Annotated in this window: 111 protein-coding genes, 1 tRNA gene and 2 pseudogenes (2 of these 114 only partly in view); 68 read left to right on the forward strand and 46 right to left on the reverse strand. The window is 57.7% G+C overall.

Translation table 11 applies throughout. The features are described from left to right. Together BQ9846_RS13360 and BQ9846_RS13365 are read left to right on the forward strand one after the other, a co-directional pair. On the forward strand, positions 1-631 hold the 3' portion of the coding sequence (locus BQ9846_RS13360) for an integrase core domain-containing protein (protein ID WP_144049426.1). 368 nt of this gene lie to the left of the window's left edge; 631 of the gene's 999 nt are visible here — the last part of the coding sequence; the start codon falls outside the window, past its left edge; its stop codon occupies positions 629-631. A 431-nt stretch (positions 632-1,062) separates the two neighbouring features. Next, positions 1,063-2,013: a DUF4351 domain-containing protein gene (locus BQ9846_RS13365; RefSeq protein ID WP_075881440.1), complete on the forward strand. Its 951-nt coding sequence runs from the start codon at positions 1,063-1,065 to the stop codon at positions 2,011-2,013. Positions 2,014-2,260: 247 nt separating this feature from the next. Here the strand turns inward: BQ9846_RS13365 and BQ9846_RS13370 are convergent, their stop codons facing one another. From BQ9846_RS13370 to BQ9846_RS13400, 8 genes are all read right to left on the reverse strand, one after another. Continuing rightward, positions 2,261-3,175 (reverse strand): GIY-YIG nuclease family protein, encoded by a 915-nt coding sequence (locus BQ9846_RS13370; RefSeq protein ID WP_210433192.1) that lies wholly within the window; start codon positions 3,173-3,175, stop codon positions 2,261-2,263. 520 nt (positions 3,176-3,695) lie between these two features. Further along, entirely contained in the window at positions 3,696-5,636 is a 1,941-nt protein-coding gene (locus BQ9846_RS13375) for a hypothetical protein (protein WP_075881441.1), read from the reverse strand. Positions 5,637-5,724: 88 nt separating this feature from the next. Continuing rightward, complete coding sequence (locus BQ9846_RS13380) at positions 5,725-6,978, reverse strand: IS256 family transposase (protein WP_075878825.1); 1,254 nt, start codon at positions 6,976-6,978, stop codon at positions 5,725-5,727. 98 nt (positions 6,979-7,076) lie between these two features. Further along, on the reverse strand, positions 7,077-7,616 hold the full coding sequence (locus tag BQ9846_RS16590) for a hypothetical protein (protein WP_144049428.1): 540 nt from the start codon (positions 7,614-7,616) through the stop codon (positions 7,077-7,079). After that, entirely contained in the window at positions 7,613-8,596 is a 984-nt protein-coding gene (locus tag BQ9846_RS13385; protein WP_075881442.1) for a hypothetical protein, read from the reverse strand. Before BQ9846_RS13385 ends, BQ9846_RS16590 begins: the two co-directional genes overlap by 4 nt. Continuing rightward, a complete protein-coding gene (locus BQ9846_RS13390; protein ID WP_075881443.1) occupies positions 8,597-8,863 on the reverse strand; it encodes a phage fiber-tail adaptor protein in 267 nt (88 codons plus the stop codon). Next, positions 8,860-10,602, reverse strand: coding sequence for a hypothetical protein (locus tag BQ9846_RS13395; RefSeq protein ID WP_075881444.1), 1,743 nt, complete (start codon positions 10,600-10,602; stop codon positions 8,860-8,862). Before BQ9846_RS13395 ends, BQ9846_RS13390 begins: the two co-directional genes overlap by 4 nt. A gap of 15 nt (positions 10,603-10,617) precedes the next feature. Continuing rightward, positions 10,618-11,040 (reverse strand): phage tail fiber protein, encoded by a 423-nt coding sequence (locus BQ9846_RS13400; RefSeq protein ID WP_075881445.1) that lies wholly within the window; start codon positions 11,038-11,040, stop codon positions 10,618-10,620. A gap of 154 nt (positions 11,041-11,194) precedes the next feature. On the opposite strand from BQ9846_RS13400, the gene BQ9846_RS13405 reads away from it, so the two are divergent. Both BQ9846_RS13405 and BQ9846_RS13410 read left to right on the forward strand, forming a co-directional pair. After that, on the forward strand, positions 11,195-11,509 hold the full coding sequence (locus BQ9846_RS13405; RefSeq protein WP_075881446.1) for a type II toxin-antitoxin system HigB family toxin: 315 nt from the start codon (positions 11,195-11,197) through the stop codon (positions 11,507-11,509). Beyond that, positions 11,506-11,925: a helix-turn-helix domain-containing protein gene (locus BQ9846_RS13410; protein WP_075881447.1), complete on the forward strand. Its 420-nt coding sequence runs from the start codon at positions 11,506-11,508 to the stop codon at positions 11,923-11,925. Before BQ9846_RS13405 ends, BQ9846_RS13410 begins: the two co-directional genes overlap by 4 nt. Here BQ9846_RS13410 and BQ9846_RS16710 read toward each other — a convergent pair. The 10 genes from BQ9846_RS16710 to BQ9846_RS13455 form a co-directional block, all read right to left on the reverse strand. Beyond that, positions 11,922-12,080, reverse strand: coding sequence for a helix-turn-helix domain-containing protein (locus BQ9846_RS16710; RefSeq protein WP_159437929.1), 159 nt, complete (start codon positions 12,078-12,080; stop codon positions 11,922-11,924). The two genes, BQ9846_RS13410 and BQ9846_RS16710, sit on opposite strands and share 4 nt — an antisense overlap. Positions 12,081-12,096: 16 nt before the next feature. Next, entirely contained in the window at positions 12,097-20,133 is an 8,037-nt protein-coding gene (locus BQ9846_RS13415) for a hypothetical protein (protein WP_075881448.1), read from the reverse strand. Between the two features lie 62 nt (positions 20,134-20,195). Then, the gene (locus BQ9846_RS13420) at positions 20,196-22,022 is read right to left on the reverse strand and encodes a hypothetical protein (RefSeq protein ID WP_075881449.1); all 1,827 of its coding nucleotides are present in this window, start codon (positions 22,020-22,022) and stop codon (positions 20,196-20,198) included. Between the two features lie 12 nt (positions 22,023-22,034). Further along, positions 22,035-22,862 (reverse strand): hypothetical protein, encoded by an 828-nt coding sequence (locus BQ9846_RS17120; protein WP_075881450.1) that lies wholly within the window; start codon positions 22,860-22,862, stop codon positions 22,035-22,037. Between the two features lie 3 nt (positions 22,863-22,865). Then, positions 22,866-23,504: a hypothetical protein gene (locus BQ9846_RS13430; RefSeq protein WP_075881451.1), complete on the reverse strand. Its 639-nt coding sequence runs from the start codon at positions 23,502-23,504 to the stop codon at positions 22,866-22,868. After that, complete coding sequence (locus tag BQ9846_RS13435; protein ID WP_075881452.1) at positions 23,501-23,947, reverse strand: hypothetical protein; 447 nt, start codon at positions 23,945-23,947, stop codon at positions 23,501-23,503. Before BQ9846_RS13435 ends, BQ9846_RS13430 begins: the two co-directional genes overlap by 4 nt. Beyond that, entirely contained in the window at positions 23,934-24,548 is a 615-nt protein-coding gene (locus tag BQ9846_RS13440; RefSeq protein WP_075881453.1) for a hypothetical protein, read from the reverse strand. Before BQ9846_RS13440 ends, BQ9846_RS13435 begins: the two co-directional genes overlap by 14 nt. After that, positions 24,548-25,288: a phage adaptor protein gene (locus tag BQ9846_RS13445; RefSeq protein ID WP_075881454.1), complete on the reverse strand. Its 741-nt coding sequence runs from the start codon at positions 25,286-25,288 to the stop codon at positions 24,548-24,550. The genes BQ9846_RS13440 and BQ9846_RS13445 overlap by 1 nt, the downstream gene beginning before the upstream one ends. Positions 25,289-25,291: 3 nt before the next feature. Next, entirely contained in the window at positions 25,292-25,633 is a 342-nt protein-coding gene (locus BQ9846_RS13450; protein WP_075881455.1) for a hypothetical protein, read from the reverse strand. 60 nt (positions 25,634-25,693) lie between these two features. Then, complete coding sequence (locus tag BQ9846_RS13455; RefSeq protein WP_075881456.1) at positions 25,694-26,827, reverse strand: phage capsid family protein; 1,134 nt, start codon at positions 26,825-26,827, stop codon at positions 25,694-25,696. 280 nt (positions 26,828-27,107) lie between these two features. Here BQ9846_RS13455 and BQ9846_RS13460 point away from each other — a divergent pair, with 280 nt between their 5' ends. Together BQ9846_RS13460 and BQ9846_RS13465 are read left to right on the forward strand one after the other, a co-directional pair. Continuing rightward, complete coding sequence (locus tag BQ9846_RS13460) at positions 27,108-27,653, forward strand: hypothetical protein (RefSeq protein ID WP_075881457.1); 546 nt, start codon at positions 27,108-27,110, stop codon at positions 27,651-27,653. Beyond that, positions 27,646-28,080 carry a type II toxin-antitoxin system YafO family toxin gene (locus BQ9846_RS13465; RefSeq protein WP_075881458.1) on the forward strand — a complete coding sequence of 145 codons (435 nt, stop codon included), beginning with the start codon at positions 27,646-27,648 and terminating at the stop codon, positions 28,078-28,080. The genes BQ9846_RS13460 and BQ9846_RS13465 overlap by 8 nt, the downstream gene beginning before the upstream one ends. 347 nt (positions 28,081-28,427) lie before the next feature. Here the strand turns inward: BQ9846_RS13465 and BQ9846_RS13470 are convergent, their stop codons facing one another. The 5 genes from BQ9846_RS13470 to BQ9846_RS13490 all read right to left on the reverse strand — a co-directional run bounded on the left by BQ9846_RS13470 (position 28,428) and on the right by BQ9846_RS13490 (position 34,596). Next, a complete protein-coding gene (locus BQ9846_RS13470) occupies positions 28,428-29,555 on the reverse strand; it encodes a coiled-coil domain-containing protein (protein ID WP_075881459.1) in 1,128 nt (375 codons plus the stop codon). Positions 29,556-29,557: 2 nt separating this feature from the next. After that, positions 29,558-31,708: a portal protein gene (locus BQ9846_RS13475; protein ID WP_075881460.1), complete on the reverse strand. Its 2,151-nt coding sequence runs from the start codon at positions 31,706-31,708 to the stop codon at positions 29,558-29,560. 6 nt (positions 31,709-31,714) lie between these two features. Next, positions 31,715-32,236 carry a DUF2829 domain-containing protein gene (locus tag BQ9846_RS13480; protein WP_075881461.1) on the reverse strand — a complete coding sequence of 174 codons (522 nt, stop codon included), beginning with the start codon at positions 32,234-32,236 and terminating at the stop codon, positions 31,715-31,717. 12 nt (positions 32,237-32,248) lie between these two features. Next, positions 32,249-33,937, reverse strand: coding sequence for a phage terminase large subunit (gene terL / locus BQ9846_RS13485; protein ID WP_144049429.1), 1,689 nt, complete (start codon positions 33,935-33,937; stop codon positions 32,249-32,251). A 122-nt stretch (positions 33,938-34,059) separates the two neighbouring features. Beyond that, the gene (locus BQ9846_RS13490; protein ID WP_075881463.1) at positions 34,060-34,596 is read right to left on the reverse strand and encodes a hypothetical protein; all 537 of its coding nucleotides are present in this window, start codon (positions 34,594-34,596) and stop codon (positions 34,060-34,062) included. Between the two features lie 423 nt (positions 34,597-35,019). Between BQ9846_RS13490 and BQ9846_RS13500 the strand changes: the two genes are divergently transcribed. From BQ9846_RS13500 to BQ9846_RS13655, 34 genes are all read left to right on the forward strand, one after another. After that, complete coding sequence (locus BQ9846_RS13500) at positions 35,020-36,549, forward strand: hypothetical protein (protein WP_075881465.1); 1,530 nt, start codon at positions 35,020-35,022, stop codon at positions 36,547-36,549. A gap of 54 nt (positions 36,550-36,603) precedes the next feature. Beyond that, positions 36,604-37,011, forward strand: coding sequence for a hypothetical protein (locus tag BQ9846_RS13505; protein ID WP_075881466.1), 408 nt, complete (start codon positions 36,604-36,606; stop codon positions 37,009-37,011). 810 nt (positions 37,012-37,821) lie between these two features. After that, positions 37,822-37,980, forward strand: coding sequence for a hypothetical protein (locus BQ9846_RS16715; RefSeq protein WP_159437930.1), 159 nt, complete (start codon positions 37,822-37,824; stop codon positions 37,978-37,980). Beyond that, complete coding sequence (locus BQ9846_RS13510; protein WP_075881467.1) at positions 37,977-38,207, forward strand: hypothetical protein; 231 nt, start codon at positions 37,977-37,979, stop codon at positions 38,205-38,207. Before BQ9846_RS16715 ends, BQ9846_RS13510 begins: the two co-directional genes overlap by 4 nt. Positions 38,208-38,566: 359 nt before the next feature. Next, on the forward strand, positions 38,567-39,298 hold the full coding sequence (locus BQ9846_RS13515; protein WP_075881468.1) for a hypothetical protein: 732 nt from the start codon (positions 38,567-38,569) through the stop codon (positions 39,296-39,298). Continuing rightward, a complete protein-coding gene (locus BQ9846_RS13520) occupies positions 39,295-39,753 on the forward strand; it encodes a hypothetical protein (RefSeq protein ID WP_075881469.1) in 459 nt (152 codons plus the stop codon). The genes BQ9846_RS13515 and BQ9846_RS13520 overlap by 4 nt, the downstream gene beginning before the upstream one ends. Positions 39,754-39,755: 2 nt before the next feature. Beyond that, positions 39,756-40,160, forward strand: coding sequence for a hypothetical protein (locus BQ9846_RS13525; RefSeq protein WP_075881470.1), 405 nt, complete (start codon positions 39,756-39,758; stop codon positions 40,158-40,160). Further along, the gene (locus BQ9846_RS13530; RefSeq protein ID WP_075881471.1) at positions 40,157-40,498 is read left to right on the forward strand and encodes a hypothetical protein; all 342 of its coding nucleotides are present in this window, start codon (positions 40,157-40,159) and stop codon (positions 40,496-40,498) included. The genes BQ9846_RS13525 and BQ9846_RS13530 overlap by 4 nt, the downstream gene beginning before the upstream one ends. Further along, on the forward strand, positions 40,495-41,109 hold the full coding sequence (locus tag BQ9846_RS13535) for a hypothetical protein (RefSeq protein WP_075881472.1): 615 nt from the start codon (positions 40,495-40,497) through the stop codon (positions 41,107-41,109). Before BQ9846_RS13530 ends, BQ9846_RS13535 begins: the two co-directional genes overlap by 4 nt. Beyond that, positions 41,106-41,375 (forward strand): hypothetical protein, encoded by a 270-nt coding sequence (locus BQ9846_RS13540; protein ID WP_075881473.1) that lies wholly within the window; start codon positions 41,106-41,108, stop codon positions 41,373-41,375. The genes BQ9846_RS13535 and BQ9846_RS13540 overlap by 4 nt, the downstream gene beginning before the upstream one ends. A gap of 60 nt (positions 41,376-41,435) precedes the next feature. After that, positions 41,436-41,804: a hypothetical protein gene (locus BQ9846_RS13545; protein WP_075881474.1), complete on the forward strand. Its 369-nt coding sequence runs from the start codon at positions 41,436-41,438 to the stop codon at positions 41,802-41,804. Between the two features lie 42 nt (positions 41,805-41,846). Continuing rightward, positions 41,847-43,793, forward strand: a complete 1,947-nt coding sequence (locus BQ9846_RS13550; protein WP_075881475.1) for a hypothetical protein — start codon at positions 41,847-41,849, stop codon at positions 43,791-43,793. Between the two features lie 79 nt (positions 43,794-43,872). Beyond that, on the forward strand, positions 43,873-45,021 hold the full coding sequence (locus tag BQ9846_RS13555; protein WP_075881476.1) for a zinc-binding metallopeptidase family protein: 1,149 nt from the start codon (positions 43,873-43,875) through the stop codon (positions 45,019-45,021). Then, positions 45,014-45,211 carry a carbon storage regulator gene (locus BQ9846_RS13560; protein ID WP_075881477.1) on the forward strand — a complete coding sequence of 66 codons (198 nt, stop codon included), beginning with the start codon at positions 45,014-45,016 and terminating at the stop codon, positions 45,209-45,211. Before BQ9846_RS13555 ends, BQ9846_RS13560 begins: the two co-directional genes overlap by 8 nt. Beyond that, a complete protein-coding gene (gene dut / locus BQ9846_RS13565; RefSeq protein ID WP_075881478.1) occupies positions 45,211-45,642 on the forward strand; it encodes a dUTP diphosphatase in 432 nt (143 codons plus the stop codon). The genes BQ9846_RS13560 and dut overlap by 1 nt, the downstream gene beginning before the upstream one ends. A gap of 73 nt (positions 45,643-45,715) precedes the next feature. Beyond that, positions 45,716-46,213 carry a hypothetical protein gene (locus BQ9846_RS13570; RefSeq protein WP_075881479.1) on the forward strand — a complete coding sequence of 166 codons (498 nt, stop codon included), beginning with the start codon at positions 45,716-45,718 and terminating at the stop codon, positions 46,211-46,213. Further along, a complete protein-coding gene (locus tag BQ9846_RS13575) occupies positions 46,210-46,698 on the forward strand; it encodes a hypothetical protein (protein ID WP_075881480.1) in 489 nt (162 codons plus the stop codon). Before BQ9846_RS13570 ends, BQ9846_RS13575 begins: the two co-directional genes overlap by 4 nt. After that, on the forward strand, positions 46,695-47,045 hold the full coding sequence (locus BQ9846_RS13580; RefSeq protein ID WP_075881481.1) for a hypothetical protein: 351 nt from the start codon (positions 46,695-46,697) through the stop codon (positions 47,043-47,045). The genes BQ9846_RS13575 and BQ9846_RS13580 overlap by 4 nt, the downstream gene beginning before the upstream one ends. Beyond that, the gene (thyX, locus tag BQ9846_RS13585; RefSeq protein WP_075881482.1) at positions 47,042-47,704 is read left to right on the forward strand and encodes an FAD-dependent thymidylate synthase; all 663 of its coding nucleotides are present in this window, start codon (positions 47,042-47,044) and stop codon (positions 47,702-47,704) included. The genes BQ9846_RS13580 and thyX overlap by 4 nt, the downstream gene beginning before the upstream one ends. Then, on the forward strand, positions 47,701-48,027 hold the full coding sequence (locus tag BQ9846_RS13590; RefSeq protein WP_075881483.1) for a DUF6378 domain-containing protein: 327 nt from the start codon (positions 47,701-47,703) through the stop codon (positions 48,025-48,027). The genes thyX and BQ9846_RS13590 overlap by 4 nt, the downstream gene beginning before the upstream one ends. Further along, positions 48,020-48,250: a hypothetical protein gene (locus tag BQ9846_RS13595; RefSeq protein WP_075881484.1), complete on the forward strand. Its 231-nt coding sequence runs from the start codon at positions 48,020-48,022 to the stop codon at positions 48,248-48,250. The genes BQ9846_RS13590 and BQ9846_RS13595 overlap by 8 nt, the downstream gene beginning before the upstream one ends. A 47-nt stretch (positions 48,251-48,297) precedes the next feature. Next, a complete protein-coding gene (locus BQ9846_RS13600) occupies positions 48,298-48,570 on the forward strand; it encodes a hypothetical protein (protein WP_075881485.1) in 273 nt (90 codons plus the stop codon). 7 nt (positions 48,571-48,577) lie between these two features. Further along, on the forward strand, positions 48,578-50,443 hold the full coding sequence (locus BQ9846_RS13605; RefSeq protein ID WP_075881486.1) for a DNA polymerase: 1,866 nt from the start codon (positions 48,578-48,580) through the stop codon (positions 50,441-50,443). Positions 50,444-50,524: 81 nt separating this feature from the next. Continuing rightward, positions 50,525-53,029, forward strand: a complete 2,505-nt coding sequence (locus tag BQ9846_RS13610) for a primase-helicase family protein (protein ID WP_075881487.1) — start codon at positions 50,525-50,527, stop codon at positions 53,027-53,029. A 63-nt stretch (positions 53,030-53,092) separates the two neighbouring features. Continuing rightward, on the forward strand, positions 53,093-54,001 hold the full coding sequence (locus BQ9846_RS13615) for a PD-(D/E)XK nuclease family protein (protein WP_075881488.1): 909 nt from the start codon (positions 53,093-53,095) through the stop codon (positions 53,999-54,001). Between the two features lie 3 nt (positions 54,002-54,004). After that, positions 54,005-54,349, forward strand: a complete 345-nt coding sequence (locus BQ9846_RS13620; RefSeq protein WP_075881489.1) for a hypothetical protein — start codon at positions 54,005-54,007, stop codon at positions 54,347-54,349. Continuing rightward, positions 54,346-54,498: a hypothetical protein gene (locus BQ9846_RS16720; RefSeq protein ID WP_159437931.1), complete on the forward strand. Its 153-nt coding sequence runs from the start codon at positions 54,346-54,348 to the stop codon at positions 54,496-54,498. The genes BQ9846_RS13620 and BQ9846_RS16720 overlap by 4 nt, the downstream gene beginning before the upstream one ends. Further along, positions 54,491-55,054 (forward strand): 3'-5' exonuclease, encoded by a 564-nt coding sequence (locus BQ9846_RS13625; protein WP_075881490.1) that lies wholly within the window; start codon positions 54,491-54,493, stop codon positions 55,052-55,054. Before BQ9846_RS16720 ends, BQ9846_RS13625 begins: the two co-directional genes overlap by 8 nt. Beyond that, on the forward strand, positions 55,026-56,441 hold the full coding sequence (locus tag BQ9846_RS13630; protein WP_075881491.1) for an SNF2-related protein: 1,416 nt from the start codon (positions 55,026-55,028) through the stop codon (positions 56,439-56,441). Before BQ9846_RS13625 ends, BQ9846_RS13630 begins: the two co-directional genes overlap by 29 nt. Before the next feature lie 11 nt (positions 56,442-56,452). Next, positions 56,453-56,836, forward strand: a complete 384-nt coding sequence (locus BQ9846_RS13635; RefSeq protein WP_075881492.1) for a hypothetical protein — start codon at positions 56,453-56,455, stop codon at positions 56,834-56,836. Further along, positions 56,833-57,198 carry a gp33 family protein gene (locus tag BQ9846_RS13640; protein WP_075881493.1) on the forward strand — a complete coding sequence of 122 codons (366 nt, stop codon included), beginning with the start codon at positions 56,833-56,835 and terminating at the stop codon, positions 57,196-57,198. The genes BQ9846_RS13635 and BQ9846_RS13640 overlap by 4 nt, the downstream gene beginning before the upstream one ends. A 132-nt stretch (positions 57,199-57,330) precedes the next feature. Next, positions 57,331-58,077: a hypothetical protein gene (locus BQ9846_RS13645; protein ID WP_075881494.1), complete on the forward strand. Its 747-nt coding sequence runs from the start codon at positions 57,331-57,333 to the stop codon at positions 58,075-58,077. A gap of 87 nt (positions 58,078-58,164) precedes the next feature. Beyond that, positions 58,165-58,566: a hypothetical protein gene (locus BQ9846_RS13650; RefSeq protein ID WP_075881495.1), complete on the forward strand. Its 402-nt coding sequence runs from the start codon at positions 58,165-58,167 to the stop codon at positions 58,564-58,566. A 10-nt stretch (positions 58,567-58,576) separates the two neighbouring features. Then, positions 58,577-59,251, forward strand: a complete 675-nt coding sequence (locus BQ9846_RS13655; protein ID WP_075881496.1) for an XRE family transcriptional regulator — start codon at positions 58,577-58,579, stop codon at positions 59,249-59,251. 90 nt (positions 59,252-59,341) lie between these two features. On the opposite strand, the gene BQ9846_RS13660 is transcribed toward BQ9846_RS13655, so the two are convergent. The 3 genes from BQ9846_RS13660 to BQ9846_RS13670 form a co-directional block, all read right to left on the reverse strand. Beyond that, positions 59,342-60,097 (reverse strand): SapC family protein, encoded by a 756-nt coding sequence (locus tag BQ9846_RS13660; RefSeq protein WP_075881497.1) that lies wholly within the window; start codon positions 60,095-60,097, stop codon positions 59,342-59,344. A 62-nt stretch (positions 60,098-60,159) separates the two neighbouring features. Beyond that, positions 60,160-62,046, reverse strand: coding sequence for a M10 family metallopeptidase C-terminal domain-containing protein (locus BQ9846_RS13665; protein ID WP_075881498.1), 1,887 nt, complete (start codon positions 62,044-62,046; stop codon positions 60,160-60,162). Between the two features lie 626 nt (positions 62,047-62,672). After that, a complete protein-coding gene (locus BQ9846_RS13670; protein WP_075881499.1) occupies positions 62,673-64,733 on the reverse strand; it encodes an autotransporter outer membrane beta-barrel domain-containing protein in 2,061 nt (686 codons plus the stop codon). A gap of 444 nt (positions 64,734-65,177) precedes the next feature. Here BQ9846_RS13670 and BQ9846_RS13675 point away from each other — a divergent pair, with 444 nt between their 5' ends. The 7 genes from BQ9846_RS13675 (at position 65,178) to BQ9846_RS13705 (ending at position 73,286) form a co-directional block, all read left to right on the forward strand. After that, positions 65,178-65,861 (forward strand): hypothetical protein, encoded by a 684-nt coding sequence (locus BQ9846_RS13675; protein WP_075881500.1) that lies wholly within the window; start codon positions 65,178-65,180, stop codon positions 65,859-65,861. 7 nt (positions 65,862-65,868) lie between these two features. Further along, positions 65,869-67,332: a hypothetical protein gene (locus tag BQ9846_RS13680; protein ID WP_075881501.1), complete on the forward strand. Its 1,464-nt coding sequence runs from the start codon at positions 65,869-65,871 to the stop codon at positions 67,330-67,332. Further along, the gene (locus BQ9846_RS13685) at positions 67,295-68,506 is read left to right on the forward strand and encodes a polysaccharide pyruvyl transferase family protein (protein ID WP_075881502.1); all 1,212 of its coding nucleotides are present in this window, start codon (positions 67,295-67,297) and stop codon (positions 68,504-68,506) included. The genes BQ9846_RS13680 and BQ9846_RS13685 overlap by 38 nt, the downstream gene beginning before the upstream one ends. 98 nt (positions 68,507-68,604) lie before the next feature. Next, entirely contained in the window at positions 68,605-69,525 is a 921-nt protein-coding gene (locus tag BQ9846_RS13690; RefSeq protein WP_159437932.1) for a lysylphosphatidylglycerol synthase domain-containing protein, read from the forward strand. Then, entirely contained in the window at positions 69,525-70,928 is a 1,404-nt protein-coding gene (locus tag BQ9846_RS13695) for a Coenzyme F420 hydrogenase/dehydrogenase, beta subunit C-terminal domain (protein WP_075881504.1), read from the forward strand. The genes BQ9846_RS13690 and BQ9846_RS13695 overlap by 1 nt, the downstream gene beginning before the upstream one ends. 148 nt (positions 70,929-71,076) lie before the next feature. Continuing rightward, a complete protein-coding gene (locus BQ9846_RS13700) occupies positions 71,077-71,850 on the forward strand; it encodes a WecB/TagA/CpsF family glycosyltransferase (RefSeq protein WP_075881505.1) in 774 nt (257 codons plus the stop codon). Further along, entirely contained in the window at positions 71,850-73,286 is a 1,437-nt protein-coding gene (locus tag BQ9846_RS13705) for a mannose-1-phosphate guanylyltransferase/mannose-6-phosphate isomerase (RefSeq protein ID WP_075881506.1), read from the forward strand. Before BQ9846_RS13700 ends, BQ9846_RS13705 begins: the two co-directional genes overlap by 1 nt. A gap of 20 nt (positions 73,287-73,306) precedes the next feature. Here the strand turns inward: BQ9846_RS13705 and BQ9846_RS13710 are convergent, their stop codons facing one another. The 13 genes from BQ9846_RS13710 to BQ9846_RS13770 all read right to left on the reverse strand — a co-directional run bounded on the left by BQ9846_RS13710 (position 73,307) and on the right by BQ9846_RS13770 (position 89,246). After that, positions 73,307-74,647, reverse strand: a complete 1,341-nt coding sequence (locus tag BQ9846_RS13710) for an undecaprenyl-phosphate glucose phosphotransferase (protein ID WP_144049430.1) — start codon at positions 74,645-74,647, stop codon at positions 73,307-73,309. Positions 74,648-74,701: 54 nt separating this feature from the next. Beyond that, on the reverse strand, positions 74,702-76,201 hold the full coding sequence (locus tag BQ9846_RS13715; protein ID WP_075881508.1) for a TolC family outer membrane protein: 1,500 nt from the start codon (positions 76,199-76,201) through the stop codon (positions 74,702-74,704). Then, a complete protein-coding gene (locus BQ9846_RS13720; protein WP_075881509.1) occupies positions 76,201-77,592 on the reverse strand; it encodes an HlyD family type I secretion periplasmic adaptor subunit in 1,392 nt (463 codons plus the stop codon). Before BQ9846_RS13720 ends, BQ9846_RS13715 begins: the two co-directional genes overlap by 1 nt. A 3-nt stretch (positions 77,593-77,595) precedes the next feature. Further along, the gene (locus tag BQ9846_RS13725) at positions 77,596-79,344 is read right to left on the reverse strand and encodes a type I secretion system permease/ATPase (RefSeq protein WP_075881510.1); all 1,749 of its coding nucleotides are present in this window, start codon (positions 79,342-79,344) and stop codon (positions 77,596-77,598) included. A 268-nt stretch (positions 79,345-79,612) separates the two neighbouring features. Further along, on the reverse strand, positions 79,613-81,214 hold the full coding sequence (locus BQ9846_RS13730) for an AAA family ATPase (protein ID WP_075881511.1): 1,602 nt from the start codon (positions 81,212-81,214) through the stop codon (positions 79,613-79,615). A 156-nt stretch (positions 81,215-81,370) separates the two neighbouring features. Beyond that, positions 81,371-82,636: a serine hydroxymethyltransferase gene (gene glyA, locus BQ9846_RS13735; RefSeq protein ID WP_075881512.1), complete on the reverse strand. Its 1,266-nt coding sequence runs from the start codon at positions 82,634-82,636 to the stop codon at positions 81,371-81,373. A gap of 105 nt (positions 82,637-82,741) precedes the next feature. Further along, a complete protein-coding gene (locus tag BQ9846_RS13740) occupies positions 82,742-83,248 on the reverse strand; it encodes a hypothetical protein (RefSeq protein ID WP_075881513.1) in 507 nt (168 codons plus the stop codon). Beyond that, a complete protein-coding gene (locus BQ9846_RS13745) occupies positions 83,245-83,544 on the reverse strand; it encodes a nucleotidyltransferase domain-containing protein (protein ID WP_075881514.1) in 300 nt (99 codons plus the stop codon). The genes BQ9846_RS13740 and BQ9846_RS13745 overlap by 4 nt, the downstream gene beginning before the upstream one ends. Positions 83,545-83,575: 31 nt before the next feature. Beyond that, entirely contained in the window at positions 83,576-85,009 is a 1,434-nt protein-coding gene (locus tag BQ9846_RS13750) for a hypothetical protein (protein WP_075881515.1), read from the reverse strand. A 42-nt stretch (positions 85,010-85,051) separates the two neighbouring features. Beyond that, a complete protein-coding gene (locus BQ9846_RS13755) occupies positions 85,052-85,423 on the reverse strand; it encodes a type II toxin-antitoxin system VapC family toxin (RefSeq protein WP_075881516.1) in 372 nt (123 codons plus the stop codon). After that, entirely contained in the window at positions 85,413-85,637 is a 225-nt protein-coding gene (locus BQ9846_RS13760; RefSeq protein WP_075881517.1) for a hypothetical protein, read from the reverse strand. The genes BQ9846_RS13755 and BQ9846_RS13760 overlap by 11 nt, the downstream gene beginning before the upstream one ends. 250 nt (positions 85,638-85,887) lie before the next feature. After that, positions 85,888-88,461, reverse strand: a complete 2,574-nt coding sequence (locus BQ9846_RS13765) for an ABC transporter permease (protein WP_075881518.1) — start codon at positions 88,459-88,461, stop codon at positions 85,888-85,890. Further along, on the reverse strand, positions 88,458-89,246 hold the full coding sequence (locus tag BQ9846_RS13770) for an ABC transporter ATP-binding protein (protein ID WP_083651581.1): 789 nt from the start codon (positions 89,244-89,246) through the stop codon (positions 88,458-88,460). Before BQ9846_RS13770 ends, BQ9846_RS13765 begins: the two co-directional genes overlap by 4 nt. Here BQ9846_RS13770 and BQ9846_RS13775 point away from each other — a divergent pair. Then, positions 89,245-89,934, forward strand: coding sequence for an arylesterase (locus BQ9846_RS13775; RefSeq protein WP_075881520.1), 690 nt, complete (start codon positions 89,245-89,247; stop codon positions 89,932-89,934). The two genes, BQ9846_RS13770 and BQ9846_RS13775, sit on opposite strands and share 2 nt — an antisense overlap. Here BQ9846_RS13775 and BQ9846_RS13780 read toward each other — a convergent pair. Beyond that, a complete protein-coding gene (locus BQ9846_RS13780; RefSeq protein WP_075881521.1) occupies positions 89,925-90,815 on the reverse strand; it encodes a DMT family transporter in 891 nt (296 codons plus the stop codon). The two genes, BQ9846_RS13775 and BQ9846_RS13780, sit on opposite strands and share 10 nt — an antisense overlap. A gap of 90 nt (positions 90,816-90,905) precedes the next feature. Here BQ9846_RS13780 and BQ9846_RS13785 point away from each other — a divergent pair. From BQ9846_RS13785 to BQ9846_RS13810, 6 genes and pseudogenes are all read left to right on the forward strand, one after another. Next, positions 90,906-91,466: pseudogene (locus BQ9846_RS13785) on the forward strand (MFS transporter); the annotation flags it as partial. A 199-nt stretch (positions 91,467-91,665) separates the two neighbouring features. After that, positions 91,666-92,238, forward strand: a pseudogene (locus BQ9846_RS13790) (iron chelate uptake ABC transporter family permease subunit); the annotation flags it as partial. Then, positions 92,235-93,038 carry an ABC transporter ATP-binding protein gene (locus BQ9846_RS13795; protein WP_075881522.1) on the forward strand — a complete coding sequence of 268 codons (804 nt, stop codon included), beginning with the start codon at positions 92,235-92,237 and terminating at the stop codon, positions 93,036-93,038. The pseudogene BQ9846_RS13790 and the gene BQ9846_RS13795, both read left to right, overlap by 4 nt. Positions 93,039-93,182: 144 nt before the next feature. Then, positions 93,183-94,964: an ABC transporter ATP-binding protein gene (locus BQ9846_RS13800; protein WP_075881523.1), complete on the forward strand. Its 1,782-nt coding sequence runs from the start codon at positions 93,183-93,185 to the stop codon at positions 94,962-94,964. 103 nt (positions 94,965-95,067) lie between these two features. Then, positions 95,068-95,820, forward strand: a complete 753-nt coding sequence (locus BQ9846_RS13805) for a tellurite resistance TerB family protein (RefSeq protein ID WP_075881524.1) — start codon at positions 95,068-95,070, stop codon at positions 95,818-95,820. Then, positions 95,820-96,308: a phosphatidylglycerophosphatase A family protein gene (locus BQ9846_RS13810; protein WP_075881525.1), complete on the forward strand. Its 489-nt coding sequence runs from the start codon at positions 95,820-95,822 to the stop codon at positions 96,306-96,308. Before BQ9846_RS13805 ends, BQ9846_RS13810 begins: the two co-directional genes overlap by 1 nt. Here BQ9846_RS13810 and msrA read toward each other — a convergent pair. Then, positions 96,305-96,937, reverse strand: coding sequence for a peptide-methionine (S)-S-oxide reductase MsrA (gene msrA, locus BQ9846_RS13815; RefSeq protein WP_075881526.1), 633 nt, complete (start codon positions 96,935-96,937; stop codon positions 96,305-96,307). The genes BQ9846_RS13810 and msrA overlap by 4 nt on opposite strands. Positions 96,938-97,077: 140 nt before the next feature. Further along, positions 97,078-97,986, reverse strand: coding sequence for a LysR family transcriptional regulator (locus tag BQ9846_RS13820; protein ID WP_210433193.1), 909 nt, complete (start codon positions 97,984-97,986; stop codon positions 97,078-97,080). A 139-nt stretch (positions 97,987-98,125) separates the two neighbouring features. Here BQ9846_RS13820 and BQ9846_RS13825 point away from each other — a divergent pair, with 139 nt between their 5' ends. The 10 genes from BQ9846_RS13825 (at position 98,126) to BQ9846_RS13870 (ending at position 106,448) form a co-directional block, all read left to right on the forward strand. Further along, positions 98,126-99,649: a CoA-acylating methylmalonate-semialdehyde dehydrogenase gene (locus BQ9846_RS13825; RefSeq protein WP_075881527.1), complete on the forward strand. Its 1,524-nt coding sequence runs from the start codon at positions 98,126-98,128 to the stop codon at positions 99,647-99,649. A gap of 21 nt (positions 99,650-99,670) precedes the next feature. Then, positions 99,671-101,323, forward strand: a complete 1,653-nt coding sequence (locus BQ9846_RS13830; RefSeq protein WP_075881528.1) for a GMC family oxidoreductase — start codon at positions 99,671-99,673, stop codon at positions 101,321-101,323. A gap of 188 nt (positions 101,324-101,511) precedes the next feature. Then, on the forward strand, positions 101,512-101,718 hold the full coding sequence (locus tag BQ9846_RS13835; RefSeq protein WP_054641278.1) for a cold-shock protein: 207 nt from the start codon (positions 101,512-101,514) through the stop codon (positions 101,716-101,718). A 167-nt stretch (positions 101,719-101,885) separates the two neighbouring features. Continuing rightward, positions 101,886-102,554, forward strand: a complete 669-nt coding sequence (locus tag BQ9846_RS13840; protein WP_075881529.1) for an alpha/beta hydrolase — start codon at positions 101,886-101,888, stop codon at positions 102,552-102,554. An 81-nt stretch (positions 102,555-102,635) separates the two neighbouring features. Next, complete coding sequence (gene trpB / locus BQ9846_RS13845) at positions 102,636-103,838, forward strand: tryptophan synthase subunit beta (protein WP_075881530.1); 1,203 nt, start codon at positions 102,636-102,638, stop codon at positions 103,836-103,838. 75 nt (positions 103,839-103,913) lie between these two features. Beyond that, positions 103,914-103,990, forward strand: a tRNA-Ile gene (locus BQ9846_RS13850). Positions 103,991-104,394: 404 nt separating this feature from the next. Continuing rightward, on the forward strand, positions 104,395-105,171 hold the full coding sequence (locus tag BQ9846_RS13855; protein WP_075881531.1) for a type IV toxin-antitoxin system AbiEi family antitoxin domain-containing protein: 777 nt from the start codon (positions 104,395-104,397) through the stop codon (positions 105,169-105,171). After that, on the forward strand, positions 105,161-105,334 hold the full coding sequence (locus BQ9846_RS16595; protein WP_235818967.1) for a nucleotidyl transferase AbiEii/AbiGii toxin family protein: 174 nt from the start codon (positions 105,161-105,163) through the stop codon (positions 105,332-105,334). The genes BQ9846_RS13855 and BQ9846_RS16595 overlap by 11 nt, the downstream gene beginning before the upstream one ends. Before the next feature lie 452 nt (positions 105,335-105,786). Continuing rightward, positions 105,787-106,029: a FitA-like ribbon-helix-helix domain-containing protein gene (locus tag BQ9846_RS17275; RefSeq protein WP_075881533.1), complete on the forward strand. Its 243-nt coding sequence runs from the start codon at positions 105,787-105,789 to the stop codon at positions 106,027-106,029. After that, a complete protein-coding gene (locus BQ9846_RS13870) occupies positions 106,026-106,448 on the forward strand; it encodes a type II toxin-antitoxin system VapC family toxin (RefSeq protein WP_075881534.1) in 423 nt (140 codons plus the stop codon). The genes BQ9846_RS17275 and BQ9846_RS13870 overlap by 4 nt, the downstream gene beginning before the upstream one ends. A 146-nt stretch (positions 106,449-106,594) precedes the next feature. On the opposite strand, the gene BQ9846_RS13875 is transcribed toward BQ9846_RS13870, so the two are convergent. Further along, positions 106,595-107,920, reverse strand: coding sequence for an RNA-guided endonuclease InsQ/TnpB family protein (locus BQ9846_RS13875; RefSeq protein WP_075881535.1), 1,326 nt, complete (start codon positions 107,918-107,920; stop codon positions 106,595-106,597). Positions 107,921-107,976: 56 nt separating this feature from the next. Here BQ9846_RS13875 and tnpA point away from each other — a divergent pair, with 56 nt between their 5' ends. Beyond that, the gene (tnpA, locus tag BQ9846_RS13880) at positions 107,977-108,393 is read left to right on the forward strand and encodes an IS200/IS605 family transposase (protein WP_075881536.1); all 417 of its coding nucleotides are present in this window, start codon (positions 107,977-107,979) and stop codon (positions 108,391-108,393) included. Positions 108,394-108,730: 337 nt separating this feature from the next. Further along, positions 108,731-109,213 (forward strand): nucleoside deaminase, encoded by a 483-nt coding sequence (locus BQ9846_RS13885; RefSeq protein WP_075881537.1) that lies wholly within the window; start codon positions 108,731-108,733, stop codon positions 109,211-109,213. 7 nt (positions 109,214-109,220) lie between these two features. Here the strand turns inward: BQ9846_RS13885 and BQ9846_RS13890 are convergent, their stop codons facing one another. Continuing rightward, a complete protein-coding gene (locus BQ9846_RS13890) occupies positions 109,221-109,595 on the reverse strand; it encodes a septal ring lytic transglycosylase RlpA family protein (protein WP_144049454.1) in 375 nt (124 codons plus the stop codon). 190 nt (positions 109,596-109,785) lie between these two features. Here BQ9846_RS13890 and BQ9846_RS13895 point away from each other — a divergent pair, with 190 nt between their 5' ends. After that, the gene (locus BQ9846_RS13895; RefSeq protein WP_075881539.1) at positions 109,786-110,343 is read left to right on the forward strand and encodes a cytochrome b; all 558 of its coding nucleotides are present in this window, start codon (positions 109,786-109,788) and stop codon (positions 110,341-110,343) included. 10 nt (positions 110,344-110,353) lie between these two features. Here the strand turns inward: BQ9846_RS13895 and ltaE are convergent, their stop codons facing one another. Further along, positions 110,354-111,370 (reverse strand): low-specificity L-threonine aldolase, encoded by a 1,017-nt coding sequence (gene ltaE / locus BQ9846_RS13900; RefSeq protein ID WP_075881540.1) that lies wholly within the window; start codon positions 111,368-111,370, stop codon positions 110,354-110,356. A gap of 777 nt (positions 111,371-112,147) precedes the next feature. Between ltaE and BQ9846_RS13905 the strand changes: the two genes are divergently transcribed. Beyond that, positions 112,148-112,942: an alpha/beta fold hydrolase gene (locus BQ9846_RS13905; protein ID WP_144049431.1), complete on the forward strand. Its 795-nt coding sequence runs from the start codon at positions 112,148-112,150 to the stop codon at positions 112,940-112,942. A 65-nt stretch (positions 112,943-113,007) separates the two neighbouring features. On the opposite strand, the gene BQ9846_RS13910 is transcribed toward BQ9846_RS13905, so the two are convergent. Beyond that, a protein-coding gene (locus tag BQ9846_RS13910; protein ID WP_075881541.1) for an NAD(P)(+) transhydrogenase (Re/Si-specific) subunit beta crosses the window boundary here: on the reverse strand, positions 113,008-113,566 show its final stretch. It continues 884 nt past the right edge of the window; the window shows 559 of its 1,443 coding nt (coding positions 885-1,443); its start codon lies beyond the right edge, outside the window; it ends in the stop codon at positions 113,008-113,010.

A 113,566-nucleotide genomic window follows, 5' to 3' on the forward strand; every position in this document is an offset into this window, starting at 1 on the left:
ACATCCGCCCGGCACCAACACAAGCCGCGACCAAGATCCTGGCTGGCCAACCCTCTTTCATAACCATGCCGTCTGCAGCATGGACTTCATAACCACAAAAGATGCACTTTGTCGCCAGGTGTTTATCCTGAACATCGTCGACCATAAACGCCGTCGGCTGATCTGGTCACGGGCGACCCATAACCCCACCAGCGCCTGGGTGGCTCAGCAGATCCGTGAGGCATTCCCGTTTGACGAGGCTAGAGGCCGTATCATGCTGATGGATCGAGACAGCATCTTTGCACCCATCGCCGCTCATACCCTGCCGAATTTCGGCATGCGTGTTCGGCGAACAGCCTATCGCTGCCCATGGCAAAACGCCGTGGTCGAGCGCTTCAACCGCACCCTGCAAGAAGAATTGCTCTCATCCATCGTGGTGCTGAACCTCCGGCAGCTCAACCGGCTGCTGAGGGAATACCGGGAGTTCTACAATACTGCCCGCCCCCACATGGCCAATGACGGCGAGCCACCTACGCCAATCGATCCGGTAGCCGCGAACGATAGTGACATTGGCCATAATCCAAGCCGCTGTCGCCTGAAAGCCATCCCATGGCTGGGAGGACTTCACCACAGCTACCGGCTGAGCGCTTGATTCGCTAGGCCGACACACCCACTCGCCCCGCTTCCTACACTCAATTGGCGAAAGCCAAGGTGCGCCCCTGCGCACTATTTGCCGCTGAAGCTAAAAAGCAGCGATTCGCCGCTGACTTATCTGCCAGGCACCACCCAAAAGCGCTTTTCATTCGTCAATCGGCTTTCTTTAAGCGCCCAGCTTTGATCACATTTTAACCAAAAAAGCACTGAAGGAGTTTTTCACCAATACAGGCTATTCGGGCATAAAATCGCGTTTAATGTCGATACGAAAGGTAAAGCTTCGTGGCCCGAAATTGGGGGATTTTAAGAGCTTTCCGGTGGGTAAAAGCTTGGTGTCATTCGTTCATTCGGAGACACAACCGTGACCGCTTCTGCCTTCGCCGTTATGCTAGCCGCCACGATACGCCCGATGCAGAGGATAATGCCTGAATGAGCGAAACGGACGAGCAGCGTTCAACGGATCACGATAGCCCGTGGAAAAAGGCCTTAGAAGGCTACTTTGCGGAGTTTTTGGCGTTACTGTTCCCGACCATTCATCAGCAGGTGGATTGGTCAAAAGGCTATACCCCCCTGGATACGGAGCTTCAGCAAATCACGGTCGAAGCGGAAAGCGGACGCCGTTATGCCGATAAGCTGGTGAAGGTGTATGCCAACGATGGCACCGAAACCTGGGTGTTGATTCATGTGGAAGTGCAAGGCGAACCGGAAGACGCGTTTGCCGAACGGATGTATACTTATCAATACCGCTTGCGGGATCGTTACGGCATTGACGTGGTCAGTATTGCGGTACTGGCCGATACGCGAGAAAGCTTTCGACCCACGACGTTTTATTACGAGCGCTGGGGCTGTGAGGTGGCGTTTACCTTCCCCATGGCCAAGTTAATCGATTGGGAAGCGCAGTGGGAGGCCTTGGAAGCCAGCGATAATGTGTTTGCGCTGGTGGTCATGGCGCAATTACGGGCGAAGCGCTTAACCGATGGCAATGCCCGCACCCAAGCCAAAATCAAGCTGGTGCGGTTGATGTTTGAGCGTAACTACAGCCGGGAACAGATCCAGCAGTTATTTATTGTCATCGATTGGATGCTCCAGCTGCCTTACGGGCTGGAACCCACGTTCCGACAAGCGGTCTACGAGATTCAGGAGGCGAAGAAAATGCCCTATATCAACACCTTTGAACGTCATGGTATCGAGAAAGGTTTGCTGCAAGGCGCGCTGATAGGTGAACGTCGCTTCTTGATCAAGCTACTCAATAAGCGCTTTGGCGAGTTACCCGATTGGGCACAGCAGCGTATTGAGGAGGCGGATGAAACCCAGCTAGAGCGTTGGGCTGATGACGTTTTGGATGCGCATAGCTTGGATACCCTGTTGGGTAGCCACTGATTCAATTTTAAGTGTGCAGCGCTCCATCACTAAGCGGTTTCCATCATAAAATCACAGAGCCCCGATCGCTAACGCATTGGGGTTTTGTGTGTAAGCGCCTAACGGACTCGTCACTATCCCGGCATAACAGCCTCTATTAAGCCGATTTTCGCCTGCTTGATGGTGATCGAAGACAAAACCTTACCGCTGCCGACTAGCCCCTGTTTTAGATGCTGTTAGCGCTTTTATCCGTGCTCAGTGTCGTGGGTTAGTTGTCTCCCCCCTGAGGATAGGTTTCATCGTAGATATCTATCATCAGCTTGTCGCCATGGAACCAGTACGGTGCCGGTTGGACGCTGTGGTCAATATTGAGCACTTCGCGTGTGGCTGCCGTAAGCGACACTACCGTTCCGTTAAAGAGCACTTTCTTGTTATTAAAGATCTCTGCCGTGGCTTCACCATTTTTAAACACCAGCTGATCGCCGACCGATAATCCCATTTCAAAGAAGTCCATATTAGGCCGCTTGATCTTTTTACCGGACTCTTTCTCGGCCTGACTCACGTTGGCATTGAGTTCCGCATTAATCTGAGGCGTCACATCGGTACCGCCCAACACCTTGAGAATCGCGACGGCTTGGTCTTCTTCTATCTGAAAAAACTCGCGATTGGGGTTAATACGATTAGGGCCGAAAGCGATATGGAGTGCGCTTTCGACGTTATGATGGCTTTCGACCTCGACGGCATAAACACATTCAAAAGGCGTGGGAACGCCCGTGGTGTAGAGCTGATTCATGCGCAAGGTGACATCTATTTGCGACGTTTTGCCAATTTTGAGCAATCCGGGCATGGCCGGGTTTTTCAGTACATAAATGATCTCTTTGGCCACATCGCAAGCCGGTGTGCTGTGTTGCGGTGAAGCGGTTGCATCTCCCAGTTCCGCAAGCTGTGCCAATAACGCTAATACGAGGCGAGGTGCCCCCTTAAACCCTTCCATGCCTTCATGATGATCCACGGAAAGCATGGCATTCAGCAGTTTATAAGCGGGTCCATCCCCTTCGTATATCTGCGCTTGAATAGCGGGGATATCCAGCACCACTCCTCGCTGTCCGGATGCTATCCATTGTTGATACTTGTCTTGTCCGTCTAACCAATAACGCTCTTCAGACCAATGCGGGGGCTTCATGGAAAACCTATTCCTTTACGTGTTCAGCGGCCAATCCTGCTCGCTAGTGTTCATCCAAGACATAGAATAAACGATGTAAGAATCTTGAAGACGCTATCTTTTGGTATAGACGTCTGGCTATCTCGCCAAAACAGCCTCTATTAAGCCGATTTTCACCTGCTTGATGGTGATCGAAGACAAAACCTTACCGCTGCCGATTAGCCCCTGTTTTACGTGCCATTAGCACTTTTTCTTGATGGTCCAAAAAACCCAACCGTTCATCATTCCCCTAAACGTTGACACATTATGTTTTTCGTCGGCTTGGTCGCTGGTCGTCTTTACAACGGCGATCACGCCGTTAGTTTTCTGGTTAGCTGAAACGCTCAACGTGTAAGAGATCGCTTACAGCATAAAACGGCATTGGATGACAAAAACCTCAGCCTTTGCTTACCCGTGAATAGGGTTTTTAAGTGGTGTTACCTAGCGCTCAGAGACAAAAAAGCCCCCGATTGTGGAGGCTTGCACCGACAGTTCTCCTTACTCAGCTAATCAATTGCCGTACGCATAAGGTCAGTTTCTCCAGGATCAAACGCACTTGGCGCAGCTCTTCTTCCAGGTGGTGGCTGTCATGCACGCCGTCGTGCCAACCATCGGAGAGAATGCGCGCGCCCATGCTGATGCGAAGCGCTGAGGTGTGCTTGCCTTCAATCTTGACCGGCTGGCCTATATGGCAACACTGCGCTGCCAGGGCTTTGTCACTTTCCGTTAGTCCTGGGTGATCGCTCATGTCGCGGTTGAGCTGTTCGTAGAGCGTTTTTACCTGATCTTGGCTTAGGTAGTGGCCTTGCGTATCGCGAATCAAAAACGGGAAGATACTGCGCCGGATGCCCAATTCATCCCCGTGCATTTCAGTACGCGCCCACCAAGGATCGGTGGTATCAAAGAGCGCGTCTAAGTACGGATGCTGGTCGATCATTTGCATCACATTACGACCAAAGCCATCGAGCCCGCTGATGCGTTTATCTTTAGGCACTTGGTAGTAGCGTTTGGCTTCGGTGAGCGCGGCATACCAGCGTAAGTACATGCCAATGGTTAAGGGCGAAGGCGCATCGGGAAGCAGCGTTTCCCAAGTCCCTAAATCCGCTTTCGGCAGGTAATCGGTCAAGCCACTGGGCAGATGTGCTCCCCTTTGAGACAACCGGTGCGAAAACGCTTGAGGGAAAATAGCCGCCCCGCTGAACGGAGGCCCGGTGAAGAACTTGGAGCCGGTAATCAGCACAATATCGCCTTTAGCGAGGTGGTCTCGTAAGTCTTCTGCATCAATGCGCAGCTGACAGGCATCGATAATCACTTGGAGGCGTTCGCCGTAGCGTTGGCGCAACCGGTCCAGCAGCGAGGGCGATGGCGCCCAGCAACCAAACTTGGATTGGTCCATGGCGTGGAGCATCACATGGTGGCCTTTTTCCATTTCGGCCGCGACGCACGCCTCAATACGCTGATCCATTTCCGCTAAGGTATAGAAGCGCCCATCGTCGGCTTTGAAAGGGATACCTTCAAATGCCATCGAGGGCATTCCCGCCAAGCGTTCGCCTTTGGTCACCGAATGTCCTAAACACGTGGTGCCATCAAAGTGACATCCCGTCACCGAAAACGGCGTACCGCTACCGGTTTCATCCGAGCCACACACAATGCTCACCCACTTGCCCGGTGTCGCGGTGGTCACGGCGGCGACAACATGGAGTTGCGCGTCGGTCCCCGACGGCGAGAGATGCAAATCGGGCTCCAGGTCGGTCATGCCCAATGTGCTGGCGATATCCGCTTCCAACGCACGGCAATGCGCCGCCAAGGGGGTGACCTCATTGGCTTGCACACAATCGTGTAATATCCGCTGGCGATAGGCATCCGCCGCTTGATACGCCGGTGTGGAAACAGAGGTGGCGGTAGACGAGGCAAAGGTAAAGGCATTATCACGTGGCGACGGCGAACAGCCATAGCGATTCAGGCCGGTGTCGGGATCGACCAATAACCGCGCATCGCCACCTTGCATCAGATGCCAGTGGGTGGGCTGTAACAAGGGCGCGAAGCGTGCATCAATGCGCTCGCCTAGCGGCTGAATGGCCTCAACAAGTTCCGTCATGTGGGTCATCTCGGTTCGGTGGTTCACAATCGCGATACGGATGGCTAGCTGGCCATGAAGCGTGGTGGTCGAAGGGGCTGCCACCCCCTGTAATTGAAGCTGAGTCACGATGGCTTTATTGAGCGCATCCAGATAAAGAGTCTGTTCGTTCGAGGTGGAAAGCAGTCGACTGGGTACAAAGCGGCAACAGACAATATTCATGGGAACAGGCGCCAATCGTTCCAGCGTGGGTGTCTCATCAATCTGTTGGGCGGTCGCTTGCGCCAACTGACAGTGTTTACGCACGACCGCTGCCATGCGTTCGGCACCCAACCCTTGGAAGGTGAACCACACTTTGAGCGCCAAAAAACCACGTGATAGTTCGGGGCCCAGGTCACAAAACCACGGGGAACCGGCGGAAAGCCGAGTTATGGTCAAGTCTGGTGTACAGCGGTCAAGCGGCGTTGCTGTCTGATTGATCGGTTAAAGGCTCACCATCCTGGAACTTCACGTTATTCACGACGAGTTCCAGTTTGTTGAACCCGGCTATCCGCTTCCAGCGCTTCTGAGCGCTCTGAAGCAGCTTAAACACCATCGCCAAGGTCGTTGCCCTAGAACCGCAATTCCGGCTGCGTTTGCTCCGCAGGCGAACCGTAGCGAAGGTCGATTCGATCGGATTGGTTGTACGAATATGCAACCAGTGCTCTGCCGGATAGTCGTAGAACGCCAGCAGCGCCTCCCGATCCTTCACCAAGCACGCCATGGCGTTGGGGTACTTGGTGTCAAAGCGTTTCACGGTGCGATCAAACGCCTTGTGTGCTTTGTCGCGTGTCTCGGCCATCCATATCTCGTGCAGGTCAGCCTTGACCTTGCGCTGCACGGATTTCGGCAGTTTGTTCAGTACGTTAGCCGTCTTATGTACCCAGCAACGCTGGTGATCCGTTTCCGGGTAGAGCTTGCTCAACGCCGCCCAGAACCCCATGGCACCGTCGCCGATCGCAAGCTTGGGGGCATGGGTGAGTCCGCGTTCCCGTAGTCCCGTGAGCAGCTCTACCCAGCTGGCTTCCGACTCCCGTCGTCCATCTTCGACGGCAACCAGCTCTTTACGGCCATGCTCGGTCACACCGATGATCACCAGCAGGCACAGGCTGTCATCCATGCGCACCTTGCTGTAGATACCGTCGACCCACCAATAGACATAGCGCTGCTCTGATAGGTCGCGTTTCTGCCAGTCAGCATGCTCGTCCTCCCACTGCTTCTTAAGCCGGGACACGGTGTTCGCCGAAAGGCCTTTGGCCTGATCACCCAGCAGCGCGGCCAGTGCCTCTTGGTAGTCGCCGGTGGAGATTCCCTTCAGGTAGAGCCAGGGGATCAACTCCTCGATACTGCGGGTTCGCTTCAAATAGGGCGGTAGCAGGCTGCTGTTAAAGCAAGCGCCATGGCCGCTGCGGTCCCGTACCTTGGGTACTTGCACGCTAACATCACCGATGCCTGTCTGGATCGTGCGCTCGGGCAAGTGGCCGTTGCGGACCACGGCACGACGCCCATCCTCCAGCGTCTTGTCGGCGTATTGCTCCAGAAACGTCGTTAGCTCCGCCTCCACGGCCTTGGCGATTAAGTCTCGGGCTCCCTGGCGTAGCAGCTCATGCAGCGGGTCCGTGATGTCGTTGTCTGGCTGTGTCACGGCTTGGAGGGTAGAATCAGTCATGGCGTATCCACTTTTGTTGGTTGAGATCTTGGTCGTGATCAATCAACAGGATACGCCACCCTTCCTACTTCCTCCCATACACCAGAATCGAGCTTAACTCAGGCTATAACATATGAACCGTGTCCAATACTTCTAACTAAACGTGCCCGACCACCAGTGAAGCTGTAATCACCCCCTTGGCCCGAAACCGAAGAAGACCAAGAAAGTTCCACTCCAACATTGGAAGCGTGACCACCTTCACCTCCTGTTCCAACTAATGAGTATGAACCAAAAGTTGCGGTGGTATCCCCCCCGTCGTTTCCGCTGGCAGCCACAAAAAGGTTATATTGCTCAGCATAGTCTTTTTCAGATACCCCACCCAACCCTATCGAATATGTTACAGGTTCGGCTTTAACTATTTTTGTGGCTGCACAGCCGCCACCGCCACCCCCGCATGCACTAGTCTCCCAATCAGAATTATCGCTCAGTGCCCTGTTTAGTATTGAAGCAGCTCCACCGCCAGCACCAATAGCCGCAACACGCATTGCTTTTGCGCCGGTCGGCGGCTGTAATGTTCCACTGCCGCTAACAATTCTTGTATATTCCGAATACTCCACTTGTATACCTCCAATGCCCGCAACCATTATTTCGAGGCTCATTTCGCCACCCTCACGAATCCAGACCACTCGATGCCATCCCAGAACAAGACGACTTTCGTTTCGTTATCACCCAACTCCGGTGCGGCATCGCTGTCCCAATCAATCCCAGCAGGCCAAGTCACCGCTGAGTTACCAGTGATATGCACCACGACCGTCATCGCCCTGTCGGCGCCCGGCTCATTGGCAAAGGCCAGCGTGCGCGAGCTTGAGGCATCGACGCGGAATATCTGTTGCTGCGCCAAGTCGAGCGTGGCAGTTGTATCGGCGCTGGCGAGGTCGTAGCGTGGGAAAGAGGTGTCTGATATGCCGCGCTTATCACCCAGAGCATTGTCCACGTACTCTTGGTTTGCCATGTACTGCCAAGGTGCGTTGGTCAGCGACGAATGTAGACGACGAACATAGATGCCGCCGCTGCCCACAGCCAACTGAAACGCACGATTGACGCTAATGCTCGCGTGAAGCACACCCATGTAATCTTCGGGTGCCCACCCCTCTGTAATATGCTCGATGACTGCTAAGCCCGCGTCCCAGTTGTTGGAGTCATTGGGGTCAGTAGCGGGCTTTCGTCCCTCGGCACGCACCCAGCGGGCATCCACGTCGCGGAACGTCACGTCCTGCGTGGTGCCTTGGTAAGCAATGTTGCCGGGTTTGCTTGTCACCTGATCCCAAGGCACTTCCATCTGCTCAAGCGATGCCGCCGTCAACCGCGCCTCGGCCCGCTCCAAGGCGTCATGGGCCACGGCACTGCCTTCAAAGCCCCGCTCGACAGTAACCGACGTGGCCCCTACGCCCGTGACCTTCACTACTTCGATGTTCTCACCGTAGCGCGTGGTGTCCGCATAGAGCGTCAACAGGAAAAAGTCGCCCGCCGCAAGTGAGCCAGGAAACCCGTTCATGCCACTCAGTTCGATCTGCGTGTCCGTCGCGGTAATGGCCTGGGCCAACGTCGCGTAGCAGTTGTTCAAAAATATCTGTGCCATTTACATATCCACCACAACGATGAGGAAATCGACTTCCTTTTCGCGGGAGTCGGTGTAGATCAGCGCCGAGAACTTGTAGCTCTGGCCACTGGTACCGCCTTTGATCCAGAACTTCACCCGGTCGGCATCAAAGCCGGTCTGGGTAATCTCGATGCCAGCGGGCGCGGTGACCTCCACCGCTTGCACTTCGTCACCGGGCGGAAGCCAGTCGGATAAATCAAGGTCGTAGTCGAGGTGATCCCTCGGCTGCTTACGGAATGTTTTCATGCGACGCGGTACTCCCGGTTCGAAGCAGGTAATAGAATTTCACGCGGATTGGCGGCAAGGATCACGGTACGAGTAGCAGGGGCCGGAGCGCCGGGGTTAATACGCGGCACGGCCCGCATCACAGACGCATTGCCGAACAGCAACGGTGTCTCGTAGACATGCACGGTGCGAAGGCCATCGGCCTGTGTCCACGCCTCGACCGCTGCTTCCGCCGTGGGATAGTGTATAGTGAACACGGTAAACGCTGACGTTGTTTCGCCCGTGGTCACTGCCTCGCCCGCCATGCCGTTGAGACTGTGGCGTTTGTCCAGCGCACTTTCGGCCCAAGCATATGCCACCCCCGACACGCCAACGGCGACATACGCCGCATCAACGACCGCCGCTTGTGGGTGCAGCTCGCCGGTCACACCCACCCAGCGGTAGCGGGTCGCATCACCACTTCCGCCCGCCATCGCGTCGGTGACACCACTGGTACCCACCCAACGGTAGCGGATAAATTCACCCGTGCTTTGGGCCGTAACCTCCGCAAGCCCCGTGGCAAATGTCCACGGGTTGACATAGCTGTCGCCAAGCGTGCTGGATTGGGCGGTCGAGTACCCCGACATGCCGTGGCGAAGGTAGCTGTTCGCTTCGCCCGCGATCTGGGTTTCCAGCACCGACGCGTTTGCCGCCGTGATCCGCAATGCATCCGCGTGTTCTTCGCCCACCGCCTCGGCCACCGCGTCAAAGTAGCTGTAGCGAACACCGCCGCGCGTGATCGTCGGCGAAGCGACCATGACCGCGCGGCCCAGGGCACCGCCGGTAAGAATCTGGATACGGTTCGAGTCAACCGCCAGTTCGGCGCTCGCCTCAATGGCCCCACGGCCCGAGCGAACGAACCACAGCCGGTCAAGGGTGATATCCGCCGTGCTGGTGGTAACACCCCGGCCCAGCCACTCGTTGGCGATACCGCGTGTCCGACCACGGGCGATAATCGAACCCGTCGCGGCAATCTGGCGCACGCGCAGGCGTTCAATTCGCCCCTCGTCGATCCAGCTAATGCCACGCGCCCGCGCCGCCCGAACATCAGGACGAGCGGTGCGGAGTGCGCCAACGTCAGGCGCTTCCGCCGTGGCGGAAAGCGTGGAGGTAGGCACCACTTGCCGCTCGGCACTGGCCGAAGATTCCGCGACGTTTGCCACGCTCTCCGTGGCCATGTTCGCTAAGCGGGTGGCAGTGATCGAAAGGCCCGCGTCGACCGCCGCCGTTTCGGCGGACATACCCGCCAACCGAACGCCGGTACCTTGTTCTTCGGCCTCGGCAACTAGCTCGCCGCCGTCACGCCAAACAAGGCGGTACGCGGCCAAATCAAACGTGGCGTCGGCAAGCAACTCACCAAACTGCCAGGCGGTGCGGTTAGCTGACGCCGTGCTATCGGCATAAGCGTCGGGCGAGCTTTGCACATAGGCAAAGCCGTAAACTTCGACCGTGCTATCGGCGCGCGCCTCGGCGACGCCGCCAAAGTACGCGTGACGTTCGCCCACGCCACTCGACGTGGACGCCACCACCAAAGACGTTGTGGCAGGCTTGGCCAGCCGCGTGCTATCAAACTGTTCGCTCGCCTGGGCTTCCAGCGTGCCGGTCGGTTTAACGACACGCACCGCCGTCGCCCCGGCCACCGCCGATGATTCAGCGGTGGCCGATACCCATAACCCTGCCGCCCCGCCGTTAAGCGGGGCACCGTTTAGCGGAGCGAACATAAGCAAGCGTCCCTATTAGCGGACGATGACTTTAACGCCACCAATGTCGATGGAGAGTACGTCGTTAATCTCCAGCGTCTTGGCCACGGTGAACGCACCGTGGTACAGCAAGTTGCCGCCCGTTTGTGCGTCATAGAGTCCATAGTGGCTAGCGGTCACGGTGCCATCGGCGACCGGCGGGAACTGAATGACCTTGGCGTTAGACACCTCGGTGCCATCGCCGGAGGTGGACGGTGATGTCCAACCGCTGGAAATGGTTTCGCCCTTGGCCATGTCCTGACGGACATAGGCCGAGTCGGTCACTTCGTTGCCCGAGGCCGCGTCGGTCGGGTCAGTGGTAAACAACGCCATGTAGATCGTGGCGGGGGTGGAAAGCGCCTGACCACGTAGGGTGTGGTTCAAGATGCCTTCTTCAAGATGATCGGAAAATGCTGCCATGATGTACCTCGCGCGAGTTAATTAGCATTGCGTATATTGTACGACATAAAGCCCCGCTGCGACAGCATCGGCACGCACATCTAAACCACCCAACAGTGTTGACAAATAGTCCACTAACAACCAATATGGTTGTAACTAGATGCTAGGTGGGTCAATGCGAGTCATATCACGAGCCCCATTTCTACAAGCTATGGCTAACCACCCTAATGACGCCAAAGCAGTGGATAAGACCTACAAAGCGTTAAAAGCGGCGACTTTTGTCAGTCCCGACGCGATGAAAGCAATGTTTCCGAGCTTAGATAACTTCCGGTACGTCGATAGATGGTGGGTCATAGACATTGGCGGAAACAATCTCAGGCTAATTGCCTTTGTCGATTTTGAAAAGCAGCGGCTTTTTGCTAAGCACTTAGTAACACATGCCGAGTACGACAAGCTGTGCAGCAAATACGCGCAGGAGAAAAGACAATGAACGCTATCGCTTTCGCTCAACCCGCAGCAAAGATTTTCAAGGAAGCTCCTTTCCTTGTACGAATCCACAATGATGTCGAATACCAAGAGGCGCTCGTTCTGGTTGAAACACTGCTGGATGCGGACGACGAGGACAACGATTTCCTAATTGAGCGACTTACCGATGTCATCGAGGAGTGGGAAGACACTGCCCCGGCGTTTGCTGCCTTTAACGAAGCCGTCGCGGCCTTGGACGGTGTCGACATGCTGGAGTTTCTAATGGAGCAACATGGGTTGGGCACAGCCGATCTCCCCGAAATCGGCTCCAAGTCTTACGTGTCCAAAATACTCAATCGCAAACGTGAGCTGACACGCCGCCATATAGAGGCGCTATCAGCCCGCTTTAGCATTGACCCGGCTATCTTTTTTGCTCGCTAAGCACCGTTCATAAGACGAGCGCGTTCGACCACTTCTTTTGCCTTGGCGATATAGGCGTCGTCTTCCGTCTTGTAGGCGTCTTCTAAAAACACCTCGATGGCTTCTTCACTGTTAAGCGACGCCGCTGCATCGTAACTGGTTAGCTTCTCGCCCATAGTCCTTCCTCCTGACCTAATCGAAGATTTTGTTCACCACGCCGGGGAACTGGCTAGCGACCGGAACCATCTGCCGCAGCTTAGTGGCCGCTTCGCCGCTCGACCATTCACCGTCGGCGCCCCAGTCGGTAAGCATCTCCGCCTTGCCAATGACCGGCGACACGGAACCGATGGGCGACCGGCCCCAATCCGATTGCTGCTTCATCGACAGCACCATTTCCAGTGGCCCAAAGCCCCCGGCACGGCTGAATAGGTACTGGCTGTATTTCGCCACGCCGCCGTAATCCTCGATATCTTTGCCTTCTCGCCCGGTCGTTACAGGGCGCATCCATTCACGAATCTCGGTACCCGCTGCGGCCAACGGGATGGTCGCCACGGCAAACGCCATGAACGGCGCGGCGGCGAGGAACGCTTTCTTCTCTGCCGACAGCCCTTGGCCACGTACCCATTGGCGTTTGGCCTGCCGCCACATGCCGAGTAAAATGCCCTCGCCGTAGGCGTACATATAGCGCTTCACCATCCAAAACATCTTAAAGTAGGGGTTGTTGAACCAGCTCGGATTCTGGAACTTGCTTGGGTACGAGCTGCCCTCGTACATGAACTGCGTCAACGCGTTCTGTACCTTCTCGGCGGTGGCATTGCTCGCGGTGTCCGCTTCTGGCGTCCACACCGGGCGACCGTCGCTGTCCCAGTTGCGCACGTCTTCCGCCGTCACACCAAGCTGTTCAAGCGCCTGGGTATCGCCCACTTCGGCACTGCGAAGTAAATACTGAGTGCCGATGGAAATGCCCATAATCCGCGACACGTTCGTCATTGCCGTTTGGCCGTTAAGCTTAAAAAATGCCGTACCGATCTTGTTCAACGTCGACGACTCGTAGTTGTCGCCCATCGTTTGCCACATGATGCGTTCGGCGCTATCGCTCAGCACGTTGCCCGCCGCTTTGGCAAACTCCCGCGCTTCACGATAGCCGCGCACCCCGTCGATCATGCCCGCGCGGCCATGCGCCCGTACCGCCGGTAAGCCCACCTCGGGGATCGACGCGATGCCGGAGAACGCCAAGATTGTCCAGCTAGTGAACGCCGTCACCCAGTCGTTGATGTTGCGCAGTCCGTTAGGCATGGCACTGGTCGTGCGGCCCATGACACCATCAAGCATCTTGAGAATGTCTTCACGCGCTGCCTGCCCATGCTCGGCAACCACCACGTCCATCATCTGGTGAAATTTGCCGTTAGGGTTGTAGTAGCGACCGTCCTTCAAAAAGCCCATCTGCTCCATCTGCGTGCCGTTCGGGTCATCCACGCCCAAAACATTACGGTGATGCGCTTGGCGGTTGGCAATCTGGTCAGTATGCCCGCCGAAGTTCGCTTCCCACGCGGTACGCTTCGCCAACCCGTCGATGAAGTGATAGAACACCGCATCCGACGGCTCGGCCAAAAAACCCAGCTCACGAAGGCGCGCCACGCCAAGCGCATCAACCATGTGGCGGGTAGTGTCGTGGTAAGACACCGGAAGCCCCGGCGCAATCGAAAACTCACTCTGGCCGTGGCTGTCAAGCAACAACTCCAGACGCTTAGCACGTTCCGTGTCCGTCGCCTCGGGAAACGCCTCACGCATTAGCTCGTCAAACGCCTGACGTTCTGCGTCCACCTTGTGGTGGTCGAACGCCACAGGCGGGTTATTACCGTCAAGAATCGACGAGCGAAAACCACTTTGACGCGCGTTATCCGTCATGGCTTTCATGGCCCGTGCCAACGCAGCCGCCCCACGTTTGTGCGTGCGGCCCGCCTCAAAATCACGGAACGCCTCGATCACGGCATCCTGCTTCGCCTTCCCTTTGAACACGCCCTTGATACCCGCTGCCTTGTACACTTCACCAAACGCCCGCTCCATTACACCAACCCATTGATCGCGCTTGGCGTTGGCCATCTGGTCGTAGGCTTGGATACCCTCGACATTGCGGTCTGTGGCATTGCGCTGAAATAGATGCGATGCCAGCTCTGGGCTATAAGATTCAAGCCGCCCCACCACGGTACGGCCCAAGCGGCCCACGGCCTCCGCCACGGTGCCCGGTGCCGTACTTTTCTTGACGAAGTTCTTCGCCCGCGTGTTGAGCAACTTGGCTTGATTGGCCTCGGGCGAGCCGTCGTAAAACTCCAGCGTAAAGTCGCGGGTGGATTGCGGCCCACGCTGTGGGCGAATCGGTTGCTCGCCACGGCGGTAAGAGTCAAACGACACCGTGTCGTACTTCTTACCGTCCCTGCTATTGGTGCGCGTCTGGTACGCCAACGACTGCTTCTGTTGAGTACGAATCGCCTGAGCAAACTGCGAAAAGGCCCGCGTGCGCGTGTAACGGGGCAATAGATACTGAATCCGCTCCCACAGCCCTCGGAGCAAGTTCGCCAGCCGCGTGAACGGTGTCATCTGCTCAGGGTCAGCCATGCCCAATGCCCGGTCGATCATTTCGTTAGCGGCTTGGTCGGCAAACCACTCCTTGAACAGTGCCGGGTCTTTCTCGGGCCGGGTTTCTGTCTGTGCCTCAAACGCCGCGTAAACCGCCTCGCGCTGCGCGTGGTTATTGCTCAATGCCTGGGCGTAGTCATCAAATACCATATGCCCCAGTTCGTGGCCCAACTGGTGATACCACCGCGTTGTTGCCGCCACGCCGCGTTTGGGCTGAGCCGGTAGCGACACCAGTACAAAGTCGCCCATCGGCATGTACATAGGGCGCTCGCCCGCGTGCGCGTGCCAAAGCTGGTCAGCAATGCGATCCCGTTGCTTTTTGCTCAGCAAACTATGCTTGTCGAGGTTAGCGCCGATCTGATCGGCATTTTCGCCCACCGTCACCATCACTGGGCGACCCGTTGAGCGAAAGTCCTCGACCGCTTGGCTAACGAAGGACTCAACTGCGCTGCTGTCTTCAGCCCCAATGACACGCATCCCTTTGTCACCAAACGCCGCGTGAAGAATCTCGGGACGCGTTGTTTCTTGTGTCGTGATGCCGTGGCCCTGCACACGCTTCGCCGCCTGCATCTTCTGGTAGGCCAGTTTGTGCGACTCGGAGGCAAATGACGGCTGCACACCTTTAAGACTCACGGGCAGTGCGTCTTGGGTGACACCGGCATAGTACAAATTGAACATTGTGCTGCGCTTGACAGGTGTGTCGGGGGCCAACTCGGCGTTCTCCACCTGCTCAACTTGGCCGGTCGCTTCCTTGAACGCGGCAACACGCGCCGCTAGCTGCTCACGCATTTGGCGTTTGTAACGAAGCCCCTCGAACCGCGTTTTGGCGGTTTCGTCGGCCTGCTGCGTTTCGTCGCGCGAGTCACGCTCGCCGTCTTGGAAGTTATCGGATTGCTCGTCCGTCGGCACCGGCGCCGCATACTGGTTGCCGTCTTGGTCGACTGCCGCCACCATCGGCTGACCGCCCACGTCAAAGTCTGCTGGGTTTTCGTCATCACCAACACGACCTTCCGCCTCGGAACCCGCCAGCCCCCAAAAGGTTTCGTGGAGTTCAGATGCCTTGTCGCGGGCCGTTTCACGGTCGTAGCCCTCAGCCTCAAGCTGGCGAGCCAGTTCATCCAGCGAACGTTCGGTATAAGACTTCAACCGACCGATTTTGTTGAGTTCACGCGACACCGACGTGGCCCGGTCACGTTCACGGCGGTACTCGGACAGCAGCGTGTTGAAGTTACGCACGCCTTGGGCACCGGGAAGCTTCGACACTTGCTGCTGAGTCAGTGAATAACGGCCCGCCACACTCTTGTTGGTATCAATACCGCGAAGATCAGGCGCGTCATCCGCGTCACGAAACCCTTCGGCCATGGCACGCACATGCTGAAGCGCCTGTGTGCGACGTAAAAGCAAACCTTCCGCCTCGTTCTCCTGTTCGCGCGCCTTGTCCAACGCCATGCGAGCATCGGCCATCGTTGTTTCGTCGCCCAAACGCTCAGCAACACTTACCTCGGCCATCGCCTGCTCGGCGTGAGCAGTCGCTTTGTCGTAGTCGCGCTTGGCCTGTGCCAACCCTTTCTCGCGGGCCGCTAATTGCGTTTGGGCGCGTTCTTTGAACACGCCTTGTTCAGCCGGGTCAAGCGACTCGACCGCACCGACCACATCAGCTACCAACGCGTCATCATCGGTCTGGTAAAGAGCATCATTCAGATCACGGATGGTCGCAAGCCGCGCTTCGCCTTCCAGTTGACCGAGGCCGTTCAGCATTCGGCCAACCAGCGCACGCAAACCACGGCGACGATCCGACTGGCGTTCGTTAATGCTATCCAGTTCCCTCGCCAAGTCAGCCCGAAGCTGATTGTCGCTGCGTTCTTGGAAGTACATCTTGCGGGCTTCGCCATAGGTCACGGGGCCGGAGGTGCCTTCCCAGATAACTTTGTGTTCAGGAATGAACGGTAACTCCCCCATGCCTTGTATGAACGTCGGGTTCTCACCGCCGGGCTGGCTAGCTGCTGCCGCTGGGCCGCGTAGCATACGGCTCAAGTTATCGCGCAAATTGCTGTAAGCATCCAGCGCACTATCAGGTTTACGCTCACCGGCTTGGCCGTACTCCGACATCGCCACCGCGTCAAACAAATACGGTGCCCTAGCCCCGTTACGCGTGGTGATGGTCAAACTGACAAGGTTTTTACCCTCCAAGCGGCTTGCCCGCTCGGACGACTCGATCTGCTGCTGGTACTTGGGCGAGCTTAGCTGACGACGGCGTGTAGTAGGGTCATCGCTAAGGGCCATCGACGTAGCAGGAAACACATCCCCGTTTTCGTCACGAGCGAACCGAGCGCCTTCCAGCATCGTGCCGAAAAACAGAAAGTCGGACGACTCCTGTTCGCTCCTATCTTGTAGCCGAGTATTGGGGAAACCTGACGCCGCTGCCGTTTCCTGCCGAGCTATACCGTCTGCCGTGGAGTCGCGGATAAACGCATCAAGCGGCGTGCGCCGACGCTCAAACGTATTGGCCAAGATCGACGCAAAGTTAGACGGGCTATCGAGAGCCGACTGTGTAAGCTGGTCAATCGCCCCAGGATCGCCTGACGGTACCAAGTGGGCGAGCAACCGGCGACCATCGAACTGCCCCGACGAAATACGCGCGCGTTCGTCGCCCGACAACGACGGAGCGGTTGCATCAACGGCAGCGTTGTAGCCAGCCCCCTCTGTCTGACCCGTTAGCTCGGAATACACGGCGGCGGTAGCCGCACTGGTCAGTGCCTCGCGTTGTTTAGGATCAGGCGCCTCGTTCGCCGCAGCAGTTTCTTGGATGTCTTCTTGGGCGCGCTCACCTTCGGACTCCAAAAACGGCGTGGGATCAAAATCAAACGGCTCGGCGTTGGTGACTTCGCTGTCCCACTGGTCGTCCGCCGACGATGTTTCGCCCTGACGCTCGGCCTGCACCACTTGCTGAAGCTGGCTAACGTCTGCCCGTTCTTCCGTCTCCGCATCAAACTCAAACCCACGGCTATCGGCCCGCGTCAGTTGTGACGCTTCAAGCAGCTCGGCGTCATTAAGCCCCGATAAATACTGACGGAGCGCCGCTTGAGAGGGGAACGCCTCGTTTAGCGCATCGCGGACAGCGGTTTGGTATTCGGCGGCGTTGTCGTAATGGTTGCGGTTAAGCCCCTCAAGGCCCGGTACCAACCCGGCCATCAAGCTCACGTCGCTGGGCGCAAGCTGGTCGACAAACCGACCCTCTTTCGTGCCATCGCGGCCCCGGTCATAGCGTGTGCCGTCACGCCACGCCAACACTTTATCGGCCACGGCGCTAATGGCGCGGTTACGCTGGCCGCGTTGCTCCTGCGGAGTACCCCGAAACGCACGCGCCTTCTCGGGCAAGTCCTTAATGCCCATCGCCTCAGCCACTTGGCGAAGGCGCGAGGCGTCAAGGTCAGATAACCGCTCGCCGCCCAACGCGTCACGCAAGGTCGCGTTGCGCCCCGGTACCACGTCGTTGATCCGACTTTGTAGGTCGCGGCGAAGCACGTTCTCGTTCACTGCCTCGCGGCTACCGACAAACGGCTCAGTGTCGATACCAAGGTCGCGGGCTTCTTGGATCAACGGTGTCACATCAGACGGTGGACGTTCTTCGCGGAATTGAAAACGTGCGGCTTCGCGGCGCTGGGCCGGTGTCTCGTAATCCTCGACCTGGGCCGCATCGTTGGTGCCACGGTTGACCTGCCCCGCCCGAAGTTCCTCCACCTCGCGGCGATACTGCTCAGCACGTTCGGCGCGAGCTTGTTCAACCGGCACCCGACGTTGTGTTGTACGCTGACCGCTACGAGCTTGCCCGCCCATTTTGATCGGCGCGGGTTCCGGTCGCGTCGACACTTGGTCACGAATTACGCGGCCTTGCTCATCCAGCTCTTGGTCGGCGAATAGCTCCGCGCCTTGCTCAGATTCATTCAATGCCTCGGTCTTGTTCTGGTCGTAACCAAGCTCGCTGGCCATTGTCGCTTCGTCGACCGCCGTGGACGCCTTAGCCACTGCCTCCGAGGAAGTCGATACTTTATACCCGCCGTTCTTGGTACGCTTGCCGTGCAGGTTGGGGTACTTTTCTTGCAGATACCGCAATGTCACGCCATCTTTGACGTTGCTTGGCGAGATGTACGTTATGGTATCGGGGCGGGACTCGATGGTGGCGTCAAGGTTGCTCGGCGGCTCGGCGTCCGTCTCAGGGTTCTCAACACCTGCACCCGCTTCTGTATCCGTGCCACGGAAATATTGAAATGTGTTGCCTGCCGCTGCGCCTGTGCCGCTGAGCGTGCCGCCGACTGTCGAGCCCGCTGCCAAACTCTCGATTAGCTGGTCGGTATCTACTTTGTACTCACCGCCAGTCAGGTCGACTTTATTGAGTTCATCAATGAGGGTCTGCGTCATTTCCGTGACGCCCTCTCGCCCACCGCCGGTGGCTACCGCACCTAACGTGGAGCCAAACCATTTGGCGATGGAGTCGACGCTCTCGCCGCCTTCAAAACGCTTGGTGACATCGCCCAAAATGCCTTTGAGCGAGGCGTAGTCAAACGCCGTTTTGACACCGCCTAGTACAAATGCACGGCCCGGATCATCTACGCCGATACCAAGCTGTTCGTTATAAGACTCGCCTGTGCTTTGAACTTGCATCGAGCCGAATGCACCAAGTTTTGCGCCCCGAGAAGCCGCGTCACGCGAAATGCCGCGAGCCGACCCTGCTGCCAGGGGGCCACCTAGCTTGCGTAGCGCCGCTTTACCAATACCTGCCAGCATAAGCGAGCCGCCACCCGTGGCAGCACCCGCCAACGCAGCACCGGCATCAACAAGAAGGCTGGGCATTTCAGCGCCAAGTGTTTCTATTGCATACAGTCCCGCATCGGCGAACCCGTCTACCTCGTCGATACCAGAAACGCGAGCCGGGTTGGATACCGCATCAGCAAGTGCTTCACGAACACCTTGTTCGCCATGGCGCTCTAATGGGTCATGCCCGGTAAAAGAACCCACTGCTTGTAGAAACGCATTGCCTGTAAGGCGAAGCTCCGCTTTACCCCGATCCCATGCGTCGGATAGTGGGCCTTCGGTGCCGTAGGGGGTTTCAACGCCCCCTTGAGATAAGCGCCCTTTGTACTGACCGCCAATGAGCGAATCGAGACGTGCTAAACGAGAACGGCGGGCGCTGGCCTGAAGCTCGTCGATTTCGCCCTCGCCGCCTAGCCGTTCAAACTCATTGGCCAAATTAGTCAGCCGGGACATATCCTGGGGAGTGGTGTCGCCGCCAAAATTCGTAGAACTAGCAAGCCCGCGGCTAATTAGTTCGTCGGAAAGCCGGGTACCGTCCTCGGTATAGATGCCACGAACTTCACGCCCATAGGTTGTGCCTTCTACTCCACCAAAAGAAGCGCCTGGAGACAAACGACCTTTGGCGTAAAGCGTGGCTTGGTAGCCACCCGGCTCGAACGTAAATGCCGTTTCTGGAGTGTCGGAGCCTGAGTCACGGATAGTGCGAACGGAGGAACCGTCTTTGCGAAATACAGTATCGCCATCCGAGACGATTACCTGCTCCAAATTACGTTTATCCATACAGGCTCCAAAAAAAATGAGTGGCGGTTGCCACTCATTGTATCAGCATTGCGTATATTCAGTTAGTAGCCAAACGCCCTCAGCGATGGACGCTGCGACGAACCTGCTCGCTGTGATCCGTCTGCTTGTATCCTGCCTTCTTGGATCTCGGAAATTGCCTGTGTGCGTGCGGTTGTGGGATTGATGCGACGCGTCTCTACAAGCTCCGCAGCACGTTCCGCCGCCCTCAGACGTAGCTCGCGTCCTTGGGTACCATCCGGTGCTGACCCACTATTCCAAAAGTCATCTTCGTAGGCAGATACCATCGCCGTCTTAGCATTAGGGCTGCTGTAGCGCATAGCGCCATTGAGATAAACGCTAACCGGGACACCTGACTCCGATGAAAGGATCGCTGCATCGCCCACCAGCGCCTCCATGACTTGCCTGCCACGCGCCGTGTTAAGACGGCTGAGAAACTCCGGGTTGTCCGCCAGGAAGCCGTCAACCTGAACGCCAACCTGCCCAGCGTTGGTGTTTGGTTTGTAATCATCGCCTTGGGCGTCGATGTGCTTCTCGACAGCAGTGACCGCATTGTCGCGCACTTCGCTATACACTTGGCCGCGTTTGTTCTCTAGCTCAAGCCCAGCGGTTTCTGTTGCGCGGTGATCCGACAAGCTAACCGCCGGATTACCCGTTTCACGTAAGTTGGAGGCAATCTGCGAACCTGTAAGCTCGCCCGCCTGCATATGCTCCAACGCTGTGCCGAGAGTGCGTTGCGCATTTCGTGTCGTCGCAACGGAATCCTGTGCAATGGTGCCTTCTTGGGGCGGCGGTGCCGCAGGAGCCTGTGGCCCCAATTCGCCCAACCGGCGAACAAGCGAGCCGCGTTGAGTTCCATACTCCTCTAAGGAAAATTGATCGAGTCCCTTCGCCCGACCTTCTTCTTCCAGTGCTTCAATCTGTTCGTTTAGCTCAACACGGCGAGCGAGCTGTTCGCTGGTAAATCCACTTCCGCGTGGGCCGAAGTTACCCTCAGTTTCAGCATTTAGAGAAGCAAGTTCCTCCTGCAAAGCAGACAAGTCGGCTTGGTACGCTTGGGCTTCGTCGCGTGTGGCATCCAGGCTTTCAATGGCTGTTTGTGAAGTTTCCGCTTCCTCGACCAACCCGTTTTGCCGTCGAGCAAGGTCGTCGGCAACAGCAGACTCAACAAGATTGTTTTGGGCGACGCTCTCCATGTGACCAGCGATGTTTTCGGTGTCCGAGATAAATGCCATCGCTTCATCTTCGCTAAACCCATGCTCCTTGCCATCAGACGTGGTAAACACAAGACCACCATTCTCGTAACGGGTGTCCGTAACTTCTACACCAAACGACTTCTCCGCCAACGTTTCTACACCGCCGATGAAAAAGTCGTTGGACATAGCGGACTCTAGGTTTTCGCCCGACGCAACCCACGCCTTACTGATTCCGTCCTGCACATCGGCGATGCGTTCACGGTCAGCCTGCATGATAGCGCTTTGACTTTCTGCCCGAGTTTGGCCAATCCTGTCGCCCTCGGTCGCCTGCAACACATTAAGGTTTGACTGGTTAATGTCGCCCGCCAAACGGCGCTGTCTTGCCAACTGTCCAGTGGCAGCGGTAGAGGCTTCTTGAGTAAGCACCGCCTCCTCGGCTTTATCAGCAACAGCGACGCCCTCGCGCTTGGAGTGAGGCTCCAGATACTCAGCAACGCGCGCCTTCACCTCTTTGACGCGATTGTCGAAACGACCACCCTTGTTGCTAATACGCGACCCCTCGTTCATCAACGAGTAGCGCTCCTCTTTCAGCTCACCCAGGCGCCGGTCGCGCTTGTACTCTTGGATGCCCGTAAACGTATCGAGGGCAGACCCTAATGCGGTACCTAATGACATAATGCCCTCCGTTTACATGGCCAGCGCAGCAATCGTGGCAATCGTGCCAATGGTCTGCGCCGTCTGCTGTGATTTTTGTGCGCTGTGCTGCGCCTTGGCTTGCTGGTACGACCGCTGACGTGCTGACGAGTTTTGTGCCGATTCAGTCAGCCCACCCATGGCGCTCGACGACAGGTTATTGCCAATGTTGAGCATCGTCCCTTTTATGTTGAAGTTACGATCCTCGTCCATTTCCCGCCCGGTATTAAGCGCAGACAGCGCCCCCAGTGTCGTGGAGCGTTGGCTCTGGCGGCTTTCGGCCTGTTGCTGGCCACCCGTGAGCGACGTGCCATAACGCTGACGCATCCGTTCAAGGGCTGCGCGGCTACGTTGAGCGTCAGCAGTGGCCGTCGATGCGGCATCTTGCGCGTTGGTGTTATCCAATGTATCCGCCAGGGCTTCTTCCTGCGGCGCAAAGCTCTCCATGTAGCGTTCAAACTGCTCACGGCTTATACGCGCCGCCATGTCGTTGGCTTGGTCGTCAGACACATTGGTGTTCAGGTGGTAGGAACCATCGTCTTGGTAGCCTGACGGTTTAGGCGGGGGTGCAGTGGCCCCGCCAATAAGCCGACCAAGTCTGTCATTGGCGCTCACGCGACCGCCGCCCGCCGATTGGCGACCCAGCGACGCGCGACCGATGCCACCGTCAGCACCCAGATTGGAACCACGACGCCCGCCAGGAGTGTTAGACGGCCCCGGTGTATCACGACCGTCAAAGCCCGTGCCGCGACCGCCGCCGCCACCACGACCAGAACTGCCGCCACCGTAGCCGCCGCCTGTTGCTGAACTTGCCCAGCCCATACTCTACCTCCGGTATTTAGGCGCGGGTGCCCATTGCGACTGCATCTGCGTACTGCTGCGCTGCAACCCCGCATTGGTGTACAAACTGTTGTCCGCCGTCGGCGTGCGCCCACCAGACCCGCCGCCCGCGTACATTGACGCTCCAGCCCCGGCAATCGCACCAAGTGCTTGGCTGCGAGCCGCACTGCGCGCCGAATCCACCTTCAGGTCGTTTTGCATCTTGGATATGGCATCTTGCGACCCACTGCGAGCGAGCCCCGACAATGAGCGGTTGGTGTCCGTCGCAATTTCTCGGCCAATGCCCAGCGCCCCACTCATACGTGAATCCCGCTCAAGCTGCGCCTTGTGCGTCGCGCCGACCTTGGAGCCCGTCAGCGCAGTGCCAATAGCATCCGCTGACGTCGACACGCCGCCACCTAATGCCGCCAATCGTGTGGCCTCAGTGCCTTCGCGCATGACCTTGGACGATGCCTGCGCACGCCCGCGATCCCCGAACTCTTTTTGCGAGTCCTTGAGGTATTCGTCTTCGAGCGGGGCGTAAGTCTCTTTGTAGTGATCCCACTCCGCTGCCGATACCGCGTGTTGCGCCTTCTCGGCCTTCGACATTTCCGGCTTGTCAGGCTTATCCCCACCCTTGCTCATTGGCCCACCTCCCGGCGTAGCTGGATACTGTGTGCGTGAAAGCCTAGCGGGGCCAAGCGGCGCTCCCAGCCGGGGCGTGTGGTGCAGAACTGAACTGCCGTACAACCTTGTTCCGTCGCCATAAAATCTAGCTCCGTCACCACCTCACCAATCGTGTTGGGTACCCCCGGCTCCACGTAAAGCATCCACACGAACAGTGACCGATCCCCATTAAGGCTGGTCGTTGTGGTCGTGGCCAGAAACCCCACCACGCGCTCGTCGATACGGAGCAGTCGAAGCTCACACTCGCCGCGCAACGCCGCAGCATAAAGATCACCGGCGCAGGTCGTCTCGTCAGGGCACCGGGCAAAAATCGCCTCGGTACCTTCGTCGAGCAGTGGGAACACGTCGCGCAGCATCGCCCGCGAGTCCACCAGCACAAAGTCGACCTCAGATGCCGCCATATTTCACCGTCCGGTGAATGGACTGGTTGCGCTGCTGCCCAAACCGGCGTGCCTCGGGCACCCCTGACTGGTACAGCGAGAACATATCGCTCGCCGCATGACGGTTGCCCCACTCAACACTTGGTGTGCTGAGCAAGTACGCCGTGGCAAGTGACTGGATCATGTCGAGAAACGGCTCAAGCTCGTCGGCCAAGACCAACTCACCGCGCTTGGGTACCAACGCCAGATGGGCCACCAACGCTTCTTGCACCACCGTTTCGTCCGGTAGGCAGTCAAGCATCAAGGTACCAGACGGCGAAATCACGTAGCCCGTGGGTGTGCCTTCCTCGGTCGTAATCTTCGACGCGGACACCCCCAACAGCTGGCGATACTTCAACGTCACCCAGTACGGGCGAAGGATCGTCGTGCCCGACGGTATCCCAAGCTCCACGTCACGCAGCCCTTTAATCACCGGCTGTGATTCCGTGGTCACACGCCACGCGTGGCTGTCGTTGCAAAACTGCCGCGCCGCGCGGGCAATGGCTTTCTCGGCGGTCATGTCGGGGCAACCCGGTACCGCGATCAACACATCGCCCAGCAGTTCTTCGCCCAGATCAAGCATCAAGAGCCTCCACCCACCGGCGCGGAACCGACGCGATCCCGCGTGACATGATGCCCTGCGTTACTCGCCGATGCGGTGTATTCACCCGAAATCTTGAGCCCAAGTGACATAGCAAACGCGTTGTAGTGAGCATTGGCCCGCTCAAAGTTCTCCGCGAACGACGCGTCCTTGGAATACGCGCGGTAAAGCACATAATCCAGCACCGCGTTGGCGTACACATCGGGCAGCGGCATATCGACCGCGTAGTCCGCCAGATCAACCCCCGTCGTCTCCACCGGCTCGGGTGAATGCGACACCAGCGCTTCAACATGGCCTTGACCATCGTTACCGGGGTACACGTAAAACGCCGTGGGGTCGGATTCGTCGAACACGAAGTGTTTGACCTGGGGGCCAAATACCGTACTGCCCTCGTCATGCCAGTCGGGGTGTTGGGTGTCCAACACGTCCCGATTCACAATCCGCACCGCGCGACCGCCTAGACGGTTGCTCTCGGTGCTGCCTGACTTGAGGTTACGGATCACCCGCAAGAGCATTAGTGCCCCTGCCGGAATGGTTTGTCGCGTGCCCCGTACCAACGGCAGAACGACGCTTTTCGCCGACGCGGAAGGCTTGTGGATCGCCACTTCACGAGTACCATCGTTGAACCAGCACGCCAACTCGGGCAATGGCCAACGGATACCCGTTTCGTCTTGAATGAGCTTTTGCGCCCGCGAGAGCACGTCCCGCACTTGTACCGGCATCGCTTAGCCCTCGATCAGTGCCGCCGCCGCATCGCGGTCTTCGACAGAAACGTCATAGCCGACTTCGGCTTCGAGCGTCTTCATGCGGATATCGCCGCTGGCCGTCACGTCTTCTTTACGGCCTCGCGCCTTGATGGTCTTGATCGCTTCGGCAATCTGGTCAAGCGACGGCTTGATGTCCTTCTCCGGTAGCGCCGGTGCCTTGCCGTCCGCCGGTCGAACGCCCATGCCAATCGCGGCTTCCACCAGCGATTCACGCAGAGGGCGAGCTACCCCGGCTTTAAAGCGCGCCGTGACACCGTTTTTAACGACCTGAAGGTCTTTGTCAGAAACGTAATTCGTCATCGGTAATCTCCAAAAAGGGGCGGTGGGTTACACCGCCCAAACGCCTACCCTGCCGGGGTATTAGCTATAGACGGAAAGCGCGGTGTCCAACACCATGACGCCAAAGTTCTCCTTGGTGTCGTAGCTGGACAAGTTGCCCTTGAACTGCGGGTTCAGGAAGCCAAAGATTTTGGCGACCGAAATACCCAGCTCGTTCTCGTAGTCGAACACGTCCTCGACCCACTCAGCCGCGCCGATGTCGGCCATACCGAGCGCCTGCGCACCGCAGAACAAGGCACGCTGGCCGGTGTCGGTACCCGTGGTGGCACCAAAGCGATCACCGTCCGCCGCTTGCTCGTTAGAGAAGACGTGGCGGTACTCGTGGATAATCATGCCGTCGACCATGACGCTGGACGCACCCGAGAACAGGTCGTTCGATTTACCGCGAACGCCCGCATGACGAATGTTCTGGATGAAGTCGGGATCGAGGCGCAGATCGGCCATGCCCTGCGGCGTGACAAACACCATGTACAAATCTTCGCCGCCGTTGGAGCGCAGAGGCTTGAGATACGCGTCTTTGGCGTTGGCCTTCATGCGTACCAGCGACTTGTACGTCAGCGGCGTCAGCGAGCCATCCGGTGCGTCAAAGCCCGTGCCCTGTACCAAGTCACCATCGGCGCCCAGATAAAACTGGCGGTTAGTGGTCGGTGCCGGGGTGGCCTCAGCAAATTCCAGATTAGGCAGATTCGAGCCGGTGCGCGTAGCCCCGTTGGTATGCCAAGTGTATGGCAAGCTGGAAGCGGTCAAAAACGCAATCTGGTCGATACGATCGCCGAGCCAATAGGCCAACTTGTCGCGCGACTGGCGGCGGAAGTTGACGATCGACTTTTGATCGGCCATGCGGCCTTCGAGGCGGTTCGCGTTACGAAGCTGGTCAATACCGATCACGGTATCGAACGACTTCATGGATTCCTCGTTGTCTTCCAGACGGCTATCACCAACCACACCGTCGCCTTGTAAATCGGCAACGAGCGTCAGTACCGCACGGGCGCCTTTCTTGTCCTTACGCAGCTCGGTGATGTGATGGATCATCGAGTTGGCGGACTTGCCCAGGAACTTGTTGATAAAGGAGCGGTTACGGGCGTGTGCCCAGAAATCCATGCCCCAAGCGGTTTTTTGCTCGTCGGTCAGGGCCGCAAAATTCGTCTTCGCCATGATTGGCCTCGCTGGTTATTTGCCTGCGAGGAATCAGCCACTCGCTAGGCGTAAAAAATCGGTCATGTTGTGAACCTCTCTGTCCGTATCGGGGACTGCCGTAGCAAGTGCGCTTTTAGAGGGAGCGACCCTGGCCCGTATCGTGGACTATGCGTGGTTATATATTCGCATAGCTTATTAAAAAGAGCAAGCTGTGGGTTAGCTCACCGCAAAACAGTATTCGTTGTACCGTGCTATAATGCGCCAGTGTCCACCAACCAAGGGTGGGAGGCTTAGAATAATGACCACCACACGTATGATCCCGGCGACGAAGCATAGCTTTGTTGAACACCTTGTCGATTTTGCCTTTGAACTCGCCAGTACCACTGGGCGAATGATTCAGGGTGGCTTGGATGCGCGGGAGACTAATACCCCTAGTTATGAAGATTTTCGAAGGCTCGTGCGCAAATCGCAGGTTTCTTTTGACAACGTAATAGACGATGCCAGCCGATATATCGTCGACGTTGAAAACGGAACGAAAGAGCCCCTCGACTACAAGACGATTGAAAACTTTGTAGATCAGTTGAAAAAAATCGAAGCTGATGTGAAAACTGTGTTGGGTGACCCCAGCGTATCCGATGAGGTTACCTCCATCCTTGAGCAGTATGGCTATCGACGCACTGTTGCCAGAGCGCGCAGCCGTGTTGCATTGGCAGCGCATGTCTCCAAACAGAGGCAGTTCGTGCCCAAAACCTACACGCTCGACGTATCCGCAGAAGCGCTCAGCACTGCTACCAAAATAATGTCGCAAGGCATTCGTAAGCAGGCAGAGGGGCAGCATGGTTGAGGTCGTCTTTTTAGAGGAGACGCGGCACTTCTTTGATGAATTGGATAGCCAATTTCCCGGCTTCACACAACAGCTAGTGGAAGCCTTTAGGGATTATATCGAGTCAAAAAGAGAAATTGTCCCCGATATATTCGGCAACGACTGTCCGTACACTCACCCCCATAGCGCCTTTCGTGCGGAACTCATGCATATCCACATTGCGATTCCGCCCAGCAAGTTTCCCGAGAAGCGTCCTCAAGCTGACCGGAAGTGCCCAACAGGCCAGCCCGATAAAGATGCGGCGTTGGTGTATGTCCAAGGCGAGCTGGAAATAGACAGATATTGCCTAGTGGCCTTTCTCTACCCGAGTGCCCACGCTTTGGCCGGGGATGACAAAACAATCGCATATTTAGCAAGATTGGCACAAGATTTTAGAGATACAAACTGAGGTGGGAACGGTCGTGCTCATACCTAACAACGTCGATGGTCGACCAGTTGCTAAAGCTAATCCTTCTCCTGGCAATCACCAAAAGCACGCTAGAAGAAAATCCTTTGTGCGCTATAAAAACGCGTACGAAAAACTTGCCAGGGTGTAAAACGACCCACAACAAAAACCCCGGCTCCTAAGAACCGGGGTTGGCTTCACGACAACAATCGAATCAAACAAAGGAAACAGACTCATGACAAGAGTCAGTCGACGCTCCCCATTCTTTGGGGAGCTAACATCGCAGTGCCCACCACCCGATGTCGACTCTCATACTATACGCTTAGCTGATAGTAAAAAGCAAGCACTCCTTATAACGCATCGCCCATCAGGCGCGAGCGAACCGAGTCAGGCAGCGAGGCCCAATCTTCCACCGTCAAGGAATCCACGTCGACGGAATCCGCGCTCTCGCTGGTACGGCCCGTGGTACCGCTTGTCTCGGGCGGCGCCTTCTTGGCCTTGCTGACCTTCTCCCGCTTGGCCTGCTGCTGCGCCTGCTTGGCCATGCTGGCCTTCTTACTCTGCTGCGGCGCCGGTGCCTCTTGCTGAGCCGACTGCAACCCGTGAATCTTGCTCACTGCCGCCACGGCCCGTTCGGTCGCTTCCGCGCGCGTATGACCCTGCTGGAAGTAGAACGCCTGCAAATCCACCGCTTCCTGGCTGACCGACTCGTCAAACTGGTCGGAGTTCTCGTTCAGCGCCGGGTACTCCGAGTAGATTTTCTCAAGCGTCTGCTCGAAGGTCATCTGGTCGCGCACGTCAGCAGCGATCTTGTTCGGATCAACCTGTTGGGTGTTCTCCGACTCCACCGGCTGACCGCTTTGGCGCAGGGCAGTAAACACCTCCGACTGGAGCTTGGTCGCTTCCTCAGTCTTGCCTTCAAGCAGTGCCGCGTTGGCCGCGTTCATCTTCTCTTGAATCTGCTCGTCCGACAGCGAGTTGGCTTCCCGCTCGGCCTTCTGCTTGGCGCTCTCGACATCGCGGAGCTTGGTACGGGCTTCCTCTAGCTCCCGTTCCGCCGCTCGTAGCTGCGCAGTACGCTGGTCGAAACGCGACTTAGGAATGAAGGGTTCCTTTTCGCGCGGCTTGGGCTTCTCGGCGGGCTCGCCATCAGCCTCCGCGTCAGCCGGATCACCTTCGCCCTCAGCATCCTTATCCGCAGCCTGTGGATCAGCGTCCGCATCGTCCTCGGCAGTCGTATCATCAGCCTCGGCCTCGGTCGTTTCTTCTTCGGCTTCGCCTTCAGCCGCGTCGTCTTCAGCCGGTTCGCCCTCAGACGGTTGGCCCTCATCAGTCGGCTCATCGGGTTCGGTCGGTTCACTCGGCTCTACCTCGTCGCCCAAGTCCAAGTCACCCAGGCTCTCCAGTGGGTTGTCGTCGTTATACAGCCCCTCGTAGTTAAACGGTGTCGGCTCTTTCTCAGCGCTCTGTTTCGCCATGGTTAGGCTCCTTTCTCGGCAGGGTTGGAACGGTTGGCCTGTGCAGCGGCCAGTTGGGTTTCACCTTGGAAACGGGTACGGGCCAGATCAGCCGCCGTGCGTAGCTGCTCGCCTTGGCTCTTGGCGGATAGCGTCATGCCGGAGAGGCGCAGACGCGTAGCCAGCTCCTCGCGCTTGAGGGCAATCTCGGCCTCAAGTTTCTGCTGCTCGAACTGCATTTCGGGTGACTGCATACCGCCGCCCTCTTTCTCAACAGCGGCCATGTCCTTCGCGGCAGATGCCTGAGACTGTTGCGCTTGTGCCTGGAGCTTGGCCAACTCGCCTTCGAGCTTGCCAATCTCAAGCTGCTGCAACTTCTGCTGCATCTGAATTTCTTCGTCGGTCGGCTCGGCCTGACCCAGCATCTTCTGGATACGGTCGGCCAGTTCGTCGCGGTCGGTAAGGTTCGAGCGGCGAATGATCGCGTCGTCGGGAATAGCGACACCGCCTTCGTGGCGCATCTGCATCATCTGGGCAAATTCTTCCTCGTCGACGTTATCGCGCGTCGGCAAGGTCGTAATCGCCACGTCGTACCGGCCAGCGGTCACGTTATTCAGCACGTTGCCTACTTCGTCGATCTGGTTAATCACCAGCTCTTCGTCGCGCTGCTCAGGGTCGTCGGGGTGCAGGATATGCACCGTGCGTTCCTCGGTGTAGAAGTCCTGAATCAGCTCCAACAGCTTCTTGCCGACCAATTTGCGCGAGTACGCAAGGTGCTTGAACGGCTGGCCCATCTGAATCTGACCGCGCTGAGTCTTGCGGTCCATCGCCACGCCCGACACCTCGGCACTGGCTTGACCCATCATGCCGTCGTTCATGCCGCTGATCTGCTGGATCGCCATACCCGTCTTGTCGGAGATACGATCCAGGCCGGTCGGCACATGGTTGGGGCTGATCTTCTGCGGCGGCGTGGAACCACGGGCAAATACCAAGTGCAGGCCAGTTTCGGCGCCCTTCTCGGACAGCTCGTCCTCGGTCATGTTGACCAGCGAGCCGTCTTCCGTGATCCAGCCCGAGTTCGCCGTGGTGTTGACGATGTGCAGCTCTTGGCTCCTGGCCTTGTTGTAGAACTCCTGCGGATTGAGCAGGTTACGGGCCATGCCAAACGGCTTGCCGCGGCGGAAATACGGGAAGTACGGGATGATCGTAAAGCTGCGGTACAGCGACCAGTCATCGTAAAGCACCACATGGTCGGCGGTGACCGTCCAACGTACCTTGCGGCCAGGGCGCTTGATTACCTGGATGCCGTATTTCTCGGCCAGTGCCGTGGCTTCCTCCTCGCCCATGCTCGACGGCGCTTCACGCATGTCACCACTATCCGGGTCAACAAGCACATACTCATCCACCCACTGATAATGCTGACGCTCAATAACCCGCACGCTGCGAATAGTTCGGTCATCGACACCCTCGTAAGTGTGCGACTCCGGCTCCAAAAACGACTCACCGCCGAAGCGGTTGGTGCCAAAACGAATGGAGTCGTAGGCGTAATACTCACCGCTGTTCACCAGGGACGCGACCGAATCAGCCTTCCTCTGGCCGTACTTGGTCTTGATCTCGTCGAGCGACATCCAAGTGGTGACCATCACCTCGTTCCATGTCGAGGGGTCGTACTCCTTCGCTTCGGGATCAGGGATCACCGTCAACGGGTCGAGGTGCTTGATCGACACATCGCCCATCAAGTTTTCCTCGAAACTGATCCGCACGTCAAAAAAGCCACGGTCTTGGATCATGCCGTCGGCGAAGACGAAGTTTTCCGTGAAGTGGTAGTCGTTGGCCTGCATCACGGACTGCGCGACCTTACTCAGCACCAACGCGCCGTCACGGGTGGCCTCACGCTTGGGCAAGAACCCCACCTGCATCTCACGTTGCGACTGCTCCCCCAGTGCCGTGTTAATCGTCGACAGCACCAAGTTGAAGGTCATCGCCGGTCGGCCTTCGTCCTCCAACTTCTTACGGTCGTGCTCTGACCACTGATCCCCGCGATAAAACTCATCGCACTTGATGGCCATCTTCACGTAATCCGCGTGACCGTTGTCACGGGCGCGGACGTAATGACCCCACTGCCGCTGGGCAATCAGGGTGTCGTCGCCGGTTTGTGGGGTCGTCTTCGCCATACGGGATTAGTCCTCCAAATACAAGTCGACAATATCCCAGTCTTCGGAAAGCATGTCGGTTTGGGACGCAAGCCAACCGGGCAGCATGGCGCGTCGGCCTTCGCTGTTGGTTGTCCACATATCAATGTGTGGCAATATTTCACAAGACGGCTGACCAAGCGCCTCGCGGTATGGCGTTCCTTCACTCAGTTGGGCGTCAAGCGTTCCAGGAACCAGCACCAACCACATACCTTTGCCATTCCATCCCTTGCGAGCAACACGGTGACCAGCCTTCAGCGCCTCAATGGCTTGACCAAATGTCATCCCGACGACAGGTCGGTATGCCTTATCAAACACCTCTTTGGGCGACCAACTAACATAGCCAGCATATTCATGGGTGTTGGGCTGTCCGCCGTCGATGTACTCGACCAAATAACCTTCGTCGGCACCGTCTTCATCGTCTGGCAAAACCCAGCCACGAAAATCGTTGTAGGCTTGCCGATTCATTGGCTTGGCATTGATCAGCTTTGTACCGATATACCGCTGCATAAAAACACCTCGCTACGAAGTCATCGCACTACGAGTATTCGCCGTGCGTATAGTTTTAGACAGTTTATCACGCCAAGAGCGTTTTGGCGGCTGCTTTTTCTCCCGTGTCGTGGTAAAGAGCAATAGAAGCTGCCCCAGCCACGCTGCGCTGTCGACCATGTCATCGTGGGTACCGTTGGGAAAGCGCATCATTTCGGCTTGGAGCGCAAGCGTGGCGTCACAGTGGCGACGGAAAAAGACCCGTCCCTGCTGCATCCGGGCCTGTATTGGCCGCGCGCGGGCAATCTTGTCCTGTCGCCCCGGCTTTAGCTCCTCGATCGGCATCATGGTCTTGGTTTCGCGGATCCGCTTCTCCAAGATCGGCCCCATGGTCATCAAAATGTGGCCCCGCTCGATGCCCACGATCTTCGACTGCCACACCTTCTGCACCTCGATCATCTTCTCGACGATCTCAAGCGTCCGCCACCGGCCCCGCTGAATATCGACCACGTAGATGTTGTCCTTGCGATCCACGCCCACGGTGATACCCACGGTAAAATCGTTCTGTTCCTTCTGCCCGATGGCCAAGTCCCAGGCGGTGTAGAAGTTCAGCTCCTCCAGCGGCGGCAAGTCCTGCTGGCGGTACCACTGAAAATCCTCCTTTTTGAAATAATCCCCGTCGTCGGCCACCGGGTTCTGCTGATAAAGCGCCGACCAGTCGCGCGGGCCAATGGTGCGTTTGATCCGCTCCAAGGCTTCCACCGGGTAACGCTCGGGGTGAAGCGCCTCACCCTGGTTGCGGAACAACTCGTCATGCTCGGCGATGGCCGGGTACTTCACCACCTTCCACTCGTCACCCTCGCCATCTTCCATCTGCTGGAGCAACCGCCCGCCGAGGTCGTCATCATGCCAGCGGGTCTGAATCATAATCACGCCGCCACCGGGGGCCAAGCGGGTGTAGGCCGTTGAGGTGTACCAGTCCCAAATCGACTGGCGGGTGCCGTCGCTCTCCGCTTCTTCCCGGTTCTTGATGGGATCATCAATAATTAAGCAATGGCAGCCCCTTCCGGTCACTGGCCCCCCGATGCCAGCCGCTACGTAACCACCATCGTGGTTCGTGTTCCACACCTCAACCGACTGGCTATCCTTGGCTAGCCCCACGTCAGGAAACACCGATTGGTAGCTCTGTTCACGCAGAAGGCCGCGCACCTTGCGGCTAAAGTCATTCGCCAAAGAACCGGCATACGAGCAGGCAATGATTTCGTGGGACGGGTTACGCCCCAAGTGCCACGCGGGAAAGATACGCGACGCAATCTCGGATTTCCCATGCCTTGGTGGAACGAACAGCATCAGCCGGGGCGATTGGCCTGCCGCCACCGCGTTGCTGAACCACTCCAGATGCTCGCAGATGTCCTTATGCACCCATCCCGGCATATAGTCGGGATTCACACGCAGCACCAACGGCAGCAAATGATCCTTGGCCAGTTGGCGGCGGGCCAACTCCTTCCTGGCCTCCTCCTGCTGGTTGAAGACCTCCTGCTCCTTGGCCTTGCGCTCCGCTTCCCGCCGCGCCCGCTCTTGTTCCGCCTCCTGCTTCTGGCGGTACATTTCCTGACGTTCACGTTTCTGGCGCTCCATGCGCTGCTGCGCTTGCCGCTCGGCACTGGCTTCCTCGCCCACTGCCTCGGCTCGACGGGTCGCTTCGTCCGCGCGGCAGGTCACGCAGACCTTCTCCTTCAACAGCGTGCGGGGGGTTGGCTGCCCACATTTCGCACACGGGCTGGTGTGAACCTTGCGATCCTTGCCGCTGGCCACCTTCCGCTTTTGGCGAGGCTCCTTGTAACTCATTCGTCCTCGTCCTCGGTGTACTCCGCGTCGTACACCTCACCGGGGCGCAAGGTATCCATGCCGATGGACGCGAAGCGCAGCAACTCCTGCGTGCTTAGCCCCTCAAGTTGCTTGGCATGAGTTGGCAACGCCCGCTCGCTTTCCGGCTTGTCGAGCAGCCCGTGAAGTTTGACGAGTGAGTCCGTGGCGCGGGTCATTTCGGCACTGGTGCCCGCCGAGTGGTAAGCATTCATGTACATCTGGTGCGCCGTTTCCGTGGTGAACTGGATACGGGGCAACACCTGCTTGGTGAACTCCTCCTCGTAGTGCCGCATGTGGGCCTGTATCTCGGGCTTCTTTTCCCAGCGATAGCCAACATCGCGGTGGCACCCCACTTCCTTCGCCGCTTGGGCCACGTTCATCCCGCCCACGCGCGCGGCAATGAAATAGCGCTGCTGCGCCGTGATCCTGGGCAGATCAACCGCGCCAAGGTCGGCGTCGATCTCCATGTTCTGAAGATTGGCCTGGGTCATTTCTTTCGGGTCGAACGGCATAGACAAGGCTCGGTTATAAGCGATAGGACGTTTAATAACAGCCTATCGGCTATTAGCTATGCGTATATTGTAACTGGCGGGCTGTCAACCGGCAAATGGCGCAAGTCTATGGCCAAAAATATGCAGAAAATTTTTGGGATGGGATTTTGCGTTGTCGCTCATTCAAGGGCGATGGGTGAGCGACAAGAGGTTTGGGTCGAGAGAAAAAGGTACCGGGATTTTTGTCGAGAGTCGTGTGACGTGGTGTGGAGTCCCTGCGCAGCGGGGGCACCGACCCCGATTCGGTTTCTGGTTCCTGCCGATTTCGGTTTCGACTTCAAGGAACCTTGTTTCGACCCCCACCGGGGGGTGCTAGGTGGTGACTGGCTGTTGCTGCAGCCAGTCACCGATGCACGATTACTCAACTACTAGGAAGACTTAACCATGCGTACTCAATTCAACACTAATACTGCACTGATGACAACCATCACTGAGCCATCTATCGCTCGCGGCTCAAGCGTGCGTTGGTTCGTGCCACTGGCCACGCAACAGATGACAGTGGACGAGTGGCTCACCTGGGTAGGCGAGCAGGAAGCGACACGCAAGGACGGCACGACCTACCCCGCCATCTACAGCATCATCGGCGCTGGGCCATACGCAGCCAGTGAGGTGACACGCGCGATCTGGGCCGCTAACAAGATCGGCAAGCTGCCTTACGCCAAGGCAGTGCATCAAGCCGAAGCGTTCCGCGCCCTGGTCGACAGCATCACACACGCCTTTGGGGCCAAGCTCAACCGCGCCGTGCCGGAGGTGCCTGCTGCCTCGGTCAGCATCAAGACCGAGCAACAGGACGCGGGTACAACGCGCAACATGGCTGAGGAGATCGACGAAGCTATCGAGGATATGCGTCAACGGCTGCTGGAGGGGCTGATCGACGACGCGACCTTCGAGGCCAACGTCGGCGCCTTGCTGGCCATTGAGGAGGATGATCGCTGGGCAAGCGAGATGAAAGGCAACGCAGTCACTTCCAGTGACTCGGGTCGCCCTGCCGAAGACGAAGGGCGCGTGACCACGGCTATCCACGCGGTGGCCGATATATGGAACTACGCCGCCCATGACATCCTGTTCAGTGAAGCCTCACTGGTCGAGGCGGTTCACACCTTCGACAAAGTTGATCTGCCCATCGACGACCCAGAGTGGCAGGAGTGGGTGCTCAACCGCCTCGCCGATAGCTGGGCCGCGCGGCTTGAGTACATCGACGACAACACGCTCAAAGCGAAGGAGGAGAAAAAGATCGCCTATCGCGCAGCCGTCGCTGAGGGTGGCATCCTCGCCAACCCGCTCAAGGCACGCTGGGCAGTGAACCACGTCACGCGTCGCATCTGGCGTGACATGCAAGCCCTCAAGGATCGTATCGCCGGGTATGACGAGCGTATCGCACGAATCGGCGAGGCAATGGCGGTCGAGGAACGCTTTAATAAGCCCGCCCGCATGACGCGCATCATCGGCGAGACACCCACGCACATGAACGAAGACGGCACACCACGCCAACACTACCTCGTCTGGGAGGTGATCGACGAGCAAGACTTCGCACCCGAGGTCGAGTACCACGATGGCCGCAGCGTCAAGCGGCTGAGCCAAGGCGAGTACGACATTCTCACTTTCGAGAACATCAAGACACACGCCGAGGCACGCTTGGCACTCATGCAGCGCATGTACGACAAAGCCCGCGCGGTCGACAAGGCGCTCACGCCGGTATGGCAGGAGATGCACGACGCTGAGTCCGACACGATCATGCCGGAACAGCCGCCCATCTACTGGAACCAGAACGGCTTCTACCTCACCGAAGATGAAGCGCTGCTGGCTTATCGCCAAGAGCGTGACGCCCGCCGTGAGGAGCAGCAGGCCAAGACGCTGGAAGGGATCAGCAGCATCCTAACGCAAATGCTCGAAGCGCAAGGTTTCGCGTCATAACACCCACCACCGGAGGGGCTTCGGCCCCTCCACACTCTACTCAGGAGAACCACCATGAACATGACAGAACGTTTGGCCGCATCACGCGCCAAGATCAACGCCATGAAAGAACAACTGCCCGATAAGCCAGTCATCGAACTGCCCACCGGCTGGGTACACATCGGTGAGCGTAACGGTAAGCCACACTACCGCACCACGCCCGGTGTCACGGTACCCAAGCCCAAGCGCAACCCGGTCGCTGACCTGCTCGACCGTCTACCTAAAGAGCGCGGGCATCACAAGGTCGGTAGCACCTGTCCACACTGCCTGGGCAGCGGGCGCTACAGCGCTCACCGTGGGCACTTCCACAACGAGAAGTGCTACCGCTGCGATGGCAAAGGTCTACTCGATGCCAAGGACTTAGCGTATCTCAAGCGCAGGGAGGTGAACCAAGAACCCATCTGCAAAGTCGTTACGGCCTGATCAGCCTGAACAGATCACTCGCCCTTAACCCACCCACCTAGCGTCAGCGTCAACCCCGAGCTGCGCGTCGTTGCGTCAACCCCGAATACCGCGTCTTTGCGTCAGCGTCGCGTCTTGTTTCTTTGTCATTGTGTTTTGTGTTTTGTGTTTTGTGTTTTGTGTTTTGTGTTTTGTGTCAGTTGTCGATTGTTCATTGGCTGCACTGAAGCGTTAAACAGAGGACATTCATCACGGGTCACTTGCCGAGTGTCTTGGAGCATTCATCACGGGTCACTTGGCATTTGCCGAGTATCCCTAAGCCATCCGAACCACTGGAGACGAGGGAACGCTGCAAAAGAATCTGTGGCGGATGGCAAGCGCTAAGGGTCGAGGGTTACACAGCTCTCGGCCCTTTTTTGTGGGCCTTTGGCAATTGTCCCCCGCCATCAGAGCAATCTGCCACCTTCATAACCGATTGCAATCGTCTGCGAAAGCCCATGAACCAAGGGCTAACAGGTTTTTTGATTCCGCCACACTTTTCAGGTTTTCCAAATTTGGGGGACGTGTTTTAGGCCATTTGCTCTGTTACATGGGTTTTTTGGCCCTAAAAACGGGTTTTTTGGCCTTCGACAAAGATAGCTCGGCAATTGTCCCCCGCCATCAGAGCAATCTGCCACCTTCATAACCGATTGTGATTCTTTATGAATGCCCATGAACCAAGGGCTAACAGGCTTTTTGATTCCGCCACACTTTTCAGGTTTTCCAAATTTGGGGAAACAACGTTTATCGGCCCTCGTCCTTTGGCGGGGGTTTTTTGTAACGGAGGTAACAATGCGTAACGTGGACATCATCCAGCAGCACTGGCGGCTCGCCGCTGTTTACCACGACAAGGCTCGCTTGGCCTGGGGCGAGAGTCGAGACGCTTTGGAACGCCTTGCCGCTCGCCACGAGACGGTTGCCAACCAACTCATGCGGAGGGTTACACGATGAAAGGCGATATTCCTGTATCAATCGTGTATGCAGTGGATTCCACTGCCTCAAGCGGCATGAGCAGTGGATTCTTTGCCAATCCGACACGGGCCACGGCACAATTGGCCATTGACCTGCTACCCATGCTGCCGGTGCCCGTGGCAGGTGGCCTGGGCCTCTTGTTCTTTTTCGCGGCGTTAATCACCGTGCCAGCCATCGGTTTACGGCTCATAGGCATACGGCTCTAAAGCCCGGTATAGCGGCCTTTTCGACCGTTTTTTGGCGGTTTGCACCATGGGCGCCGGGGCGGAAGCCCCCACCAAGGGGTGCGATTCGCCACCCAGTTGATTTGAAGCAGGGGAACATTCACTTTGGGAAATCACGTAAGTCATTGATTTTGTTTTTGCTTAATCTTTTCAAATTCGGGTTTTCTAAAAAAGGTGGCAGAATCAAAAAAGAGCCAAAGCCCCATACGCCGGGGGCTAACAAGCAATCGCAATTCTGTATGGAGGTGGCAGATTGCTCTGATAGTGGCAAAGAGTTGTAAAACGCCAACCTGGAATATAAGCTATGAAAATACTCGCACAGCGTATGAAAGAGGTACCCAATGCCAAACCAACTCCGCTTTGACCTCACCAACCCACGCGATGTCGCCAAGGTACGTGCGGCCCACAGCATGTACATGAAGCGTGGGCACGCCATCGACTCGGTGGCGAACACGTACGGAGTGGGACACAACACGCTCCGTTACGCTTTTCGTGACCTCAAACTGCCCACCAAGGTAAACCGCAGGGTCGATCCACAAGAGGCAAAAGAACTTCAACGGCAGCTAGATGCCCCCTTGGACTACATCGCCGCCCGTTATGGTGTACACACCAACACGGTGCGCAAGTGGATGAAACAAAGGCCAGTGAACAAGAAGTTCCAAGGCGCACCTGCCAAGAAATGGTGGCGCGCCATATTGGTGGCCGTCAACAACGACCCCAACGACTTCTATCATGTGCTTATCCAACATCCGCATAGGTTGAAGCCTCATTACATTCCCGACCTATACCGCCGCCATGCCAAACATCGCCAACCGATCCTATGGCAACTGGATCAGACCAACCCAGCGGAAAGCATCACCGCCGACGACCTAGAGATGATGGCATCCGACACAGAACCATGCGACGACCATGCCCCAAGCGTGTTCATCGCCACGCGAGAATACATACGTCCCGTCAAATGGACCAACGAATCCATCGCCAATGACCTAAACGAACTCGACAACGAGTACGACGAAAGTGAATCAGACGCCAATCTCCATGAACTGGCAGAAGAACTAGGGATAGACCTATGACACGCATCAGTCATCTCCATACCAAAGACCCCGATGGCGACCCGATACGCATCCCACTTGGCCGGGAAGTGTCGCTGGTCAACCCCGGCATGTGGCCCGAGTTCATCGGGTTCCGCTTAATCCTCGAAGAAGTCGTGGGCACCGGGGGCAAGTACGCTCTACTACGCGTCAAGGAGTTCCCGTTCAACCACGAACGCCGTGTGTTCCTTGCCGAAACCGTCACCACCGCCATGCCGGAGTTGCCCCCGGCCATGCTCGACGTCGACCAACCCGCCGTTATGTGGGGCTCGCTTGTCACCCTGCGCTCAGGCAAACAGATCGTGGTGACTCACCCCGAAGTGACCCCACTCCAAGGCATCAAAGGCGTGCCCATCGGCATGAAATCTCCCGTTGAAGTGAACCTCGACGAGATCGTCCACATCCGCCACCCACAAGAACTCACCAAGGTAGCGTAACCATGCCCAACCTAAATGTCCCGGTTGTCCTCGCCAACCCCACCGCATGGCCCGAAGCCGACGGCCAAGACCTGCGCCTCGTTGACCTGCCCGACCCCAAGCAAAAGTTCGCCCTGGTGCAGTACGTCGCCGCCACGGGGGCAATCGAACGTCGCCTCTTGATGCGGGCTGACATCCGCAAACGCGACACGCCACCGCCCACGCAACCACTGGCATCACCGCCTCTACGTTGGGGAGCCATCGTCACGCTACGTGACGGCAACAAGGTGATCTGCACGCACCCCTCGCTCGGCTTCAGCCACTCGTGGAAGGGGCTCCCCGTCGGAGGCCGGTCAATGCGCGAATATGACTTCTCACAAATTGCCGATATCGAACACATCAACAGCATCTTATCGGAGGCTGCATGACCACCCCCATGCTGCACATCACACGCGGTGAGTTCGCCCACTCAACCCCCGTGCGCGACTTCACCATCGCCGAACACACCGTCATCACCATGGCCTGCGACATCGCGGTCTTCGACGACGGCGAGGACGACTTCATCCTACGGCCCAAGTACCCCACGAGCCACTTCGACGTGTTCCGCTTCGAAGTGCAAAGCGACGACGGCGAGTTCCACTTAACCTTCTACGCCTTCGACACCATCCATGCGGCCCAGATCGCGGACACCGTGACCGCACACCACCATATCAACAACTGGACGCTCTACGACGAAGAACACGAGCACATCAAGGAGGCCGCATGATTTATCTGGTCAACAAACTCACCAAGGAACACATCATTCACCGAAGCACAAATAGCGCATCTGGCGTAGACCACACTTGCTGGAAAGCCCATGTCGCCGATGATGACGGCTGGATCGACTGGAACGGTGGCGAGTGCCCCTTGCCCGATGGTCACCCGGTCGAAGTGAAGCACCGTAACGGCCTAACGTACACAGAAAAATGCGGTGAATACCATTCACATTCATGGTCCCACATGGACCACAAAGGCGACATCATCGCCTACCGCCCCATCCTTGACGATCAAGAACAACCCGCCACCCCCAAATGGCAAGGGACAAAAGACGGGCCACCCCCGGCAGGAACCCTAGTGACCTGGGGAGATACCAACCAGCTCAAAGTAATAGCCTCATCCAACCCCTGGGTATGGGTCCGCAATGCTGACGCCCCTGCTACACGCGGCTTTGTAATCAAAATGCACTTTTTACGGCCCATCCTCACCGACCAAGAGCAGTGGGCTAAGCAAGCGAAAGAAGTTATGGGCGTCAGCGGAGAAAGCCTAAACGGGTCAATAGACGCCATCTACGACGCGCTACTAAGCGGCGAGCTACCAATGCCGAAGGAGGAATCGTGACCACCCATCACCCGCCCACCATCAACAGACTTCAAACGATCGTCGACGAACACCAGTATGAAGCATTTACTTGGCAAACCGATGACCCTGATGACGAACCGCTGATCGTCGATCCGACTACCGCCGCGCTACTCGTACAAGTCCACAACATGCTCGAAAGACGCGATTCGGCCAAGGCCCAAGAGGCCCGCGCCAAGATGGCCGAGAGCCGTGCCCGTTTCGGCCTGATCGTCGATAAAGCCTGGGCACTCGCCATGAAGCAATAGACGCACGTCCAACTTTTGTCCAGCTTTATTCGCACTGCTGATACCCAACGGAGATTAACCATGACCAAGCCCACCACCGCCCAAAAGAACCCACTCGTCCAAGTCGCCAACAACGCCGCCATTCAGCTAGCGGAAGCACAATTCCGTCTCGCTCGATTCTTTACCCCCTATAGCTACGACCCGAAACGCATCGACTATGACCGCGTAGCCGAGTTCCTCGACGACGTGTTCGTCGCCTTCCCACAACCGACCGCGAATTTGAAACCGCGCCTCGACGATCTGCAAGCGCAAATTGCCCAGCACCGCCAAACCCTCGCCGCGCTAAAGGATGCCGGGGCCGAGCCTGACTTAACCGACGAGCAACTGTTCATCACCGCCCAGGCCAACGTGGTGAATCCGAGCATGGCTGGATACTCACGCGCCGCGTAACCCGCACCCCTCGCCCACTGCCACTCACTGAGGAGCGATCACATGGACTTACTCAACCCCGAAGTCGTTCACGCCGCCAGCATGGAAGATTTGTTCTGGCAGCACGCCTTAACCCCCGCCGAAGTAACCCTGACCCTGGAGCAACTATTCCTGGCCATCGACACCCACCCCGATGTGGGTAAGCTCGGCCTCACAATCGACATCATTGACAGAAGTAACGACGCCACGTTCAACCTGCGCATTGAGTTCAACAACTTCATCCATTGCCAGATGCGCACCCACATCCTGCGAACACTTGACGACCAAAGCCCGCTGAAAAACCGCGACGCTTACGAAACCGTCCCTGGGTTCCTTATCGAGTGTAACTCGACCGGTTTAACCCTCCGCCATGTTCCCAAAACCCGCGAGATGCTGCGGACGCTCAAGCGCGCCTTCGCCACCAGCGGCATGGCACCGTTTGAGGACGCCGTTTGGCGCTTTGACGACATCGCCCCCATCGACCGGCTGTTCGCCGCGATCAACGTCACGCTGCCGCCAAGTTACCATTTCCGCAATATGCCCGACCTCTACCCACGTATGTACGCGGAGCTGGGCAGTTGGCTACGGCTGACCGGCGACATCCCCGCCTCCGAGGTACCGTACTACGCGCTCCGCGAACTGGGTCGCATCAAGAACAACGAGTATCAAGCACTGCCCACCGACATCATCGAGGCGATAGATAAGCTCACCTACATCAAAGAAACCCCGCACCTTGCCATCAAAGGGTCAAACCGAGGCAAGATGGCCTACACCGAGAACAGACGCAAAGGAGCCGCCGACACCCAGAGCGTGATGAAACCCGGCAAGTACCTCCGCCGTGTGCTGAAGGACAACGTGTCCGACCAAAAGCTCAAGGAGATGGTCGCCGAGATGCAGTCCCACGCCAAACACGACGTAAGGATCGTCACGACACCGGGGGAAGCCGCCGATGTCTATATGAACGGGCCAAACAGTTGTATGTCCCACGGCGAAGAACGCTTTGACCGAACCTTCGACCTCGACGACGACTGGCGACACCCCATCGAAGCGCTGTTCTGGCCCGATGGCAGTGGCGATATCCACTTGGTCTATGTCGAGGTGCAAAACCGCCCCGCCGCGCGCGCCCTGATCCATACCAAAAACCGAGCGTACCCGTGCGTTTACGCAAGCGACTGGGCACCGGGCGCGCGTGAAACCTTAGAGGCTTGGCTCGACGAAAACGGCTACCGCCAAGCAAGCGACGCCCTCGACGGTGCCAGAATCCCGCGCATCGAGTTACGCAACGGCACAATCCTCTGCCCTTACATCGACACCCACAACCGCGGCGTGGAAGTTCACAACGACCACCTAGTGATAGATGGCCCTCATGAGGCGGAATACAGCGCCGGGTTCATTGACCCAGACGGCGTAATCGCAGACTGCCTTTGCCAACGCTGCGAAGAACGCGTTGACGAGGATGAAACCACCTACATCGAGCGCGAAGGGATCGACGTTTGTCAAAGCTGCCTTGACGATTATGTCTGGGCACTCACCGATGACGGCGTAGAACTTGTCCGCGAGGACGACTGCGAAATGATCGACGGCTCACACATCTATGGCGGCGTAGAGTTTGGCTACGTCCACGACTCCGCTTCTGACTACGACCTAGAACGCGCGGGCCTGTGCCGCGTGGAACGCACGGGTGAGATCATGGATAAGGATGGCTGTACCCAAACCGATGACGGCGAATGGGTCGAGGACGACGAAATCCGTGACACGCACACCGCGCCCAGCCCCAATCTGCCCGTGTATGAGGACTACATTCGCGTCGACACGGATGACGTACACCGTACCGAAGATTGCGTATGGATGGCCGACCATAACGAATGGTGGTGGGACCAAGATCGCGCCATTGGCGATGAGTACACCATCGAACACGTTCAAAATTACCAAGTGGCCACCGAGGTAGAAGACAATGCCGATGCCGCTTAGTCTTGACCATCATAATCAGCACAGCGTATATTCCGAGTCTGTCGTTGACGGACCCGCCACCACCCAAGGAAGCGATACCATGAGCCAACTTGCCCCCAAACAAAAGCTGCCCGCCCTCAAAGCCGCCGTGTCACCAACACCCGTCTTTGAGAACATCGAAGCGACCCCGGTACCCATCGGCGATCTGTACGACATCCTCAGCTACCGCCGCGTGGCCAATGAGCGCGGGGAACTGGACATGATCGACAAATACATCATGCCACTGAACCCGGTAAAGGATGCCTACGGCAACTACTTCGTCACCATACCAGGGCCACAGGACACAGCGCCGGTAGTTGCCTTCACCGCGCACACCGACTCGGTACACTACGACGGGCACCGTTACTCCTTCGTCGAACCCGCTAAACCGGAACCACACAGACCACGCCAATCGCTCAAGGTCGAGAACCACATCCTGAGCCTCGCGGTACCGGACAACTGCCTCGGGGCCGACGATGGCACAGGCATCTGGGTACTGCTCAACCTAATCAAGGCGGGTGTCCCCGGCCTTTACTGCTTCTACCGTGACGAGGAGTCCGGTCGCCAGGGCAGTGAGTGGTCAGCCAAGCACGAACCCAACCGTTACGCCAACATCGCCGCGATGCTCTCTTTCGACCGCCGCGGTGTCACCGATATCATCACCCACCAGATGGGCCAGCGCTGCTGCTCAGAAGTATTCGCAGAGCATATCGCCAACGCCATCGACCCCGGTGAATGTAGCCCTGACGACGGTGGCTCCTTCACCGACAGCTACTCGTTCCTCGACCTGATACCGGAATGTACCAACGTCTGCGTGGGCTACTACGCCCAACACACCCCCAACGAGTACCAAGACCTGACCTGGGCCGCGTATCTGGTCAACCGCCTGATCACCATGGACTGGAGCATCGTGCCCATCGGACGCGAACCGGGCGAAACCGACAACTACGGCCACCTCTATAGCTGCGCCGACATCGTGAACAGCTTCCCCGACGACGTAGGCGAGGCGCTGGAGCAGTTCTACGGCATCACCAGCGAGGAACTCTTGGACATTATCGCCGAGATCAACTGCACCACGGTTGAGAGAGTCGCTGACCAGATCGACCTTGACCTATCCACCCGCGTTGAACCGTTCGGCCTCAGCCTAACCCGCGACGACGACTACGCCGACTTCCCGTTCGATGATCTGGGGGACTACGACCATGAATAAGCGCCGCGTCCTCAGTCTCAACAAAGCCGCCCGACCGGGGCGGCTCGTTATCACCCGCAAGCACCAAGAGAGCGTGCAAATCGGCGACGACGTAACCGTCACCGTCATCAAACACCACAACGGCGATGTGCGCTTGTCCATCGAAGCGCCGCGCACCACCAAAATCCTACGCACGGAGCTAAGCAGTTAATGACCAACCCCAACCTACTCGTCAAACGTCTCACCAACGACGCCCAACTGCCGACACGCGGCACGCCGCTTTCGGCAGGCTGGGACATCTACTGCACCGAGTCCGTCGACATTCCACCGGGCCGCCGCGCCGTGCTACCCACCGGCCTCGCCATGGCCGTGGAACCGGGCTGGTACCTGCGTATCGCCCCACGCTCAGGGCTTGCCGCCAAGCAGGGCTACAACGTTCACGCCGGAGTCATCGACGCGGACTACCGCGGCGAGGTCAAAGTGGCCCTGATCAATCACGGCGACGAAACCCTCGAATTTCGCCGGGGCGATCGCATCGCACAAGCCATCATGGAGCGCTGCTCCACTGGCGCGTTGATCGAAGTGACTGATCTACCGGAAACCTCACGCGGCACACATGGGCTCGGGAGCACAGGCCGATGACCAACAAAACCTTGACCCACTACACCACCCAGGCCAACGCCATTGCCACCATTTACGCGTACATGGAGGGGTTATGACCCAACAACCTGAGATCGTGGCCTATCGCCACGTCAACAAAAAAGACCCGGCCATGTGCGGCGTAAGCCTGACGCATGACCCCAGTTGCTACAGCACCGAAACCAACATAGAGCCGTTAGTACGCCTAAGCGACTACGAAGCATTGGCGGCGCATGTGGAGCAATTGATAGAACTGGCCAAAGCGCAACAAGAATGGATAGACGCAGTGCCTCAAGACGTGGTGCTGCCCACTATGCCGGGTTTTGACCGCGATTGGGCCGATAGAGTTTTAAGCGACGCGCCCACAACCACGTTCCAAAAAGCCATCATACAAATCGAAAAGCTGGAACGCGAGCAAAACGCCATCGCCCAGGCGCTTAATTACCACATTCTGCTCAAACAAGCCGAAGCGCTTGAGTACGCAGCACGTAACGTAGTCGGGTGGTCATCATGCCAGCGACTAAAAGACCATGCCGCCGAACTCCGCCAGCAAGCCAAAGGAGGAGCAAAATGATCAACGCTAATTATCTGCGGGAAACTGCTCGTGCTATTTGCAGAGACCTACCTGAAGAGGAATTACACAGCCACCCCGCATGGCGGGCGGCTGATCGTATCGAAGAGCTTGAGGGGGTGCGTGACGATATACGCAAGCTGGTCTACATCGGTGAGCATATGCACGAAGACTGCTCATGGAAATACCGCTTCAGTGAAATCAAAGATGAAAAGGATGCCCTGGCCGCGCATGTGAAGCGAATACATGCAGCTTTTTGTAAGTATAAAGACTCCGAGTATGGCAGCGAAGAGGAACTTGAAGCAGAAGCCTATCTGTATGACGTGATAGAGGAAACCCCTGCCACCTCCCTCGCCCACCTAAAAGCTCAGTGGCAAGCGGAAGTATTGGAACAACTGTTTATCGAAATGCAGACCACTAATTGGGGCGCAGAAATTCTTCCCAAGATAAGGGAACTCCGCCAACAAGCCGAAAAACTTACACCATGAAATTCACCAAGTTTGACCGCCCTTTGGCTGACGAAGAAGAACGCTCCGGCACACGTATCCCGGATGACCAGCCGCATGGAAATTTCACTCGGATTAAGAACTTCCCAGGCCGCACGGTACCCGCCAACACCGCCTATCAGCGGTGGGTGCGTAACCCTGAACTGAGTTTGGAACAAGTCTGCACCATGCCGGTTAATAAAGGGCGGCGTCTGTTCGCCCATCGCCAGCACCCCGAGTACCTGGCCGATCTGGCAAGCGACAAACTGCACAAGGACATCGCTCAGAAGTGGGGGCTTAACTACAACACCGTGGCTCGCCACCGCAACGAGGAGAGAAACAAACAATGACCATCAAAGTCGAGTACATCGACCACATGGGCGACGACCTTCGCGTCGTCAACGCCGCTCGTGTCTCGTTCGACAAAGAGAGCGAGCTGATAGACGGACACATGCTGTCCGGAAAGGACGGCAAGCTCCTCAATTACCTGGCCAAGCATGGCCACTTTACCCCGTTCACGCACCCGATGATCACGCTGCGCGAAACCGTGCCGATCTTCGTGGCCCGCCAGCGCTTCAAGCATGTCGTTGGCTTCACCTACAACGAAGTGTCGCGTCGGTACGTCGACGACGAGCCGGAGTTCTTCACGCCTGACGTATGGCGCACTCGTCCAGAGGGCAGCGTGAAGCAAGGATCCGGCGCCCCCATCGACGAGGGCGCCCTTGTTTGGACATGCCCTACAGACGAATACCGGGGCGCCATCTCTCGATGCAAAGAGGCATACCAAGAGATGCTGGCTTGCGGTGTGGCCCCCGAACAGGCCCGCATGGTCTTACCCCAGTCGATGATGACCAGCTACTACGTCACCGGCTCACTTGCCGCCTTCGCCCGTGCCTACAAGCTCCGCGAAGACGGTCACGCGCAGAAGGAAATCCAAGACTTGGCCCATCAATGGGACAAGATCATCCGCCCACTCTTTCCTCATTCCTGGGAGGCACTCACCCAATGAACGCATACACCCACCCCGAACTTCATGCCAACGACATCGTGCAACGTGCCGCTATGCACATGCACAACCGCGCCTCGACCTATGACAAGCCCGGAGGCGAGCGCTCCATGGCCAAAACCGTCGCCATGTTCAACACCCTGGCCGATGCTGACCTAACAGAAGAAGACGGGTGGATGTTCATGGCCATCTTAAAGGTGGTTCGCAGCCAACAAGGCGATTTCCGCCTCGACAACTATGAAGACGGCTGTGCCTACTTCGCCCTCGCCGCCGAAGCCGGTGCCGTTGCCCGAAATTATAAGCATAGCGAGTTACCCGATGCCTAATCCAGCCCTCAACTACGACTCCGATTGGGACTACCACAACAGCAACCTCAGTCCCGAGGATCAAATCGTCCAGGCACTCAGCGATGGAGAGGATCACGCTCTCACCTGCGAGTACATCAACTGGATGATCAAGCAACGCCCTGAGGCGGTCGCCAACTTACTGATCGACACCGCCGAGGCCCACACACACCTCGACGCCTTCGCTCGCCACTACGTCAAATAACAAGACGATATCGAAGGCGAAGCCCAAGCCGAACGACAAGGACTCCTATGACCAGTGCCTCCACCGCCCGCGTCCTCGACAACGCCGCCGCCGACATCGAGAACAACAAGCAGATCGTCGGCCCCTTGATCCAGTACGCGGTTGAACACTTCCCGCGCCTCGACGACCGCCTGCGCTTCATGGCACTGATCACCTTCGCCTGCGCCCGGTTCACCGAAACGGAAAGCGTCGAGGACATCTTACGCGAGCTGCCCGACGCAATCACCGACATTGCCAAGCAGTTCGTCGAGGAAACCAGCACACACCACACTGTACACTGAGACGATCATGCGCATCTTAGGAATAGATCACGACCTCATAACCCTGGACTTTGAAACCTACTACGGTACCGGCTGCTCGTTGAGCCTTCAGTCAATGAACACCTTCAACTACCTCGCCCACCCCGACTTTTCGATCCATGGCGTGGGCATCAAGATCAACGACGCGGACACCGAGTGGGTCGCCCCCGATGAAATCGTCGACCGCCTCGATGAAATCTTCGACGGTAACGGTCGCCCTACGGCCCTGCTGGCTCATAATACGAACTTCGACGCGTTCATCCTACACCACTTCTGGGACATTCACCCCGACCTGTACCTCGACACACTGGCCATGAGCCGGGGCATGTTTCCCGGTCGCAAGCACGGCCTGAAACAACTGGCCGAGCGCCTCTGGCCGAATGACCCGTCGATGCGCAAAGGCGAGGAACTGGTCAACTTTCGCAACGTGACCACCAACGCGCTTTACGACAACGACGCCATGCTCCAGTCGATGATCGACTACTGCATTCAGGACGTTGACCTGACCCATGCCGCCTTCGTCAAGATGCTGCCCTACTACCCCGAGGACGAGCTTGAACTGATCCACCTCACCACACAGATGATGTGCGAGCCGATGTTCGTCCTCGATAGGCAACTGATCACGGAGGCCCGTGACGGCTGGATTGCCGAGCGCCAAGCAAAGATCGAGGCGGCAGGCGTGGCCGAATCGACGCTGAACTCCAACCCCAAGTTCGAGAAGGCGCTGACCAGCCGCGGCGTCAAGATCATCCACAAGGCCGATCTGCGCACCGGCAAAATGAAACCGGCACTGGGCAAAGCTGACCTTGGCTTTCAGCAGATGCGCGCTGCACACCCCGACCTCGATCACTTGTTCGAGGGCCGCGTTGCCGCGAAGTCCGTGACCCAGATTCGCCGTGCCGAGCGCTTCTTGGAAACCGCCGAGATTACCGGCGGCACCATGCCCATGCCCTTGAAGTATTATTCCGCCGCCACGGGGCGCTATGGTGGCGGCGAACTCCTTAACGTCCAGAACATGAACCGAGGGTCGGCACTACGCAAAGCCCTTTGCGCTCCGCCAGGGTATTTGGTCGCCGTCGCGGATTCATCGAACATCGAAGCGCGAATGCTCGCGTGGCTCGCGGGGCAACAAGAACTGCTCGACGTGTTCCGTTCGGGGGGCGATGTGTATTCGTTCTTCGCCAGCAAGCTCTACGGTTTTGAAGTCAACAAGGCCGATCACCCCCACGAACGCTTTGTGGGTAAGGTGTCGGTGCTCGCGCTTGGCTACTCACAAGGCTGGCGACGCTTCCAAGAAGGCATGGCAGCGGGCATGTTGGGGGGCGACCCGGTACTGTTTAGCGACGCCGAAGCCCAAGAGGTGGTGAACACTTACCGGGGCGTCAACTACATGATCCCGCAATATTGGAAGCAGGCACAACAGGCCATCGTCGATATGTACATGGGCAACGAATACGACTGGGGGCCGTTACGAGTCGCTCGCAACGCGCTCATTATGCCCAACGGTATGGCCCTCCAATACCCCGGCCTGCGCCCCGATGACGATGGTGGCTTTGAGTATTACAACGGCAACTTTTACACCCGCCTATATGGCGGAAAGTGCGTCGAAAACATATGTCAGGCGTTATCCCGTATCGTACTTTTCGACCAAATGCTCGACATCAACCGCTACGTGACCCAACACGACGGTCGCGTGGTGCTTAACGTTCACGATGAAATCATCGCCATTGTGCCCGAGGCAACCGCCGAACGTGATTTCGACAAGATGCTGGAGATTATGAAGCAACCGCCCGCGTGGTGTGCTGACCTGCCGCTCGACGCCGAAGGCGGCACGGCGCGGGAATATTCGAAATAACCCACACTAGGCTATCGGCCACCGTGTCGATAGCCTAGAATATTCGCCTTGCGTATCTTTTAACCACGACCGGAGAGGGCTATGTCAGCACCGATCAATTTTATCACGCCCACACGAAACGTCCGGTTATCCAAAACCATCACCGCCAATGACGTTACCCCCTATCCCCGCGTCGCCAGCGTCACCTCGATTAGCCACCACGTCGAGGAAAGCGGCAACGGGTTGGCTGAGCTTTATCGGCTTCTGCTGAACAACGCCGACGCCGGGAATGCGTTGCTCAAAGGCCCGCTCAGAGAGCCCGTCGTAAAAGCCTCGCGCTCGGGCAAAAGTGATAAAACCGCCAGCACCCCTTTCATGGTGCTGGACATTGACGGCTGGATACCCGAAACCAAACTCGAAGCCCCTATCACCCAGGCCGATCTGCTAAAGGTCGCGGAGTCCGTTATTACATTGCTGCCGGAGCCGTTGTGTTCCACCAGTTACATCGTCAACGCCTCAAGCTCCACCGGCATCAAACCCACCGGCGAAGTCGGCCTGCACTTTTTCTTCCTGCTAGACACCGCCATTCACCCCAGCTACTTGGAGGCGTACTTCAAGTCGCTTAACTTCGCGTCCGAGACAATCGCCGAAAAGCTCACGCTCCAGTCGAGCAACATGAGCCTCAAGTGGATTGTCGATCCGGTTGTGGCCCGTAACGCGCAGCTTGTCTACATCGCTCACCCGACATTTGAAGGACGCGACGATCCCTTCGCCAGTCCCACGGATCGCTGGGCGCTCAACCGCAAAGAGCGCGATACGTGCGACATCCACCAACAGATAATGAGCGTTGACCATGCCGAGATTGACGGCAAGGCCAACAAACTGCTCAATAAACTGCGCAACGAGCGTGGCCTGGGCAAGTTCAAACCGCGCACCCGCACCATGACGCTTATGGGACAACAACAGCGGGTGATGGTGAACCCCGACCGGCTCGAAATGGTACACGCGGGCGAAAGTGACGAGTTCGTTTATTGGAACATCAACGGTGGTGACTCCAAGGCGTACTTTAACCCCAAGGCGAACCCCGAGGTTATCTACAACTTCAAGGGCGAGCCGCCGTTTCTGTTCCGCGAGGCCAACAAGGAACTCTACAACCAGTACATCGCCGACTACCAAGAGGTCATAAGCAAGGTACAAGAGACACGCCCGCTGCTAATCCGTGACCCTGACCGCGACGAAATCTTCGCCGTGGAGTACGTGCCCGCGCACAACGAAGTCATGCGCATCAACAAGATCATCCGCCAAAACGCCGAAGACTGGCTGGCCGGGTTCGGCGTGCCGATGGTCGATAGTATCCCGTCGTGGGACGTAACGTTTGACCCCCACAGCGTCAACGAAATCGACTGGGATGGCAAAATCCTCAACACTTACCGGGCCACGGAGTACCTGAAAAACCCACCAATAGTCATGCCGCAGTATCAAAAAGCCACGCGTGAAACCGCCGTCGACAGCCTCAAGGAATTATGCCCCACGATCTTCGATGTGCTGTACCATATCGCAGGCTCAAGCAAGCTGGAGCTGGGGTACTTTCTTAACTGGCTGGCCTTCGGTATCCAGAAGCGCGACAAGACCCGCACCGCATGGGTGTTCTCGGGCGTCCCCGGTACCGGCAAAGGGGTTTTCTACGAGCGTATCTTGCGCCCGATCATGGGCCAGGATTACACCATCCTAAAACGCCTTGACCACTTAGAGGAGCAGTTCAACGCCTATCAGGAGCGCGCCCTGTTCCTGATCTGGGAGGAGTTTCGTCTACAAGACTCCAACCAATCGGGCAAGCTCTTGAACAAAATGAAGGACGACATCGTAGCGGATACCGTCAGCATCCGCGCCATGCGGACAGACGTGCGCCCCGCGCCCAGCTACACCAACTACATCTTCTTCTCCAACCACACTGACGTAATCCCGGTAGAAAAAGGCGACCGGCGCTTTAATATCGCCCCACCCCAGTTGGAACGGCTTGAACACACCTACCCCGACATCCGCCAGCGCATTAACGAGAACCACATCGAGTACGAATTGGGCAGTTTTGCCGGGTTCATGCTCGCCTTCGATATCAACGAGCAGGAGGCCACCACCGAACGCAATAACGAGGCTAAGGAACAGATGCGCCTCGCCTCGATGACCCCCATGGATCAATTCGCCAACGCCATCGTGCAAGGCGATCTGGAGTTCTTCTACCGCGTCGAGGACATCGAGTCTGTCAACTCCGTCGATATGTCGATGCGCGTCAAAGTGGCCCAAGCATCCCTCAACAAATGGAAGGAGGACGCACTTAATAACGCCAGTACCGTGGTCACTATCGACGCGTTGCAGGTCTGCTTTGAAGTCATCTTCAGCGACCGTATCCCGGCCATCCGGTTACAATCAGCCCTTGCCAAACGCGACGTGATATTCAAACGCGAGCGCACCGGCAGCGGGAAACGCAAAAGCTGCGTCAGGGTCGAGTGGAAAGTCACCGACAAAGACGAGCGCGCGCTACTCGCCACGGACATACAGACCTATCATCAGCAACATCCAGCCGACGAACCCAGCGCTCTCATGCACTGAGCCCTAGACAGGGGCCGCTATGGCCCCTAATATCAGCAGTGCTTATTCAAAAAGAGGCCCACCATGACCGACGACACCTTTGACCCAAAGGCGTTTAAGAAACCGACACGCCTAACCCCCGACGAACCCGCCACAACATCCGACGCCGAGACGTTCAACCCCGGTGCCATCAAACAGCGCATGGCCGACAAAGCCGAGGCCGATAAGCAAGAGGAAATTGCCCTGGCCGAACGCCCCTTGGGGCCGGTCAAAACGTGGTCATTCTCACGCCTCATGGCGTTTGAAAATTGCCCCTATTCGGTCTACCTCAAATCCGTGGAGAAAGCCCCCGATCCCTCTGGCCCTGCCGCCGAACGCGGTACCCGTATCCATGAACACATCGAGAACTACATCCAAGGGCTGCACGACGATATCAAAGGGCTGCGTCTTGATCGCGGTATGAAGTCCGTCGACCTGACGCCGTTTATCCCGCTTATCGACCGGCTACGCGAAAACTTCGCCGCAGGCCAAGTGGAGGTCGAAGGCGACTGGGGCTTCACCCGCGATTGGCAAGAAACCGGGTTCTTCGCCCCGGATACCTGGGCACGCGTAAAGCTCGACGCCATCGAGTTTGAAAGCCCTACGTCAGCCAAAGCATTTGACTGGAAGTCGGGGAGGAAATTCGGCAACGAACTCAAACACAACCAGCAAGGCATGGTGTACGCCATCGCCGCGTTCATGCGCTACCCAGAACTTGAGTTTGTCGAAACCAGCTTCGAGTACCTCGACCAGAAAGACCAGATGGGCAACAAGTACACCCGCGACCGGGCCATGCTACTCAAGCCGATGGTCGATAAACGCGCGAACCGGCTCACCACCGCCACCAAGTTTCCACCCAAACCGTCCATGCACGCCTGCAAATGGTGCGCCCATGCCAAAACCCAAGAAGGCGAGGACGCCCCGCGCTGCGCTTACGCATTTCAGGAGATTTAACCCATGACCACCGCCACCTTAACCATCACCCCCGACGTGCAAAAACGCTACCTCAAATCCGTACTGAGCCACCTTGCCGAGTATGGCTTCGACTACCGCTCCGTGTTCGCACCGGACGGCTCGGCACGCCACGGGTTGACCATCGAGCGGGCCACGATCGTCGCGTTCGAGAACGACGCGCCGCATATCAAAGTGACCCATACCGGCAACCGAGGGCGGCAGATCGGGATGATGCTCAACCTCGACGAAGGCACCCCGCCCAGCGAGTTAATAACCGACGTGGGTGCCAAACACGCTGACGACATCGCCATTGGCGAGCGTTGCATTGAAGGAGGAACTTCCGCATGAACTACGTAAGCATCAACACTTGGTACAAACACCATGACATCATCGTCAAGGCCGACACGGCAAAGCTAGCCGCCGCACAGCTCAGCGACATAAAAGCCAGTATCGACGAGCAGGTAAAACAGGAAAAGAAGGAGCAGACCAATGGCTGATATCCAAATATCCTTCGACATCGAAACACTCCACACGCGCGCCGACGGCGTAATCCTATCCATCGCCGCTGCCGCCCGTGTAAACGGTTCGCTTGAGGTTTTTTATTCGCACTGCGGATTAGAGTCGCAACACAACCGCGCCTTTAGCCAAGACACCCTCAACTGGTGGTACAAGCAACCAGAGCTATGGGCCAAGACCCGCGAACTGTGCCAAGAAGCTGAACCGCTCGCCAACGTACTGCGTGACCTGAGCCGGTGGTATAGCGGCCTGGGCGAAGACAAAGACCGACTCTATCCCTGGGGCAATGGGGCCAACTTCGACCTCGCGTTTCTCGAACACGCCTTCGATGAACAAGGGGTGAAGTGCCCTTGGGCATATTGGACAGGACGCGATTTACGCACCTTGGAGCAAATCGCCAAAGACCTCGACGTGTTTGAGTCGGTCGAGCGCGTGGGCACGCATCACGACGCCCGCGACGACGCCATTACCCAACTGTTAAGGATCGAAAAATGCCTGGAGGCCATTCATGGGTGCCGCACTCCCGCCACTGTTTAACCACCAAGCCACCACGGTCGAGCATCTGCTCGCCAATGACCGCTCGCTCGATCTGTCTGACGCCGGTACGGGCAAGACACGATCCCACTTGGAAGCCTTCGCCCGTCGCAAAGCGGCGGGCACCGCCAACAAAATGGTGGTACTGGGCACCTTGTCGATCCTCGAAACGGCGTGGGCCGATGACATCAAGAAGTGGACGCCACACCTGACCAGCGCCGTGGTCTACTCCACCAAACGCAAGCGCGACCTGCCCCGTGCCATCGCCGACGACGTGGACGTGATTATCCTCAACCACGACGCCGTGAAGTGGATGGCCGACGCCAAAGGAAAACTGACCGATGAAGGACGACTTCTTGCCGACTACGCCGATGTGCTCGTCGTCGACGAGTTCACCGCGTTCAAACACCGTACCAGCCAGCGTAGCAAAGCCGCGTCCGCTGTCCGCCACCATTTCCCGATCCGCTGGGCACTCTCAGGCACGCCCAATAGCAATGGAATCTGTGATATTTGGCATCCCGTCTACATCGTTGATGACGGTGAGCGGCTTGGTCGAGCGTTTTGGGGCTTTCGAGCACAAGTATGTACCCCGATCCCCAACCACAATATCCCCGGCGGAAATCATGTCGATTGGGTCGATAAAGAAGACGCCGAACTCATTGTAGCCGACAAAATCCACGACATTTGCGTGCGCCACAAGCTGCGTGAGTGTATCGACATGCCGGAGAACGTCGCCTACACCGTCGAAACGTCACTGCCCAAGAAGCTCATGGCGCAGTACCAGGAAATGCAGAACGAGGCCGTGCTGCTGTTGGAATCCGGCGAAGCGATCAACGCCGTTCACGCCGGGGCCAAGATCAATAAGCTCCTGCAAATCTGTAGCGGCACTTTGTGGGACGGCGATCAGTACCACGTCCTTGATACAGCCCGTGTAAAGCTCGCCCTCGATCTGGCTCAGGAAGCCCCGCAAGCCCTGGTCGCGTTCAACTGGCGACACCAGCGCGACCAGCTCATGGCCGAAGCCGCCAAACGTGGCATGAGCTTCGCCGTAATCGACGGCGATGTGCCGGTGGCTAAACGCGTGGAAACCGTCAACAAGTTCCAGGCCGGTGAGATTCACTACATCTTCGCCCACCCCCAGGCCGCAGGCCACGGGCTGACCTTAACCCAGGGCACACGCACCATCTGGACAAGCCCGACGTACAACGCCGAGTGGTTCCAGCAGTTTAATGCCCGCATCGACCGTGCCGGTCAAACCCAGCGCACGGAAACCATTATGATCGCGGCCAAAGGCACGCGTGAAACCGCTGTATACGAAAAGCTCAGCGGCAAACTGGAACGCATGGGCAACCTGCTCCATGTGTTCGCTGAAACAACTTCCACCCGATAAGGAGAACGACCATGACAACCCGCCTATTCCGCCTCGACGACGCTATCCAAAACGCCGACCTGATCTACGAAGCCGCCAAACGCCTCAAAGCCGCCAAAAGCCGCTTGGGCAACAAGGCCGACAAAGAGCAAGAGGCCCGCGACGCGCTAAAAACGCTCCAGGCCGAGGCCCACAGCATCACCACGGCAATGGTCAATGGCGAGGACATGCGCGACCACCGTGATCTGGCCGACGTTCAACGCGAACTCAAGGCCGCCCACAACAAGGTCGACAAGGCCATCGAAAAAGCCCACGAAGACAAAACCGCCATCCAAGAGGCACTGGACGAACTCACCGTGTTCCTCGAAGGTGACAACATGGACACCACCACTGACCAAGAGCAGGAGGCCGCATGACACTCGGTGAACTGATCGACCAACGCGAGCAGCTACGTGACCAGAAACGGGCGCTCACTGGCGAATTGAAAGGCGTCGACGCCCAACTGTACGCCAACGAGGAAGCCCTGCTCGAAGCCCTCGACGCGGCGGGCCTGGAACACGCCAAGATCGACGGGGTGTCCGTGTCCGTCAGCGAGCAGACCATGCCCAGTGTCACGGACTGGGACAGCCTCTACGACTTCATCAAGCAAAACGACGCCTTCTATATGCTCCAGCGTCGCGTATCGACCGGCCCGTACCGCGAGATGCTGCAAATGGAGCAAGACGTACCGGGCGTGGAGCCCTACGTCCAGCGTAAGGTGAACATGCGATCCGCATGAATACCCCGCAACCCTCGCCATGCTGCGATGAACTATTCGCATGGCGATTATTATACGCCTCGCGTATAATGATCCTTGTGAGGTCGATTGGGCCTCATCTAACTGTGCAACTGAAATAATGGAGATAGCCACATGGCCAACTCAACCAGCAAATCCGTCGCCAACTTCCTGAAAGACCAAGACCAGCTTCCCGCGCACCTTGCCAAAGATGCCGGTTTGGGTAACGAGAACGTCGGCACCGACGACCTCGCCATCCCGCGCATTGACCTGATCCAGCAGCTTTCGCCGCAGATCGACAAGCAATCGCCCAAGTACATCGAGGGCGCCGAAACCGGCCACCTGTTCAACTCGCTGTCGGGCAACGTCCACGACTTCATCTTCGTCATTAACCTGCAATTCGAGCAGAAATGGCAGATTTTCAAGAAGCGTAAGTTCGGTGGCGGCTTTGAAGGCTCCTTCGACTCTGAGGCCGACGCCACGGCGCACTTGGACGCGCAGGGCTTGCCGCATGAGCAGTACGATGTGGTCGACACCGCAATCCACAAGTGCCTCATGCTCGACGAGAACGGCAACCCCGACCAGCCGGTGCTGATCTACATGAGCGGTTCCAAGCAGCGTGTGTCGAAGAACTGGAACACCGCGATCCAGCTCAAGAACCCCAACGCCGCACGCTTCGCAAGCGTCTGGACACTCCAGTCGGTCGGCGAGAAGAACAAGCAGGGTCAGCCCTACTTCAACTTCAAGGTCGACTTCGCCGGTTGGGCCGGTGAAGACCTCTACGCCGAAGCCAAGCGCCTGTACGAAGGGCTCGTGTCCGGTGGCACTGACGCCTTGGCGAAGGACAAAGAAGCCGACAAGGCCGAGACGGCTGACGCGTAAGCATTTGCTTACAACCAAAAGCCGGGGGACGCCCCGGCTTTATTTTTCTCTAAACTGTTTGCACATACAGTATTTACTGGCTAACCTATGAACGAACACGGGTTCATCCGCTCCGTTCACCGCAAGCTCCCAGCCGGGATTTATCGCTGGAAGATCAACGACAACTTTGAAGGCGGCGTGGCGGATGCGTATTACTCAGGCAACAAGGGGGATTTATGGATCGAGTACAAGTACCTCAAAGCACTGCCAAAACGGGGCAGTACACCTATTCGCACCACGCTCAGTGCCCAGCAGCAACTGTGGCTTGCTGACCGCTACCGTGAAGGTCGCCGTGTGGCGCTTGTCATTGGCTCCTCCACCGGTTGTTTAGTTCTCACAACCCCTGACGAATGGAACCGAGACTTGACACGCGACGATTTTATACGCAACGCGATTGAAAAGACGCGGCTTGTATCCTATATTGTTGAAACCACCACCTCGACAACTTAGGTACGCCCCCATGTCCACTCGCACCATAACGGAAGAAGATAAGCAAAACGCCCTTCGTCTTAAAAATCTTTACAACGCGAAGAAAAAAGACTTGGGACTAACGCAGACCTCAATCGGCAATGAACTGGGCATGAAACAAGGGGCCGTCGCGCAATACATTAACGGCCACATTGCCCTTAACTACGAGGCAGTGATTCGTTTCGCTAAAATCTTACAAGTTAAGCCATGGGAAATTGATCCCACGCTAAGTGTGCTTAACCCGGTGGGCGAGATTAAAACTCAGGAAGTAGCGCTTGATGTTAAACAAACGCTATCTGGTTCAGGGAAGCCGCAAACTAAATCCATTACGATTAGGTACGACGGAATGCCCGACCAGTTATACGGCTTTGAAGCAGACAGTGACACTTACAGTCCATTCTTAAAACAAGGCGATATTGCCGTTATCGACCGTTCACTCCAACCCGAGAACGGCGACGACGTGTTGATCGAGTTTGAAAATGGCCATTTGGCGGTCGGCGAACTTGTAAAACAATCGGCCAAAGAAATCACCGTCAAAAGCTACGCGAGCGGTGACGAACGCACCAAGCCGATGGAAGAAATCGCTAACTACGATGTCATCGTCGAAACCAAACGCTCGCAGCGCAATCGTGCTCGTCGGATGAACCGTCGCCCTGAGATGGCTTAGAGACGCAAAATGCGTCATTTGCTAAGTAAACTCATTATAGCAGCGTTATAGCAGAATTATAGCAAAGCACCCCTCAGCGGGTGCTTTTTGCTACCCATCAAAATCAAAACGTAACTCGTCGTCGTCTTCCCCGAAGACCGTATCCAAGTTCTCGGGTACGTCGGTATTGGCGATTTTCCCACTCCACGAAGCACGGCGCTTTAGCACTTCTAGCTGGTTCATGGAGAATAGCTGACCGTACGCTAACGCCATCGGTGCCCCACGCAGCGCATAATACGCTTCACTGCTCAAGGCATTTAGCGCTTGCTCGTCGATGCGATACAGGTTCGTTCTATTGGATGCGTCTTTATCTTCCCATGGGGTTAGCACGCCTTGCCGGTCAAGTTGTTCACAAGCTTTTTGGGTAATCGCTTGCTGGTTCGAAAAATCTTGTAGGCGCTGGAAATGTGCTTTGGCGGCTTCGCTTAGTGCACCGGCTTCGTCAAACAAAGGCGTTCCCCCTTCGAGGGTTAGATGGGACGTCGCCAAACTCAATACACGCTCTCCGTTCTCCATGCGCCCTAATGCAAACGGATAGTGGCGGGCACTCAGTGGCGCATAAGGCCCTAACCATCGACCATCACCGTGCAAATACAAGTGGCCTCCTGCCCTCTGCCCCAAGCACGCAACACACTGCCAGCGCTGGCCTGAACGCATCAACGCCACTAAAAAATGAGGGATTGTCCGACGCAACTCCCCCACCACCACTGTTGCGTAATGCTGATCAGCCGTATGGTAAAAATCTGCCAAGGGCAAAAAACCGCAGCCTTTATGCTGGCTCGGCGATAGCGCGACCCAATCTGTCATGATAGCTCCTCACACAAAAACCCCCGCCGTAGCGGGGGCTCATTAGCGCATTTACCCTAATATTAAGCTGCCGTGTCAGGATCAGCGGCAAAAAACTCGTTGACCGTTGTGCTGTCGGTCAAGCCCTGCACACCTACCAGCTGAATGGTGAAATCTTGAGCAGCTGTCAAGTTTTCAAAACCATTCGGTGCGTCCTGACCCAATACTGTATTGAGCGCTGTCCATTCAGGCGCGTTAAATACCAGTTCCGCAGTATTCGCATCGGCGTTGATGTTGATCAACGACCAGCCGAGGTCTTCAGCAGATACGTCAATGCGGTGCCCATTAGCGGCATCAACAGCTTCAACTGTTGCAGTGCCAGCATTCGCCGCTGTTGCAAACAAATCCTTGAATTGAGATTTATCGGCATTATTTAGACGTTGCGAGCTAGCGATCACGTCTTCGCCAATATGGAAGTTATGAATTGAATCGCTTCCTTGGCCGCTACCGGGCTGATACAGGAACACGTCTTTGGTGCTACTGGCGACCATAATGTCGTCGCCCTGACCGCCTTTTAACACGTTAGCATTGTCAAAGACGCCCGTTTTGTTCAAGCCGGTGCCCATCAATGTGCCGAACGCAGCGTTGCTCTCTGCGATGCTGTCAGCACCTTCGGCAAACACACCGTTAGCATCTTGCTCGGTTTCAGCACCCGCAAAAAGTGAATGCTGCTCACCTGGGGTAGAGTTCGGCCCCGATGTGTAATAAAAGTCTGCGCCTTCGCCGCCCACGAAGTGCTTGCTTGCACCGTCGGCAACGTACACAAAATCTTCGCCTGCCCCACCGAACACATCAACCTCGCCAGACGGTGCGTATAAATTAGCAACACCGCTAGGCAACAAGATGTCAGCGCCGTCCTCACCCACGGTAAGATTCATCAGGTCAATAATCGAAGAGCTGTTCTCTAGACCGTATGCGTTGGTAAAATCAGCGCCGGAAAAATCGAACTTAGTGACATTGATCCCTGAAAAGTCGACATTTCCGTTGAATATGTCGCTAGCACCATTTTCAACACTATCCACTATTTCCACGGATTGTGCGTTTTCGAGGACAGAGCGTTCGTAGGGTAAGGGGGCTTTGGGTGATGGGCCAGTGCCCGCAATGTTAACGAACTCGGCAGCACTTGTAGGCCTAAACACATAATCAGTGATTGCCAGCAATTCGTCAGCGGAGTCGATGTTAGTGGCTCGCGACGCAATATCCTCAAGTGCCGGGACAAGGTGGGCGTAGCTAGGCGGAGTTAGCACGTCATCTGGCGTATAACGCTTAGACGTATCCAGCTCAAACTCGTCAGGCAAATTATCAATGTTCGACAATGCCGATGACAGAACATACGTCGAGCCGCCTTCACTGCCCGCTAAGGGATTCTCGTTGGCGGGCGTATCGTCAGTCTCACCCTGCTCACCGTCTTCTTGACCATCTTCTTCCTGGCCGTTGCCCTCTTCATCGCCTTGACCGGCTTCTTCACGTGCCGCTTCAGCAGCAGCTTGACCAGCGGCAGAGGCGGATTCACGGATGGACTGGGCGAATTCTGCCACTTCTTCGCCGGTGAGGTCTTGGATACTGCGGCCTTCGGCTTCTAGCTGGGCGGCGACGCCGTTGGAGGCTTCCGCGACGGTCGGCACAGCCCCCGTGTTGAAGGCCTGCTCTTCTTCAGTCAGGTCGCCCGGCTCGTTCTGGGCCAGGAACAAGAACTCTTCGGCGAAGTTTTCTTCTGTCACATCGCCGCTTTCAAACTGGTTAATCCAAAACGCTTTACGTTCGGCGGCGTTAGAAAAGTCGCCTTCCAGGCCCAGCAAGTTGGCATACGCCTCATCGACGAGGGCTTCGGTGTCGTCGTTGCCGCTAACCAGCGCGTTAAACAGCGCAATGGCGTTGGCGTTCTGTGCTAATGCTTCTTCGCGTGTCATGACACTTCCTTTCTTTTGGTTTGTCGCAGTGGGTCCGAAATTGGGTTCCGGTCAACCTTCCGGGTCTGCGCGTTACACGATTGCCGCCCCAAGGTGATCACTGGGCAGCAAGTCGTGCCAGTCAACTTGCGCTTGGTGATGGCCAAGCGGTTCCCTTGCCCCAGCCTTTCTTCCTAGGCCGGTAGCAAAACCACCTTAGAACATTACGTCAGATAACGCTACTTAGCCTTTTGGGCAACATAACCGTTCAGCGAAGATCGTGAAATAACGCAGATTTAACGCTACACGTTGGGCGAAGTTAGCGATATTTACCCGTCTATTTATCACCACATCGGTGCAAAGTTTCGCTACTTATTGAGCCTCACTGAATGGGCTGAAAAACGCTGATTTTGTAAGAGATGTCTTACAAATTAAAGCGACAATCTCTTACAAAAACCTCAGCCATTTACACCCGACAAACACAAAAAAGCCCCGCACGCGGCGAGGCTTAAAGGGTCTTGCAAGCTAGAGCGAACAAGGGCTGTTGTTGCCCTAGCGCGTGATCCTTCACAAGAAACCCCCACCGAGGCGGGGGTTTATCTTCAAGTGGGGGTTGCCCCCCACCAAAGAGTTAAGACTGAGCAGTCTTATGCAACGGTCAGGAAGCCAGCAGAGAAGTCGAGGTCTTCTGCATTCACGCCGTTCAGGGTGATCTGTACCAGCTCGTCGTCAGACTGAGCGTTGCCAGCACCTTCGAACTGTTCAACGAACAGGATGGTGTTAGCACCGTCCTGCTGAACGAACACTTCCAGTGCGTCGGCATCGCCTTCGCGAGTTTCGGTCAGATCAACGCCCGCGTCGATGTCGGTGCGAGTGAACTCAGTGCCGAGGAACAACTGATCGTCAGCTTCGAAGTTGGTCATCACAAGGCCGGTGTCTGTGTCTTCAGAGAAGATGTACAGATCGGCTTCGTTGCTGGTGCCCGCTTCGTTGCTGTCAGTCAGGTCAACGATGTTCTCAACGCCGAATTCTTCTGCCAGAACAGTCGCCAGTTCTTCGCGGTTGTCGACAGCGTCTTCGTAAGAAGCCACTAGCGCTTCAACTTCGTCCAGCGCCGCTTGGGCTTCGGCGAGGTCTTCTTCCGCGTCGGCTACGTCTTGGATGTCTTCTTCGCGGGCTTCAACAGCGTTTTCTGCGTCTACGAAGGCTTGACCTAATGTGTCTGCACTAACTTGTGCCACATCGAAGTCTCCAGAATTACCATCGTTGGAATTAGAAATCGTCAACATGTCTTGAACTGTCGCATCGGCATTCGATGAAACAATGGTCAAGGTGTTGTTGGAAATCGTTGCAGATTCAACGCCGTCCAGTGCTTCTACAGCTGTTAGGAAACTTGCTTGATCGCTAAAATCAGTGCCGTTACCAGCGATAGTTGTAGTCGTACCGTTCACTTCGATATCAGCGGCAGCTGAAGCGTCGGTGAAGTCGGCACCGGTTACATCTGCTTCAAGCGTGACAGGCGCGTATACAGGAGCAGTTGTGAAATTGGTATCTGCCGTATTGCGCTCTTCAATAAGACCTGCGCGCTGGCCAACAACAACCGCTGCATCACGCAAGGCAGTGCGCAGATCAGAGTTGGCACCTTCTAACGTTGTGCCGTCGTAGTTGCCATCAGCATCAATCAGGGCAGCTAAGCTGTCATTAAGCTGGTTAACACCTGTAGGCGTTGAGTTACCAACAAGCAGCTCGTCAAATGCTTGGTTGTCAGCTACAACCGTAGACTCAGCTGCGACTTGCGCGACAATATCGCTAAGTGCAGTAGTACCAGTGACGTTAACGTCTGTGCCACCCGCTTCGAGATAGGCGGTAATGGCTGCTGACAGAGCTTCTGATGCAGATAGGTCGCTGCCATCGCTGTTACGATCACTGCTCAGGGCGTTTTCGGCCTGGACCAAATCGTTCTGGAACTCAGAAATTGTTTGCGTCAAACCGCCTTGTGCAACATCAGCATCGCTGCTGTTGATCTGGCTTTGCAGATCAGTCACTTCGGCACGCAATTCGCTGTCAGAATCAGCCGCACGCTGTGTTGCCAGCGTTGATTGAGCGTCACGCAGATCCTGATCTTCCGCAGCAACTGCCGCTTCGGCATCAGCAACTGGGTCGATTGTGCCGTCAGCGATGTTCGCTTTACGCGCATTCAGATCAGCTTCGCTGATGTCAGCTTCCTGACCGTTCATCGCCAGCTCTTCGAGCGCTGCATCTTCAGCGGTCAGAGCGGCTTGGTAATCGGTCACAGCTTCAGTGAGGTCTGAAGGTGCGCCTGGCTCTTCTGCACCGGCTTGTGCGGCTGTTTTCAGGTCAGCCAGCGTAACGTCGCTGCTGGTGGCAGCTGCAGTAACGGCAGCAGTAGCGGACTGGTTGTAAGCAAACTCTTCAGCTGTCAGCTGACCTTGCTCATTTTCGGCCAGATCCATGAAGGTTTCAGCCAGGTCTTCAGCTGCCAGCTGACCACGCTCCAGATCACCATTCAGGTAATCCACCCAGAACTGGATGCGCTCTTGGCTGACGTCTTCAAGACCCAGCAGGTTGGAATAAGTCCACTCAACTAGAGTCGTATAATCTGTAGCCGGGATGTCAGCCATTGCTTCAACTTGAAGCTGTGCTGCAGTATCACGGTTAAAAATCGTTTTAACGTTTTCGATGCTCATTAATCTTAACTCCTTGGTTTGATCCGGCTTGCTCAGCCTGCTGGGGATTTAAGCCATTACATGGCCGTGAGCCTAGCGATTTCTCCCCATCAGTGCGGTTTATAACGTATTGGACACCATGCTTCAAATGCAAATTTAGCAAGGCATCTCGATGCTACGCTCTGATTTGGTCTTCTTACTCGGCTGCCCCGTAATGCTGAACCCGCCCAGCCCCATCAATTGTTGCCGATAAAGTGTTGCTGTCTCATGACATACGTTGAAAACACTGTTTTCGGTTCAGGCATCATGCCAGAGCCTTTACAACGGCTGCAACACCTATCGTATATTTGTTGACGCCGCTCAACCGCTTGCGCAGGCGCTTCGCGGCGATGGAGCAGGCAACTTGGCCCATGGCGGTCTATCGGGTAAATTATGCGCCTTCTCTAACGCCGCGCGGGTGGCCACATGAAAAATGATAATACCTTGAGTTCTCAAGAATTAACGCTAGTAGCCTTGGCAGCCCTGCTGCTCAAGCGCTGGAAGTTGATACTGGTGGTGGCGCTGGCGGTTTTTATTCCTTTCACTGTTTATGGCTTTTTTCTTACGCCTAATGTCGTGCAGTACACCACGCTTTATCATGTCGCCGAACGCGATGCACATACTCCCCTTCGCCCCATCCCCGATACCCAGCGGCGTATGGAAAGCGTTTACAGCCGGGCGGCGCGTGACGATTTAGGGGTTGGCTTCGGGGTAAGCACCGCCCACCCGCGCAATACGCTGCAGATCGCCTTAAAAACCGTGGCGGCACCGGGCAACACCGAGCGGGTCAGTGCCTTTCATCAGCGCATTATTACGCTTTTAGAAGCCTCTGACCGGGAGCGCCTTGAGCGGCGCCAGCAAGCGTGGCGTCATGCGGCCTCGTTTACCCTGCATCCGGAACTGGAAGAAACGGTAAGCCTACGCGGCGCGCAAGAAGCGCGCATGGGCGAAATGCTGCTCACCACCCAAGCCGGCGGCGTGCCGCGCTTGAGCCGCCCCTGGGCATGGCCGATGTTAGGCGCCATACTGGGGGTCATTGTGGGCATCGTCGCCGCTTGCATCGCAAGCTTTGGCGGCCATGTGGCTCGCCACTTACGCGAATCGACATAACAACACGATGTCTGCTTACTCTCCGCCGTTTTGTGCCGAACAGGAGCGCGCCTTTAGCTGGCAAACGCTTTGGCTGTTGCTGTGCTTCTTAGCGGTTGCGTTGGGCGGCGGCGTGTTGGGCTCCCCTTTCGTTACCTACGTATTCACCTTCGGCGTTGCAGGGGCGGGGGTATTGGTCTTCAGCGTTGGCCGCAGTATGAATACCTTACTGGCCATTCTGCTCGTTTATGCGCTGTGCGCCTTTTATTACACGCTGTGGGGGCTGGCGTTTTTTGAGCAGGATACCCGCAACCTACTGGCCGTGTTTAAAAACCTGCTCATCCTGGCGGGCATGGCCTGGGTCGCCGTGCATTTTCGTGGCTTCCCGCGGTGGTTGCCGTTGACGTTAGCCGCCTATTTTTTGCTGCTTACCGTGCAGCCTTGGCAAGCCGCGCGCTTTAGCCTGCCTTGGGCGGGTTATTTGATGAATACCTACGTCCCCTTGGCGGTATTCTTCCTCGCTTTTTACACGGTAACCGCGAAACAGCCGCACCGGGCTTTTATTCCCGCGTCCGGTAGCCTTTATGTGGGTACGCTACTGGTGCTTATTAGCGCGCCGGTCGGGTGGCTGGTGAGCCACATCCTGCTCGATACCGAACTTATTTCGCTTCAGCAAGCGTTAAAAGGGTATTCGCATATAGAGGGTTATCCGCGAAACTGGTGGGCTTATTTAGGCGGTAACCTTTATTTACGTTTAAGTGGCACGGCGGAAGACCCGATTTTTTATGGCTATTTAGCGGGGTTTTTCGCCTACATCTGGCTTGTGCGGGGTGCCCTTGTGTGGGCAGGCTTGCTTACCCTTATCGTCATTGCCGCGGTGGCCAAAGGCGCGATGATGCTGCTGTTGGGGGGGGTGGCCTTTTGGACCGTGTTGCATTTTTTGCACCCTTTAAGCTTTCTGCGCTCGTTACTTGGTGCCTTGTTGCTGGCGGCGTTGGTGGGCTTTTATGTTGTTGCCTCTGGCGTGTCTCAGACAAGCGCGGATATTCATGTGCTCGGGCTGTGGCTGCCGTTTGAGCAAGTGCTTAAAGGCGAGGTAGGCCTGTTTCAGGTGCTCTTCGGGCATGGTATCGGCAGTAGTGGCAATCTTTACAAAGCCATGATGGGCAGCGAGCTTTCCCACCTGCAATGGCTGCAAGGTGGCGCTGAGAGTGGCTTTGGGCTGGTGTTTTACCAAACGGGGGCGGTTGGGTTGGGGCTTTTGCTCGCCCTTATTGCGTGTGGGTTTAAGCGCTGCCAGACAAGCGCGGCCCGTGGGCTTTGGTTAGTGTATTGGGCGAACGCGGCGGTGCAGGAAAACCTCATCAACTTGAACTTCATTACTTTACTGTTAGTTACCGTTGCTATTTTAGAACTTTCAGATTTAAGGCTTTCAGATAAAAAGGATCGTGCGAATGCATCTGGCCATTACCAACCACACCGGCGCGCGTAACCGGGGAGCGGAAGCGCTGGTGCGCTGTATGGCGGATGGCTTTCGTCGTTACTACCCTGAGCTTGCTGTTGCGCTCTATTCCAGCGACCCGCTGTATGATCAGTGGCGCTTTCAACACGATGTCACTGCGTATTGGGGGTATCCACTGCTGACGCCGAACCATGCGCGCGCGATGGCGGTGAACCGCTTGGCTTACCGGGCCGCGTATTGGGCTGAATTCGCCCTGCCGGCGACCCTACGCGGCAGCTGCCTGCGCGTGCAGCGCGATTTACGCCAAGCGGCGGTCTCGGTGGCGGCCGGTGGGGATATTTTCACCTCGGATTATCACAACCTGCGAAAGCATTTGGCCTACCCGTTAATGGCACGCGGCACCCCGATGTATTTGTGCAGCCATTCGATTGGGCCCTTTACCCCGGCGGATCGGGATTACTTTTGCCGCGCGGCCGAGAAGATCGACCTCATCACGGTGCGCGAAGACGATAGCTTTGCGTATTTGCGCTCCCTGGACGTGCAAACGCGGGTCGAGCCAACCGCCGATGTCGCGTTTACCCTCGCCGTGCCTGACAAAGCGAATAGCAAAAGCTGGCTGGCGAAACGCTACGGCTTTGATGACAGCATCCCGTGTGTGGGGCTTTCGATCAGCCAGGGGATCATCCAGTATTCAGGGCTTGATGCTGACGCTTACTACCAGTGCTTTGCCGAGGTGTGCGATGCCTTACTCACAGCGGGCAAACAGATCATGCTAATCCCCCATGTGATGGAGCGCCACCCCGCCAATAATGATGTGATTGCCTGCGATGAGGTGCTCAAACGTATTAGTGCCAACGGCCGGGTAACCGTGCTCAGCGGTGAGCCTGGCGCGGTGGCGTTAAAGGGCGCCATCGGGCAGTGTGAGGCGTTGATTGGCACGCGCACGCACGCGACGATCGCGTCGATGTCGCAGGGCATACCGACGGTTAGCGTTGCCTACAGCCGTAAAGCGTTCGGCATTATGAAAGATGTGTATGGCCACACCGACGGCCCCGCCCTCACCGTGGCGGCTGAGCAGTTATCGCCCAAGGCGCTGTTACACGCGCTGGAAAAGGCAATGGCAACGCCGATTAACGCTTCACATTTAGCGGAGATTAAGCAGCGCGCGGAACGTAATTTCACTCTGTTAAGCACTTTACTATGAGCGCCATGTTGTCGCGATTAACATCGTCACTCGTAACCTTATCGCTGTTAACATTATCCCTGCTAAAGAAGGGGTGGCGCTCATGGCCGGGCCATGTGGTGAAGCTGATTTTTTCGTTTTCGCTAGTGGCGCTACTGATTTACCAAACCGAGCTTGATGCGGTGGCGGGCGCGATGGCCAGCGCGCATTGGGGCTTAATTGTGGCGGCAACGTTAATGGTGTTGCTGGGCGTGGTGGTGCTGCAAGCGTATGAAGTCTTTCTTTCCTTGCCAGTTGCTATGCGCCCTTCTCTGGTGCAGCTTGCCCGCATTAATTTGGCGATGATGTTTTATGCGTTTTTTATGCCCACGGGGCTAACCTTCGCGGTGCGTTGGGCAAAGTATCGCGCGCTTGGGCTTGAGGGCTTACATTCAGCTGCTCTGGTCGGGGTGCATAAGCTTCTGCAGCTGATGGTGGCGCTGGCCTTTTTTGTCGTCGGCTATTTTGCCTTCCCGGTCGCCACGCACCCGGCCGTGGATACCATGATGTTGGGCCTGCTGCTGTTGCTGGCGGGGTTAATCGCGTACTTCGGCTGGCTGAGCTTTCATCCCCGCACGCCTGTCACCCAAGGCCCGGCTATCGTGCAAAAACTGCTGAGCGTGACGTTGCTGTTTCAGCGCCTGCCGGTAGGCGATAAGCTGCGCTGCCTTACCCTGGCGGTAATGCAGCATCTGTGTATCGTGACCAGCGCGTACTGGGTCTTGCTCGCCATCGAGCCGGATACGCCGTTATTCGCGGTGATGATGATTCGCTCTTTATTGGTGGTGTTGCTCGTTGTTCCCCTTACGGTGGCGGGCGTGGGCGTTCGCGAGTTGGTGTTTTTTACCCTGTTCCCGTTTTACGGCGTGGAGGCACAAACAGCGCTCACCGCCTCACTGGTACTGCTGGGTATACAGCTTTTTGTCGCCTGTTTAGGGGCGCTTAGCGAACTCAAGCAACTTGTGCTAAGCCTTAAAGCGTCACTCAAGGTAACGACATAATGCGTTCTTTACTTCAAGATAATGTCTTGCCTAATGACCTGTGCATCGGCTGCGGGGGGTGTACCTTCCATATCGGCGGGGGTAGCAAGATGGCGTTAGATGAACGCGGCCAATACACGCCGGTGATCGCCTCGGATGCCGACGCTTCAGTGGCCGACCCCCTCTGCCCGTTTTCCGGCATGGCGGATGACGAAGATACCCTCGGCCAAGCGTTGTTTGGCGACCGGGGTTGTGGACAAACCGGCCTTACGCATGACGCGCGCCTGGGGTTTTATCGCTCGGTGAGTGTCGGCCATGCGAATGAAGGCGACTTTCGCCTTGCGGGGAGCTCCGGCGGTTTAACCAACTGGCTACTGCATGAACTCTTTCAGCAGGGGGAGATCGATGCGGTCATTGGCGTTGGCGAGCTAGCGCATGCGCCGGGCGGCACGCAGTACGGTTATCAAATCATCGAATCGGCAAGCGAGCTGCACCGCCTGGCGAAGAGCAAATATTACCCGGTCACGCTTGATGAGGTGCTTCGCTCCGTCCATGCGCGCGATTTGCGCTATGCGTTTGTCGGTGTGCCCTGCTTTGTCAAAACGGTGCGCAACCTGTGTCGCCAGCACCCGGTGCTTGAGCAGCGCATTCGCTTTTGTATCGCGATCGTGTGCGGGCATTTGAAAAGCCGCGCCTTTGCCCAGTCCATCGGCTGGGAGCTTGGCGTGGCCCCCGCGACGTTGGAGTCGGTTGATTTTCGCGTCAAGGTGCCGGGGGCGCCTGCTAACCGCTATGCCGTCGAGGTAAAAGGGGCGCATACACGCCGGCAACAACAGGTGTTTGATCTGTTTACCAGCGATTGGGGGCTTGGTTTTTTCAAATATAAAGCGTGCGACTTTTGCGATGACATCGCCGGGGAAACCGCCGACGTTACCTTCGGCGATGCCTGGCTCCCAGAGCCGGTGAAAGCGTGGCAGGGACACAATATCGTGGTGGTGCGACACCCGCTCATTGCGCGCCTTTTGGAACACGCCAACAAGGCAGGTCGCATTACGCTTGAAGGTGTCACAAGCGACGATTTTGTCGCCTCGCAGGGGGCTAACTACCGCCACCGACATGATGGCTTGGCGATTCGCTTGCAAGACGCCAAAGCCGCCGGTGAATGGGTGCCCCAGAAGCGCATCGCTGCGTCCTACGCCCATGCGTCAAAAAAACGCCAACGCGTGATACGGCTGCGTAACCGGCTGCGCGAGGAGAGCCACCGCGCGTTTATCACGGCCAAACAGCGCGGCCGCTTCAAAACGTTTAAACGCAAGATGCAACCTCGCGTTTTGCACTACCACCTTGCGGCGGGAAGTTTGACCAAGTACCTAGTGAAACGTGTGCTGATTAACGTGCGGCGGGTGATAAAAATACGCGTGTGACCGTGTGGCAAATCGACGTTTATTGTCGCTATAGGCGGTGTATATGACCTTTTGGCTGCCTATGATGGTTTAGACCTAATGCCATCTCTCATTCAACTTCTGATTCAGCGTCAGGTGAGTTTTTTATCATTTCGTATGGAGACACCTTTTGAAACCCCCTCGCCTTCACTTCTTGAACACGCCTTTCGATCTGATCAGCCAGCAGGAGACGTTAGAGCTCATTCGCGCTTCACGTGGTAGTGAAAACCTGCACTACATTGTCACTCCCAACGTGGACCATACGCTGCGTTGCCAGTCATCCGCTGAGCTCGCATCCGTGTACCACAATGCTTGGCTTAGCGTATGCGATAGCCAGATCATCGCGAGAATCGCCAGGGCGAAGGGGTACCCTATCGCGCATGTGGTGACAGGTAGCGATTTAACCCGCGCGCTGTTTACGGATGTGTTCACGCCGGATGAAAGGCTGACGGTCATCGGCGGTGAGCATGAGGTGATCGAAGGCTTGCGTGACAGGTTTAAGCTCACATCGCTTAATCATCACAACCCGCCGATGAACTTTATCAACGACGAGGCGGCGATTGATGCTTGCTGCCATTTCGTTGCCGAGCATCCAGCTGATTTTATCTTGATCGCCGTCGGCTCGCCCCAGCAAGAGACTTTAGCCGCCCGGCTAGCGCAGACCCCAGGGGCTCGGGGTGTTGCGTTATGCATTGGCGCCTCCTTACTTTTTCTCACCGGACGGGAAAAACGCGCCCCCCGCTGGATGTCTCGTGTAGGCCTTGAGTGGTTATTCCGGCTAAGCCAAAACCCTAAAAAACTGTGGCGACGTTATGCCAATAACCTGCGTATTTTCCCGCTTGCCTGGCAAGCGCCGCGCTTTGAAAAATCCGCACTGACAACACATTTCAAGGAGAAAGAATAATGCTATTACCGGTCATTATGGCAGGCGGTGCGGGAACCCGGTTGTGGCCATTATCTCGCCAACAGTTACCGAAGCAATTCTTGCCGCTGACCCCTCAGGCAAGCACGTCTCAGCAGAGCACGCTGCAACAAACCCTGCTGCAGCAAACCATACAGCGCTTAGATGGGTTAGAAACCCATCCGCCGATGGTCGTTTGCCACGAAGATCATCGGTTTATTGTCGCAGAACAGCTCCAGCAATGCGGCCGGCTTGATGATAGCCACATCATTTTAGAGGCGTTATCAAAAAGCACCTCGGCAAGTATCGCCCTGGCAGCGTTTACCGCCTTGGAAAAGGGTGGCGATCCAACGCTCGCGGTACTTTCCGCCGACCACTATCTTGACGACACAGCAGGCTTTCATAAAAGTCTGCAACACGCTGAGGCACTTGCCGAACAAGGCTATCTGGTGGCCTTAGGGGTTAAACCGGGTTACGCCGAAACCGGGTACGGGTATATGCACATTGGCAAAGGCATCGCCAATGGCTTTAAGGTCGAAACGTTCAAGGAAAAACCGGATCACGCTACCGCAACCGCTTACCTCGCAAGCGGTGATTACTGGTGGAATACAGGTATTTTTGTCTTTAAAGCCAGCCGCTACCTTGAGGAACTCGAACGTTTCCAGCCTGAAATATTCGCTGCATGCGCTCAAGCGCATCACGACACGACAAAGGACATGGATTTTTTAAGGCCTAGTGCAACAGCGCTGGCGCAGTGCCCGAGTGTGTCGGTTGATTACGCCGTCATGGAGCTGACGCAACATGCAGCGGCGGTGTTGTTGGATAGCGCTTGGAGTGATGTTGGCTCATGGGAGGCATTATGGAAACTGGGCAAAAAAGACCACGCTAACAACGTACAAAACGGCGATGTGGTTTTACTCGACAGCAAAAACAGCTACGTCTCCAGCAGCGGCCCGCTCGTCGCGACGCTGGGTATCGACAACGTGGTGGTCGTGGCAACGGATGACGCGGTTCTCGTCAGCCGCCGCGATCACTTACAGGATGTTAAATCGGTGATCGATGTCCTGCACCAAGCAGGGCGCTCTGAGTTGGTAAAACCCAGCCATGTGTATCGCCCGTGGGGGTACTACCGCGTGCTCAATACCGGTGAGCGGTTCCAGGTTAAACAAATCACCGTCAAACCCGGCAAATCTCTATCGTTGCAGCGTCACCACCACCGCTCAGAGCACTGGGTCGTGGTAAGTGGCACAGCCGAAGTCACGCTGGAAGAAGAGACCTTTTTCATTAGCGAGAATGAATCAACCTATATCCCTTTGGCGAAGGTTCATCGGCTGAAAAACCCAGGCATCATTGATCTTGAGCTAATTGAAACGCAGTCTGGAAGCTATTTAGGCGAGGATGATATTGAGCGCCTTTCAGACGATTACGGGCGTCGCTAGCGGTAGAACAGGGGAGGCTCTCACGGCTGCTTGTTAATAAACCCGCGTGTCAGCGTCATGGCGAGGATGCGTAAATCAAAGCCGAGTGACCAGTTATCGATATAATAAAGGTCGTACGCCACGCGCTGTTTCATAGCGTCGAGGTTTTCCGTATTGCCGCGCCAACCACATACCTGCGCCCAGCCGGTCATGCCCGGTTTGACACGGTGGCGCTGCATGTACATATCGATATGGTCTTTGTAGTGGTCGTTGTGGTCCATCGCGTGGGGACGTGGGCCGACGAGCGACATTCTGCCTTGTAGCACGTTATACAGCTGCGGCAGCTCATCGAGGCTGGTACGGCGTAAAAACGCACCCAGCGGCGTGACACGCGGGTCATCAAAAGCGGCCTGCTCAGTGGTGGCGCTTTGGTGTACGTTCATGGTGCGGAATTTGTAGATTTTAAAACGCTTGCCGTCTAGCCCATGGCGCTCTTGCTTGAAGAGCACCGGGCTTCCCATCGTCCAGCGGATGGCAATGGCAACCGCTAGCATGATCGGCAGAAACGCCATAAAAATCGCTAGCCCCAGCACCCGGTCTTCTAGGTTTTTTACTACCCGCATTGGGCCGCTGAGCGGGGTGTAATTGAGCTCCAATGAGTAAAGCCCCGCTATCTCTGTGATGCGGTGGTTGAGTAGGCGAATATCGGGAAGGTCCGGGAAGTAACGCACGGTCGCGGGTACCCCGGCCAGTAGCGCCATCAGCTGGCGCACGCGCTCGCCGTCTGCAAGCGAGTAACCCAGCCATATTTCATCAAAATCACGCTGAAACACGCAAGTGTGTGCCAGCTTTCTTATCTTGACCAAAAAGCGCTTATCGTTGGTGTCGAGGGCGTCATCAACATAGCGCTTATAGACCACGTAACCGGCGTGGGGGGTATTAATTACGTTACGCTCTAGCAGCGCGAGATTGTCTTCATGCCCGATGAGCAAAATACGCTTGACGTTATGGCCAGAGGTGCGCACGTGGCGTAAATAGAGATAAAGGCCTATACGGGTCACATTGCCTATCGCAAGTACCGTAAGTGCTGCGGTGCCCATCCATACACGCGAGAAGAGCTGAACGCTGTGTAACAGGGTAAGCAACAAGCTGAGCAGCACAATGGTCGCCACCCAGGTTAGGGTGTAAACACCCAACATGGTGTAAAGACTACGACCGCGCCAGGGTTGATAAAGGCTTAAAAGCTCGCCGATAGCGGGAAAAAGCAGGCCGCCAATTAATATCAAAAACAGATAGTCACGATTGGCGGCATCCACGTGCGGCATCAACCAGAGCGATAAATACGCACTGGCAAATATAATCGTAGCGTCCAAACAGCGCATGGCACGCCGCTGCCAATCGCTGCTTGTGAAATTTTTCCCCGATACCATCCGTCGTTATTCCGATGAAGGCGTGCTAACGTTCGCTGTCATCGATGCTAGAAGCTCCATGCTCTTCACCAGGTCATCGCTTTCCAGATTGCCAACGGCGGACTCAAGCGCGAGCCGATCAAGCACGTAGTTGCCCAGTGTGTCCACGTACTTGATACGCTGGTCATAGAGACTGGCGCGGGCATCGAGTACGTCGACCATGTCGCGCAGGCCAAACTGCTCGCCGCGCTCGGCGGCGTCTAAAAAGAGCTGACTGGATTCAATGGCTTGCTTGAGTGCATCCAAGCGGCGAATACCGCCGTTGAGCGAGCGCAGGCGGGTGCGCACTTCTTGAACGGCGAGGTTACGCTCGTTATCCACGGCCGCTTGGCCGGCTTTGATGCGTTTTTCGCCTTGGCGCACGCTGGCGTTGGTGTAGCCGCCACGGTAAATCGGCACGCTAACTTCCATCCTGGCGGTAACGTCTTCGCTGGTGCGCAGCCGGTCGTCACTGTCGCGGTCGGAGTAGCTCAGATTGAGGTTGAGTTCCGGGAAGTAGCCCGCTCGGCGGGTGCTGGTGTCCGCTTCGGTGGCGTTTTGCTCTGCACGCGCAAGCTGTACGTTGAGATTCTGCCCGGTGCGCTCAAGCCAAGCGTTCTCCTCCCCCCATTCGCGTTGCAACGCCACATTGGAGAGCTCGCCCACCGCTAGCCCACGCATATCGGGGCGCGTGCCGGTTAAGCGCTCCAGTTCGCTGAGGGCGTTATCCAGTTCGTTTTCGGCTTCGACGGCATCGGCGATCGCTTGATCGAGGCGCGACTGCGCTTCGAGTAGGTCAACGCGGTTGCCGACCCCCAGGTCATAGGCGCGACTGGCTTGGCGTACTTGTAGCTCTAAAGACGCCTCTTGGGACTCCAGAAGCCCCAACCGCTGTGAGGCCAAGTAAGCCTGCACGTAGGCTTCGCTCACGCTAAGGGCCAGGTCGCGCTCCACCACGGCAAGCTGCATCTCGGCGGCGCTGATCTGCGCATCGGCGACGCTGAGTTTACGCCAGCGCTCTAGGCTAAACAGCGGCTGCTGGAGCTGCACGCTCCAGTAGTGCTCGTCAAACTCGCCGGGGCGTTGCGCGGGCTGATCCAGCCCGAAGTCGTCGGGCTCGGTCTGCACGTTGGTGGAGTCCTGCCATAGATAGCCGCCACTGGCGCTGATTTGCGGCAGCAGCTGCGAGCGCGCCAGCGGGCGCTCTTCGCGGGTGGCTTCTAGTTCATAGCGTTGGCGTGAAAGCTCGGCGTCGTTATCCAGCGCGCGGGTGAAAAGCGCGGGCAACGAAGGCAGCCGCGACGTCGCCACGCTCGCGTCATCCAACGCTTCAAACTCGGCCACTGCCTCATCACCAGCGGGGACGCCCTCTTGAGCGGGCGCGTCGTTTTGAGCGGATACGTCATCTTGAGCGTAAAGGGGAACTGTTATCGCGATGGCCAGTGCAAGCGGCGCGAGACGAAACCCTAAGCGTGTTGTACGCGTCATCAATCCTCCCGAATGGCGCGAGCCAACATGTCGGTGATGGGTTTGGCGATGTAGCTGGCAAAGGTGCGTTCGCCGGTACGGATCATGACTTCGGCGGGCATGCCGGAGAGCAGCTGCATTTGCTCGGTCATCTTCTCGCGTCCTTGTTCGGTCACCCTCACCCGTGCGCGATAGTACTGCTCGCCGGTGGCTTCGTCTTCAAAGCTATCGGCGCTGACGTGAATCACTTCGCCGTCGATCACGTCGGTCAAGCGCTGATTGAAGGCGCTGAAACGAATCTCGGCGAATTGGCCGACAAAAATATTATCAATGTCACGCGTAGGGATACGCGCAGCCACCACGAAGCCGTCATTGGAAGGCACGATATCCATGATCTTGTCGCCGCCGCGAATCACCGCGCCTTCGGTGTGTACTTCAAGCCCGACCACGGTGCCGGACACCGGTGCGGTGATCGTCGTACGCTCGACCTGGTCTTTAAGCGCGACAATCCGCTCTTCGGCCTCGGCGATTTGGGCTTGCGCCTGACGCAGCTGCTCGCCGACCTCTTTTTGGAACTCCTGCTGCTGAATTTCACGCTCCATGCGGTTTTCGCTGATTTGTGATTTCAACTGCGCAATATTAGAGCGGTATTCGGCGTTACTGCCTTCAAGCTGAAGAATCTGGCGCTCAAGCTCGCGCAGGCGCTGGTTGTCGTCGAGCCCCTCTTGAAACAGCGAGCGAAAGTCGTCGGCTTCATCGCGCATGGAGGCGATGCGGCGCGTATTGACGTCGATACGCTCTTCCAGCCCGTCGATCTGCTCGCGCATTTGCACGATCTGCTCATCCAGCGCTTGCAGTGTACTTTCAAGCGACTGCTTACGCGCCACAAAAAGGCTCTGCTGCACGGCGAGCACCTGCTGTACGCGGGGGTTCTCCACGTCTTGCAGATCCTTGGGAACGGTCATCATCTCGGCGCCTTCCTGCTCGGCGAGCAGGCGGGCTTCCATCGCCCGGTTGATCAGGTACTGCGAGCGCGCAATTTCCAGCTGTGAGCGGACCTGGGTATCACTGAGTTCTATCAGCGTATCGCCGGCGTTCACTTTGTCGCCGTCTTCCACGCGTATGGCGTCGACAATACCGCCTTCTAAGTGCTGCACCGTGCGCTTGAACGACTCAATGGAGACGCTGCCCGGTGCCACCACGGCAATGGCGAGCGAGGCCGTGGCCGCCCAGGTGCCAAAACCACCAAAAGCCAGGAGCAAAATGGCAAACCCGAGCTTGCGATAGCCTTTATCGCTGGTCGGCAGTCGCTCTTCTGCCTCGCCCTCTATGGTGGCGGGGCCTTTGGGGGTGACGTCGATCTCAGATTTGGCGGGCACGTTACGCGTGCTATTGGGGCGATCATCGCTCATGGTTTACTTCTCCTCACCGCGGCCACCGGGGATAGCGGATAAACGCGCGGAGTTTTGGCTAACTTGCGCACGCGGCTTCTTGGCGAACTGTGCCAGCACTTCGTCACGCGGGCCGAACATGCTGACCTGGCCTTCTTTCATGACCAGAAGCTTATCCATGTTCTTGAGTACGCTGGTGCGGTGGCTGATCACAAAAAGAGTGGCGCCTTCCGCTTTGAGCTGTCCAATGGCTTGGGCAAGCGCCCGTTCGCCGGCGTCGTCCAGGTTGGCGTTGGGCTCATCTAGCACGACCAGCACCGGGTTGCCGTAAAGCGCCCGCGCGAGGCCCACACGCTGACGCTGGCCGCCAGAGAGGGCGCCGCTGGTCGAGGAGATGACCGTGTCGTAGCCGTTAGGCAACTCCAAAATCATTTCGTGCATGCCGGCTTTTTTCGCGGCGGCCACGACTTTTTCGGGGTCAACATCACCAAAACGGGCGATGTTCTCACTCACCGTGCCGTCGAAAAGCTCGATATCCTGGGGCAAATAGCCAATGTAGGGGCCAATTTCGTCGCGGTTATACTGCGTGATCACGCCGCCATCGAGGCGCACATCGCCCACCTGCGACGGCCAGATACCCAGCAATACCCGGGCGAGCGTGGATTTACCCGCCGCACTGGGGCCAATAATGCCGATATGCTCGCCCTTCTCAACGGCGAAGTTAATGCCACGAATGGTGGCCATGCGTGAACCGGGAGGCGCTGCCGCCACGCCTTCGATGCTGACATTCCCCTTCGGCGCCGGTAGCGACATGCGCTGCTGCTCTTCAGGAATTTGCGTCAACAGCTCGTTTAAGCGGTCATAGGCGCCTCGGGCGTTCACAAAGCCTTTCCACCCCCCGATCATTTGATCGATCGGCGCCAGCGCCCGCCCCATAATGATCGAGCCGGCGATCATCATGCCGGGGGTCATATCCCCCTGCAGCACCAAAAAAGCACCCAAGCCCAGAATCATTGATTGGAACAGTAAACGTAGGACCTTTGAGCTATTGGTCAAGGCGCCGGCGCGATCACTGGCCTGGGACTGCTTGGAGAGAAATTCGTGATGGCGCTTGGACCAGCGACCCATGATGCCGGGCAGCATCCCCATGGCGTGAAGCACTTCGGCATTACGAAGGTTGGAGTTGGCCAGGTTCTGCGCTTGGATATGCTCGCTGTTGGCTTCCGCGAGCAGCTTTTTGGTCGCTTTCTCATTGGCGATGGCAAGTGCGAGCAAAATAATGCCCGCACAGGTGGCGAAAATACCCAGCCAAGGGTGAAAGAGGAAAAGCACGCCGAGATAGACTGGCACCCACGGTGCATCGAAAAACGCGAACAAGCCGTTGCCGGTTAAAAACTGGCGTAGGCTGGTCAAGTCGCTGAGGGGTTGCGCGCTCTGCCCCCCTTGAGCCACCAAACTACGGCGGAACATGGCGCCGTAAAGGCGCTCGTTTATGGTGGTATCCAGCTTGTTGCCCACACGCACTAGCATGCGCGAACGCACCAACTCTAGCCCCCCCATCACCGCAAATAGGAACACGACCAACAGCGTCAACATAATCAGCGTATCAACGCTTTGGGTGCTGAGAACGCGGTCGTAGACCTGGAGCATGTACATGGGGGGAACGAGCATCAGCAGGTTAACAAACATGCTGAAAAAGCCCACCGATGCGAACGAACCTTTGCAGGCTTTTAGCGCACGCTGCAGATCCGTTGCTTCCTGTTGCTTTGCCATGGAGGGTTCACCGTTGAATCAAGTAGACGTCAAGCGCGGAAATGAATCGCGGCAGCATAACAGAAACGCCCCTGTGAAGGGTAGGCCAACCTCCCCTCAAGACGAGGCGCTATGACCTGCGTCACTCGCTGTATCCCCCACAGTGCTTGCTTATTGTCTGATGCCTCCTTCGACAAGCTCAGGATGAGCGGCATGGAAAGACCGCTCGCCCTGAGCCTGTCGAAGGGTGAGCCTGTCGAAGGGTGAGCCTGTCGAAGGGTGAGCCTATCTAAGCCCCCCAAGTGTGAATTACCCACTCGCCGTAAACCGCCTCGTCCTGCCAGATTTTGTCTTCCCACGCCACCTGCTCATCGCGGTTGAACACCACAAGGTGGGCTTCATCCGCGCCTACTTGATCCGCATAGTCGGCGGTCTGTTCCAGCCCCTTGGCGATGGTGGCCTCGCGACTTTGGTGCTGAAGTTTTAGCTCGATCACCACGCGCTGTACCGGGCCGTTAAAGCCCTGCACGATATCCAGTGGCCATTCGATAAAAAGATCCGTGCGCTTGCGCCCCAGCCCATACTCGCGGGTGATACGCCCGCCGCCGTTGATAATGCGCTGCAGAAATGCCTGCATCACAAGTTGCGGCCCGGCTTCTTTGTACTGGAAACGCTCCAGCCAGCTCTCGGCGTGTTCACGGAAGAACTGCTGAAAAGCGGCTAACAGCTTGGGCGTATCAAGCCGGTGATCAGGCCGTAGATACCAGGCCTGCTCCTGGTTGGGGATGCGCGTCTGCATGATCCAGGTCAGATCACGCGGGATCACCTCGCGGTAAATCCGGTTGCTGATGCGCAGCGAAGGGCGTGTTTCGATCAACCCCAAATCTTCAACGTACTGCTGGTCGTCCGGCTTGATCGCGTCAATATCGAGGCTCTCTTCGCTAGAGAGCAGTGCGCTCATCACCCGTTGCACACGCGGCTCGCGCAGCTTGTCGGTGAGCTGATCAAGATGCGTGGCGCGAGACTGAATCAACCGCTCGCGCGCGGCGCGGTAATCCTCCAACGTCAGCGGGCGAGAACGCTCCCGGGCGGGCTTGAACTCCCAGGTCAGCTCATACCCGAGGGCATTGACCAGCCACGGTTGGCCCCGAGTGTCCTCCCAAAGCTCAGGAAAAATCGCCGGGTCCAGGGGTTGGCCGGTTTCCTCCGTATGCTGCAGCCACAGCTGTTCGCACTCTGCATAGGTGAAGTTGCCCATGCGTAGCGACTTCGCCTTGATATTGAACGCACTGCCGCCGGTGATGACCTCCGCGCCATCCTGATGCAGGCGATAGTCACGCACATCGCGCACACCGCATAGGATAATTGACTGCGGAAACGCCGCCGGGCGCTGGGCATAGCCGGCGCGGATCTGGCGTAAGAGCGATATCAGCGTATCGCCCACCAAGGCGTCGACTTCGTCCAGGAACAGCACGGTCGGCTTGTCAGACACCACCGTCCAGTATTCCAGTAACTGTTTGAGCTGGTCTTCGGCGGGCTGGTTGCGGTATTGAGCGAACCACTCCACTAAGCGCGTATCGTGCAAATACAGCCGCAGAGCACCGGCAATAGCACTGCACACCGCCGGTATTCCTTTACTTTCATCGCCCCGGGCCGCCTGCGCCCCTTCGATATTGGCGTAGGCGCAGGCGTAGCGCCCTTCCTCATTGAGCGCCTGCATCATCGCCAATAGCGTGGTGGTCTTGCCCGTCTGGCGCGGCGCATGGAGCACAAAGTAGCGCTTCTGGGCAATCAGGTGCTCGATTTCTTCCCAGTCTACGCGCGACAGCGGGTCAATATGGTAGTGATCCGCTGGCACCGTTGGGCCGGCGTTATTAAAAAAGCGCTCCATGGGGCAATACTCTGCAAAAGAAAACATCGACTACGTTAGCACACGCCGCCCGCTCGCGGCGCCTCCTTCGACACGCGCCGCGCCGCCGATGACGGGTGAAACGAACAGGGCGCCTTTCGGCGCCCTGTTCGTACAGTCCCTCGGTCTCTTGGGTCTTTATCTATACACCGGGAAGCGGGCACAGACGTCAGCGGCTTTGCCCTTTACCTCGGCTTCGATGGCACTGGTATCGCCGCCTTCAGCGAGTACATCGAGGATATCGCAGATCCAGCCGGCGAGCTGGGCGCACTCCTCTTCGCCGAAGCCGCGAGTGGTCACGGCGGGGGTACCGATACGCAGGCCGGAGGTGACAAAGGGGCTTTGCGGGTCATTCGGCACGGCGTTTTTGTTCACCGTGATATGCGCGCGGCCAAGCGCAGCGTCAGCGTCTTTGCCGGTCACCCCTTGCTTGATCAGCGAGAGCAAGAAGAGGTGGTCTTCGGTGCCGCCGGAGACGATATCGTAGCCGCGATCCATAAACACCTTGGCCATCGCCTGGGCATTTTTGACCACCTGCTGCTGGTAAGTCTTGAACTCCGGCGCCATCGCCTCTTTGAAGCAGACCGCTTTAGCGGCGATCGCATGCATCAAAGGGCCACCCTGGCCACCGGGGAAGACGGCGGACTGCAGCTTTTTCTCGATATCCGCATCGCCCTCGGCGGAGAGAATCACGCCGCTACGCGGGCCGCGCAGCGTCTTGTGCGTGGTGGAGGTGACCACGTGAGCGTGTGGCAAGGGGCTCGGGTAAACACCGGCGGCCACCAGCCCAGAGACGTGGGCCATGTCGACCAGCAAGTAAGCGCCCACTTCGTCGGCGATCTCGCGGAACTTGGCCCAATCGACGATTTGCGAGTAAGCGGAGAAGCCGGCGATGATCATCTTGGGCTTGTGCTCGCGGGCAAGCTCGGCGACCTGATCGTAGTCGATCAACCCCTGCTCGTTTAGGCCATACTGCACGGCGTTGTAGTGCTTGCCGGAGAAGTTGGGCTTGGCGCCGTGGGTCAGGTGACCGCCGGCGTCGAGGCTCATGCCGAGAATGGTGTCGCCCGGCTTCACCAGCGCCTGGAACACGGCGCTGTTAGCCTGGGAGCCGGAGTGCGGCTGCACGTTGGCGTAGGTGGCGCCGAACAGCTCCTTGGCGTACTCAATGGCGAGGTTTTCGGCGATATCGACGAACTCGCAGCCGCCGTAGTAACGCTTGCCGGGGTAGCCTTCGGCGTACTTGTTGGTGAGCTGGCTGCCCTGGGCTTCCAGTACGCGCGGGCTGGCGTAGTTTTCGGACGCGATCAATTCGATGTGGGCTTCCTGGCGCTCCACTTCTTTTTGCATGGCGTCAAACAGCACATCATCGAATCCGGCAATTGTCATGTCGCGGCTGAACATCGGCGGTGAACCTCGTAGCGAAGGGTCGATCGGGGAAACGTCGATCCGATAAAAAACGGGAGCGTTATGATAACGCAGCCCGCGCCGGGTTTCATCGCCTCTTGCTCAGGATGGCGATGAATGAGGTTCATGAAGGCGGTTGTCTGCTTCCCCCGCCATACGCAGCGCCATCTCTATCAGTGGCTGGGTGAAGGCACGCCCCGCTTCTAACGCGTCAGCTAGAACATCAAGGTCTTCGATATAATCGTGTACCATTTGGTTTCTTAGTTTGCGATAGAGTAGCCAGTCATCGGCATTATCTATCCAGCCAAACTTTTCCGCTTTGTCTAAATTATCCGCCGCTGGGCCCACCGATTCTCCAACAAACGTCAGCAGTTGAGGCAACAACTTATCTCCAACGGTATCTTGCAGACGACCAAACCGTGCGACAAACGCGTCAAGACGCTCCGCAGCATCGATGTCGTCCACCCACTCGGCCACAAGCCTTCGAGTAACGTGCGCTACACCACCAAACACGCGTGTGCTTGTAAGCTCAAGATAGTTAGCCTCTTTTTTTGCCACCCGGGCCAAAAAAGCCAACCTTTCCGCTTGAGAAACCTCGCGAAAACTCAAAGGTAGACCCCCTGCCGGTTAGCCGTTTCATGAATGGGTTTGCGCTCAAGCGAGGGTGAGTCAATTAGCACATCCACTTTTCTACCCTCTAGTAGGCGAGATACTTTCACTGCGAGTTTTGATGCCATTACAGCCGGTCGCTCTACTGGCAATGGTGTGATAACCAAAAGATCTAAATCACCCCCTTTTGCTTCGTCATTCATTCGAGAACCAAACACTTTGACGTGCGCTTCAGGCCCGAAAACTTCTTGCGTTAACGCTTTTATGCGCTGCTGATATACCTGGCTTAATCTCATAAGTTAGCCCACCCCTGCAAATACGAACTCATTATGACGGACTTTCCAATCGACTCTCTAAAAGGTGGTTGACATGATCGAGCACGGCAAGCCGCGCGCAGCGCTTGTGGTCGGTGTTCACCACGTGCCAGGGCGCGCCGGGCGTGTGGGTATGCGCCAGCATGTCGTCGATGGCGCTTTGGTAGGCGCTCCAGCGTTTGCGGTTACGCCAATCCTCGTCGGTGAGTTTGTGCTGCTTATGCGGCGTTTTGGCGCGGGCATTAAAGCGCTTGAGCTGCTCCTCTTTGCTGATGGCGAGAAAGAACTTACCCACCACGGCCCCATGCGCCAACAGCTGCGCTTCGAAGTGGTTGATTTCGCGATAAGCACGTAGCCAGTCCTGCTCTTCGGCAAAGCCTTCGACACGCTCGACCAACACACGCCCGTACCAGGTACGATCGAAAATCGTCACTCGGCCATCCTGCGGCAAACGGCGCCAGAAGCGCCAAAGCCATGGCTGAAGGCGCTCTTCATCGCTGGGCGCGGCGATGCTGTGAACGCGATAGAAACGCGCATCCAGCGCCGAGGTCACCCGGTGGATACTCCCGCCCTTACCCGCCGCGTCGTGCCCTTCAAACGCCAGCACCACCGGAATGCCGCGCTCCAAACAGCGACGGTGGTGATAGGCCAGCCGCGCTTGGGCGGCGGCGAGCGCTTCCAGGTACTCGCTTTTTGGGGGCTTGGCATCGTCGCTTTTCGACTGTTTCAGCGTCGGGGCATTCGCTTGGGTATGGTTTAGCGCTGGTTGGTCGGGCAGCGTGGGCGGATGCGTGAGCGCGTCTTGCAGTAGCTCGGTGATCTCGCGCAGCTGCTGATCCGGCGACTCGCTGACAATACAGTGCCAAGGGGCGTGCGGTGCGTGTGTCGCCTCGCGCAGGTGCCCCGCATGGCGGTCAATCACCTCGTGCTGGGCATGGCGCTGCCAGTGGTGCTCATTGATCTGCCACGCCTGCGCGGGGTCGGCCTGCATGGCGTGTAGCCGCTTGGCCTGCTGCTCGGCGTCGATATCCAGCCAGATTTTGATCACCACCACATTGTCATGGGCGAGCGTGGCCTCAAAGGCGTTGATCTCGTTTAAGCGATCCTCGAACGCACCAGCCTGAATCCGATGTTCGGCGCGAGCAAAGAGTGCATCGCCGTACCAGCCGTGAACAAAAACTCCTACACGCCCCCGCGCCGGCACGCGGCGCCAGTAGCGCCACCAATAGGGCCGTAGGCGATCTTCTTCGCTGGGCGCCAGCGCGTGTACTTCCGTTTGGCGGTTCTCCAACCAGTGGTTGAGCTGATTCACCAGCAAGCTTTTGTACGTCGCGGCGTGGCCGGCCACCACCAGCAACACGGCTTTATCCTGCTGCCGCGCCATGCTGAGCTGCGCTTTTAACAGTGCATAACGGCGGGCTTTCTCTTCCTGGTTGGTCATTGGCATCCTTTCTCGTTATCGATCACTTGGCGTTATTAAGTTGTCGAGCTAATTGCTGGTTATTAATTCATCCAGCGAGATGGAAGACCCGATATGGCGGTCTGCGAGCTTTTGGTCATCCGTCACCAAAACGAAACCTCCGCTAAGCGCAGAGGCCGAAATAATGCTATCAGGAAGCTTGAGGGACGATGTTCTGCGGATTTTGATGGCTTTGCTTTGAATGGACGTTTCTAGCTGTATCACGGTTAGCTGCTCAATCAGCTTCCTTAGCTTGACTTCATCCTCACGAGTTAAAGAAGGCCATGATAATAGCTCCATTTCCGTAATGACTGAGATCGCATAGCCATTAGCGGGTAGAGTCAGCTTTCGGTTGAGAGCATAAATAATGGCATTCGTATCCAGCAGATAACTACCATTCATCACGCATTTTCCTTTGCACTTCAACGCCATCCTGGTGCTTGAAGGCGGCTATTTCTGTACTGCTAAAATCTAACGGCGAGCCGGATGTTGGCGAAATAGCGCTGTCTTTCACCATTACCACAATATGTACGTGATGGTTTTGCAGCTCTCTGTACTCGGGTGGAATCTTCACCACACCGTTTTTGATATCGGCTTCGAATTCAATCGCGTACATACTCGTCTCCTGTCAATGACTCCAAAACTTTTTTTATAATAGTCATACACTCCTTGACGTCCATATAGTGTGAGCCTCAGCTTATCGCAGCTGGTGACCCAGCGGCACAGCACCCGCTCACCCTGATCTTGCCGGAGGATAGAGAAGTGCAAATGGCGGGTCACCCTTCGACAGGCTCAGGGTGAACGGCTATCTGCCTCCACTCATCCTGAGCTTGTCGAAGGATAGCGCGGTGCCGCGTTGATATGTATCACGCTTCCCCCAACAGCCCTAAGCTCGCGGCGGGGGCTTGACGGCGCAGGCTGTGAGAAAGCGCGTGACCAATCACCCCGATCAACAGCGCCCCACCCAGGGGTAGCAGGGTCCAGAGCCCAAAGTGCAGGCGGGGGGCTAAATCCAGTACCGTGACATAGAGCGCGCCGGTGGCGATTTCCGCCAGCGCCGCGCCCATCAGGCCGCTGGCGAAGCCCAGCAGCGCGTACTCCGCGCCTTGTATCCGCGAGATCATGCGGTTGCCGGCGCCAAAAACCCGCAGCAGGCCGCTTTCGTGGGCGCGCACCGGGCGGCTGGCGGTGAGCGCGGCGTAGAGCACGCTGATACCGGCGAGCAGCACCAGGGCGAGAATCAGCTCGATGGCGCGCGTCACCTGGGTCAGCACGTCACGCACCTGACCTAAAATCGCATCCACATTGAGCAGCGTGACCCCAGGAAACTCCCGCACCAGCTCGCGGTTTACGCCTTGCGCATCGTCGGGCAGGTAAAAGGCGGTGATATAGCTGTGCGCGAATGACTCCAGCACGCCAGGGGGAAAGATCACGTAGAAGTTGGGCTTGAAGCTATCCCAGTTGAGGCTACGCAGGCTGGTGATTGCCGCCGTAATATTGTCACCCCCTACGCTGAAGGTCAGCGTATCGCCAAGCGACAGCCCCAAGCGCTCGGCCAGACCGTCCTCCATCGAGATCGGCACGGGCCGTGCCTGCGGCGTGGCGTCGACCTCGCCCATCCAGCCGCTCGTCTGGCCTGCGCCGTCAGTCTCGGCATCAAACCACTCGCCGGCCACCACTTTGTTGCCCTCGGGCACCTCGGACTGCCAGGTGAGATTCAGTTCTCGGCGCAGGGCGTTATCGCCGCGCGCCTCGGCGGGCACCGCCTCGCGAGGGTCAGCGCCGTTAATCGCGGTAATGCGCCCACGCACCATGGGGTAAAGCGTGCTTTTCTCCTCCACGTGCGGGTCGACAGCGGCTTCGAAGGCATCGCGCTCGCCGGGCTGGATGTTGATCGCGAAGTAGTTGGGGGTGTTCTCCGGCAACTGCGCCTGCCACGCCGTGAGCAGATCGCCACGCACCAGCACCATCATCGCCATGGCAAAAAATGTCACCGAGAATGCCAGCAACTGCCCGAGCCCGGCCTGACGCCGACGCGCTAGCTGGCGCCCGCCCAAACGCAGCGCCTGCGACCACTCGCTTTGCCCGCGCAAGCGCTGCACGATAGCCAGCACGCCGTTCAGCAGCAGGGCACTCAGCCCCCACAGCAGCGCGAGCAGAACGGCACCGCCGACCAGTAACGCCAGCGCCAAGGGCAGGCTGCCGGAGTAGAGCCATAAAAGCCCGCCGAACACCAGCGCCGCCACGCTCACCACCAGCCACGCCGCGGGCGGGATGGGGTCAAGCTCGCGCCTGAGCACTTTCAAGGCACTCACGCGTTTGATGCGCAAAAGCGTCGGCCCGGCAAAGCCCACCAACACCGCCAGGGCCGTGAGCACGCCGAGGAAAAGCGGCATCACCCCGGGCGGCGGCAGCGTCATGGGCAGAAAATTCACCAAGAGCGCCAGCAAGGCCGCCTGCCCCGCAAGGCCCAGCAGCGCGCCCACCAGCGCCGCCACCAGCGCGAGGCCCAGAAGCTGCCAAGCGAAGATCTCCACCAACTGCTGCTGGCTCGCGCCGAAACAGCGCAACAGCGCGGCGGTATCCAAATGGCGCTCGACGTAGCGCCGAGTCGACATCGCCACCGCCACGCCGGCGAGCAGCACGGCGGCAAGCCCCGCGATGCCCAGATAGCTCTCCGCGCGCTCCAGCGCGTTGCCTAGCTGCGGGCGGTCTTGGCGGATATCGCGCACTTCGACGCCGCGCTGACGCAGCTCGGCGAGCAGCGGCTGCACCCGATCCAGCGCCTCGGGCGGGCCGGCGGCGAGAAGCTCAAACTCCACGCGCGAGCCCTCCTGCACTAGCCCTGTCGCCGCCAGGTCGTCGGTGTGCACCATCAAGCGCGGATTAAAGCTGCCAAAGCCCGCGGATTGATCCGCCTCGCGTTCGATAAAGCCGCTCACGGTGAGTTCGGCCTGGCCGACCTGCACACTGTCGCCAATCTCAAGGTCGATCAGCTGCGCCAGGCGCGGGTCAGCCCACGCCTCCCCACGCGGCGGGCCGGACGCGATTTCCTCAGTGCTTGCCTTACGCGCCACGCGCGAGACGCCATAGTGCGGATAGACGTCATCCACCGCCTTGACGCTGGCGGGCTGAAACTGCTCGCCGCGGCGGATCATCGACACCAGGTCGACCTGGTCGCTCAGGGTAAAGCCGGCGTCTTCAAGCGCCCGGCGCAGCTCAGGCGAAAAAGGGTCGCGCTGCTCCAGCACGACGTCGCCACCCAGCAGCTGGCTCGCTTGGCGCTCAAGCCCGCGCTCCAGACGGTCAAGAAAAAACGCGATCATGGTGGACGCCGCCACCGCCAGCGCCAGCGCAACGAAAAGCGCGCGCACGTCGGCGGCGCGCAGATCACGCTTTAAGCTGCGCCACGCCAGGCGGGCGTTTTGCTGCTGACTCATGCCTCCTCCTCAAGCGCTTCGGGCGAAAACGGCGTTAGTTGGCCGTTTTCCAGTCGCAAGCAGCGGTCGCAGCGCCGTGCGAGTGCATGATCGTGGGTGACCAGAACCAGCGTGGTGCCCACCTCCTGGTTGAGCGAAAACAGCAGATCAATCACCTGCCCCCCGGTATCGGGGTCTAGGTTGCCGGTGGGTTCGTCGGCGAACACCAGCTCCGGGTCGGTGACGAAGGCACGGGCAATCGCGACGCGCTGCTGCTCGCCGCCGGATAACTGCTTGGGCAAGTGTCCTGCGCGCTCGCCTAGCCCCACGCGCGAAAGCCACTCTTGGGCGGTGCGCGTTTCGCCGCCGCGCGGAGAGAGTTCTAGCGGCAGCAGCACGTTCTCCAGCGCCGAGAGCGTGGGCAGAAGCTGAAAGTTCTGAAACACAAACCCCACGCGCCCGGCCCTGAGCGCGGCGCGCCCATCCTCATCCAAACGGCTAAGCGGTTTACCAAACAGGATCAACTCGCCGTCGGTCGGGGTATCGAGCCCCGCGAGCAGGCCTAGCAGCGTCGATTTCCCCGCGCCGCTTTTGCCCAAAATCGCCACGCTCTCCCCCGCCGCTACGTCGAGCGACAGCTCGTGTAAGATGCTAAGGGAACGCTCGCCGCTGGTGACACTCTTACACAGCGACTGCGCCTTGAGCACACTGGGTGCAGAAACCGTGCCGGCGTGGGAAGATGACGACGTCCCGGTGTGCGTACGGGTGTGTGAAGCACTGGAGAATGAAGCTGAGGAGTCGGACATGAAGCGAAGCATCCCTGTAAGGTGGCATGACTATCGAAGATCGGTGCTCAAGACGGCCTGGCTGTTGGCGCTGGTTGCCTTCATCCTGCCAAATACGCTCAGCGCTGGCGAGCGTTCCTCCATCTTGGTGATGGGCGACAGCCTGAGCGCCGCGTACAACATTGAGCGCGAGGCGGGCTGGGTCACGCTGTTAGCCGAGCGCTTAGGCGATGATGTGGAGGTGATCAACGCCAGCATCAGCGGTGAAACCACCAGCGGTGGCGCCCAACGTTTCCCGAAGCTTCTCAGACAGCACTCCCCAACGATGGTTCTTCTCGAACTGGGTGGCAACGACGGGCTGCGCGGCCTTTCGCCCCAGCAGATGCGGGCCAATCTCGCCCAGATGATCGAGCAGAGCCAGGCAGCCGGAGCGGAGGTCTTGTTGCTGGGCATTGATATCCCACCCAACTACGGCCAAGCCTACCGCGACGCCTTCAAGGGGGTTTTTACCGAACTTGCGGATACCTACGACGTGCCGCTGGTGCCCTTTCTGCTAGAAGATATTGCCCTCAACGACAGCCTAATGCAGGACGATGATATCCACCCCACCGCCGAGGCGCAGCCGATCATTTTAGACAACGTCTGGCCTAAACTCGCCCCCATGCTAAAAGCCAACGGCACCGACGTCGCCCGGGTCGGTCAGGAGTGAACCGCCGGCGCTGGGGTTTTCTGGTGCTGCTGTACGCCCAGCCCCGCGAGAATCAACACCAGCCCCAATAGCGTCGAGGAGAGAATGGGTTCGCCGACGACCAGGTGCAGCAGCAAAAGCGACACCGGCGGCGAGAGAAAGATCAAATTCGACACCTTGGCGGTGCGCGAGACCTTATGCACCGCCAGCTGCCAGAGAATAAACGCCACGCCCATTTCGAAAAGCCCCACGTAAACGCCCGCGCCCAAGGCGGGCCAGCCGTGCCAGTTCAACCCCGGCCCCCAGAGCAAAAACGCCGTGAGCACCGGCAGGCCGACGCTGAAATTTTGCCACTGCCCCACCAATGGTTCGCGCCTGTCTTTGGCATTGAGCAGCCAGTAAAGCGCCCATAAGAGCGTCGAGGCGAGCGCGAACACCACCCCGAGCGGGTCGGCAAACGCCACATCCAATACCGCCCCGCGCGTGGCAATCACCCACACCCCCGCGTAGGCGATCAGCCCGGCGAGAATATCTACGCGGGTTAAGCGCTGCCCCAGAAGGGGCACCGCCAAAAACGCCATCGCCAGCGCCCAGGTGTAATTGAGCGCCATGGCTTCCTGGCCGGGGAGGCGGTCGTAAGCGGCAAACAGCACCAGATAATACGCCACCGGGTTCATCAGCCCCGCCCAAGCCGCGGTGCGCCAGCCTTGGTTGAGCGCCTGCGCTAAATGGCCGCGCTTGATGACCAGTGCCCCCATCAACGCCCAGGAGACCAGCGAGGCGAGCCACATCAACTCCAGCGGACTCATCCAAGTAAGCGCGACTTTAAACGCCGTCGCCACCGTCGACCACAGCGCCACGGCGCCTAACCCATAAAGAAGCGCGTGCTGGTCCTGGGTCATAACGACATAAGCTTAAAACGTGACATCTGAACGCTCCTTGGCAACACTAGGGGTAACGATAGGCGACAACATACCAGCCACGGAGGTGCAATGGCAGCGCCGGAGATTTCCCAAACTCAGCTCTATGAGCGGTTGACCGGAGATGAAAACAGCCGCATGTGCGATGACATTCCCGAGAGCGCCTGCGAAGATCAGCCACGCAATTTCATGCGTCACTTAGTGGCCGCCCTGGGCAACAAACTGGCGGATGAACTCGCCAACGCTCGGCTGGTGCTGCCGTGGCTGATGGGGATTATCGGCGCCCCCGTGTGGATGGTGGGGCTTTTGGTGCCGATTCGCGAATCCGGCGCCCTGCTGCCGCAACTCTTCGTCGCGGGATTTATCCGCCTAAAGCCCCAGCGTAAATGGGTATGGGTCACCGGCGGTGTACTGCAAGCCGTAAGCGCGCTGGCATTGGCGCTACTGGCGCTACTCGGCAGCGGCACGCTAGGGGGCGCCTTGGTGCTGGTAGTACTGATATTTTTATCGCTGGCGCGGGGCTTATCCTCGATTGCCACCAAGGACGTGATGGGCAAAACCATCGCCAAAAAGCGCCGCGGTACCCTGATGGGATGGAGCGGCAGCGTCGCCGGCGGGGCCACGCTGCTGGCCTTTCTCTTTTACACATCTGCCGCCCACCGTGAGTTCTGCCTGGCCGACCTGCCCACTTTCGCCAATCTCAAGGGCGACCCGCTGCGCCAGGCGCGGGTCATCCCACGCCCCCCCCCTAAATCGCTTATTTTTTTTTTTTAATGATACGGCGACCACCGAGATCTACACTCTTTCCCTACACGACGCTCTTCCGATCTGCACGCAAGGGTATCGCTTTATTGTCGCCGGCATTGGCGTGGGCGCGGTGTTCGGCGCGGTGACGCAGCTGTTGCTCGCGCGGGTGGCGATCGATACCGCCAACGCGGCCTACCCCTGGACGGTGGGGACGCTAAACGCGCGCCCAGCGGGAGCGGTGCCGCTTTTAGCAGCGGGCTTGGCGCTTGGGCTGGGTCTTGCGTTAGCGGGGGCGCGCTCGCTGTCGCTTTTGCGCTTTCACGATGGCGTCGCGTCAGGGCTGGGTATCGCCGTGACCTCGCGGCGTGTTCATATCCTGATGCTGGCGGTGGTGCTGACCGCCCTTGCCGTCGCCGTGGCCGGGCCGGTCGGCATGGTGGGGCTGATTGGCCCGGAAATCGCTCGGGGACTGTCGCGCTCGCGCCATGTTCCGATCATTGCCGCCGCGCTTTCGGGGGCGCTGGTGATGGTGTTGGCCGATTTGGCCGGGCGATGTCTGCTCGCGCCCATTGAAGTGCCTGTGGGGATCGTCACCGCCGTGGTCGGCGGCCCGTGGTTACTGTGGCTATTAATGCGCCCGCAACGGAGGGGACCATGAACGAGACAACGCCCTCGCCGACACTCGTTGCTTCGGCGCTGAGCATGAATTACGGCGCGCGCCGCGTGATCGACGCGCTCGATCTGGCGCTGCCGACCGGGCAAGTAACGGCGATCGTGGGGCCGAACGGCTGCGGGAAATCGACGCTGCTGGCCGGGCTTGCTCGTCTGCACAAACCCGGGGGTGGCGCGGTGCTGCTGGATGGCGGCGATATCCAGCGTCTTTCGGCGCGCACGCTGGCCACGCGCTTGGCGCTGCTGCCTCAAGAGGCGGTAGCACCCGAAGGGCTGACGGTCGCCGAGTTGATTCGCTTTGGCCGCCAACCGCACCAGGGCTGGCTGCGCCAGTGGTCGGCGGAGGATCAGCGCGTGGTGCAGCAGGCGCTCGCGGCAGCAGGGCTTGAAATGCTGGCCGAGCGACCCTTGGATGCGCTTTCGGGAGGCCAGCGCCAGCGCGCGTGGATCGCCATGACCATCGCCCAGCAAACGCCGCTTTTGTTACTCGATGAGCCCACTTCCGCACTGGATTTAGGCCATCAGATCGAAGTGTTTGAGCTAGTAAGGGCGTTGGCGCGCCAGGGCCGCACCGTGGTCATGGTGCTGCATGACCTGGCCAGCGCCTGCCGCTATGCCGACCACTTGATCGCCATGCGCGAGGGGCACATCGTGGCCCAAGGGCCGCCCAGTGAGGTGGTTACCCCGGCGCTGGTGCGAACCCTCTACCAGGTGGAGTGTACCCTTTTGACCGACCCTGAGACCGGTAGCCCGCTGCTGGCGAATATCAAGCGCGCCACCGCGTAATAGAAACTAGGTGGGGCCGAGCGCGTCACCCTTCGACAGGCTCTGGGCGAGCAGGGATAATCGCGCGTAACCCTTCCGTTCGGTCTGCGCGTGTCTAAGACCGAATGGGGCTTCATTTTTTGTATCAACCACTAAGGAACCCCTGTGGCTTCTTCTTCGACAAACAGCTTTCAAGCGCTGGTGCGCCTTTTGCGTTACGCCAAAGGCTATCGGCGCCAAATTATCACCGCCACCCTCTGCTCCATCATCAACAAACTGTTTGATATCGCCCCAGAGATATTGATCGGGGTGGCGATCGACGTGGTCGTGAATCAAGAGCAGAGCTTTGTCGCGTGCCTCGGTTTCGAGACCCCGCAGGAGCAGATCAGCATCCTCGCCGTGCTGACCTTCTTTATCTGGGCGGGGGAGTCGCTGTTTGAGTACCTCTTCCAAGTCTTGTGGCGCAACCTGGCGCAGCGGCTGCAGGCCAATATGCGTCAAGACGCCTATGAGCATGCCCAGCGGCTGGATATGGCGTTCTTTGAAGCCAAAAGCTCCGGCCAGCTGGTGGCCACGATGAACGATGACGTCAACCAGCTGGAGCGCTTTCTGGACGGCGGCGCCAACGCCCTGATTCAGGTCGGTGTGACCGTGTTGGCGGTGGGTGCGGTCTTTTTTGTGCTGTCGCCGCTGATTGCGCTGCTCGCTTTTACCCCGATCCCGCTGATTATCTGGGGCGCGTTCTTCTTTCAGCGCAAAGCCGGCCCGCTGTATAACGACGTGCGCGAAAAGGTGGGCGATCTCTCCAGTCGGCTTTCCAACAACCTAAGCGGTATCGCCACGATCAAAAGCTTCACCAGCGAAGCGCGCGAAGCCGAGCGCTTGCGCGACGCGAGCGAAGCGTATGTTGAGGCCAACCGGCGCGCCATCAAGGTCAGCTCGGCGTTTATTCCCGTGATTCGCATGGCGATTCTGGCCGGCTTTCTCGCGACTTTCACGGTCGGCGGCATGATGGCGCTCAACGGCAACCTGAACGTGGGTGCTTACGGGGTGCTGGTCTTTTTGACCCAGCGTTTGCTCTGGCCGCTAACCGGCCTCGCCCAGGTGATTGATCTGTTCGAGCGCGCGATGGCGAGCACCCGGCGGATTCTCGATCTGCTCGAAGAGCCGATCAAGGTGAAAGAGACAAGCGACCAGCCGTTGGCCACCCCGGTGCGCGGTGAGGTGACTTTCGACGCCGTGAGCTTTCACTACGCGTCGAGCGAGGTCGGTGTCGACGGTATCAACTTGCACGTCCCCGCCGGTAACACCCTGGCGCTGGTGGGCGCGACGGGCTCGGGCAAGTCAACCCTGGTCAAACTGCTGCTGCGCTTTTACGACCCGGAAAGCGGGCGCGTGCTGATCGACGGGCAGCCGATTAACGCGGTGAGCCTTCAGTCGCTGCGCCAGGCCATTGGGCTGGTGAGCCAGGATGTTTATCTGTTCGAGGGCAGCATCCGCGACAATATCGCTTACGGTAAGCCCGATGCCGACGACGCCGCGATCATCGACGCGGCCAAAACGGCCGAGGCGTGGAGTTTTATCGACACGCTACCGCAAGGGCTCGATACCCCCGTGGGCGAGCGCGGCGTGCGCCTCTCCGGCGGCCAGCGACAGCGGCTGTCGCTGGCGCGGGCGCTGCTAAAGGACCCGCCGATTCTGGTGCTTGACGAGGCCACAAGCGCCGTGGATAACGAGACCGAAGCCGCCATTCAGCGCTCGCTCAAGCGTATCGCCCACGGGCGCACGGTGCTGATGATCGCCCACCGCCTCTCAACGATTGTGCACGCCGATGAGATCGTGGTGATCGAAAAAGGCCAAGTGACCGAGCGCGGCACTCACGACGATCTGCTGGACGCTAACGGGCACTACGCCGCTCAGTGGCGCGTGCAAACTGGCGCGGTATAGCCGCCACGACAAACGCTTGTATGCGCGGGAGTTGCGCCGCATAGTATTTGCGTTCCACAGTGGCGGCGTCGTGTAGCGCTCAGAAAGAGAGGGGAGGCCCGTAATGAACGCAAGCAAGATTCTTCAGCAGTTAATGCAGCAGGCCGGCGGTGGTCAAAAGGGCAGCGGTGTCGACGTCCAAGGGATGCTGAACGGCCTCTCAAAGCAGTTTGGCGGCGGCGGTGGCGATGAGCCCCGTCGCGAGCGTCAAGAAAAGCCCAGTGGCGGTAACAGCGGGTTGGATATGAAAAGCCTGCTTGGCGGCGGCGCCATGGGGCTGCTGGTGGGCTCCAAGCGAGGGCGAAAACTGGGCGGCAAGGCGCTGAAGTACGGCGCGATTGCTGGCGTGGGGGTGCTGGCGTGGAAGGCGTGGCAACGCTCGCAGCAAGGCGCTCAAGAAAACGCCCCGCAAGGGCAGGGCGCCTCCGAGGGCGAGCGCGTTGAGGTGCTGGAAGGCGAGTTTCAGGAGCGGCGCAGCCTTGAGCTTCTGCAGGCGATGATCATGGCCGCCTGCGCCGATGGTCATATCGACGAGCAGGAGCAGGCGCTGATTACCCAGCAAATCGACGCGCTGGGTGCCGATCAGGAGATGCACCGCTGGGTCGAGCAGCAGCTACAAGCGCCGCTGGATGCGCAAGCGCTGGCGCGCGAGGCGGATTCGCCCCAGGCGGCCCGCGAGATGTACTTGGTCAGCGTGGCGGTGATCGATGAACAGAACCCCATGGAGCGCGCCTGGTTGGATCAGTTGGCCCATGCCCTGCAGCTACCGGCGCATGTGGCGACTGAACTGGAGCGCCAAGCGCGAGAAGCCAACTGATGGTAGAGACGCTGAATCTTTGGCTTGCCCTGGGGTTGGGCACTGGCCTCTCGCCCATCGCCCCGGGCACGGTGGGGTCGTTGTTGGGTGTGCCCGTGGCGTGGTGGCTGCTGGGGCGGCCGCTTTCGCGGCAGGCGTGGGTCATCGCGCTGCTGTTAGTGCTGGCCGTGCCGGTATGCCACTTCGCATCACTGCAGTTTGCCGGCAGTGACCATGGTGGCATCGTGGCCGACGAAATTGTCGCCTTTCCGCTGGCCGTTATCGGCCTGCGGGCGCTGCGCCATCCGTTGGGTATGGCGCTGGCGTTCGCGGTGTACCGCGTCTTTGATGGGTTAAAGCCGCCGCCGATTCACCTGGCGGAGCGTGTCAGCGGCGGTTTCGGCATTGTGCTGGATGATACCGTCGCGGCCATCGCGACGTGGCTGGTGGTGGCGGCGGGGCTTTTTGTCTGGCAGCGCTATCGGGCACGGGGCTCTGGCGCGATTTAGAACGTTGGGCCGCCCGCTTCCTCTCCCCACACCTCTTCGAGGCGGTCATCGCGGCCGCAGCTAAAGCGGTAGAACTTGTAGCGGACGGGATTTTTCTCGTAGTAGTTCTGGTGGTAGGTCTCGGCTTCCCAGAACGTATCGGCGGGAACAATCTCGGTGGCGATATCGCGCTCAAAGCGCGCTTCCAATTCGGCCTTGCTCTCTTCGGCCAGTTCGCGCTGCTGCTCGTTACGGTAGAAGATCGCCGAGCGGTACTGGCTGCCGACATCGCAAAACTGCCGGCCTTCGGCAAAGGGATCGATATTGCGCCAAAAAATCTCCAGAAGCTGCGCGTAGCTGATCACGTCGGGGTCGTATTCCACTTTCACCGCTTCGGCGTGGCCCGTATCGCCGGCGGTGATCGCTTCGTAGCTAGGGTTTTCCAGTTCGCCACCGATGTAGCCTGAGGTAGTCGCGCTGACACCGGGCTGGCGGTCGTAGGGCGGCTCCATGCACCAGAAACAGCCGCCGGCGAAAATAGCGTGGGCGGTGGCGTCGGCACGGGTGTCGGCGGCAAGCGGGGCGCTTAGGCTTCCCACCGCGGCAAAAAGCATCAGGGTCAGGGGGCGAAAACCTGTCGAAAGCGACATAAACACTCCACGTAGGGTTTGGGTGAAAACGGTCTCCCATGGAGTGTTTTATCGCTGACAGGTTCCCTTTTTCTGTGCTGTTTCTATATAAAGATAAGGTTATGTAGAAGTTGTGTAGGGCGATGCGGGCATGTGCAGATTCACGCCAAGCGCGAGGGCCACACTTCGTCTAAGGTGCTGAGCGCGGCGTGCAGCGTCGGTTCACTCTCGCGCCCGCGCTGCCAGATAAAGCTGAGCGCACAGGGCAGGCGCACATCGCCTGCGACCGCAAGCCCGCTCTCCTGACGCTCGGTCATGGCGAGCGCGTCCCGAGCGAGACTCAAGCCCACCCCCGCGCGCACTAAATCAAGCATGCAGGCCTCTTGATCGACCTGGGCGACGCGGTTGGGCGTGGCGCCGCTTGCGGCAAGTGCTTTATTAAGCAGCCGATGGTGAACCGACACCTCGGGGGTGACGATCCACGGCAGCGCCGCTAGGGTTTCCCAGCGGGTATCGATCAGCCGCGACTCCCAGCCGGGCGGAGCCACCACGTGGTAGTGAAAGTGGGTGAGTTCGCGAAAGGCAAGCGTGGGGTGCTGTGGGCCGGGGCCTTCACCGGGCGGAGCGAGATAGAACCCCACGTCGAGTTCGCCTTGCTCAACGCGCTCGCCCACGCTGCCGCTCATGCCGTGGTGAAGCTCGGTCTCCAACTGCGGTGCGCCTTGCATCAAACGGCGCAGGAAAGCGCCCAGGCGAATAAACTCTGGGTCGACGATGGTGCCGATCTTGAGCTTCCCGCGCACGGTGATATGCAGCGCGCTCGCGGTTTGCTCGAAGGCTTGAGCGCTGGCGAGGGCTTTTTCCGCCGCCGGCAGGAGTGCATGGCCGTCTGGGGTTAGCGCAAGCCCCTGAGGACGGCGGTGAAAAAGCGTTAACCCCAGACGCTGCTGGAGCTGCTTCAACTTTAGGCTGACGGCGGGCTGCGTCAGGTGCAGCTGCGCCGCCGCCCGTGAGACGCTACCCGTTCTTGCCACGGCCACAAACGCCCGCAGCATCGCATACTCTTGCAAAGGGGAGCTCCTTTTGCCGGCGTGATATTTTAAAATCTTATATCGTGGTTAAAAAAGACTCAATTGATTCGCCCTTAAAGCGCGCTAATCTAGCGCTAAACCTAGTCCAACTTTTATTCTTCTTATAAAGGGTGCTCCTATGACCAGTACGGCGAATCCAAAGACCATCGCGCATTTCATCAATGGCCAAGCGGCACCGGGCGAGTCTGGCCAATCTCAGTCGGTTTTCAACCCCGCCACCGGTCAGGTCACCGGCGAGGTGGCGCTGGCGTCGCCTCAGGACGTCAATACCGCCGTTGAGGCAGCCCAGGCGGCCTTTCCATCGTGGGCGGATACTCCGCCGATTCGTCGTGCGCGGGTGATGTTCCGCTTTTTGGAGCTTTTAAACGCGCACAAAGATGAAGTGGCCGAAGCCATCACCAAAGAGCACGGTAAGGTCTTCACCGATGCTCAGGGCGAGGTGGCGCGCGGCATCGATATCGTCGAGTTTGCCTGCGGCATTCCACAGCTCTTGAAGGGCGACTACACCGATCAGGTGAGCACGGGGATCGATAACTGGACCATGCGCCAGCCGCTAGGCGTGGTGGCGGGCATTACGCCGTTTAACTTCCCGGCCATGGTGCCCATGTGGATGTTCCCGGTGGCCATCGCGACCGGTAATACCTTTATCTTAAAACCCAGCCCGCTGGACCCCAGCGCGTCGCTTCTGATCGCGGATCTGCTCAAAAAAGCGGGATTGCCGGATGGTGTGTTTAACGTCTTACAGGGCGGAAAAGAGAGCGTTGAAGCGCTGATCGACCATCCTGACGTGAAGGCGCTGTCGTTTGTCGGCTCCACGCCGATTGCCAATCTGATCTATGAGCGCGGTGCCAAGCACGGTAAGCGGGTGCAGGCGCTGGGTGGGGCGAAAAACCACATGGTGGTCATGCCGGACGCCAACCTAGATAAAGCCGTCGATGCCTTGATCGGTGCGGCTTATGGCTCGGCCGGTGAGCGTTGCATGGCGATCAGTGTCGCGGTGCTGGTCGGCGATGTGGCGGATAAAGTGGTGCCACGTTTGGCCGAGCGCGCCAAGGCGCTGAAAGTAAAAGACGGCATGCAGCTTGATGCCGAAATGGGCCCGATCGTGACGCGGGAAGCGCACCAGCGGATCACCGGCTATATCGACAAAGGGGTAGAAGAGGGCGCCGAACTGGTGGTCGATGGCCGCTCTTTTGATGCCTCGCAAACCGGTGAAGGATGCGGTGATGGTTTCTGGATGGGCGGGACCCTGTTCGACCATGTGACCTCGGAGATGACGATCTACAAAGAAGAGATCTTCGGCCCGGTCCTGGTCTGCGTGCGCGTCCCCGATGTGGCCACCGCCATTGAACTGATCAACGACCACGAATTCGGCAACGGCGTGAGCTGCTTCACCGAAAGCGGCAACGTGGCCCGTGAGTTTGGTCGTCGCATTCAGGTTGGCATGGTGGGCATTAACGTCCCTATTCCGGTGCCGATGGCGTGGCACGGTTTCGGCGGCTGGAAGCGCTCGCTGTTTGGTGACATGCACGCTTACGGCGAAGAGGGCGTGCGTTTTTACACCAAACAGAAGTCCATTATGCAGCGCTGGTCAGACACGATCGATGCCGGCGCTGAATTTGCCATGCCGACGCATAAGTAAGGCTGGCCGGGAGAGCATGCCATGGTGGAACACACATTTGACTACATTATTGTCGGGGCAGGCACCGCGGGGTGCCTGCTGGCTAACCGCCTAAGCGCCGACCCGGCCAACCGGGTGCTGCTGATCGAGGCGGGCGGGCGCGATAACTACCACTGGATTCATATTCCGGTGGGGTATCTCTACTGCATCAACAACCCGCGCACCGATTGGCGCTTTCGCACCGAGCCGGATCAAGGCCTCAATGGCCGCTCGCTTATCTATCCGCGCGGCAAGACATTGGGTGGCTGTTCCAGCATCAACGGCATGCTCTACCTGCGCGGTCAGGCGCGTGACTACGATCAATGGGCCGAGATGACCGGCGATGACGCCTGGCGCTGGGAGAACTGCCTGCCCGACTTTATGAAGCACGAAGACCACTACCGGCTGGATGCGGATGGCGACGGGGATGAGGAGCACCGTCGCTACCACGGCCATGGCGGTGAGTGGCGCATAGAGAAGCAGCGCTTGAGCTGGAAAGTGCTGGACGATTTCGCCGAGGCGGCGGTGCAGGCGGGTATCCCGCGCACCGAGGACTTCAACCGTGGCGATAACGAAGGGGTTAACTATTTTGAGGTGAACCAGCGCAGCGGTTGGCGCTGGAATACCTCCAAAGCGTTCTTAAGGCCCGCGAAAAAGCGCCAGAACTTGACCGTCTGGCACTCGACGCACGTGAATCGGCTGCTGTTTGAACAAGAAAACGGCACGCCGCGCTGCGTGGGGGCTGAGCTTTTGCGCGGCGGTGAAACGCTGACCGTAAGCGCCGATAAAGAGCTTGTGCTGAGCGCGGGCGCGGTCGGCTCACCCCAGATTTTGCAACTCTCCGGCATTGGCCCCGCCGACTTGTTGGCCCAACACGGGATCGACCTGGTGGCGGAGTTACCGGGGGTGGGGGAGAACCTGCAGGATCACCTGCAAATTCGCTCGGTGTATAAGGTGAAGGGCGCCAAAACGCTCAACACCATGGCCGGCTCGCTTATCGGTAAAGCCAAAATTGGGCTTGAGTATGTATTAAAACGCAGAGGCCCAATGAGCATGGCGCCGTCGCAGCTGTGTATCTTTACCCGCAGCTCGGAGGAGTACGAGCACGCCAACATCGAGTATCACGTGCAGCCGTTGAGCCTGGATGCGTTCGGCCAGCCGCTGCACGCCTTCCCGGCGATTACCGCGAGCGTGTGTAACTTAAACCCCACTAGCCGCGGCACGGTGCGGATCAAAAGCCGCGACCCTAAAGCGGCACCCGCCATCGCGCCTAACTATTTAAGTACGCCGGAGGATCGCAAAGTGGCAGCGGATTCGCTGCGCGTTACGCGAAAGATTGCCGAACAGGCGGCTTTTGCCCAGTACGACCCGGAAGAGTTCAAGCCGGGACTTGAGTACCAAACCGACGATGAGCTGGCGAAACTTGCTGGCGATATCGGCACCACGATTTTTCATCCCGTGGGGACTACCAAAATGGGGCCGAGCGATGACCCGATGGCGGTGGTGGATTCCCGCCTCAACGTGCATGGGGTCAAGGGCTTGCGCGTCGTGGATGCGGGCATCATGCCCACGATCACCAGTGGCAACACCAACTCGCCCACGTTGATGATCGCTGAGAAGGCGGCGGGATGGATGTTGAGAGCGTCATCCTCCTGACATTTTTTTAACGTAGCGTATTGACGTGCGCAGATCATAAGCGCATGATGCGTGCAGTTGGTTAGCAAGTCGAACGTTGTCAGCAGTATCAAAGCGCTTAGCGTTGAGTCTGGTGAAAGTTTCTTGTTCTACCCACTGCAACTCGGGTATTTCCCGGCTCTAAATACGCTTAATCGAGGATTTCGATCATGGCAACTGGTACTGTAAAGTGGTTCAACGACACTAAAGGCTTCGGCTTCATTTCTCCGGACGACAACGGCGACGACCTGTTCGCGCACTTCTCCGAGATTCAAGCTGACGGCTTCAAGACTCTGCAAGACGGCCAGAAGGTTTCCTTCGACGTCACTCAGGGTAAAAAAGGCCTTCAGGCTTCTAACATCAAGGTTCTAGGTTAATTCCTAACGACCGATGGATGTTAGCGACCGGCTAAACACCGGTTAGCAGAAAACCCCGCCAATCGCGGGGTTTTTTGCGTTTTTGGGTTTGTAGAGTGGGTGGCGAAAGGGTCGCTGTCAGTGTTGCTTTGCGCTAGGGTAGCGTTTTTTATTTTTAAGGAAGACGTATGAGTGAATCGGGCGAATTGATTATTGAACCGAAAAGTGGCCAACCGGCAAACGCCTGCGTGTTTATTCTTCACGGCCTAGGCGCCGACGGTCACGACTTTGAGCCGCTCGTGCCGGCGATTTCTCTGCCAGAGAGCGCTAACGTACGCTTTATTATGCCCCATGCGCCGCGCTTGCCGGTGACCATCAATGGCGGGATGGTAATGCCAGCCTGGTACGATATTTTGGCAATGGATTTAGGGCGCCGAGTGGATGAGGTGCAGCTGAAAAAATCCGCCCAGCGCATTCAGGCACTGATAGAAGAGCAGATCGACCAGGGCATTGATAGCCGCCGGATTATCATCGCGGGCTTCTCTCAGGGTGGCGCTGTCGCCTACCACGCGACACTCTCTTTTGCACAGCCGCTCGGCGGGCTGCTGGCGATGTCGACCTACTTCGCTACCGCCGACAGTATCGAGCTTGCCGAGGCGAATCGCTCGATTCCCATTGAAGTGCATCACGGCAACTTTGACCCTATCGTGCCGGAAAGCCTGGGGCGCGCCGGGTTTGATAAGGTCAAGGCGCTCGGCTACCCCGCCAATTATCGCCAATACCCCATGGCGCATGCGCTCTGCCCGCAGCAAGTGCAAGATATTGGTAAGTGGTTAAGCGAGCGTTTGGCGACGTAGGCCTCGCCCAAGGTCGTCTCGACAGCGCTGAGGCGACCGGGCAAACTGCCCCAAGATTTCGGTTTGCCGTAAGGAAATGCCATGAGCCACACCCCTTTTGTTAACCTTCCCGATGCGCAGGGCTACTTTGGCCGTTATGGGGGGCAGCACATTCCGCCCGAGTTAAAAGCGGTCATGGATGAGATCGATACCGCCTACGAAAAGATTCGCCAACGCGACGATTTCCAGCAGGAACTGGCCGAGCTGTTTGCGGATTATGTCGGGCGCCCAAGCCCCATCTTTCACGCCCGGCGGCTCTCTTCCAAGCTGGGCGGCGCGCAGATTCACCTCAAGCGCGAAGACCTAAACCACACCGGCGCGCACAAGATCAATCACTGCCTGGGCGAGGCGCTGCTAGCCAAGTTCATGGGCAAGACCAAGGTGATCGCCGAAACCGGTGCGGGCCAGCACGGTGTTGCCCTGGCTACCGCCTGCGCGCTAGTGGGTATTTCTTGCGAAATTCACATGGGGCAGGTCGACATCGAGAAAGAGCACCCCAACGTGACCAAGATGAAGATTCTGGGCTGCACGCTCGTTCCCGTCACCCGGGGCACGGCAACGCTCAAGGACGCGGTGGACAGCGCTTTCGAGGAGTATCTCAAAGACCCGCAACACTTCATCTATGCCATTGGCTCGGTCGTCGGGCCGCACCCGTTTCCCAAGATGGTGCGCGACTTTCAGTCGGTCATTGGTCGCGAGTCGCGGGGTCAGTTCCTTGAGCGTCACGGGCGACTTCCCGACCACGTCACCGCCTGCGTGGGCGGTGGTTCCAACGCGATTGGTATGTTCACCGCTTTTCTCGATGACGCCAGTGTCCATCTGGTAGGCGTGGAGCCGGCGGGTGAGGGGCTCGATACCCAGCGCCACTCCGCCACGCTGACGCTGGGCAAGCCGGGTGAGATCCACGGCATGGCCTGCTACGTGCTCGAGGATGAAGCCGGTAATCCCATGCCGGTACACTCGATCGCCTCGGGACTCGACTATCCCGGCGTAGGCCCTCAGCACAGTCACCTCAAGGAGGTCGGTCGCGTTGACTACCAAAGCGCCACCGATGCGGAGTGCTTGGAGGCTTTTCTAACGCTTTCGCGGGTCGAAGGAATTATCCCGGCGCTGGAGAGCGCCCACGCCGTGGCCTGGGCCATGCGTGAAGCGCCTAAATTACCCGCCGATCAGCATATTCTGGTGAATCTCTCCGGCCGCGGCGATAAAGACGCTGACTATGTCGCCGAGTATCTTGGCCTATAGCGAAATCTGCCTTGACGGATAGCGAATCAGGGCTAGCCTCGCTATCCGTCTTTCGCTATCATATCCGCGCTTTACGGGCCTATAGCTCAGTTGGTTAGAGCAGGGGACTCATAATCCCTTGGTCGTAGGTTCAAGTCCTACTGGGCCCACCATAAATTCAAAGACTTACCCGCCTTACTACCTTTCCTCGCTGTACTTTTTTTGCCGGTATCTACAAAGTGTCTACGGCTTAGAATTTTGGGCTGTATGTGACGGCTTCATGTCAGATGATCCGGCGCGATGTGTGCGTAACGCATGGTCATTTGAATAGGCTGATGCACCAATTTTTTTGCAGCGTTAGCAGGTTCCACCGTTCATCATGAAGTGGCTGGCGAAAGTGTGTCTTAGCACATACGTTCTTTGCCCCTTGGGTAAGGTAATATCGGCAAACCGAAGACTCGGCTTTCGGTTTAAAAGTTGCGCTAAAAGCGGCCTTGAATGGCGATTTTGTGCTTGAAGATAAACCAACGTGGTTTATTCTTCACTCTGAAGACGGAATTTAAGGCCGATTTTTCACGTGAAAATAAACCAGCTGCTGCACAAGATCCCGTATGGCGCCGTTGTGACGACCGCCTGGCTGGCGTCACACGGCGTCACCTCGGATCAGGCGCGTAAGCTGGCCAGCAGTGGCTGGCTTAAGCGCGTGGGGCACGGCGCCTACTGCCAAGCGGGGGAGCCTCTTACCTGGGAGAGCGCTGTTTTCGCCCTGCAGACGAGCGACGACACTGGCTTACCACCGCTGTGGCCGGGTGGCCAGACGGCCCTCGCACTGCATGGCTTTTCCCACTACCTGCCCATGGGGGAGAGCACGACGCACCTGTATGGCAGGGAAGCCGCTCGGCTGCCCCGGTGGTTGAGTGATGCTGAGTGGGCAGGGCGGATGGCACTTCACTCCGAAAAGGGCCTGCCGGTACAGCTTCCCGGCAGCTTCACGGACTACGCGCCGGATAGCAGGGCCTTCAGCTTGCAGGTATCGACCCCCGAGCGAGCGGTCCTGGAGTGGATCGCCGTGACGCCGAATCAGCTGTTGTTCGGCAGTGAGCTGGTGGACACCTTCGGCGGGCTTAACACGCTGCGTCCGCGCCGGCTGCAGGCATTGCTGGAGGGTTGTCGCTCGGTGAGAACGAAGCGTGCCTTTCTGGTGCTGGCTCGCCATGCTGGGCATGCCTGGTACGGTCGTCTGGAACCACGCCGACTTGACCTCGGCAAAGGCAAGCGGCAGCTCTGCCAGGGCGGAAAGCTGGACAGGGAGTATCACGTGACGGTGCCGGAGGCGTTCCTGCATGCCGATTGACGCTCGCTACCATGAACAGGTCAGGCTGTTGGTCTCGCTGCTGCCTTTTATCAATGACGAGCCGTGCTTCGCACTCAAGGGCGGTACGGCCATCAACCTTTTCGTGCAGCCATTACCTCGACGCTGGCCCTGCTCTGCGAGACTGAGCGGCTGCCGCCGCTAGACAATCAAAGGAGGCAATATGGGAAGCCAGAAACCAGTCAAAGTCTGGGTCGATGAAAGTGAGAAGCGAGCGATAGAGAACAACGCCAAAGCCCGGCATGGGGCATGCGTAGATCGCGAAGAGTATCATAGCTGTCACGAGAGAGGGCGGTATCAAACTGTAAGCCGACGAAATCATCATATTGATAGCTTGGTCGGCATCTATTTCATCTCGCTCCCACACTAAGCCTAGTTGACGCCCCTGGTCGCGCTGTTCCAGCAAGCGAAATCAGCGTTTCGCGATCTAGCCCCTCGTACTTGCTCATGAGTTCCTTATGCTCCAACAGCGAGCACAGGTCTCCCTGCCCTCAAAGCCTTTATTACGGGCCAGCATGATACCTATCGCCATGCATAGGCGCACCTGTTAGCGTTATGCTAGCATTGATAGCATTGTAATCACATGGTGAGGTTGGTATGGCATCGATCACAATTCGAAATTTGGACGAGCAGTTGAAAGCTCAGCTTCGCATGGAGGCGGCTAGGCATGGCCATTCCATGGAAGAGGAGGTTCGCGTCATTCTGCGTAGTGCCTTGAACCAGCCTCAAGCAAAGGGGCTAGGGAGTCGCATACGTGAGCGATTCGCAGACGCCGGTGGCATCGAACTGGAAGTGCCGCCTAGGTCCGATAAGCCTCGTGATCCAGGCTTCGGCGCATGATTGTTCTTGATACCAATGTGCTATCCGAGCTGATGCGGCCTGAGCCAGACGCCCGGGTTATCGACTGGCTGGACAGGCAGGATGCTCGTTCCGTGGCTATTTCCGCTATTACGGTTGCTGAAATTCTCTATGGGATCGAGCGCTTGCCCGACGGCAAGCGCAAGCGTGGTTTCGCCGCTATGGTGGCGGCCATGTTCGAGGAAGATTTCTCTGGACGCATCCTATCGTTCGATAGCGGGGCTGCGATTCACTACGCAGAGCAGGTCGCTGCCAGCGAGAGTGCAGGAAGGCAGGTTCACATGGCCGATGCCCAAATTGAGGCTATCTGCATCCAGCATGGAGCGGTGTTGGCTACACGCAATCTAAAGGATTTCGAGATGTTGACCGTCGAGACGATTAACCCCTGGGAAATGGGCTGATATCGGTACACTGACAACACAGTAGCTGGTTCGGGTAGGTTACACTAACCTTCGCTAAGCTACTGATAGTCTGATACTTTGACCTTTGCTAGGTTACGGTGGATTTCGTAGGATATTCCGTATCTTATTGATATGAACTACCACGCCTAAGCGGCTGCGCCGTTAGACGTGGTTTCGCTTGCGCGGTGGCAAGCTTCTAATGACAACCGCGCATCGATGTGCGTGATGGCTATGGGCGTGTCCACAACGCCCTTACCGGCTCGGAGGTGATCGCTGATCCACTCGTTGCCGATTTCTTTTCGCAGGATATTCGCGCTACCGTTGACGTCGGCATTGATCCGCTGACGCGAGGCGGTACGGTAGAGACCGCGCTTGACGCGCCGGCCGCTAAAGGTCGGTTTTTGCTGACGCGCTTCGTCATAGTCGGGAATGGGATCGAGATCCAGGGCGCTGGCTTTGCTGGTGTAGGCTTCGTTCATCAAGACCACCGTGATGCCTTGCGCCTCCGCCTTGTACTGGATCATGTCGATCAGTTTGGCGTGCGGGATTGCGGTGAATTTCTGGTTATTGACGCGGCCGATATTCACGGCCTGTTTCCAGCCGGGGTTTTTACCAATCACCAGCTTGCCCGTGCGGGTGCGCACGCACTCGCTCACGATCCAATGACTGACTTTGTGAAAGTAGTCGTGAATGCGCGCATGGCGTTTCCCAACTTTCGAGCGGATGTGCCGCTTTTTGCCTTTCTTGGCTAATGCCTCCTTGTCCTTGTTGTACTTCGCGTTAATCGACTTGATGACCTTGCCCTTGATCAGAACAGGACGGTAATCCGGCTGATTGGAGGTGATGGCGACAAGGTTATCGATGCCGATGTCCAGCGAAAAGACACGGTTCATATCCAATAGAGGCGTGTTTTTTATCTCCTTGGTGTAGCCGATTTCGATGCAAAAGGACGTGCCTAGCGGCACGATGCGGAGGTCCGTGACCACGGCCTCTGACGCCTTGGCATTGAAGGCTTGGTGTTGGCACACCGTGGTCTTAACGGGCTGAAAGCCGAACGCCTTGGCACCGCTAAGATGGATCATGCCGCCAACAATTTTGTAGCCGTTGCGGTTGACGACGTAGGTGCGGGCGCCCTGGGTATAACCGGGTAGGCGTGGTCGGGCTTTGTACTTTTCAGGATGGCGGGCGTAATCCGCCTTGGCCTTGATCCAGCTTTTCCAGCTATCGCCGACAACCTGGGTTATCCGCTGGGAACCCGCTGAAGGCAGTAAGCTGTAAATATCCTTATGCTCGCGCTTGAGAATCTTGTCGGCTTGGCTGGCACTGATCGGCGCCTCGGCAAAGAGCGCCTGACGCATCTGGTACAGCGTTGCATTGGCCACCTTTCGCGCTGCCACGCATAACCGCCGACACGCGCCATGATTTACGTGGCCGGGGCGAATGACAATGCGCTCAATGCGGTTGACGACCATGACAATGCCTATGAAAAGAACTACCCTGAACGTAGTGAATAAAGGGATTGGTGTCAATGTCAAAAACCGCACTAAGATCACATCCACACTGCGTATTCAACATGAAGTGCCATTTAGTGTTAGTGGTGGCTTACCGGCGCGAGGTCATCACGCCCGCTATCCTTGGGGATTTGGAAAAACACCTGCGTCATGTCTGCGAGCTGTCGGATGTTGGCGTGGTGGAGTTTTCGGGCGAGACGGATCATGTCCATGCGCTACTAGAGATCCACCCTTCGGTAATGCCCGCCAAGTTGATCAACAGCATCAAAACCGTCACCAGTCGTCGCATTCGCAAGGATCACGGCGAGACGATAAAACCGAAACTCTGGGGAGACAGGTTTTGGTCCCGCTCCTACTGCTTACTGAGCGTGGGTGATGGCGCGACCACGGACATCATCAAGCGCTACATCGAAAACCAATCCCGGCCGCCCTGACGGACGGCACGCTATCCATCCACGCCCAATGCGTGGCTTGGACGTGGAATTCCGCGTAAGACGTTAAAAGCACGCTCATAATCCCTTGGGCGTAGGTTCAAGACCTACTGGGCCTACCACTCCCCTTCAAAGATCCTTTCTTAGCCAACCCACTGGCGATGTCTTTTTTATCCTTAGCTTTGCGCGCACTTTCTGAATGCTTTTGAGCGGCAAGTTTTTGCAGTGGTTACTTTGCAAGAAGAAGGGGATGTCTCTTTGTTGTGCTAAACGTGGGGTGGAGCTCGAATCACGGGCTGATGCGCACTACAGTAAGCACTATATTATTAAGGAGCATGCCATGATTGCCGAACACGAAATGCCGTATCTAAAGCGCTGTGTGGCGTTAGCGGAAGAGGCGCTGAAAGCGGGCGATGAGCCGTTTGGTAGCGTGCTGGTGAGCCGTGACGGTGAGGTATTGGCGGAGGATCGCAACCGGATCGCGGGAGGGGATGCGACGCAGCATCCGGAGTTTGCGCTGGCGCGCTGGGCGGCACAAAACATGTCGCCTAGGGCGCGCGCTGAGGCGACCGTTTACACCTCGGGCGAGCACTGCCCGATGTGCGCGGCTGCGCATGGCTGGGTCGGGCTCGGGCGAATTGTCTATGTCAGCTCATCCGCCCAACTCAGCGCATGGCTCAATGAGTTTGGCGTAGCGCCCCCACCCGTGGCCACCCTGCCCATTGAACAGGTTGTGCCGGGGCTTACGGTGGAAGGGCCAGTTTCAGCGCTGGCCGAGACCATGAAGGCGCTCCACCAGCGCTGCCACCAAGGGGCTAAATAGGGCGCTCTTAATCCACGAGGGTGACGAGTACAGGCGCTACGCCGCGTTTGAGCATATCAAGCTCGCGTGCTGCGCGTTTGGAGAGGTCAATGATCCGGCCTTCTACGTAGGGGCCGCGGTCGTTGATGATGACTTCCACTTTTTTCCCGGTATCGGGGCGGGTGACGAGTACTTTTGTCCCAAAGGGTAAGCTGGGATGCGCGGCCGTGAGCGCTTTCTGGTCGAAGGGTTCGCCGCTTGCGGTGGTGGCTCCTTGAAAACGGTCGCTATAGAAAGAGGCTTTACCCCTCTGGCTGGCATTGTCGGTGTCGTGTGCCGAGGCGGCAAAGGATGCACCGAATAGCAGTATGATAAAACACAGTAATGGAGTGAAGCGTTTCATAACGACCATGGAAATCCCTCATGGTGTTGCTTACGTGGTATTTGCATCAATGAGGCTGATGGCAGCGTTTGGATGATAACGGCTGTAGAAGCCTCGGGCAAGACAATATCAAGATCGGCGATTTTAGCTGCAGAATTGCCTAAACTAAGCTCATATCAATTAACGAGGCAAGTCCAAGGAGTCTATTTTTATGCATGAGTTAGATCACTACATTTACCCCCATCGAGTATTGCATTGGTTGGTGGCTCTGGGCGTGGTGCTGTCACTGGCAAGCGGTCTTACGCTGGGCTTTCTAGGGTTTGAACGGTTGGTTGAGCTAATCGGCCAGAGCGTGACCAATGCGCTCTATACGGCGCATAAAACGCTGGGTATCACGCTGTTGCTATTAATGACGCTGCGCATCATTACACGGCTGGCGTTTGTTGTACCGGATCACGATCCACCCCTCAATGCCTTTGAGCGTATCGTCAGCACCAGCGTGCATCATCTGCTTTACTTGGCGCTGGTGGTGATGCCGGTCCTCGGTGCTCTGGCCACCGCGACGGGCGGTTTTCCCGTGCAGTTTTTTCACTGGACGTTGCCCAATATCTTGGGAAAAAACGAAGCGCTCTCAGAGGCGCTGTTTCTTTGGCATGAGCGCTTCGGCTGGGCGATTATCGTGCTGATCACCTTGCACGTGAGCGGCGCGCTTTACCACTGGTGGATCAAGCGCGATAACGTGATGAAGCGTATGAGCCTATTTGATTAAGAGCGCCAGCTTATCGGCGTGAGAAGTAAGCGGCGATTTTCTCGATGACATGATCGATATCGCTGTCACTGATATCGCGATGAATCACTAGGCGTGTTTTGCCATCTGCATAGAGCGGGTCGAGCAAAATATCCTGCTCTTTTAGCCAGGCAGTGAGGGGAGTGGCCTGGCCGTGCGGGAAGCGAACAAACAGCATATTGGTCGCGATATAGGCCAGTTCAACCCCCGGTAGGTCATGTAGCGCCTTGGCGAGCCGCTCGGCGCGTTGGTGGTCGTCGGCGAGCCTATCCACATGGTGCTCCAAGGCGTGCTGGCAAGCGGCCGCGATAACGCCCGCCTGGCGCATGCCGCCGCCGACGACTTTGCGCCAGCGAAGGGCGCGGTCAATCAGTGCCTGTGAGCCGACCAGCGCCGAGCCGATCGGGGCACCCAGCCCTTTGGAGAAGCAAAGCGATACACTGTCAAAAGGAAGGCATAGCGTTTTTAGCGGTGTGTCGGTGGCAACGGCGGCGTTAAACAGGCGAGCCCCATCAAGATGCGTGGCGAGGCCATGCTGGCGGGCAAGGTCGGTGGCTTTTGTGACATAGTCAGCAGGCAGGACTTTGCCGCCGATGGTGTTTTCTAGCGCCAACAGACGTGTGCGAGCAAAGTGAAAATCGTCCGCTTTGACGGCTGCGCTGATTTTTTCTAGGGGAAGGCTGCCATCCGCGGCGTTTTCGATCGGTTGCGGCTGGATGCTGCCTAATACGGCAGCGCCGCCGCCTTCATAGCGGTAGGTGTGGGCGGATTGGCCGACGATATACTCGTCGCCACGTTCACAGTGCGCCATTAAGGCGACTAAATTACTTTGGGTGCCGCTAGGGAAGAGCAGCGCCGCCTCTTTGCCCGTTTTTTCAGCAAGGCGGTGTTGAAACGCATTGACGGTCGGGTCGTCGCCCCAGACATCGTCTCCCACCGGTGCCGCACGCATGGCGTCGTACATTTCCGGTGTCGGCCGAGTGACCGTATCGCTGCGTAAATCAATCATTGTTCCCCCTAGCGGCATGCACCATAAAGGCAACAGAATACTGCAAGTGCTTAGGGTGCGAAAAGCGCTTTCCCGGCGCTAGCGGATAAAGGCCGCGATCGCATCGAAGGCGACACGTTGCTGTTCTGCGCGTTGGGCCCAAACATTAAGGATATCCATCGACATGGCGTGCTCTCCAGAAAATTAATAGTTACCGTTGACGTAAACTGCGTCATATTTATCTCACCGCACCCTGGCATTAAAACGAGCGTAAGAGAGGGTGAGGTCAAATATTAATCGCTTTGGGCGAGGCGCGCTAGCACTAAAGATGTAAGCAAAATCTTACAGCGCGTAAGCGAAAGCGTACAAAATAGGACGTTAACGCTTACCTAACTGAATGGAAAGGGTTTTCATAATCGATAAAAAGCCGGACATTAGTCCGGCTCGGTAATTTTCTACATCTAAAGTCGTAGATTATTTGTCACAATAGGCGCTGAAAGCGTCGACAAAGGCGCGTTGCCACTGGGCTTGACGTAACCAGGCACGTAGCACGTCGCAATCATACAAGGGGTAGTGAGTCATGGGGCATTCCTCCTTTGGGACTGCCTCCACAGTATAGCCGAGTTTTGTTGCGGTGCAGCATGCTATTATTTCACTCTCCTGTTGTTTGTCATGCAAATGCGTCATAAAGAGCGTGAAGAGTCGGGTGCTCGGTAAAGCAGTGTGATTGACGTGCTGGGCAACCCGTTAAGATGAAAAGGAAAATGAGTTTATGCGAAACAAGAGCAGAGAGTGGCCATGCAAAGTACCGGTATGAACCCAGAGTGCCATTGGGTACAAACGCCTGACGGACACCTGTTTGCCCAAACGTGGTCGCCGAGCGCTTTGACATCGCGTGTGCCAATTGTGCTGCTGCACGACTCGCTGGGCTGTGTTGCCCTGTGGCGCAGCTTCCCCGAGGCGCTGTGTGAGGCGACCGGTCATCCAGTCATTGCTTACGACCGGCTCGGGTTTGGCCGTTCAAATGCCAGCCCCAGGCCTCCCTCTTTTAGCTTTATTAACGATGAAGCTACCCATGGGTTTGCTGCGCTGCGAAAAGCATTGAGTATCGAGCGCTTTATTGCTTTAGGCCATAGCGTTGGCGGCGGTATGGCGGTGCATATTGCGGGCACCTATCCAGATAAGTGCCAGGGGCTGGTGACGATTGCCGCGCAGGCATTCAATGAAGGGTGTACGCGGGAGGGGATCATTGCAGCGCAGGAACTCTTTGCTGACCCTGCGCAGTTTGCAAAGCTCACCAAATACCACGGTGACAAAGCCTCTTGGGTGTTAAGTGCCTGGACGAAGACTTGGCTCTCGCCGGCGTTTGCCGATTGGACGCTAGATGCCGCGCTTAAAAACGTCACCTGCCCTGCGCTGGTGCTGCATGGTGAAAAAGATGAATACGGCTCCCTCCGTCAGCCCGAGCGCATTGCGAGCAGAGTAAAAGGGCCTGCTCAATGTGAGATTTTGCCCCATATCCATCATGTGCCACACCGCGAGTGTGAAGCTGACGTCGTGGCGCGTGTGACCCACTTTGTGCGCGCCCTATAGACACAATAAAAAAACGCCCCCAGGTTGGTGGGGGCGTTGTGCTTAGCGCTTGGCGCTTGCAAGTATCACTCGATTTGCGGTAGCAGCGAGTCGATGCTTTCCCGGGCGTCGCCGTAGAACATCCGCGTATTCTCCTTGAAGAACAGCGGGTTCTCAATGCCCGAGTAGCCAGTGCCCTGGCCGCGCTTACACACAAACACCTGCTTGGCTTCCCACACTTTCAACACCGGCATGCCGGCGATGGGGCTGTTAGGATCCTCTTCCGCGGCTGGGTTGACGATGTCGTTGGAGCCAATAACGATCACTACATCGGTGGAAGCGAAATCGTCGTTGATTTCATCCATTTCCAGCACGATATCGTAAGGCACTTTGGCCTCGGCCAGAAGCACGTTCATATGCCCAGGGAGGCGGCCGGCCACCGGGTGAATGCCAAAGCGCACGTTCTTGCCTGCTGCGCGCAGTTTGCGGGTCAACTCGCTGACCGCGTTCTGCGCCTGGGCCACCGCCATGCCGTAGCCCGGCACGATGATAACGCTGTCGGCGTCGTTCAGCGCATTGGCCACGCCGCCGGCATCGATGGCCACCTGCTCGCCTTCGATCTCGGCCGCCGGGCCTATGCTGCCG

This window comes from Vreelandella massiliensis, from assembly GCF_900155385.1.
Lineage (GTDB): Bacteria > Pseudomonadota > Gammaproteobacteria > Pseudomonadales > Halomonadaceae > Vreelandella > Vreelandella massiliensis.

Excerpts from the sequence above, each read along its gene's own strand:
- BQ9846_RS13365 (WP_075881440.1), top strand. The coding sequence starts at position 1,063 with ATGAGCGAAACGGACGAGCAGCGTTCAACGGATCACGATAGCCCGTGG.
- BQ9846_RS13370 (WP_210433192.1), bottom strand. The coding sequence starts at position 3,175 with ATGAAGCCCCCGCATTGGTCTGAAGAGCGTTATTGGTTAGACGGACAA.
- BQ9846_RS13380 (WP_075878825.1), bottom strand. The coding sequence starts at position 6,978 with ATGACTGATTCTACCCTCCAAGCCGTGACACAGCCAGACAACGACATC.
- BQ9846_RS16590 (WP_144049428.1), bottom strand. The coding sequence starts at position 7,616 with ATGAGCCTCGAAATAATGGTTGCGGGCATTGGAGGTATACAAGTGGAG.
- BQ9846_RS13385 (WP_075881442.1), bottom strand. The coding sequence starts at position 8,596 with ATGGCACAGATATTTTTGAACAACTGCTACGCGACGTTGGCCCAGGCC.
- BQ9846_RS13390 (WP_075881443.1), bottom strand. The coding sequence starts at position 8,863 with ATGAAAACATTCCGTAAGCAGCCGAGGGATCACCTCGACTACGACCTT.
- BQ9846_RS13395 (WP_075881444.1), bottom strand. The coding sequence starts at position 10,602 with ATGTTCGCTCCGCTAAACGGTGCCCCGCTTAACGGCGGGGCGGCAGGG.
- BQ9846_RS13400 (WP_075881445.1), bottom strand. The coding sequence starts at position 11,040 with ATGGCAGCATTTTCCGATCATCTTGAAGAAGGCATCTTGAACCACACC.
- BQ9846_RS13405 (WP_075881446.1), top strand. The coding sequence starts at position 11,195 with ATGCGAGTCATATCACGAGCCCCATTTCTACAAGCTATGGCTAACCAC.
- BQ9846_RS13410 (WP_075881447.1), top strand. The coding sequence starts at position 11,506 with ATGAACGCTATCGCTTTCGCTCAACCCGCAGCAAAGATTTTCAAGGAA.
- BQ9846_RS16710 (WP_159437929.1), bottom strand. The coding sequence starts at position 12,080 with ATGGGCGAGAAGCTAACCAGTTACGATGCAGCGGCGTCGCTTAACAGT.
- BQ9846_RS13415 (WP_075881448.1), bottom strand. The coding sequence starts at position 20,133 with ATGGATAAACGTAATTTGGAGCAGGTAATCGTCTCGGATGGCGATACT.
- BQ9846_RS13420 (WP_075881449.1), bottom strand. The coding sequence starts at position 22,022 with ATGTCATTAGGTACCGCATTAGGGTCTGCCCTCGATACGTTTACGGGC.
- BQ9846_RS17120 (WP_075881450.1), bottom strand. The coding sequence starts at position 22,862 with ATGGGCTGGGCAAGTTCAGCAACAGGCGGCGGCTACGGTGGCGGCAGT.
- BQ9846_RS13430 (WP_075881451.1), bottom strand. The coding sequence starts at position 23,504 with ATGAGCAAGGGTGGGGATAAGCCTGACAAGCCGGAAATGTCGAAGGCC.
- BQ9846_RS13435 (WP_075881452.1), bottom strand. The coding sequence starts at position 23,947 with ATGGCGGCATCTGAGGTCGACTTTGTGCTGGTGGACTCGCGGGCGATG.
- BQ9846_RS13440 (WP_075881453.1), bottom strand. The coding sequence starts at position 24,548 with ATGCTTGATCTGGGCGAAGAACTGCTGGGCGATGTGTTGATCGCGGTA.
- BQ9846_RS13445 (WP_075881454.1), bottom strand. The coding sequence starts at position 25,288 with ATGCCGGTACAAGTGCGGGACGTGCTCTCGCGGGCGCAAAAGCTCATT.
- BQ9846_RS13450 (WP_075881455.1), bottom strand. The coding sequence starts at position 25,633 with ATGACGAATTACGTTTCTGACAAAGACCTTCAGGTCGTTAAAAACGGT.
- BQ9846_RS13455 (WP_075881456.1), bottom strand. The coding sequence starts at position 26,827 with ATGGCGAAGACGAATTTTGCGGCCCTGACCGACGAGCAAAAAACCGCT.
- BQ9846_RS13460 (WP_075881457.1), top strand. The coding sequence starts at position 27,108 with ATGACCACCACACGTATGATCCCGGCGACGAAGCATAGCTTTGTTGAA.
- BQ9846_RS13465 (WP_075881458.1), top strand. The coding sequence starts at position 27,646 with ATGGTTGAGGTCGTCTTTTTAGAGGAGACGCGGCACTTCTTTGATGAA.
- BQ9846_RS13470 (WP_075881459.1), bottom strand. The coding sequence starts at position 29,555 with ATGGCGAAACAGAGCGCTGAGAAAGAGCCGACACCGTTTAACTACGAG.
- BQ9846_RS13475 (WP_075881460.1), bottom strand. The coding sequence starts at position 31,708 with ATGGCGAAGACGACCCCACAAACCGGCGACGACACCCTGATTGCCCAG.
- BQ9846_RS13480 (WP_075881461.1), bottom strand. The coding sequence starts at position 32,236 with ATGCAGCGGTATATCGGTACAAAGCTGATCAATGCCAAGCCAATGAAT.
- BQ9846_RS13490 (WP_075881463.1), bottom strand. The coding sequence starts at position 34,596 with ATGCCGTTCGACCCGAAAGAAATGACCCAGGCCAATCTTCAGAACATG.
- BQ9846_RS13500 (WP_075881465.1), top strand. The coding sequence starts at position 35,020 with ATGCGTACTCAATTCAACACTAATACTGCACTGATGACAACCATCACT.
- BQ9846_RS13505 (WP_075881466.1), top strand. The coding sequence starts at position 36,604 with ATGAACATGACAGAACGTTTGGCCGCATCACGCGCCAAGATCAACGCC.
- BQ9846_RS16715 (WP_159437930.1), top strand. The coding sequence starts at position 37,822 with ATGCGTAACGTGGACATCATCCAGCAGCACTGGCGGCTCGCCGCTGTT.
- BQ9846_RS13510 (WP_075881467.1), top strand. The coding sequence starts at position 37,977 with ATGAAAGGCGATATTCCTGTATCAATCGTGTATGCAGTGGATTCCACT.
- BQ9846_RS13515 (WP_075881468.1), top strand. The coding sequence starts at position 38,567 with ATGCCAAACCAACTCCGCTTTGACCTCACCAACCCACGCGATGTCGCC.
- BQ9846_RS13520 (WP_075881469.1), top strand. The coding sequence starts at position 39,295 with ATGACACGCATCAGTCATCTCCATACCAAAGACCCCGATGGCGACCCG.
- BQ9846_RS13525 (WP_075881470.1), top strand. The coding sequence starts at position 39,756 with ATGCCCAACCTAAATGTCCCGGTTGTCCTCGCCAACCCCACCGCATGG.
- BQ9846_RS13530 (WP_075881471.1), top strand. The coding sequence starts at position 40,157 with ATGACCACCCCCATGCTGCACATCACACGCGGTGAGTTCGCCCACTCA.
- BQ9846_RS13535 (WP_075881472.1), top strand. The coding sequence starts at position 40,495 with ATGATTTATCTGGTCAACAAACTCACCAAGGAACACATCATTCACCGA.
- BQ9846_RS13545 (WP_075881474.1), top strand. The coding sequence starts at position 41,436 with ATGACCAAGCCCACCACCGCCCAAAAGAACCCACTCGTCCAAGTCGCC.
- BQ9846_RS13550 (WP_075881475.1), top strand. The coding sequence starts at position 41,847 with ATGGACTTACTCAACCCCGAAGTCGTTCACGCCGCCAGCATGGAAGAT.
- BQ9846_RS13555 (WP_075881476.1), top strand. The coding sequence starts at position 43,873 with ATGAGCCAACTTGCCCCCAAACAAAAGCTGCCCGCCCTCAAAGCCGCC.
- BQ9846_RS13560 (WP_075881477.1), top strand. The coding sequence starts at position 45,014 with ATGAATAAGCGCCGCGTCCTCAGTCTCAACAAAGCCGCCCGACCGGGG.
- dut (WP_075881478.1), top strand. The coding sequence starts at position 45,211 with ATGACCAACCCCAACCTACTCGTCAAACGTCTCACCAACGACGCCCAA.
- BQ9846_RS13570 (WP_075881479.1), top strand. The coding sequence starts at position 45,716 with ATGACCCAACAACCTGAGATCGTGGCCTATCGCCACGTCAACAAAAAA.
- BQ9846_RS13575 (WP_075881480.1), top strand. The coding sequence starts at position 46,210 with ATGATCAACGCTAATTATCTGCGGGAAACTGCTCGTGCTATTTGCAGA.
- BQ9846_RS13580 (WP_075881481.1), top strand. The coding sequence starts at position 46,695 with ATGAAATTCACCAAGTTTGACCGCCCTTTGGCTGACGAAGAAGAACGC.
- thyX (WP_075881482.1), top strand. The coding sequence starts at position 47,042 with ATGACCATCAAAGTCGAGTACATCGACCACATGGGCGACGACCTTCGC.
- BQ9846_RS13590 (WP_075881483.1), top strand. The coding sequence starts at position 47,701 with ATGAACGCATACACCCACCCCGAACTTCATGCCAACGACATCGTGCAA.
- BQ9846_RS13595 (WP_075881484.1), top strand. The coding sequence starts at position 48,020 with ATGCCTAATCCAGCCCTCAACTACGACTCCGATTGGGACTACCACAAC.
- BQ9846_RS13600 (WP_075881485.1), top strand. The coding sequence starts at position 48,298 with ATGACCAGTGCCTCCACCGCCCGCGTCCTCGACAACGCCGCCGCCGAC.
- BQ9846_RS13605 (WP_075881486.1), top strand. The coding sequence starts at position 48,578 with ATGCGCATCTTAGGAATAGATCACGACCTCATAACCCTGGACTTTGAA.
- BQ9846_RS13610 (WP_075881487.1), top strand. The coding sequence starts at position 50,525 with ATGTCAGCACCGATCAATTTTATCACGCCCACACGAAACGTCCGGTTA.
- BQ9846_RS13615 (WP_075881488.1), top strand. The coding sequence starts at position 53,093 with ATGACCGACGACACCTTTGACCCAAAGGCGTTTAAGAAACCGACACGC.
- BQ9846_RS13620 (WP_075881489.1), top strand. The coding sequence starts at position 54,005 with ATGACCACCGCCACCTTAACCATCACCCCCGACGTGCAAAAACGCTAC.
- BQ9846_RS16720 (WP_159437931.1), top strand. The coding sequence starts at position 54,346 with ATGAACTACGTAAGCATCAACACTTGGTACAAACACCATGACATCATC.
- BQ9846_RS13625 (WP_075881490.1), top strand. The coding sequence starts at position 54,491 with ATGGCTGATATCCAAATATCCTTCGACATCGAAACACTCCACACGCGC.
- BQ9846_RS13630 (WP_075881491.1), top strand. The coding sequence starts at position 55,026 with ATGGGTGCCGCACTCCCGCCACTGTTTAACCACCAAGCCACCACGGTC.
- BQ9846_RS13635 (WP_075881492.1), top strand. The coding sequence starts at position 56,453 with ATGACAACCCGCCTATTCCGCCTCGACGACGCTATCCAAAACGCCGAC.
- BQ9846_RS13640 (WP_075881493.1), top strand. The coding sequence starts at position 56,833 with ATGACACTCGGTGAACTGATCGACCAACGCGAGCAGCTACGTGACCAG.
- BQ9846_RS13645 (WP_075881494.1), top strand. The coding sequence starts at position 57,331 with ATGGCCAACTCAACCAGCAAATCCGTCGCCAACTTCCTGAAAGACCAA.
- BQ9846_RS13650 (WP_075881495.1), top strand. The coding sequence starts at position 58,165 with ATGAACGAACACGGGTTCATCCGCTCCGTTCACCGCAAGCTCCCAGCC.
- BQ9846_RS13655 (WP_075881496.1), top strand. The coding sequence starts at position 58,577 with ATGTCCACTCGCACCATAACGGAAGAAGATAAGCAAAACGCCCTTCGT.
- BQ9846_RS13660 (WP_075881497.1), bottom strand. The coding sequence starts at position 60,097 with ATGACAGATTGGGTCGCGCTATCGCCGAGCCAGCATAAAGGCTGCGGT.
- BQ9846_RS13665 (WP_075881498.1), bottom strand. The coding sequence starts at position 62,046 with ATGACACGCGAAGAAGCATTAGCACAGAACGCCAACGCCATTGCGCTG.
- BQ9846_RS13670 (WP_075881499.1), bottom strand. The coding sequence starts at position 64,733 with ATGAGCATCGAAAACGTTAAAACGATTTTTAACCGTGATACTGCAGCA.
- BQ9846_RS13675 (WP_075881500.1), top strand. The coding sequence starts at position 65,178 with ATGAAAAATGATAATACCTTGAGTTCTCAAGAATTAACGCTAGTAGCC.
- BQ9846_RS13680 (WP_075881501.1), top strand. The coding sequence starts at position 65,869 with ATGTCTGCTTACTCTCCGCCGTTTTGTGCCGAACAGGAGCGCGCCTTT.
- BQ9846_RS13685 (WP_075881502.1), top strand. The coding sequence starts at position 67,295 with ATGCATCTGGCCATTACCAACCACACCGGCGCGCGTAACCGGGGAGCG.
- BQ9846_RS13695 (WP_075881504.1), top strand. The coding sequence starts at position 69,525 with ATGCGTTCTTTACTTCAAGATAATGTCTTGCCTAATGACCTGTGCATC.
- BQ9846_RS13705 (WP_075881506.1), top strand. The coding sequence starts at position 71,850 with ATGCTATTACCGGTCATTATGGCAGGCGGTGCGGGAACCCGGTTGTGG.
- BQ9846_RS13710 (WP_144049430.1), bottom strand. The coding sequence starts at position 74,647 with ATGCGCTGTTTGGACGCTACGATTATATTTGCCAGTGCGTATTTATCG.
- BQ9846_RS13715 (WP_075881508.1), bottom strand. The coding sequence starts at position 76,201 with ATGACGCGTACAACACGCTTAGGGTTTCGTCTCGCGCCGCTTGCACTG.
- BQ9846_RS13720 (WP_075881509.1), bottom strand. The coding sequence starts at position 77,592 with ATGAGCGATGATCGCCCCAATAGCACGCGTAACGTGCCCGCCAAATCT.
- BQ9846_RS13725 (WP_075881510.1), bottom strand. The coding sequence starts at position 79,344 with ATGGCAAAGCAACAGGAAGCAACGGATCTGCAGCGTGCGCTAAAAGCC.
- BQ9846_RS13730 (WP_075881511.1), bottom strand. The coding sequence starts at position 81,214 with ATGGAGCGCTTTTTTAATAACGCCGGCCCAACGGTGCCAGCGGATCAC.
- glyA (WP_075881512.1), bottom strand. The coding sequence starts at position 82,636 with ATGTTCAGCCGCGACATGACAATTGCCGGATTCGATGATGTGCTGTTT.
- BQ9846_RS13745 (WP_075881514.1), bottom strand. The coding sequence starts at position 83,544 with ATGAGATTAAGCCAGGTATATCAGCAGCGCATAAAAGCGTTAACGCAA.
- BQ9846_RS13750 (WP_075881515.1), bottom strand. The coding sequence starts at position 85,009 with ATGCCAATGACCAACCAGGAAGAGAAAGCCCGCCGTTATGCACTGTTA.
- BQ9846_RS13755 (WP_075881516.1), bottom strand. The coding sequence starts at position 85,423 with ATGAATGGTAGTTATCTGCTGGATACGAATGCCATTATTTATGCTCTC.
- BQ9846_RS13760 (WP_075881517.1), bottom strand. The coding sequence starts at position 85,637 with ATGTACGCGATTGAATTCGAAGCCGATATCAAAAACGGTGTGGTGAAG.
- BQ9846_RS13765 (WP_075881518.1), bottom strand. The coding sequence starts at position 88,461 with ATGAGTCAGCAGCAAAACGCCCGCCTGGCGTGGCGCAGCTTAAAGCGT.
- BQ9846_RS13775 (WP_075881520.1), top strand. The coding sequence starts at position 89,245 with ATGAAGCGAAGCATCCCTGTAAGGTGGCATGACTATCGAAGATCGGTG.
- BQ9846_RS13770 (WP_083651581.1), bottom strand. The coding sequence starts at position 89,246 with ATGTCCGACTCCTCAGCTTCATTCTCCAGTGCTTCACACACCCGTACG.
- BQ9846_RS13780 (WP_075881521.1), bottom strand. The coding sequence starts at position 90,815 with ATGACCCAGGACCAGCACGCGCTTCTTTATGGGTTAGGCGCCGTGGCG.
- BQ9846_RS13795 (WP_075881522.1), top strand. The coding sequence starts at position 92,235 with ATGAACGAGACAACGCCCTCGCCGACACTCGTTGCTTCGGCGCTGAGC.
- BQ9846_RS13805 (WP_075881524.1), top strand. The coding sequence starts at position 95,068 with ATGAACGCAAGCAAGATTCTTCAGCAGTTAATGCAGCAGGCCGGCGGT.
- BQ9846_RS13810 (WP_075881525.1), top strand. The coding sequence starts at position 95,820 with ATGGTAGAGACGCTGAATCTTTGGCTTGCCCTGGGGTTGGGCACTGGC.
- msrA (WP_075881526.1), bottom strand. The coding sequence starts at position 96,937 with ATGTCGCTTTCGACAGGTTTTCGCCCCCTGACCCTGATGCTTTTTGCC.
- BQ9846_RS13825 (WP_075881527.1), top strand. The coding sequence starts at position 98,126 with ATGACCAGTACGGCGAATCCAAAGACCATCGCGCATTTCATCAATGGC.
- BQ9846_RS13830 (WP_075881528.1), top strand. The coding sequence starts at position 99,671 with ATGGTGGAACACACATTTGACTACATTATTGTCGGGGCAGGCACCGCG.
- BQ9846_RS13835 (WP_054641278.1), top strand. The coding sequence starts at position 101,512 with ATGGCAACTGGTACTGTAAAGTGGTTCAACGACACTAAAGGCTTCGGC.
- BQ9846_RS13840 (WP_075881529.1), top strand. The coding sequence starts at position 101,886 with ATGAGTGAATCGGGCGAATTGATTATTGAACCGAAAAGTGGCCAACCG.
- trpB (WP_075881530.1), top strand. The coding sequence starts at position 102,636 with ATGAGCCACACCCCTTTTGTTAACCTTCCCGATGCGCAGGGCTACTTT.
- BQ9846_RS16595 (WP_235818967.1), top strand. The coding sequence starts at position 105,161 with ATGCCGATTGACGCTCGCTACCATGAACAGGTCAGGCTGTTGGTCTCG.
- BQ9846_RS17275 (WP_075881533.1), top strand. The coding sequence starts at position 105,787 with ATGGCATCGATCACAATTCGAAATTTGGACGAGCAGTTGAAAGCTCAG.
- BQ9846_RS13870 (WP_075881534.1), top strand. The coding sequence starts at position 106,026 with ATGATTGTTCTTGATACCAATGTGCTATCCGAGCTGATGCGGCCTGAG.
- BQ9846_RS13875 (WP_075881535.1), bottom strand. The coding sequence starts at position 107,920 with ATGGTCGTCAACCGCATTGAGCGCATTGTCATTCGCCCCGGCCACGTA.
- tnpA (WP_075881536.1), top strand. The coding sequence starts at position 107,977 with ATGTCAAAAACCGCACTAAGATCACATCCACACTGCGTATTCAACATG.
- BQ9846_RS13885 (WP_075881537.1), top strand. The coding sequence starts at position 108,731 with ATGATTGCCGAACACGAAATGCCGTATCTAAAGCGCTGTGTGGCGTTA.
- BQ9846_RS13890 (WP_144049454.1), bottom strand. The coding sequence starts at position 109,595 with ATGAAACGCTTCACTCCATTACTGTGTTTTATCATACTGCTATTCGGT.
- BQ9846_RS13895 (WP_075881539.1), top strand. The coding sequence starts at position 109,786 with ATGCATGAGTTAGATCACTACATTTACCCCCATCGAGTATTGCATTGG.
- ltaE (WP_075881540.1), bottom strand. The coding sequence starts at position 111,370 with ATGATTGATTTACGCAGCGATACGGTCACTCGGCCGACACCGGAAATG.
- BQ9846_RS13905 (WP_144049431.1), top strand. The coding sequence starts at position 112,148 with ATGCAAAGTACCGGTATGAACCCAGAGTGCCATTGGGTACAAACGCCT.